Origin of the sequence: Mycoplasmopsis bovigenitalium (assembly GCF_002356075.1) — a bacterium.
Classification (GTDB): domain Bacteria; phylum Bacillota_I; class Bacilli_A; order Mycoplasmatales; family Metamycoplasmataceae; genus Mycoplasmopsis; species Mycoplasmopsis bovigenitalium_A.
This window is the reverse complement of sequence record NZ_AP017902.1, coordinates 288,358-403,700: the sequence shown is the minus strand read 5'-3', so window position 1 is coordinate 403,700 and position 115,343 is coordinate 288,358. Positions and strand designations below refer to the sequence as shown.

Sequence of the window (115,343 nt, the reverse complement as noted above, 5' to 3'; positions counted from 1 at the left end):
CAGTGAATTGGCCAAAATATTGATAATTTAGAACGATTAGAAAAAATCGTTTATCAAGAAATTTTTACAACACTAAAAAATGGGAAATATGAGTTAGCTGAGCTACCTAATTTAAGCAATAAATATTGTGATTTTTTGTCTTTGATTTCTGTTGTTTTGTGCTTGTCAAATAACCCTAAAAAAAGGCAAAAAAATCTAGTTAAACGGAATGTGGATAAGTCAACAATCATGCTAATAGATGCAAAAAACGATCCAAAATCAATCAAAAAATCACTTTTTAGTTTAAAGCCGATTGTGGATATTTATATTAATAACTGCGAAAGTTTAGAACAAAATCAAAAAATTTTAAAATTAGTTAAATCAATTTTATAAAATGGATTAGAAAGCAGCTAAAATCGGCTTGCTTTTTTAGACGAGGCGTATATGTTAAAAAACTTAAATTATCCATTTTTTACAATTGAAACAACATCATTTATTGCAAGTGAAGATTTAAAAAACTTGCGTAAATTTTATGCGCCAATTTTGGGGTCAAACGCCATTGTTTTATATGAATATTTACGTGATCTTGCAATAAGCGATGATCAAGGTTCTGGATTTCACGATTATGACAGCATTACATATATGCTAAAAATGAATATTAATGAGTTAAATGACGCAAGAATAAAGCTTGAAGCTGTCTCATTATTAGAAACACACATTGATGATTTAAATCGTAAAACATTGTTTGCACTTGAGAAACCTCTTGATAAAAAAGGGATTAGATTAAATTCAATTTTAGCTAATAAATTAATGAAAATTATTGGCAAACAAAATTATGATCGTTTAATTGGTATTGATCAGCAAAAACTTTTCAGAAGAGCCGGTCGTTTATATGAAATAACTGCTTCTTATGAAGATGTTTTTGACACTGAGGAAGATTTATCATTGGTTGACTTCATTAATAAACCAAACAATAATCCTGTAGATACTGTTGAACTTTCTTTATCAACTCAAGAGAAGATTGATTTAAATACTTTTGAGTTCCCAAATATTTATGAAGCTATACTTAAAACTGATTCAAGAGTTTTCTTTAGTCAAATTCAAGGCCAAATTGCAACAACTAAAATAGTTGATCTTATTAAAGAAGCGCGTACAGCGGGTTTTTCTGACCCATGCATAAATTTAGTTTTTTACTATGCAAATGAGATGAGTGGAAAAATTGATTTTCGCTATGTAAATAAAATAATTAAAGATTTAATTAAAAAAGAATTATTTGTGTTTGAGCCTCTTGAAAAATATCTTGATTCATTAATGAAAAACAGTAAAAATTTTGTTGTAACCAAAAAAGACTTATACAAAGCGACTTATTATAATCTTTTAGAAAAAGCTGAAAGTATTGAAAACTATTAATATGGACTCAATAAATGAAACAAAAGATTTAGACTTTTTAAATTTATTTGCTTCAACTGAGAAAGAACGCAAAAAGCAAATAAAAAAGATAATTTCGAAGTCGCTAGAATTAGCTAAGTTGATGGAGTCATTAAAAATTACCTGAGATGAGCTTTTATTATATTTACCCGAGTTTTTGGATGTTAAAAATTATTTGGACAATCCTAGCTCGTCGGTTTATAAATTTAGTGTTGAGCGCAACCAAAAAAATGAGCTAGTGTTCAATAAAACATTCAATCACAAGGTTTCTGATTTTTTAAACATACAAAAATATCTTTGATTGAGTGATTTTGATGAAATAGATGTCAACTTAAGATTAAATAAAACTGTTGTAAGAAACATTAACTCGCAAAGAGAGATTGAAAATAAACTTCAATTAATAAAAGATAATAATTCTGTTGGTGGTTTGTATATTTCAAGCGGAGATTCAATAAATAATTCAAAATATGCTCAATCAATCGCAATTGATTTTGCAATGAATAAAATGAGTTCTGTTTATGTTAAGACATCTACATTGTTTGCAAAATTAAAAAACGGATTTACAGATAAGAACAACAGAAATCCTGAAATAATTAAGATATTAAAAAGTGCAGATGTTTTAGTTCTTGATGGCTTTGGGTCTGAGAATATTAATAAATGATTCTTGTTTGATATATTAAATGACATTTTAACCACAAGAATACTATCAGATAAAGTAACAATATTTTTTTCATTATTATCTATTGAAAAATTATTCGAATATTACAACAAAAATCCTAACATAAGTCAGGATGGTCATAAATTATCATCATTGATAAACATAATAAAAAAACACAATAGTTCTCACTCAATATAATTTACGAATATACTCATTTTTCGAAAGAAAAAATAACCCCCCGGGTTATTTTTTTAGTCTTCTAAGTGTTGGGAATAAAAGAACATCACGAATTGAACTTGTTTCTGTAAGTAACATCACCAATCTATCAATTCCAATTCCACAACCACCTGTTGGTGGCATCCCATATTCTAAAGCATCAATGAAGTCTCAATCAATGTCGCAAGCTTCATCATTACCGGCAGCCTTTTCATCCAATTGTTTTTTGAATCTATCTAATTGGTCTATTGGATCAGAAAGCTCTGTATACATGTTTGCGTATTCTTTTGTGTTTATGAATAATTCGGCACGTTCAGTAAATCTTGGATCATCACTTTTTGCAGACAGTGGAGATACTTCAATTGGGTGACCATAAACAAAGGTTGGTTCAATTAATTCATGTTCAACAAGTTCTTCATATAAGGCATTAATAATATGGCCAATTGAGAAGAATTTTTCAAGTTTAATTTTGTGCTCTTTGGCTACTGATACAGCATCTTGCAACGAAATATTTCTAAAGTCCTTGCCAGTTTTCTCATTTACGGCATCAACCATATTAATTCTTTTAAATGGTTTTGATAAATCAATTTCAACACCATTATTTATAAAAGTGTGTTTGCCTAATTTGTTACATAGGTACTTAAATAAATCCTCTGTTCTATTCATCATACCTTCTGCATTTGAGTATGCTTCATAAAATTCGATTGTTGTAAATTCAGGGTTATGTGTTGTGTCGTAACCTTCATTTCTAAATATTCTACCAAGCTCATAAACTCTGTCAAAACCACCAATAACCAATTTTTTCAATGGAATTTCTGTTGCAATACGCAAAACAAAATCTTGGTTTAACGAATTATGATGAGTGGTAAATGGTTTGGCAGCTGCCCCAGATATGTAATCATGCAAGAATGGTGTTTCAACATCAAGGTAACCTAAATTATTGAAATAATCCTTAATTCATTGAGTAATCTTGATTCTTTTAATAAATTTTTCCCTTGATTCACTATTAACAATTAAATCAACATAACGACGACGATATCTTTCTTCTGCATCAACTAATCCATGATATTTTTCAGGAAGTGGTTTAAGAGATTTAGATAATAAATCAATTTTAGAAACTTTTATAACAACTGCGTCAGTCATAGTTTTCATAACATTGCCACTTACTCAAATAATGTCACCTATGTCAAAAGTTGAAACAAGTTCGACATATTGAGATAGCTCTTTCTTATTGAAATATGCTTGAATATCGCCGTGAAAATCTCTAATTACTAAAAATGGACCTCTTTTTCCAACTAGTCTACCAGCAATGTTTCTTGTTATCGATTTTTCATGAAGTTCATCTTTTGTGAATTTTGCAAATTCATTCGCGATTTCATCGCTATAAGATAATTCGCCTAAACCATATGCTTTTTTGTATGCGATAATATTATTTTTTTCATAATTAGCCAACTTATCGCGTCTAACTTGTTCTTGCTCAGTGTATTTTTCCATAGCGCCTCTCTTAGTTTTGTTAAATAATATTCAAATTTTACTTTATTTTTAATAAAAATATTTTGTAAATATTGAAAAAGATATAAAATAAATTCACGTGGTCGCGTAGCTCAGCAGGATAGAGCACAAGCCTTCTAAGCTTGTTGTCAGAGGTTCGAATCCTCTCGTGATCGCCATTTTTTTATTGCGATAAAAAAATGGCAAAGCCATTAAATTATTTAAAAATTCTTGAAAGATAATAAACAATCATTACATAATCATATGACAATTTAAAGCCAAAGTACATTGACATTTTTATTGCATTTTTCAATGATAAGAACTCATTACCTAATTCTTTGTATTTTCTATTAAATCTTGTTATCAAGAATCAATCAATAGCCATATATGCCGCAAAGATGGCACATGAAACAAGTGAATATAATACATACACTAAATTTTTATTACTTACAAAGAATATGGTTAAGGCAATAATAATTGACGTAATGAATAGTAAAATCAATGTAATTCATACTTTTTTAAAGTTAATTAAATTGTAATAAGCTAGTGTTCCTGTTAGCATCATAACCGCTGCTGGAATGAATAATACTGATAAAATTTTTCAAGTTTCAACTTCTAATGTTAAAAATTTATTAAATACATATCCAAGAGTTAAAAATCCTACAAAAAACATTGAAATAGCACTAAATATTCCAAGTACATAAACATTTCAAAGTGGTCCAGTAATCAATATTGCAAATAGTAATGCAGTACTTAAAATTGCTGCAACAATATACACAATCAGCGATCAATTATTACTTAATAAATATGCTTTGTTTAAGGTAAAAGTTATTCCGCCAAAAATCGCAATTGTTAAGTATATACCAAATGAAATTAATGATCCACAAAGAATCACATTTGCAAATGTTGCTTTATAAGTTGATTTTGTTTTATTCATACAAAAATAATAACACAAAAAGGCGATAAAAAAACACCATTAAGGTGATATGGTTGCCCCAGTTAGATTCGAACTAACGCGTGTTGGTACCAAAAACCAATGCCTTGCCGCTTGGCGATGGGGCAAAATGGTGGAGGGGGAGGGATTCGAACCCCCGAACCGTGAGGAAGTGGGTTACAGCCACCCGCGTTTGGCCGCTTCGCTACCCCTCCATTTTGCTAAAATAGCATATGTATTATAGTATATTTTTTAATTTAGCAAAAAATTATTTAGTTAAAAATTTTGCAGATTTTTAACAAAATTTTGTTTTTTAGGGTAATAAATATGCGTTTTTCTAATCTTTATTATAATTATGGATATATTAGGAGTTTAAAAAAGATGATTTTAGAAAATATTATGTTATTTGGGATGCCAAATTGCGAAAGTTTAACAAGCAAAATTGCAAAAATTTTAGGTATACACGTTTCAAAAATACAAAAAACACTATATGCTGACGGCGAAAGAATGCTAGTTAGTGAAGAAACAGTTAGAAATAAAGATGTTTATGTTGTTGCGTCAACATCAAGACCTGTTAATGACAACCTTATGGATTTACTACTTTTTGTAGATTCATTGAAAAGAGCGAGTGCAAAAACAATCACAATTGCTTTAAGTTATTATGGATATGCTAGACAAGATAGAAAAGCAAGTGGTCGCCAACCTATTGGTGCTAAACTAGTTGCTGATTTAATTCAAACTGCTGGCGCAACAAAAATTATTGCAGTTGATTTACACAACCCAGCAATTCAAGGTTTTTTCAATATTCCAATTGATGATCTTAGAGGGGCTTATCCAATTGCAAAGGCTGTAAAAGAATTAAATGAACGCTTTACTGTTGTTTCTCCTGACCATGGAGGAACAATAAGAGCAAGAAAACTTGCTGAATTAATCTCTAATTCAGTAAAAATTAGCATAATTGATAAACGTAGAGTTGGTGTAAACCAAACAGAAGTAATGGGCTTAATTGGAGAAGTTGAAGGCCAAAATGCTGTGATCATTGATGACATAATTGACACTGGTGGAACAATTTTAAAAGCTGTAGATACACTGAAACAACATGGAGCAAACAAAATTGTTGTTGCTGCCACTCATGGAATTTTTACAAAAGGTTTTGAAATGTTTCAAAACCACCCACATGTAAGCAAAGTTATTGTTACCGATTCAATTGATAATTCAGAATTATTGGAAAAATTTGATAAATTAAAAGTAATTAGTCTTGATACATTTTTGGCGGGCGTTATTAAAGCGTCAATCAGCGGAACATCGGTCAGTGATTTATATGACACAATTGCAGATGAAATTAAACAATAATGGACAATAATAAACTGTTTAAGTATGCTAATTTAGTTTTTGATTATAATCAAAAAAAGAACATAACCGGTTTTAAAACTCTTGAAGAAATAATTGAACAAGGAATAAATGATTCCGTTATTTCTTTTGACCAATCTCAATATATTAATATTGATTTTGGAAACAAATATATCGCAGATATTGGGGCTGGCGCTGGTTTTCCATCGTTGCCTTCATTAATTAAAAATAATAACTTTAATTTAACAATTATCGAAGGTATGCAAAGTAGGTGTGACTTTCTAAACTCTGTCAAAAATGAATTGAGTATTGACAAATTACGAATTATAAATTCACGAGCTGAGAAAACTAAAAATTTATCAAACACTTTTGACATAGTATGCGCCAGAGCCGTTTCTTCTATAAAAAATATGTTCATGTTGTGTCATCATTTACTTAAACCTGGCGGATTATTTTATCTTTTAAAAGGTAGAAATTATCAATCAGAAATCGAGGAATTTTTGAATATTTTTCCTGAGCAAAAAGAAAATATTCAAGTTCATGAATATAAAAATGTTAATAATGAAATGTCATACATAGTATTGATAAGAAAAAACACTAAAACTCCTAGTAATTGGCCTCTTTCATGAAAAATCATTCAAAATTTTTAACAGGAAAAATCCTGTTTTTTTATTAATTTTTTCCTTTTTTCTAAAAATTTTTTATTAATACATATTAAATTTTGGTAGGAAAATGAACAATATTCAAAATATGTATTTTACACAGCATATTAGTTCAGCAGAACGGTATAATGCTGTGAAATCACTTGCTATGTTAGACAAAGCAAATAAAAAAGCACAATTAATGCTTAAATATTCAAATAAAATCAAAGATACCAACGAAAATGTTCCTATTTCAAGATTCAAAGAAACATTATCTTTAATGGACAAAACCTCAGCAATGATTATTGAGAAAGAATTTGATGAATATAATACAGATAAACTTTGATACGATAAATATTTTTCAAAAACAACATATTATAAAAATAGAAAAAAAGCAATAGAGGAGTTTTTGTATTTTTACCTTAATTAACTCAAACAATGAGCCACAAATCGTATCAAGAGTAACTATTGATCCTTATCAAATTGTTGCTAAAAAAACTTCAAAAAAATTCCCGCAAGTTCCTAAAGATCGCAAGTTTGAAGTTAACATATATGACCCACAAACAGCAATGCGTTCAAGATACTTTGGAAAATTGATTAGGGGAAGAATCGAGATTAAAAGATTTTTTAACAATGACCAATTTGTTATTTCAATTACATTCGCAACACCTGATTGAGGGCACTCTCACTATTCAGACACTATTAGAAGTGCACAGAGAATAGATCCAAAAGATTTGCTTATTTCAGTAAATGGTAAACATTTTGAACATGAAAAAGATTGAAAAATTTCTTCAAGTGGTTATACATTAGGCGAAAGAGACCAATTTATAACAATTGACCCATTATTTAAATACGAAAATACAAACATTGAATTTAAGCCAGACGATGTAAAATATTTTAATCTTTACAACATAATTATCACATCTAAAAAGTTAAATTTAAAGTTCAAAGATCTAAAATCAATTGTATTTCAACAAACTTACCCAAATCATGAAATATGAGAGATCAAAAAAGAAAATTTAGACTTAAATGAGCACTATTTAACTACTGTAAATAACAAAATTAATTTTAATATTGCTGACTACTATTCATTTGATTTTGGAGAAATAGACAATGACTTGCTTGGTTCTTCTAAATCATATATAGATGGTGAAATAATTATTAATGATTTAGAACACAAAAATAAAACATATTTAGCAAACTTAAAAATTAAAGATAATAAAACAAGAACATTCAATAAAACACCAGAATTAGAATATAAAAATTGAGCCCCTTTTAGTGTTTATAATGACATTTTTACAAGACATCAATCATTGTCTAAAAATGGGTTTGAATCATTTTCAGGTGATCAATGAAATAATTTAAATAATAGAGATAAGTTAAACAGGGAAGTTATTTCAAACATTTACACATCAGGACAAGAAATTAATAAATATTATTGGAACGAACCCACGGAATTTAATTATTCAATAAAACAAATAAATAATTCAAATAATTTTGATTCTAGAGGATTATTTATTCCATATTCTCACATGGGCAATTTATCTACACATTTTAAATATCAATTTGATTTAGGAGGAGAAAATAAACCAATTGATTTTGTTAAATTAAACATTTCACATAGACAAAAAATAGATAAACCGCTGCTTGATCCATCATATGGAAAAATTAAATTAGAAATAAATGATGCTAATATTGATGTTCCAAATGTCAAATATTCATTAGATTCAAAAGAAATAGAGTCATTTGTAAAACTTAATCCATTGGACGTAAGATATTTTGAAAGGTTTGCAAAAAATAATGAATAAAAAAACATTGATAATTTCAAGTTGTTCAGTTGCTGCTGTGGCAGCCGTTGTAGTTCCAATCGCAGTTGTTTCTGCTAAGAAACATAACAATACTCAATTGAATAAAAACAATGAGCAAAATATAACTCCAATACTTAATATTGAAAATATTTATCCAAAATTAAATACACATGATTTTTACCAATATATTCGTTATTCGAATGAAAACGTAAAATTTGATAAGTCTATTGTCAATGCTGTTGTAAATAAGGTTGCAACTTCATTATCAATAAGTCCCGAGAATTTATCTTTTAACTATAACTTTGAAACTGATAGTAAACTAACCATGGAATTTCTGGCTAAATTAGATAATAATATATACACACATAGATATGAATTCAATGCATTTTAATTGTTATAATTAAAATATGAATTTTGAAAATATTAAAATTATCTTTATTGATTTAGATGGTACAAGTCTTGATTATAAACGTAAATTATTAAGCGATGAGAATATAGAAACAATTAATAATTTGAAAAAGTCTGGTATAAAAGTTGTTGTTTCAAGTGGTAGAGGGTTGAATAAAAAAACTTTCAATATTTTAAGTCAATTAAATTCACAAGATTTAATTGCTTGGAATGGAGCAAAAATTATTGTTGACAACAATGAAATATTTTCTAAACCCATTGAAAAAGTTCATTGCCAAATCATTGAAAAATTAGTAAAAAAATACAATATTACAACTATCGTCAACTCAGATTTTAGAAACCAAACTTACTCAAATTCATTAGTTGTTAAGCTTGCTACTTTCTTTAAAAAAGGAAAAGCGAAAAAAGTATCTGAAATCAATCTTGAAGATGACATTTACAAACTTATTTTTTGGTCTTTAAATAAAAATAATTTAAAAAATTTTCTTAATGAATTAAACAATACAATTGGTAAAGAATTAAACATTCTTTGTGCAAGAAATTACAACACATTTTTAGAAGTAACAAATATTGAAGCTTCAAAGGGTATTGCTGAACAAAAATTTGCGCAGTATCTAAATATCGACCCATTTGATTGCATTCATATTGGGGATACAATGAATGATTCAACCACAATTGGCAAAGTTCGTTATAGCATAGCAATGAAAAACGCTTCAAAGGAATATAAATCTATTGCAAATTTTGTTAGTCCATTTAATTATAAAAAGGGCGGACTTGCCAAAACACTGAAATTTATATTCAAAAAGTAAAATAAAATGCTTAAATTAAAGAAAGTTGAGCACAAAATGCCAACTTTTTGTTCAGTTTTATTTCTTTGCAAATATTTTTAAGATATTTACTTAATGATAATAATTAACCGATAATACTTATATATTTGGGAAATTAATATGTAAAAATATGGATTTTAATAAAAATTATTTTATTTTTTTTGTCTTTTTCTCATATATATATATATATATATATATAATTTTATTTGAACAAATATTTTGAAAGGAGATTTATGAAAAAATCGAAAATCACTGCCATACTTTTATGCTTTTTCCTTGGCGGTTTAGGAATACATAGATTTTATGTAGGCAAAATTGGTACCGGTGTCATATGATTGCTAACAGGTGGACTATTTGGTATTGGATCAATTGTTGACTTTATCCTACTTATCATTGGTAAGTTTAAAGACAAACAAGGCAACAAACTTGAATAATAATTAAAATACACGGCTTTTGCTGTGTATTTTCTAATAGTAATCTTAAACGCAACAAATGTGCATAGCTTTTATTATTTATAATTACAGCTTATCTAAAATAGACTTTGCTTCTTTATATGTTTTTTAGTGGGTTTATTTTTTACTAATTCAATTGCTTTTACAATATCATTTGACAATTTTTTTATTAATTTCTTCAAATATATAACTAATTTCAAGCATTTTTTCTTATTTCTTTAGATTTCAAAAATGAAGCTTCATATTCTTGTTTGGCTATGATTGATTATCTTTTTTTTCCTTTTCATCAGCAGCTTTCCCTACGGCTGATATTAATTTTTCAACGGCATTTGTGTACATTTCCACAGTTGGATAAGGTGTTTGGAAATTTTTACATTCTTCAATAACTTTTTCTAACTCATTGATTATTTCTGGATATTTATTTGCACTATTTTTTAGTGATTCAAGAAATGATGTTGCATTTTTAACTGTCTGTTCGTATCGCGATCTTGCTTTTTCGCGTTTTTCACCTTCTTCCTTAATGTTTTTTAATTCTTCAATTGCTTTGTTAACATCTTCAGTTGTAGATGTTTTCTTAATTCTAGCAGCTACTTCTTTTGCACTATTTACTGCCCATTCCCCATATATGTATGAACCACTAATAATATGATCATAGTGTTCTTTCATTTCAATTCCGGCTTTAATACGCTCATTAATTAAAATAATTTGCTTTTCAAGATATAAAATTCCTTGGAAATAAGTTTTATAATCTTTTTTATCACTGTTTAATTTGTTTAATTCATTAATAACTTTTTCAAAATATCCATATATTACAAAAGCGTTGGTATTCTGCATAAGAATTGTGGTTTGAATTTTGGCGTAAATTGAATCTTTATCTTCTATTTCACCCATTTCATAGTGTATTGGATCGGGTATCAAATTCTCTAAATCATAATTTGTATCTACTAATAAAAGATTTTTTAAATTTTTATAACCCGAATGATATACGTCTTTTAGTTGCAAACCGCCATACGATAATTGTTCATTCACTCAGTTATTAACTTCATCTGTATTTATGCTTGAATATTTTAATTTAATGAAATTTAATAAAGCTAAATAGTCCTCTCTAAACACTAGGAGCTCTATTCTGTTTATATAAAATTGGTGCAGTTCTTCATCAAGATTATCAACAAAATCATAGTCTTTTAGTGGCGCATTATTTAATCTATCTTTGATGCTCATTAATACTTCTAAATTTGTTTTTTATCAGCATTAATTAATATATCATTTGGCTTATCTAAAATTAATTTTTGGTAAAAATCATTAATTTGATTATATTTTTTTCAAAGTGGGGCTTTATATTCTTCGAATTTTTCTTTTCTTAATTTTTCCACATAGTCTTTGTAAAAATTATCAATATTTAGTTTATTAACTTTTCTTAATGTAGTTTTAAATTTTGATAAATCAATTTGACTTAATTTTAATTTTTCATTTTTTCTATCAGGAGAAACTATTTCATTTTCAACTTTAGTTATGTCATTATTAGTTTCATTTAATGATTGCTTTTTAAGAAAAACAACCCCTATAGCTGTGCAAGACGTGACAACAGATGAAAATGCTAATAAAAATGCTAAAGCAGCTTTTTTCTTCTTCTTTTTCTCTTTTTCTTCTCTTCTTTCCATAAAAAATCCTTTAATTAATTCTATTAATTAAATTATAAAAAAATTTCTATCTTTTTACGCCTGTTTTCAAGACCATTAGTTAATTTTCTTGATTTATGACATTAAATTTTCACTTTTATTAGCATTATTGAAATCACAAATTTGTATAAACTTAGCTAAAAATAAATTAAAAATTGTTAATTATTTCAAAATACAAATTTTAATATAGTTGAATTTTCGGTGTTATAGTACTTTTGTTTGCGTTTAATATTTTGCATAATTTAAAACAAAATAACTGGAGTTATAGACAAAAAATAACGAATAGACTTTATTTAAAGCACTATCCGTTATTGTTGTTATCTAAATTTACTTAATTTACGGTAAGGGTAAACACATCAGAAGCAAGTTTATTTGGCATTGGTTTAACTCTGAATTCGTATTGACCTTGGGCTAATTTTGCTAATTTATTAGCATTAATATCTATTCAATCACTTGAATTTTTTAAACGGTATTGCATAGTATTATCAACACCAACTACTTCACCATTATAATATTTAACAATTCTATCTAAATCTTGTCCTTTTTCAATATTAATAACTTGAATTTCAGAAGTAAAATGTGTATTAGAAGATTTTTTTCTTATCGAAATAGGTATTGTACCAATGTTGTCAAGTTTAATTTGATTTGATGTGACATCTTGTCATGAATTATTGTATGTACGGTATTCCATACTATTATCAATATTGGTTAAAACACCATTGTTTGAATCAGTTGCATTGAATACTGCTTTAGGCATTTCTTGACGTTTAACGTCAAAATCAAATGACTTTTGATAATTATTAAATTTATATCCGATTTTATGAACTTCAATATTAATTTTTGTATTTCCAAAATTATCAAAATTTTCAAGGTAAACTAAATAATCTGAGCCTTGTTTTTCAACTTTTTTAATGAATGCACCTTGAACAAATACATTATCATTTGACAGCTCAACATCATTGTTTTTAGTTTTTATTTTTAAAATGTATGAGCTAACATTGTTTGCGAATTTTTCGATTTCTATATTGGCATTTTTTGAGTGGTCTTCATTACGGGGCAATATGCAAGTATATGTTAAAAAGTTACGATTTTGTTTCTTTGATATGTGTAATTTTTCACGATTACTTAATTTTTTGAAAATACCCTCTCTTACTACATTATCAAATTCTGCGTTACGCGGTGTAGTTAAAGTTAAAATATTAGTTTTTGATTCGGGACTTAATTGTTTTTCAACTAACTTAGCAACTTGCTCTCTTTGTGTAATAAAGTTTTCTAATGCGATTCCGCGATATTTTTCGCCCATTTGCTCATATTTAAAGCGTTTTATGTAATCTCTGCCTAATTTTAAGTCATAATCGTTAATCAAAAAATAATTATAGTTTATATTTTTGTTGAAACTGGTTCTAATTCCTCAAGTAGCATCAACGTGATATCATTTGCCTTCTATTTCTACCATATTTCAGATATGTCTTTCGGTTCCAACATCTCCAGTTATAAGCATATTGGGAATATTTAACTCGTCCATAAACATTTTAAAGCCTTTAGCATAACCAGTGCACACGCTAGCTTGTTGTATTATTGCAGAATAAGCAGTTTGATCATCACCTAAATATTGACCCTCTTGATATTTAACATTAGTTGTCAGTCATTCATATGCTTTTTTTGCTTTTTGAACATCTGATAAATTATGTCAATCTTTACTTAGTTCTTTAACTCTTTTTACACTTTGTTCATATTCACTTATGTTTTTGCTTTCTTTCTTAGTGTATATCTTTAAATTAGCTTTATATAAGTGACCCTGGTAATATGCTCATAACTCAACATTTTTAGTTTTATTTTCATTATTGTTGTCTTTAATAATGTTTGGTGCTACAAAACTAAGAGATGAATTCGGATTTAAATTTTGATTTATCTCATAAACTTCATCAGTTGGGTAATATGTTCTAACATACCAATTTACGCCATTAACTTCTTGATTAGAGTTGTTTAATAACTTTAAATTTAACTCTTGATCAGTTTTTAATTCAATATTATCTTCAAAACCTAAATGGTAATTTGCATCAGAATAATAATTGTACCCAGTTAGATTTGCACTTAAAATTTGACTATTAATTTCTGACTTGTCAACTGTTTGCTTTCTTGGATATTTTTGATTGTTATTAACAACTGGTGCAGTGTTTTGCTGTGTAGATTTTTTTGCATCACTTAATTTAGTTAGCGGCAGTGTTTTTTTATTTTCGACATTCACAATTGGTGTTGCAGGGGTTAGTTTTGTTAGTGGTTTAGTTTCCTTTTTTACTATTGGAGTTGCCGGTAAAAGTGGTGATTTACTTGGTGTTTTTTTATTCTCTTGTTTTTGCAATACCTCACAAGAAACCAATTGCGAAGCCAAAACCACAACGCTGCTGACCCCGCTTAAAACTAATAGTTTACGTTTAATATTTTTCATCATTGTTCCTTAAAATTAATATTTATTTTACTACCATTCATTATTCAATATTTGAAAAAATATTTATAAACATATATTCTCAATAAATTGTTATTTAAATGTAAAAAAAATGACATAAGAACTATTAAATAAAAAATTTCCACAAAAATAATATTTTAAATATTTTCTTACTATAAATTACAATTCAAATTACTTTTAAAAGTTAATATAGTTGGGGTTAATAAAAAAGTCAAGCGCACATAATGCTCTTGACTCGTTATTTTTAAATAATAAGTTTTGTTGTGTGTATTTTTATAAAAGTGTGTCATAAAAAAGACCACACCAATATTTATTGATATTATTTTTTCTCTTTGTGTGCAGTGTGCTTGTTGCATTTACCACAATATTTATTTAATTCTACTTTTTCAGGATGGTTTTTTTTGTTTTTCTTGCTAATGTAGTTTTCCATCTTGCAATCAGTACATTGAAATGTAAATCCTTCTCTTGCCATTTTTCTCCTTATCTTAATTCAAAATTAAAAATATCATTAAAATCTTTTTAATTATACGATAAAGCAAATTTATTCGCAATATTTTATAAATGAATTAGTTTTAAATTAAAACTTATGTTAATATCCGACTTGTTTTATATACACTTTGGATAATTTAGAATAAAATTCAATTATGGGATTTTTTAAATTTTTAAAAGAAAAAATATTTAACAGAAAAAAAACAGTTGAAGAAAAACAAAAAGAGATAGACCAAAAGCAACTTAAAGAACTTGAAGAGTCAAAAAAACTTGATAAGTATACAATTGCTTTTGACAATGAATCTAGTTTAGGTCGTAAAATTTTAAATTTACAAAACAAACACAAACAAATAAATGAGGAATTTTTTGAAGAACTAGAAGAAATTTTAATTATGTCTGATATAAGTTCACAACTTGTTTATGCGATGATTACACATATTAAAAACGAGGTAAAGCTTAGAAATCTTAGTTTAACAAAAGATATTGGGGAACTTGCCGCGGATCAAATGTTTGTTATTTACACTAATAAAAGTATTGTTGATACAACATTAAATTATCAAGATGGTCGCTTAAATGTTTTTGTTTTTGTTGGCGTTAATGGCTCTGGCAAGACAACTTCGGTTGCCAAAATTGCCCATAAATACATGAAAATGGGCAAAAAAGTTCTTGTTGCGGCTGCTGATACCTTTAGAGCGGGTGCTGTAAGCCAACTGGATGTTTGAGCTTCTAGAGCTGGTGTTGATATTATCAAACCCGAAAAAGAAAATGCTGACCCGGCATCAGTGGTTTTTGACTCATTAAAAAAAGCAAAAGATGAAAATTATGATCTGCTTTTAATTGATACAGCTGGAAGATTGCAAAATAAAATAAACTTAATGAAAGAACTTGAAAAAATTTATGGAATTATTAAAAGATTTCAAAATGATGCTCCACACGAGTGTTTACTTGTTCTAGATGCTACAACTGGCCAAAATGGTGTAAGCCAGGCTAAACATTTTAAGGAAGTTGCTAGTCCAACTGGAATTATATTAACTAAAATGGATGGAACAAGCAAGGGTGGAATTGTTCTTTCGATAAAAGATGAGTTTGATTTAAATGTTAAATATATTGGACTTGGCGAGGGGTTGGACGATCTTCAAGAATTTGACCTTGAAAAATTCATTTATGCAATGACTAAGGATTTAATCAATAATGAGTAAAATCACTGAGTTAGATAAAAGAGAACATTTAATTACCTTATTTGAAAAATATCAAAAATTTTTGACTCAAACACAATTGCAAGCTTTTCAACTTTATTTTTTGGAAGATATGAGTTATCAAGAAATTGCAAATTTAACTGCTACAACTCGAACTGCCGCATATGATAGTGTTAAAAAAGCGATCAACAAGTTAGAAAGACTTGAGCAAAAAATGGTTCAATAATAAATCAATTGCATCTGAGCATTGTCAGGTGCAATTTTTGTTTAAAAGTCCCTTTAATTTTTCAATAAATTTACAATACTAATGATATTTTTATGGTAAATTTCACAAAAAAATAATTGATAATGCCATTCAACCTTATAATTTAATTATTGATAAAAAAATGCGATTGTTCTTATCAATAATAATAAACGCTTATGCGTGGAAGGTATATATGCCAAAAAATAAAAATAAAGAGATAATGTTTCCTCTTTTAGGCGCAATCGTGAATGTTCAAGCATACAAATATAATGGATATTTGTATAGACAGTGAAATGGTGTAAAAGTTATTAGAAATACCGAAGACCATTTCGTTTTGTTTATGTATAAAACAAAAGTTGCTGAAACTGAAAAGACATCTTGAATGTACAGGGAACCAGTAATTTGGTTTATGCCTAAAAATGAAAATTTTAATGCTTTAATTATGCTTAAGAAAAGACATAATTATATTTATATCAATTTAGCATCTAATCCAATTTATGAAGATAACACCATCAAGTTTATAGACTTTGACTTAGACATTAAATGTTATCCAAATAAACCTTTTACTGTTGTAGATCGTGATGAATTTTTAACTAATTCAGTTAAGTATCAGTACCCTGATGAAGTTAAAAAAATGGTCTATGAAGCACTTGAAACAGTTGCTGAAAAGGAAAAAACAAATCAATATTTTTTCAACAATAAATTAGTTAATTATTACATTGATATTATTAAAAATGATAATTCATTGCCATATAATTTTAGAGAAAAAACTAAGAATTCAAGAGCTAAATAATTTACCAATCAATTCATTTCTAAATTGAAAACAAAAAAAGCCAGGCGGCTTTTTTAGTTTGTAATTAGTGAAATAATAATTAATGGTTCTTTGTTAAATACTTTAAAAATTCTTTTTCTTAAAACTTGGCGAGTACGATTTTGAAAATCTTTTAGTCCCTCAAAAACTTCATCATCAAGCACTGAAGCAATAGTTCTTAAAATTAAGTTTTCTGCATCTTTTTTATCATTTTTTGATAAGGAACCAACGATATTTATATGTACTTTTCCAGTTATTTTTTTAATAGACGGATCAAAATTAGCGGTAATAATAATTACTCCATCACGCCCAAGAACTTCACGCTCAGCAATAACCTCAGTACTAATATCACCGATTCCGTATCCATCAATTATTACATCACCAATTTCCTTAATTTTGCCATTAGTGCTAGATAATTTACCATCAATAAAATGAGCAATTTTACCATTTTGCAAAATTAAGCAATTTTCTTCTTTATAATTTGCCTCTTTTCTTATATATTTAGCAGCATCAGATAAATATCTATACAAACCTTGGACAGGGATAACATATTCTGGGCGCAGTGTGTTAACTAAATTAATTAGGTCTTGTCGCGCTGGACGATGTCTATAAAATTCTTTGTTAGTTACATCAGCAATTTTTGGTGTTATTCTTGAAATATCATCAAGTGAAACTGCGGCAATACTTTCTAAACCTGCTACTGGAGGAGCAATCATAATTACGTTATCAGTCGGTTTAAGTTTTAGAAACACATCATTATTGTCGGTTATTCTTAAAAAACGAGAGTATAGTCTTTCAATTGAACCTGTAACTAGTATTACGGCATTATCAGTCTTATTTGCAAGGCGATAGTCAATTAATTCAGGGAATTCAACATCTCCGTGTTCTTGTCGCATTAGTGAGAATAATTGACCATATGTTTTGCCATATGTTATTATTGGTCGATTTGTTTGCTTAGCTAAATCAAGTATTTGGTGTATTGAAACCATTTCTTCATCATAGGCACCAATAATGATTCTTTCATTTGCTTTAGCGCTCATGAAAACATCTTTGATTGAGGCAGGTAGTTTAATTTTTTCTACTGCTCTACCAGAATAATTAGCCCTACCAGCATCAACAACAAGTGCAATTAATTTACGTTTTGTAAAACTTCTTTTTAGGTGTTCAAATTGTAGTTTCCCATAGATTCCTAAATCACCTTCGACGAAATTTGACATAAATAGAATATCGCCATCCCGAGTTATAAAATTAAAACCTATGTGACCAGGCATTGAGCCAGCTAATTCAATTGGTGAAATAAATATGTCTCCAAAATTTGTTGTTTTATTAATAACATTAACTTTGAAATTTTTATTTTGAATATTATATTTTGATATTCTATCCAAAATCATTACTTTATTGAATGAAGAAGTATAAATATTTAAATTCGGTATGTGCATTATTAATCAAGGCAGTGCAGAGAATGTTTCATTTTTTACATCGCTTATAAAAATTCCAACGATTCTGTCTTTGTGTTTTTCAAGATAAGAAAAATCAGGGATCAATGTATCAACACCATTTTTTGAATTTATTGGTACTTTTGTTCCAGCATTAATTATGAATATTTTGTTGTTGAATTCCAGTACGTAACAATTTTTTCCGTTTTCATCAAGACCGCCTAATGCAAAAAAGTTAATATTATTCATATTCCTCCAAATTATTAATAAAAAAATAACGATACATTTAGTAGTGTTATTATACACACATAAATTAATATTTAATTATTGAATTTAGAAAATTTAGCATATTTATTTACTTTTGTGCGTTGACTTTCTTTGATTTTAATAACCACTGTAAACTCGCCTTTGTTTGGGTCGTTTTTTAGCTGATTTTTAATGTCAAAAATTGTTCCATAATATAGTGATTCGTGTATTTTAGTCAATTCTCTTGCTAAAAATAATTCACATTTTTCGCCTCAAATATTTTCAATATCATTCAAAAATAAATCGATTTTATGGGGCGAAATGTAAAAGATATGAGCGTTTTTGTCATCAAGGTTTGTTAATTGTTCTTTTCTTTGCCCACTGCGTTCTTTTGGAAAGCCATGAAAAACAAATGTTGATGATAAGCCTGATAAAGCAAAAGCACTGATTGCTGCATTAACCCCTGGTATTATCTCAATTTTAATATCGTTTAATCTTGCTAATTTTATTAAATCAAAACCAGGATCTGAAATTAAAGGCATCCCAGCGTCGGAAACAAGTGCAATATTCAAATTTTCGGATTTCAATATATTTACAATGTATTCCGCAGATTTTGCTTCATTAATTTTTGAGTATGAAATAAGCTTTTTTTGAATGTTAAAATGATTTAGGAGTTTTTTAGTTACACGAGTATCTTCGCAAGCTATTAAGTCACAATTTCTTAGGGTTTCAAGAGCTCTAAATGTTATATCGTTTAGATTGCCAATCGGTGTACCGACAATGAATAATTTACTCATAACACTCCAATAATTGAACAATTAGTGATTGAATTGCTAAAAAAACATTGGTATTTTCATTCTTTTTAGCAAAATATTCGTTAATAAGTGTAAATGCGTCAGTGAATCTAAAATTTTTCTTTATTAAAGTATCAATTTTTTTATTCAAAATTTGGTTATGTGAATTATTACTTCAACTTAATGTGCACAAAAATTGAAACAGTTTTAAATAAAACTCAACTTCATTGTGTGTGTCTTTTTTATTTAATGTTGAAAGAAACATTCCTAAAAGGTATTTATTTTTAAATGAATCAAGAAATAATGAGATAAATTGATTGATTTTTTCCAAGTTAAAAAGGTGTCTATTTTGCAAAATTTTTTGAATTGAGTCTGTAATCTCAATATAAAGTTTTGCTTCATTTTCTTCAATATTATTTTTTATTAATTTATCAACACTTATTGTTTTTTTATTAATGTTTATTTTTATTATGAATGCTCTAGATTTAATTGTTGGAAGTAAAGATTTTTGATTTGTTGTAGTTAAAATAAAGATGGTGTTACTGTAGGGTTCTTCTATGGTTTTAAGAAGTGAATTAAGAGCTACATTTGACGCATGTTCAACATTTTTAAATATTATTATTTGTTTATCTGCTGCGTTAGTACTAGAAAATGAGCTTTTTTCAAATATTTCTATAATATTGCTTTTTGAGAGGTTTTTATCTGCTTCTTTGATGCCATCGGCAATTATTACATTTGGAATGGTAATTTCATCGACATTTTTAAAGTTTGTATTTAAAAAAGAGTTAATCATATACAAAAGATTGTCATCTAGATATTCATTGTTGTTAATATCAAGTAAGTAACAGTGACTTATTTTGCCTGATTGAATTGAATTGTCAATAATTTTGGTTAAATTATTCGCTAACATTTATACCCTTATTTTTAAGAAAATCAATGAATTTTTGGTTTGAAAACAGCTGTTGTTTTAAGTCTAAAAACACTTCTTCTATGCTTTGGTTTGCATTTATGATTATAAATCTTTTTGGGTCCTGATTTATTAAATCTAGATACCCATTGTAAACTTTTCTATGAAAATTATCACCTTCACAGTCCAATCTATCATGCTGCTCTATTAAACGTTCCTGATTCATGCGAGCTTTACTTTGTTCAGGGGTGATATTAAAAAATACTGTTATATCTGGCATTAAACCATTGATAACTAAATTTGTCATTGCTTTTACGTAGTCTAAACCTAGTCCTCGCGCGTATCCTTGATATGCGTAGAAACTGTCTACATATCTGTCACAAATAACTAATTTGTTTTCAGAAAGAGCTGGAATCACAACTCTATCAAGATGTATTCTTCTGCTTGCTGAATACAAAATAGCTTCAGCTTCAGGGCTAAGTATTGAATCTTTGTTCAAAATAATTTCCCTAATTTTTTCAGCTTCAACTAAGTGCTTTCCGCCTGGTTCGCGGGTTGTAATAAATTCAATTTCAGGGTAATTTTTATTCAAAAAATCAATTAATTTGTTTAATATTGTTGTTTTCCCGCTCGCGTCTGGACCTTCAAAAGTTATAAACATTATTACCCCTTATTATTTCTGTTGTTTATTGCTTGTTTTATTGTGAATGCGTCTAAGTAGTCTAGGTTTGCGCCCATTGGTATTCCAATAGCAGCACGACTGACTTTAATGTTCAAGTTTTGGATTAAATTCAGGAGTTTGGTTGTTGTTATTTCCCCCTCAAGGGACGGCGAAATAACAACAATTACTTCCTCGAATTGATGTTGTTTAATGTATTCAACAAGACCTGGATAATCATAGTTTTCTGACTCAAATTTATTTTTAATCTTCATTAAATAAGGCAAAACATAATAGTGGCCATGAAATATACCTAAATCGTCAATTTTGTTAAGAGTTGTAGGACTTTCAACAATCATTAATGAATTTGTTTTTAAAATGTCATCACAATTTAGACACTTTTCGTTTTCTTTAATGAAATTGCAATTTTCACAGTATTTAATATTTTGACAGATATTATTCAATGAATTAATTACTTTTTTTGTTTCATCTTCACCTTGGTTGATAAAATATCAACTCATTTTTTCAGCTTGTTTTTTGCTAATCCCAGGTATATTTGAAAGAGTTTCAATTGTATCTTGAATAGTTTTTATTTTCATTAGAAGCCAAATCCACCTGGCATTTGTGGCATTAGCTTTTCTTGTTCTTCATCGATTCTAGTGAATAATGAGTTAATTACAATTTTCATTAAGTCTGCTAATGTTTCAGGATCATCTGGATCTAAAAGGTCTGTGTCCTTAATATTAATTGACTCAATTCTCTTGCTTCCTTTAGCAATAACTTCTAGTCCATGTTTTTCTTCTTTGAATTCCATTTCCATAAACTCTTCAGTTTTTGCTTCAAGTTCTTTTTGTAATTTTTGCATTTTTCTTAGCATATTTTGGTCCATTTTAATCTCCTAAATATTGGTTAAATCTTCAAATAATTTTGCTGTTGGTGATTGATTTCTATCAACATTTACATCGTTAAATTTATATGTTTCAAAGCCGCCAGCATTGACTTTTTCAATAAATTCATTACCAATTTCTTTATATCTTCTTAAATCACTAATGATAAATAAGTTTTTGTATTCACCTAAATATGTTTTCAATAATTCTTGGAAACTAAAATTAGTTTTAATTTTTTCAAGGTAATTTAGCTCAGGGAATATTGAAACTTTTGATGCACCTAAAACAATAAATTTTTCGCCTGCTGCATAAACTTTAACGTTTTTAAGTGCTAAAACAATGTCTGAATATTTATCATCGTTGTTATTAAAAATAAATTCAAAAGCAGTTTCAACTCTAGATATTTCTTCTCTCGTTGACAATGCAAAAGCATTCATCAACTCTGAGTCAGAATATGTTTCAGTAAAGGAATTAAATCCAGAGTAGTTATCATCGAATTTTGGAAATAATAAAGATTTTTTATTTTTTTGTTGCGTGTTATCTTCTTCAAAATTAAATTCGGATGTTGAAATTAATGAATCTTCAGCATCGAAACCATCAAATGTCAATAAATCATCATTGATTGTCTGAGCATCGCCTAAATTGTCATTCAATTCAACCATGAATTCTTGGCTTTGCTCAAGAGCAATTTTAACTGTGTTAGTAGGAGTTTTTTTTGGTTTCATAACTTGATTATCCTTTTTTGTATCATTTTCAATGGTTTTGGTTTCATTTGATTGTTGGGAATTTTGTTCGCTCGCAATTTTGAGTAATGATAATTCAATAAGTTGAAATTGAGAATCTGAATAAATCAAATCTTTGGCAAGTTTGTACAATTTATCAATTGTTTTTAATGCGAAATCATAATTAAATTGCAACAATTCAATGTCTTTTTGAGTTAATAATTCAATAAGATGAACATCTGACGTTCTATTTAAAATGACGAAATCTTTTAGAACACCAATTAATCCGTCAATTAGATGTTTAGAATCAAGCCCGGCATTTTTTAGTTCATCAATAAGTGAAATAATATCTTTTACATTTCCAATATATAAATTATTAAGAATAGTTATTAAATTTTCATTTGCTGAAATTCCAAATGCATAAGATATGTCTTGAATTTTTATGTGTCCATTACCATATGCTAATGCTTGATCAGCAATTGATAGCGCGTCACGCATTCCTCCATTAGATAATCTAGCAATATAACCCAGAGAATCCTCATCGTATGTAATATTTTCCGAATTTAAAACCTTTTGCAGCTGTTCAATAATTGTTTGAGTAGGTATTTTTCTAAAATTGTATCTTTGAACACGAGAAAGAATTGTTAATGGAATTTTTTGAGGATCAGTTGTTGCAAGTATAAATATAACGTGTGCTGGGGGTTCCTCAAGAGTTTTAAGCAATGCATTGAAAGCACCCTTGCTAAGCATATGAACTTCATCAATTATATAAATTTTAAATTTGCCATTTGCAGGCATATTTTGTATCTTTTCGTTCAAACTTCTTATATCGTCAACACCATTATTTGAAGCTGCATCCATTTCAATGATGTCAAAGTTTTTATCACTAATTTTTAAACATTGTTCACAAACAAATGTTAGTTCTAATCCATGGCCGCAATTTAGTGTTGAGGCAAAAATTTTGGCTACTGATGTTTTACCAACGCCACGAGGTCCTGAAAATAGGTATGCGTGGCTAATTTTATTGCTAAGTATAATGTTTTTTAATGTTTGAACAATGTGTTGTTGCCCAACAACTTCATCAAAATTTCTTGGTCGATATTTTCTATATAAAGCCTTATACACACCACCTCCACATATAATTAATATTATTATATTGATAATTAATTATTTATTTAATATTTAAAACAAATTTTCAAAATTACGTTATTTAGATTGGAAATTTAAATATCTTTAAGCAATCAATATTTCATTGAAATATTATTAAAAAAAGTTAAAAAATATAAAATTAAAATATAAATTTCTGAAAGGGTAATATGAAAAAAACAGTTTTAATTGTTATTGACGGATTAGGCCTTGGTAAAAAATATGAAGGTAACGCTTTTGAATTAGCAAAAACACCAACTTTTGACAAATTATTAAGTGATTATCCTAATTCAAAAATTCAAGCTTCTGGTCAATATGTAGGTCTTCCAGAGGGTCAAATGGGTAACTCTGAGGTGGGGCATTTGAATATCGGCGCTGGCAGAGTTGTTTACACAGGATTGAGTTTGATAAATCACTCAATAAAAACAGGTGATTTCAAGAAAAATCAAATATTTTTAGATGCAATAAAAAAGTAAAAAATAATAAAAAAACACTTCATTTAGTTGGTTTATTGAGTGATGGGGGTGTGCATTCCCACCAAGATCATCTTTTTGAATTAATTGAACTTGCAAACGAATCTGGTCTAAAAGATGTGTCAATACACGTAATAGGTGATGGTCGGGATGTTGCTCCTAAATCATTGATTAGTTCATTGGAAAAATTAACGGATTTAACTAATAGATATGGTTACACAATTTCATCAATTGGTGGACGTTATTATGGAATGGATAGAGATAAAATGTTTGATCGTGTTCAATTACATTTTGATGCATTATTAGGGGAATCTAAAAACAAATTTTTTGACGTAATTCAATATATTAATGATTCATATGGTAAAAATGTAACAGATGAATTTATTGTTCCTGCAATCAATGAAAATGGTAAGTTTATAACAAATAATGATTCAGTTATTTTCTTTAATTTTAGACCGGATAGAGCAAGACAACTTTCTCATTGTTTAATTGGTTCGTCATTATTTGATTACAATCCAAAAAATCGTGTTCAACTTGAAGATTTTATTTCTATGATGAAATATGAAGGAGTTGAATCAAAAGTTGCAATAGAAGAGATGAAAGTTGACAATCCAATTGGTGCTGTTATTAGTCAAAATAATTTAAAACAATTGAGATTAGCAGAAACACAAAAATATTCACACGTTACTTATTTTATGGATGGTGGCGTTGATGTTGTTTATCAGAATTCAACAAGAATTATGGTTGATTCACTAAAGGTTAAAACTTACGATTTAGCCCCAAAAATGAGTGCAAAAGAAATCACTGACAAGCTTATTGAACATGGACTTAAAAACGATTTAACTATTATGAATTATGCAAACCCTGACATGGTTGGTCACACTGGTGTTTTAGATGCAACAATTGAAGCAATTGAATTTTTAGATTCACAAATCAAAAGAGTTATAGATTGAGCTAGTGAAAATGATGTTACTGTATTTATTACGGCTGACCATGGAAATTCTGAAGTAATGATTGATAATAAAGGTGGCCCAGCCACAAAGCATACAGACAATCCAGTAATGCTTGTTTCAACTGATAAAACTCTAAAACTTAAAGATGGTAAATTGGCAAATATAGCTCCAACTATTTTAAAATACGTGGGAATTCAAATTCCAAAAGAAATGAATGAAGAACCTTTAATCTAGATGTCTAAACAATTTAAAAGAATTATTTTTAGCGATATTGATGGTACTATTTATCCATTTTCAAATAGAGTATTGAGCGAAGAAACGAAAAAAAGTATTTTAGATTCGTACAATGATGGAGTTGAATTTGTTTTAGCTACTGGGAACCCCGCTCTTCCAAAAATTCAAGATTTAGCAAACGAGTTGAGTGCCAGATATATCATATGTTCAAACGGGGCGGAAATTTTAGATTTACAAGATAAAAAATACTTGTTTTATTCGTTTATTGATGAAGATTCATTGACAAAAATTTTAAATATTTGCAACAAATATAATGCTGCAATTTATTGAAATTCTCTTGATAAATACGGTCTATTCAATGCTTCTAAATCAACCATTGATTTTTATATAGATTTTTATGATTTTAAAGATTGGGATTTTACTAATCATTCTATAAAACGTGTTTTAAAGTTAGAAATTTTAGACAATAACAATTCAATTGAACAAATAAAAAACGATATTGTTGAATCAAATTTACCAATTGAAATGGTTAAATTATCAAGTCATATTGAAATTACAACAAAACAGGCTTCAAAAGGAAATGCAGCACAATTTTTGTGTGAAAACATTTTTAATACCGATATAAAAAATACAATGGCGATTGGTGATAGTGAAAATGATCTGTCAATGTTAAGTATGGTTGGTTTTGGATATGCAATGGATAATGCTCCGCAAAGTGTCAAAAGCAAATGTGCGCTTTTTGCTGCAGATGTTGAGCAAAATGGTCTTGGTGAATCTATAATTGACTATGTTTATCGTACAAAATCAATGTATGAAAAAGAAAAAGTAAGATTACAAGTTGAAAAATGAAATGACAAATTAAAAGCCAAAAACAGCCGCTAGTTTCTGTTTTGGCTTTTTAATATTAAATTTAATATTAATACATTTTTAATGTAAAATTGCATTATGAAACTATTTGAATTTAAGTCAACTGAAATGCGTATAGCTGAAAAAACATTGAAAAAAATCAATGATTATGAAAAAATCATTCAGAAATTGTCTGATGATGATTTAAAAAATAAAACCTTGCAGTTTAGAACGCGTATTGCAAATGGTGAGAGTTTGGAATCAATGCGAGCTGAGGTTTTTGCTGTTTCAAGAGAAGCAACAAAAAGAGTGCTTGGTAAGCGTCCTTATGACGTACAAATGCTTGGTGGTGTTTTACTTGATTTAGCATCGGTTGCTGAAATGAAAACTGGAGAAGGTAAAACAATCACATCAATTGCGCCTGTTTACTTAAATGCTCTTGAAGGCAAAGGAGCCATTGTATCAACAGTTAACGAATATCTTTCTGAGCGTGATGCTATTGAAATGGGTGAAGTATTCAATTGACTTGGTTTAACTGTTGGAATTAATAAAGCACAAATGGATCCAGCAGAAAAACGAGCAGCGTACGCTGCTGACATTACCTATTCAGTGCACTCTGAACTAGGTTTTGATTATTTACGTGATAATATGGCTGAATCAGTTGGCGAAAAAGTTCAAAGAGGCTTAAATTTCTGTTTAATTGACGAAGCTGACTCAATTTTAATTGATGAAGCAAAAACCCCATTGATAATTTCTGGTGGTGAAGGCGAAGATACAAGTGAATACTTTATGGCTGACAGATTCGTTAGAACACTAGTTGAAGATGATTATGAAATTGACGAGGAATCAAAGGCAATTTCTTTGACATATAGCGGTATTAAAAAAGCAAATGCATTTTTTGGTTTTGATAATTTGTATCATTTTGAAAATTCAGAAATGGTTCATAGAATTCAAAATTCACTTCGTGCCCACAAAGTTATGCGCGAAAATGTCGAATATATAGTTCGTGATGGCAAAATCGAGTTAGTTGATGCATTTACAGGCCGTATAATGGAAGGTAGAGCATATTCTGAAGGTTTACAACAAGCAATTCAAGCTTGTGCTGGGGTTGAAATTGAAAGTGAAACAAAAACACTAGCAACAATTACTTACCAAAACTTCTTCCGTATGTTTACTAAATTATGTGGTATGACAGGTACTGCAAAAACTGAAGAACAAGAATTCATTGACATTTACAACATGCGTGTAAATGTAGTTCCAACTAATAGACCAGTTATTCGTAAAGATTTAGAAGACTCAATTTTTGCAACTGCGAAAGGAAAATGAGAAGCAGTTACTGAAAAAATTAAAGAATTATATGAAAAAGGCCAACCAGTTTTAGTTGGTACTGCACAAATTGAAGATTCGGAAATTTTACACTACTTTTTATCACAAGCAATGATTCCACACACAGTATTGAATGCTAAACAAAATGCGTCAGAGGCGGAAATAATTGCAAACGCAGGTCAAGTTAAATCGGTTACAATTGCAACAAACATGGCTGGGCGTGGTACTGACATTAAATTGTCACAAGAAGCAAAAGAATTAGGCGGTTTATATGTTATTGGTACCGATAGAGCTGAGTCTCGTCGTATTGATAACCAGCTACGTGGGCGTAGTGGGCGTCAAGGAGACCCTGGAGTTTCTAAATTTTATGTTTCATTAGATGACCAATTAATGCGTCGTTTTTCTAATTATGAAGAATTTAAAGAACAATTTGCTGATAAAGGTGATAGCGAAATTACTTCAAAATCGCTTGTAAAAGGATTTGTTGAAGCACAGAAAAAAATTGAAGGCTTCAACTACGATTCGCGTAAAAGCGTGCTTCATTACGATGATGTGATTAGACAACAACGTGACTTGTTTTATGCACAGCGTGACTTAATTCTTGTTCATGACGACTTAGGTTTTATTATTGAAAGAATGCTGAAAAATGCTGTAAATACAATTGTTCATAATCCAATGTTTTTGAATAAAACTGGCACATTTATTTATGAAAAACTATTTTCTTATTTAAATGATGAATTTTTGGGAAAAGGTGTTAGAGATAAATTTGAATTAGAGATGCTTTCTAAAATTCACGAAAATGACATGCAAGATTTCTTGAATAACGAATTATTGAATAAGTATAAAAAATGAAGACAAATTTATAATGAAAAAACAGCAGAAAATATGGTTCAATATTGCGAAAAACAAATAGTTTTAAGTGTTTCTGATAGATATTGACAAAACCATATTAACGTTATGGATAAATTGCGTTCAAATGTTAACTTAGTTCAATATTCACAAAAAAACCCATATCAAGTTTATACAGAAGAAGGTACTAAAAAGTTCAATCAAATGCTCGCAAATATTGCCACTGATGTTTGCCGTGCAATATTCAACGATAGAAATGGGGCAGAATCTTTAATTTCAAGCGAAATGGAAAATGACCCTCTTTTCCAAGCTATTAAAAGTACAGTTTATCTTGATGAAAACGTTGAAGATTCGCAACGTGAACAAATTTGAATTGATTTGTATAAACAAGCTAAAGAAGGTTATGTAAATAATGATGTTGCAAATGTTGAATTTGCCTCTGATATATTAGAACAAAATAATTATTAATAAAAAACCAAAGCTTAATGACTAGCTTTGCTTTTTTTCAATATATTTCCAATTCATTTGGTAAATTTTAATACTTCATTAGCAACAACTAAAATTAGTCCTAATGATATTGAAGATACGATTAGTTTTCAATGTTTGGTTATGTCTGCCATGCGAAATACTTGAGCAATTTGGGGAACAAGTGAAACAATCAAAATTGTGCTACCTGAGAATATAATTGCTGCTCATACTAATCAATATTTTTTAATTGATGAGATAAAAATTGATTTTTCAGACATAAAGTTGATTGTGTTTATTCCGCATGCTAAACCAAGAGTTATAAAACCACATGTTGAAGCTGTTTGTGCAAATTCTAAGCTATTTGCAATGGCATATTCAGCTCCAATTGTGTATGAAATTAATGTTGCAAGACTTAATAAAAGTGATTGTCAAATTAGTGTTATACCCATTCCTCTTGCAAAAATTGATTCTTTTTTATTGAATGGATTTCTATTCATAACGTCTTTGTCACTATTTACAAATCCAAGTGCAATAGCAGGTAAACCATGAGAAACCAAGTTAATTCACAATAATTGACTTGCGCCGAAAATGTAAAATTGTTCGTATTTTCCTTTGTATGCAAAGAAAAATACAATCATTCCAAGCATCATAACAATAATTTCAACAAGAGATGAAACAAGTAAATTCGTAATTATTGTTTTGATTTTATCAAATGTTGAACGTCCATTTTTAACAGCACTAACAATAGTATTAAAATTATCGTCAACTAAAATCAAGTCAGCTGCTTGTTTAGAAACATCTGTTCCAGTTATACCCATTGCACAACCAATATCAGAAACTTTTAAAGCAGGAGCATCATTTACGCCATCACCAGTCATAGCCACAACTTTTTCATGTGATTGTCAAGCTTTGACAATTCGAAGTTTGTCTTCTGGATTAACCCTTGCATAAACTGAAATTTTTTTAACTTTTTCAGCAAGTTCTTTTTCACTCATTTGTGCCAGTTGGCTACCAGTTATGCATAAATCACCATCGTTGTAAATACCTAATTGGCTTGCAATTGCTTTAGCAGTTACTATATGGTCGCCAGTAATCATAACTGTTTTGATTCCTGCGTTTTTAGCGGCTAAAACACTTTCTTTTACATTTGCTCTAGGAGGGTCAACAAGTGCAATTAAACCTACAAATTCAAAGTCATTTTCATCATTGAAATTAATATTTTCTGAGTTAATTTCTTTAATTGCTACTGCAATAACTCTGTAAGATTTTTCAGACCAACTATTATTAATTGATAGAACTTTTTCCTTGTCAATATTGTTTGATTTTTCAATGATAATATCTGGAGCGCCCTTGGTTATCATGAATTTTTTGTTGTTATTTTGGACTAGAACTGAGTGCATTTTTCTGTCGCTATCAAATGGCAATGAAGTTATAATTTTGAATTCATTTTTCAATGATTCTTTTGTTATTTGATTATCAAAAGCATAACGCAACATTCCTGTTTCAGTTGGATCACCAACTTCTTCAAATTCGCCATTTTCTTTATTAAAATGAATAAATGCGTCATTACATAGTGTTACAAATTTTGTTATTTTTTCAAAATTTTGCTTATTATTTTTAACTGTTAATATTGAGTTTGTTTGAAAGTCATACAAGTCAATAACCTTCATTTTATTTTCTGTAAGCGTACCAGTTTTATCGGTACAAATAATTGAGGCTGAACCTAATGTTTCGACTGCAAGTAAATTTTTGACTAAAGCTTTTTCTTTTGTTAAGTTTTTAACTCCAACTGTCAGCAAGACAGTTGTAAAGGTTAATAGACCTTCTGGAATTGCAGCTACTGCTAAACTAATAGCTGTAACAGTTGCTTGTGTATAGACATCTGGTCTGTTTCACCCACCACTAATATTATTTAATAATATTTGTGTTATCAAGCTAACAAATAGTAAGACTACTCCACCAATTCCAAATCATTTACTTAATTTGTTCAGTTTGTATTGAAGTGGAGTTGTTGTTGCTCCTTGTTTTTGAATTAATTCATTTATTTTACCAATTTCAGTATTAACACCAGTTGCAACAACAATTGCTAATGCTTTACCATTAGTTACATATGTACTTGAGTATAGTAAATGTTTATTTTCAGCTAATATTGCATTGTCAGTGGCATCTCAGTTTTCAATTTTGTTAATTGCTAAGTTTTCTCCAGTTAATGAAGATTCAACAACCATTAAATTAGTTGCATCAATAATTCTGCAATCTGCATTTATTGTGTCTCCCGCGGCTAAAAGAATTAAATCACCAGGAACAAGTTCTGTTGATTTGATTTTTTGGATTCTACCATCACGCATTACACTAGTAAATGACTCATTCATTTTTTCAAGCGCCCTTACAGCACGGTCAGATTTTACTTCTTGATAAGCGCCAAGCATTGAATTTAAAATAATTACTAAAACAATGATAAATGGCTCAATGTACCCGATTAAAATATCTATTCCATTTTTTTCACCACTAACGTGTTCATAAATTGCTAATCCCAATGAAATTGAAGCACCAATAATTAGTAAAATAATCATCGGATCAATAAATTGTTTAAAAAAAGCAACAATAGGATTGACTTTTTTATTTCTCATTAGTGTGTTAAGGCCATGTTTTTGCTTTAATTCATCAACTTGTTTGCTTGATAATCCCTTATAATTTAAAGCTTCATTTTTAGTCATATTACCTCCATTATTTGTTAATAAATTTTAATAAATATGTGAATAACTTATAAAAATTAAAATAAAAAAATGGCGGAACAGAGAAGATTTGAACTTCCGCGGGTGTTGCCACCCCTACAGTCTTAGCAGGACCGCCTCTTCAGCCACTTGAGTACTGTTCCGTTTTTGCTTTTCTATTATATATTAAAATTTATTAATTTTAAATAAATAGATTATTTGTTGTTGGCAATCAAAAAACAGTTATGTAGTAAATTAATTCGATTATTTCACTGAAAAATGATTGATTTTTTAATAATTTTTCTTGAAATTTTAGATAAATGCATTCATTAATTATATTTTACGTGATTTTTTTAATAAATAATAAATATAGAGTGTGAAGTGAACTAAGAGTAAATTGATTTTCTAAAATATTCTCTAATTCTTGTCTTGAAACCCACTTGTTGTATGCGACTTTTTCAAATATCGAACCATCTGTTGTTGGTTCATTTTCATTTAATCCACTTACATCAACCAAGAAATTAAACACCTTTTCATTCATTTGTGTGGTAGCAATATTTTTTACCATTTGTTTAATATTTGACTCATTTATGTAAAATCCAGCTTCTTCTTTCACTTCATTTATACAACAATCAATAGGAGTTTGTTTATCTTCAATGCTACCAGTGATTGGACATGCGTATGATTCGTCTCAGTGTTTCTTCTCTTTAATTTCTGGCAGAGGTTGATAATGTATTAAAAATTCAAGATTTTCGCCATTTTTTCTGAATAATAATGCCGCTATAGAATCAATGCTTTTTCTTTGGCAATATGTAAATCCTTTATCTGATTTAAAAACTGAAATTCATTCATTAGAGAATAGTTTTGTTGCTTTATTCATAGTTAAATTTTACAACAAAAAATAGGAACATTTTTTCCTATAATTTGGTCATAATAATTAAAAGAAACGGCTTTTAATTTTGTTAATTAGTGTAGTTATTGTTTCAAGGTTGCTTGATTTTAATGCTTTATCAATATCAGAAATATATTTATTAATTTCTTGTTTTTCTTCCTCAGATTGAGTTGGATTAATTCTTTTTGTTAAATTTTCTTTAGCATTTAATAAATATATTTTTTTGTTAGCTAAATCTAATTTTGGTTGAAACTCTAAAACAGCTTTGACTAATTTATCTGTAGCGGTTTTAATTTCGTCGGATTTAACATCTTTTTTTGATGCAACTGATTTTGTTTCATTGATAATTGGTGTTAGTTTTTCTGATTCAGTCTTCAATTCATTATTTTGTGAATGCTTTTCTGAATTAGCATTTTTATACATTTGTTCTGCATTGAATATTAGTTCATCAAGATACTTTTGCTCGTTTGTTTTTTTGCTGCATCCTGCTGATAATACAAGTGGTGAAAGCGAAACTAATGCACTTACTGAAAATAATAATTTTTTATTCATTATCTCTCCTTATTAATATTTTTAATGTAATTTAACGTTTTATTGCCGATTTCATCGTTATCTAATGCATAATCAATAGTAGCCTCAACAAAACCTTCTATTGAACCTAAGTCATATCTTTTGCCTTCAAATTCTACTGCATAAATTTTTTGTTGATATTCATTCATTAGTTTATCGAAAGCATCTACCACTTGAATTTCATTTTTACCGTCATATTCAATTTTTGAAAGAATTTGTAAAATTTCAGGATTGAAAACATAACGTCCTAAAATAGCTTTTTTGCTTGGCGCATCTTTTAATTCTGGTTTTTCTACCGCCCCAATAATTTCAAATTCTTTATTGTTTTTTTCGTCTGTGTTTTTAGGATTTACAATACCATATTTGTGAACGTTTTCATCAGAAACGCTCTGAACACCAAGAATATTTTGTCCTGTTTTGTTGTAAAAATCAATAAGTTGTTTTGTAGCCGGAATTTTTGATTTTATTAAGTCGTCACCCAAAATTATTGCAAATGGTTCGTCACCAATTATGTCTTTAGCTTGTGCCAAAGCATGGCCTAAACCGTTTTGTTCTTTTTGGTAAATAAATTTTATGTTTGCTATTCTGTTAGTTTTTTGTACTTTTTCAAGTAGCTTAATTTTATTTTTTGATTTAAGTTCATTTTCTAGTGCATCATTAACTTCAAAAAGCTTGATAATGTCTTTTTTTCTTTCGCTAATTATTAAAATTATTTCATTAATACCTGAATCTAGTGCTTCATCAACAAGTAAATCAAGAGATGGTCTATTTAAAATTGGAACTAACTCTTTGTGCACTATTTTGGTCATAGGTAAAAATCTTGTACCCCAACCTGCTGCTGGTATTATTAATTTTTTAACTTGTTTAATCATTATTTTCCTCCAAATGAATTGCAATTCAAATTGCATCACTGCTTGTATTTAAAACTTTATGGCGTTGATTTGAATTTATCCTTAAACAATCGCCCTGCTTTAGGTTATATATTATATTATTGTTATCTAATATTTTTGCTTCACCTTTTATCAAAAACGCTAACTCAATATTGTTTTCCTCAAGCCAATTTGTTGAGGCATTTTTTGAGTAAATAATTTCAACACGATTTTTACCAGAATCAATTATTTTATGAGTATATTCTTCACCATTATTGATATTTAGGTTTTGCAACAATTCTATGAAATTACATTCTATATTTATATTAGATTTCATAATTTTAATTATAAATTATTTATCATAGAGAAATAAAAAATAAGCTTACGCTTATTGGTCAATTTAATGAAATGGTGCGAACGAATGGACTTGAACCATCGACCTCACGATTATCAGTCGTGTGCTCTAACCAGCTGAGCTACGCTCGCATATATGTTGCGGCAATATTATACCGCAACTTTTCAATTTTGATATAAAAAAATAAAATTAACGTTTTGAGAATTGACGTGAACGACGAGCCTTACGAAGACCAGGTTTTTTACGTTCTTTAACACGTGCATCACGAGCTAACATTCCTGCTGGTTTTAATTTAGCTCTATATGAGTCGCTTGCAAGTAATAATGCACGAGAAATTCCTAAACGAATTGCTCCAGCTTGACCACTTAGTCCACCACCACGAACATTAACTGTAATGTCAAATGTTCCTTTTGTGTCAGTTAAAACTAGTGGTTGTTCAGCATCTTGAATAAATAAGTCAGAAGCTAAATATTCTCTTGCGTCACGACGATTGATAACAAATTTACCTTTTCCAGGTCTCAAGATAACACGAGCTGTAGAACTTTTACGACGTCCTAAACCACGATATTCAATAACATTTTTAGTAGCCATATTATTTTACCTCTAGACTTTCTGGTTGTTGCGCAGCATGTTTGTGTTCTGGGCCTGCATAAACAAATAGGTTCTTAATTTGTTTGTTACCTAATTTTGTATGAGGTAACATACCGGCAACTGCTTTTTGAACTAATGCAGTTGGTTTTTTAACTCTTAATTTTCCGGCAGTAATACTTTTTAGTCCACCTGGGTAACCTGAGTGGTGGTAGTAAATTTTATCTTCTTCTTTATTTGCTGTAAGTACAACTTTCTCAGCATTTATAACAATTACATAATCACCCATGTCAGCATTAGGGGTAAATGTTGGTTTGTTTTTTCCTCTTAGAATTGATGCCACTGTAGCAGCTAGACGACCTAAAACTTGTCCTTCTGCATCAACAACGTATCATTTTTTGTCTGCGTTTTCTCTATTAACAATAGTTGTTTGTCTCATTGTTTTCTCCTCAATTTTTACTTTAGCAATGCTAAATCGTTAACGGGATTTTTTTACTGGATTTTTATTCGTCGAACCGAATATTATATCGTTTGAGCGACACAGCTCAATCGGTATAAATTAACTATACAATAAAATATTAAATATACAAGAAGAAAATTGAATTTTTTTTGCAAATAAATGGTAGTTTTCAATTTTGCAATAAAATTAAGTTATGAAACACCTTCGTAATCAATTCCCAATGGCCAAAAAAATTGTTTATTTAGACAGTGCTGCTCTAGTTTTAAAACCAAATGATGCAATTAAAGCGGTAAATAATTTTTATAAAAATTACTCAGTAAGTGTTAGAACGTCTAATTCGCCGCTTGGAATAAAAAATGATTTACTAATTAAAAACCTTCGTCAAAAAGTTGCGAAACTTTTATTGACAGATTTAGGGGAGACATCAATAATTTTTACAAGCGGAACTACAGCTTCTTTGAATAATTTCGCCCAAATGTATTCAAATTCCATTGAAAAAGGTGATGAGATTTTATTATCTGCGCATAATCATTCTTCAAACTTTATTCCTTGAATAGAAGTTGCTAAATTAAAAAATGCAACAATAAAAGTTTCGCAAAATATCATTGAGGATATTAATGAAAATACGAAAATTATTGCCCTTAGCCAAATAACAAATAATTTTCATATTAATTTTGATTTAAATGAAATTTATGAAAAGGCTCAAAAATATAACGTCATTGTTGTGAATGATGCAGCACAAGCAATTGTTAATGAACAAGTTACAATGCAGAATGCTGATGTTGTTGCATTTAGTGCTAATAAATTTTATGGCCCAACAGGAGTTGGGGTTTTAGCAATCAAAAATAATTTACTTAAAAAACTATCTCCTAATATTTATGGCGGAGGTTCTGTTTTAGGGATTGCTAAAGATTGTAATTGAATCCAAAACAACTCTATTGAAGGATTTGAACCTGGAACTGCAAACTTTGCGGGATTACATATGTTTGACGCTGCTTTGACATTTTTTAACCAAAATATTGGCTATGAAAAGACCAATAAAATAATTGGGGATTTGTCTAATTACACTCATAAACTATTGAAAAAAGTAAAAAATATTGAGATATATTCTAAACCTGGAGACCACATTGTTTTATTTAATATTAAGCAGTATGATTCGCATGATGTAGCTCATTATTTAGGGACTCAAAATATTTATGTTCGCTCTGGTGTTTTTTGTGCTCATTATTTAAAAAATATATATAATGAGAATTCATATGTAAGAGTATCTTTAGGAATATATAATAATAAGAAAGATATTAAAAAACTTGTCGAAGCTTTAAATAATGGGGGTGATTTCATTGTCATATAATCAAAATCAAAGAAGAGAAATTATAATGTCTCATTATGTGAATCCAGTTTGCAAAAAAGAATTAGTGGGTGACTATTTTGAAAAACATGGTCAAGCGTGTGCTGATTATCTGAAATTTAATTTTTCAATAAAGGATGATAAAGTTGTTGACTTATTTTTCGAAGGTAGAGGTTGTGCATTTATGATTGCTTCTACTGACTTATTCATCGAGTTAGTCAATGGTAAAAAAATTTCCGAAATCATTGAAACAATAAACGTTTATGAAAATTTTTTAAGTAATGGCGGAGATGAGGAAATTGAAGAAAAATTAGGTAAACTATCTATTTTCAAAAATGTATTAGACCATCCGAATCGTTTTTATTGTGCAACCATGATGTCAAGTGCTTTAAAAGAAAAGATTGTTAATGAGTAAAATAATTTTTCATATCGATTTTGATTCATATTTCGCAAGTGCGCACAGAGTTTTAAATCCTCAATATGATGGAAAACCAATTGCAATTAGTAATAAAAAATTAAAAAGGTCAATCGCCTCTTCAATCAGTTATGAATTAAAAAATAAGGGAGCTAAAACAGGTTGGCCTATTTATAAGATATTAGAAGTTGAGCCAAACACAATATTTATTGAACCAAATTTTGATCTTTATATAAATTTATCTAACAAAATATTCGATTTTTTGGCGGAAAATTATTCAAAAAATATCGAAGTTTATTCAATTGATGAGTGCTGAATGGACGTTAGTGATATTAGCAATGAAGATAATGCGGTTTTACTTGCTCAAAAAATGCAATTAGAGATTAAAGATAAGTTTAGAATACCAATATCAATTGGAATTTCACATAACAAATTTATGGCCAAAATGACAACAGGTTTGGCAAAACCTTTTGGAATTATGTACACAAAATTCAATGATATACCAACCAGAATTTGACCTTTAGATATAAGTGAATATTTTGGAATAGGAAAATCAACTGCTCAAAAACTTATAGATATTGGCATAACTACTATTGGAAAATTAGCGTCATCAAATAAATTTGACCACGATTTATTCAATATTTGAAGATCTCAAACTATTTTTTTTATAAACCAAGCACGAGGCATAAGTTCAGATAATTTAAATTATGAACATAATGACTTAAAATCAATTTCTAACGAGTTAACTTTTATGTCAATTGACCTTGATGAGCGAGAGCAAATTTACAAAATTATCTATAATTTGTGTCAAAAAGTCGCATTAAGAGCCTACAATCGCAATGCATTAGGATATGTTATTAGTGTATCGGTTCGCTCAACAAATAGAGTTTGAACAAGAAAACAAATAACACTTGATTACCCAACAAATGATTTAAATTTTATTTATGAAAAAGCTAGAATTCTTTTTAATCAATTATTCGATGAAGAATATATACGTGGAGTTGGGGTAAAACTTTCAAGACTCGTAAATGAGTTTGATGTTTCTAAAAAAATTAGCTTATTTGAAGATGAAAACATTGATAATTCTAATAAATTAAAAAATATAATAAAAGATATAAATTCAAAAATGAAGAAAAAAGTTATTAAAACTGGTGATGAATTTGTTAGAAATAAAACTAAGGAAAACATTCAAAATAGATATCTTAGCGAAGATATGAAAAAGGGGTAAAAAAAATGAGAATAGCTTTGTTTGGCGGCAGCTTTAATCCAATTCATAATGGCCATATAAAAATTGCCCAATTTGCCTATAATGAATTGAAATTGGACAAATTAATATTTATTCCAGCAGCAACAAACCCATTTAAAAAGAAGCAAAAAAACGAATCATCAGAGCACAGAATAAATATGATTAAATTAGCAATAAGTAGTTGTCTTGAAAATTTTGAAGTTTCGGAATTTGAAACAAAAAAAGGCGGAATCAGCTACACTTATGAAACAATTAGATATTTTAAAAACAAACATCCCAATGATGATTTATTCTTTATTTTAGGTTCCGATTGTTTACCTACGTTACATAAGTGAGAATTCATTGAGGAAATGACACAATATGCACAGTTTATCACATTTAAGCGTTCAACTAAAATCGATAAAAATAATGTTAAAAAATTTAAAATTTTAACCTTAAAAAACCCAATTTATGAAGAATCTTCAACATCAGTCAGAAGAGGGAATCTTAGTTATACTAATGAACTTGTTAATAAATATATTGGTGAAAATAGACTTTATGCAAAAGAAATAATACACTCCATTTTAAGTGCTTTAAGAGCAAAACATTCTGTTGCAGCTGCTGAATTTGCTGGAAAACTTGCAAAAGTGCATGGACTGAGCTATAATCAAGGATATTATGCTGGTTTATTTCATGATATTTGTAAGGAAGTTCCTGAAAATAATGCAAGGGAATTTATCAGTAGTTTTGGATTTAATGGATTTGATAAACAAATCTATCCACGTCATAAACTTCATCAAGTGTGTGGTTCACTATGAGTTGAACACATTTATATGATAAATGATCCAGATATAATTCAAGCAATTAAAGTTCATACAACACTAGATTTTAATTTGAATCCCCTGGATAAAATTTTATTTATTGCTGATAAAATTTGCGATGGCAGAGCTTTTAAAGGAGTTCAAAAGTTGAGAAAACTTTGTCTTGAAGACCTTGAACTTGGGTTTAAAGAAGTTGTTAAAACTAACTATCAATATAATTTAGATAAAGGAATTGTTTTTGACGAAAATCAATTAGAAATCTATAAAAAATGGATGTAATATTATGGATAAAGAACGAATTCAAAAATTAATTGCACAATCTGGAAAATATTCTCGAAGAGAAGCTGAAAAATTGATTGAAAATGGCAAGGTAAAAGTGAATGGCAAGATTGCACAACTTGGTGATAAAGCAACTATAAATGATGCAATTTATATCAATAATAAAAAAATAGATTTAGCAAATAATAAATTAGTTTACTATGTTCTAAATAAACCCAAAAAAACAATAACAAGCCTTAAAGATCAATTTAACCGTCAAACTGTTGTTGATTTAGTGCCTAATGATTATAGAGTTGTTCCAGTTGGCAGACTAGATTACAATACAACTGGTACCTTGATTTTAACCAATGATTTAGAAATTGTTAATAAACTAACTCATCCAAAGTATGAAATTCCTAGAACATATCGCGCAAGAATTGATGAACCTCTAACATTAAAACAATTTAACCAATTGAATTCAGGAATAATTGTAAACGGTAAAATATCAAATCAAATAGTTGACCAAATAGAAAACAAAAGTTACCTTGTTACATTGAATGTTGGTTCATATCACCATGTTAAAAAACTTTTTGAAGCATTAGGCAGAAAAGTAATAAATCTTAAGAGGGTTAGTTATGCTAATATAAATGTAGAGAAAATGCCCGAAGGAACTTATCGAGACTTAACATTTAAAGAATTAAAAGACCTAAAAAATATAATTAGGTTACAAGAAGAAAAGTTATCAAAAAAATAAAGCGATTGCTTTATTTTTTTGCATTAATTATATTAAGAACATTTTTTACTTCTTCAATTGAATTTAGAATGAATCCGGAAGAATTATGATGTCCACCTCCGCCAAATATTTTAGCAATTTCATTGACATCAAAGCTTGATGTTGACCTAATTGAACAACGGTATAATCCTCTTTTATCTTTAAGAATAGCTAAATTAACTTCTGAATTTGAGATATTTAAAAATTGATTAACTAAAGGTCTTACTATATCATTTGAAATGATTTTTTCACTAATAATGTAACTTACAATTCCCTCCGTTTTAATTGTTGAAATAGTATTATGGATTATTTGCTTTTCCTCGTTATTTAATTTAATATTGTTAATAGCTTTTTTATAATCAACACCTTTTGTCATAATTCAAGACATAACATCAAATGTTTTTGAACTTATATTTCGCTCGGTGAAATTATTTGTGTCTGTTAATATTGCAATGGTCATTGCTTGTAAAGCTAATTGATTAACTTTTAAATTTAACTCAATAACCATTTCTGCCAATAATTGACCAGTGGCAGGCCAATGATCACCCCCAATCCCAAACATAAATTGGTCTTCCTCTGGGTGGTGATCAAATTTTAATGAACGAATAGGTTCAACTCTTTGATCGAAAACCCGTTTTTTACTGCAAGTATCAACCACAATTTTTAATGATTTATCAAAAAAATCTTTATCCACTAAATCCAATTTATTTGGGAATAAGAATTCAAGATTACGCGGACAATCCCCTCCTGATATTTCAACACGTTTTGTTTTTTTGCTATTCAGTAAAATTATTTCTCTTAGCGCAATCGAGGATCCAATAGTATCGCCATCTGGGTTTTTGTGAGTGAGCAATGTTATATATTCATTTTCAATTATGTATTGTCAAAATTGAGTAAATTTTTGTTTCATATAATAATTATAAATTAAGTATTTTGAATTAATTTTTTTATTTATTTTCCCAATTCAATAGTAAAGTCAATTCAAAAAAATATTTTTTTATAAATATATAAATATTTATCTTAGTTTATAATTTCTATGCAATACATAAAGACAGTAACTGTGAAAGCTTAATTTGTTACCGAGTGTATATTCTACATTGTCATTTAATCATAGGTATTGCATTATTAAATTATGAAAGGGGGACACCTTTATGCAATTTAAAGAATCAAAATTTAAATTAGCTAAAAAAGAACTAAGCAAAGAAATAGCTTTTAAGTTATCAAAAGCTAAAGCACTTGTTGTTGCTGAATATCGTGGTTTAACAGTTCAAGAATTAACAGAATTGCGTGTTGAAGCTAAAAAAGTTGGTATTGAATTAGTTGTTTTCAAAAACCGTATTGTTAAGTATGCGCTTGAAGGTACAGGTTATGAAGCACTAGCTGACCACTTAGTAGGACCAAACATTTTTGCATTTAGCAACGAAGATGAATTAGCTGCTGCTAAAGTTCTACACAAATTTGCTAAAACAAATAAATTATTAGTATTAAAAGCTGGTATCTTTGAAGGCAAAGTTATTGATGCTAAAGGAGTTGCTGAGGTTGCTACTTTACCAAACTACGAAGAAGCACTTGGAATTCTTGCGCGTTCACTTATTGCGCCTTTACAACAACTATCCCTTTCTTTAAAACTTTACAGTGAAAAAGAAAGTGAATAATTAATTCAAATTAATAATTGAAAGGAAAAAAATTATGGCTAAATTAGAAAAAGACACATTTATTTCTGCTTTAAAAGAAATGTCAATTAAAGAAGTTATGGAATTAGTTGAAGCAATGAAAGAAGAATTTGGAATTGATCCATCAGCTGTTGCTGTTGCTGCTGCTCCTGCTGCTGCTGAAGCTTCTGAAGAAAAATCAACTGTAAACGTTGTTATTACAGCTGACAACGGTAAAAAATTAGCTATTGTTAAAGTTGTTAAAGAAACTTTAGGATTAGCTCTAATGGATGCAAACAAATTAGTTTCAGCACTTCCTGCAACAGTTAAAGAAAATGTTTCAAAAAACGAAGCTGAAGAGCTAAAAGCAAAACTAACTGAAGCTGGTGCTACAGTAGAATTCAAATAATTTCATTATCAATAAATAATCAATCTCGCTTGGCGAGATTTTTATTTTAAAAAATATTGATTTCAATTTTATTTATATAAAATAAATAATATGAAAAAATAAAAATAATTTTACCCTTGGCTACAGTAATTTCTGGATTAAGTGTTATGTCCGCAATGAGTTGCCAAAACACTAAAAAAGAGCCTGATAAGGTTGAGAATAGTTCGCAAAATAGCAACGACCAAAACAATCCTGATCAAAAATTAGGTTCGGGTAAAAAACAAGATCCAACTAGAAAAGAAATTGAAAAATTTCAAAAAGAAATACTAATAAGAAATAACTTTTTTAATGAAATCAGAACTCTAAAAAGTGAACTTGTTAATGAAAACGCAAAATATAAATATGAAATTATATTTGACCAAATTGATTCATTTTTAGAGCAAAACAGTAATTTTGCTCAATCTCAATATAAAGAATTGATTGAGTCAAACACCAAGTTAAAAAAGGATTTAGAAAATATTAAAAAAGAAGCATCAAAACTAAAAAAAGCTGAAGATGTAAAACCTTTATATTACAAATCAGATATAAGTTTAGAAACCAATAATTCAAAAGGTAAAAATCAAACAAATGAGCCTGATTATCCAGAATTAGATGCAATAAAAAATAGTTTAAAAAATGATAAACAAAATTCTAAAAATGAAAATAATACTGTATTAAATCTACAAGTTGAAAATTTTTTAAATATTGTCGGCCCTAAAAATTTAAATGTTTATAAAGATGATAGTTACTCAGCAAAACAAATGAATGAAATTGCCCAATTTGTATTAAATTTAATTGAAAAAGAAAAAACCAATTCAACAATTAATAAGATAAAGCGAATATATGATTGAATAACTTCGAGCATAAAATATGCAACCGGGAATCAAATGCAGTATATAAATGCATATGATGTATTTATACATAAGGTTGCAGTTTGTGGCGGTATTAGCTCATTATATAAAGCGATGTTAGATGTTATTGGTGTTAAAAGTGTTATGGTTACAGGTTGATCATCTGCGGGTGCTCATCAATGAGTTATGTTTTATAATGAAGAAAAATCTGAGTGGGTACACTCAGATGCGACTTGAGGAATTGTTAATAATAGCTACTTTATGAAATCAAGCTCAGAAATATCAAATGATCATCGAGCTGATGAAGTATTGCAAACTACATTTGCTGAAGGACAAATTTTATACAAATATTGACATGGTTTGTCTGTACTAGGTCTTAGCGATAGCAACCAAAGTAAGCTAGAAATTCCAGCAAATGTCAAAAATATGCCAGTTAAGTCAATAAGCATTAATGTTTATTCAAATAAAAATATGACTCATTTACATATTGGCAAGAATATCGAAAAAATCGATTTTGAAATTGCACCAAAGTTTTTACAATCATATGCAGTGTCTGACGAAAATAAACATTTTACAGCGAAAGACGGAATTTTATATACAAAAGACTATTCAAAATTAATCTCTACTCCAATGTCTAATCCGGTTAAAAGTTTAATTTTGCCAAAAGAATTAAGCAATATTGTTGATGGCAAAAATTCATTTTCTGCACCAATGTTAGAAAAAATAATAGTAGAACCTGGTAATTATTGGTTTGCTTCTTATAAAGGTGTTCTTTACAATAACGATTTCTCAAAATTAATAACGGTTCAAGGCGGTAAATCAAAAGTTGTAGTTCATCATAATGTTAAATTTAATGGTAATGAATTTTCATCGAAACCAAACTTAAGGGAAGTGGTTTTAGAAGAAGGGATAACAGAGTTAGTTGACTTTACATTTAATGGATTGAGTGGCTTAAAAACTGTTTATATACCAAAAAGTATTGAAAAAATCGCGGAATTTGCTTTCAACAATTTAAGTGAAAAAATTACATTAGTTGTTCCTTATGAAAACAAATTAGTCAAAGACTATGCCTTGAAAAAGAATTTTAACTATGTGGTTCAAAAAAACATGGGAGTTTAGCCCATGTTTTTTGCAATTAATAATTCATAATTTTTTCATATTCATCAAGAGTGCCATGGTAGATAAAACTTTTATCTGGTGCAATTTCTAGAATTACATTAGCAACTTGATTTACTAGTGCACGGTTGTAAGTTGTAAATATTGCCCCGCCTCTATATGATTTTAGACCTGAAATTAGTGAGTCAATACTTTCGGCATCTAAGTGGTCTAAAGGTTGATCTAAAACTAAAAAGTTTGCCTCCAAAAGCATCATTCTTGAAAACATTAATCTTGCTTTTTCCCCACCTGATGTAACCGCTACTTTTTTGAATACTGAATCATTTGAAAATAACATTCTACCTAAAAAACCACGCATTCTTTGGTCAGACACATCTCTGGTTTCCTCAGTTGAATTTTCTAAAGGTCATTTTGAAATTCATTCAAGAATTGTTAAATCTTCTGTAAAGTATTTTTTATTATCATTTGGATAGTAAGTGTGTTTGATTGTTTGACCTCATTTTACTGTTCCAGAAGTTGGTTGTCTTAATCCGAGTAAACATTCTAAAAATCTAGTTTTGGCAATGTCATCCTCACCAATAAGAACCATTTTTTCACCTTTTGATAGGGAAAATGATACATTTTGGAACATTATTTTCCCGTTTTCTTCATATGTTAAACCCTCTACTTCAATGATATCTTTGCCAGGTTCTCTGTTAATATCTCAATTAATGTATGGGTATTTACGGTTCGAAGGTTTAATTTCATCTAGAGTTATTTTTTCAAGAGATTTTTTACGCGAAGTTGCTTGTCTTGATTTTGAGGCGTTAGCACTAAAACGAGCAATAAATTGTTTTAGTTTTTCAATTTGCACTTCTTTTTTAGCATTAGACTGCTTCATAAGTTCAAGAGCAAGTTGGCTAGATTCTTTTCAGAAAGTATAGTTTCCGGTATAAATTTTAGCTTCATTATAATCAATATCAACAATGTGAGTACAAATATTATCTAAAAAGTCACTATCGTGGCTAACTACAATAACAACATTTTGGTAGTCTGCTAAAAAATTCTCTAATCATTTAATTGAGCGTAAGTCTAAGTGGTTTGTTGGCTCGTCCATGATTAAAATGTCAGGATTACCAAACAAAGCTTTTGCTAAAAGAACCTTAATTTTTTGATTGGCAGTCAATTGATTCATTGGTAAATCTCATTTGTCTTTTGGTATTTGTAGTCCAGATAATAGTTCTTGAGCATCATTTTCGGCTGTTCATCCACCAAGTTCACCAAATTTTTCTTCAAGTTCGCCAGCACGAGTGTAGTCTTCCATTGTTGCGTCGGGGTTTGCATAAATAGCGTCTTTTTCGGCCTTAATTTTGTATAAATCTGTGTTGCCCATTACTACAACCTCGGTAACAATAAGGTCATCAAATGCATTGTGGTCTTGACTTAAAACACTTAAACGTCTATTTTTTTCAATAATAATTTGGCCGCTTGTAGCTTCGATTTCCCCTGCTAAAATTTTTAAAAATGTTGATTTTCCAGCGCCATTAGCCCCAATAATTCCATAGGTATTACCTTCAGTGAATTTTAAATTTACATTTTCAAAAAGTTTTTTATCACTAAATACTTTACATAAGTTTTGAACTTCCAACATAAGACCTCCTATAAATATTTTGTATTATACCAAAATAATGCAAAATTTGAGACTGCGTGTCTATATTAAACGCTGCCATCTAAGTTTATAAACAACATAAAAAAATGTCAACGGAGTGTTGACACATTTTGCAAAATTTTCTTAATTTTATTCAAAACCCAAAACATCTCTTCGATAGTTTTCTCTAATTTCTTTGATTGATACTTTTTGATTATCTCTAATAACAAACCAATAGTCAAATCCATTCAGTCTATTAGCATTTTTATTTGATATTTTTGCAGCAGCACTATGAATGTCAGTTATTTCGCCATTATTAAGTATAACTTTACCATCCTTATTCAGCATTACCTCGCCTTTTTCATCATCTTTAAAATATAAATATTCATTGACAATAAAATATTTGGCGTTAATCATCTCTTTTAATGTTGTTTTTGGTGGTTTTTTATCATATACTGCTTTTTCAATATTGCCAATTTGAATTAGAGTTTCATCAATTCTTTTTTGTCCGTAGTAGCAATATTTAGGATCTTTTTCAATCATTATATAGTTTCGGCCTGTCATTTTTGCTACTTTGCCCGTAGTCATTGTGCCCCCGAATGGGTCCAAAACAATATCGCCAATATTTGAGGAAATGTTTATTATTCTGTATAGTAATTCCTCTGGTTTTTGAGTATTGTGAAGTTTAACTCCTTCATGGTCTTTAACTCTTTCATTTCCGCTTGCAACTGAAAAATGTCATACAGAGCCTAATTGTTTACGGTAACCTTTGTCGAAATCTTTGACATTAATGTTAAGCTCTTTTGCTGTTTTGTAATTAAAAGTGTATTTAGATTTTTCACTTTTTGTAGCCCAAATTAATGTTTCATGGCTATTTGTAAGTCTTGTTCCTTTGAAATTGGGGGTTGGATTTGTTTTGTGCCAAATTACATCATTTAAAAATCAAAAGCCAATATCTTGCATTATTGCGCCAATTGTGTAAATACATTGCATACCCCCTATAACCCAAAAAGAACCGTTCTTTTTTAAAACTCTATAGCATGCCTCAAGCCATTTTCTTGTGAATTGGTAATAATCCTCGTTTGATGCAAATTTATCTCACTCATCATTAACACCTTTAAATTCTGTACCTTCAACACGCAAAAGAGTTCCTGTTGTTCTCATCCAATAAGGAGGGTCGGCAAAGATTAAATCAATACTTTCTTCTGGAATTTTATTTAATTCAGCAATACAATCCCCATTTATTATTAAATTTGTTTTCAATTTACACTCCTTATAGTTATTTCTTTCTTTTTCTTTTGGCACGCTCTAGATTTGACCCAGTTGGAAATAATTCTTTTCTTAAATTATCATATACTTCATCGCTATTGTAATAAAGTTTATCTCATTCACTATCAGGCAGTTCGACAAGTAAGTTGAGAATTTTGTCTGATTTATCAAAATCAGGAATTTCAAAATCAAAATTTGCATTTTCTATTTTATATCGTAATAAGTGTGATCTTATTTCTTGCCACATGCTGGTTATATCCAACCAATCAAAAAAGGTGGCGCCATAGAATAACTTTATATCTTCATTATTTTTGAATTCTTTTTGTATTTCTGCTGAATAATATTTTTTATTTTTCGTAAAATTATCGTCAATAAATCACAATACTCCTTTGACATTATTTTCAGGATATAATTCTTTAACTGTTTTATATTTTTTTACAAAATTAATAAATTGTCCAACTTTTTTGCTGCTATCGTGATCATCTCTAATTTTTTGTTCAACAACGTACAAGGTATCATTGCATCTAAAAAAATGATCTATTTTAAAAGTTTCCCCGTTAATATTTTTTATGCTCTTATCTAAAAGTTTAAATTTTTTTGATAAATACTCAGTGATTATTTCTTCTAGGAAATCGCCAAATCATATTTCTCTACTTTGTGTTATGTTTTGAATTAATTTGGTTTTAATGTTGCTTAATCGAAACAGACCCATGTATCTATGTGGATACTTAATTATTGAGCCAACAACCTTCTTATATTCCTCATTTACATGTTTTAATTTATTTTCTAATTTATTTAGAAAATCTTCGTAAGAAATAAACACACACCCTCCGAACCTTGTATTTAATAATAAGATTTAAATTATTAGTTATATAAATAATATCAAATTAGAAATATGATTTACTAATCATTTTTTAAAAAAATAATTCTCCATAAAATATAGAAATAAATTGTTTTTCCTATATTAATATTAAAATATTAAAAATTGCGAAATGAATTTTAAATTCATATTAAATGTGTTAATCATGCAAATAATATATTTCAAGGGAATACTAATATTTATTATAAATAAATGATTTAGTATGTTTTATCTAATTATTAAAAACAATATTTTTTTCTTTTTTCAATGTTTTCCAATTGAAAAAAGAAAAATCAACTGCTGTTGATTTAGTCTTCTAATTCAATGTTATGGTAAACCTCTTGAACATCATCATCGTCTTCAAGTCTAGCAATGAATTCTTTTATTTTATCTATTTTGTCAGCTTCTAATTCAACTGTTGAATTTGGAATATATGTCACTTCACATTGTAAAAATTCACTAATTCCTAAGCCAGATTCGATTGCATTCTTAAGTGCTGCAAAATTCTCGGGAGCACAAAAAATTAAGTAAGAATTTTCATCTACATCAATATCCTCTGCGCCATTATCTAAAGCAGTTAATGTTAGAGTATCTTCATCAATCAAATCTTTTGAAATTTCAAGAATTCCTCTTAAATCAAATTGAAAAGGAACTTGACCGGTTTTACCTAAAACAGCATTTTGACGGTTGAAGTGGGCTGCCATATTTGATTTTGTTCTGTTCATGTTGTCAGAAAGTGTTTTGATTAAGAATGTTGCTCCGCCTGTTATTGTTGCATTGAATAATGTTTCGGTAAATGTTGCTCCATCCTTAGCTTCACCTTTTGCCTTTGCAAGGGCTCTTTCAATGTTTGCTTTGGGCATATTTTTTGCTTTTGCTTTAGAAATTGCAAGTTTTAGGGCTGGGTTTGTATCAGGGTCTGCACCACCAGTGCCAGAAGCAACTACAAAAATTTCTTTAAATAACTTTTGAAAAATTTTTCCTCTAGCTCTATCTTGAGCGCCTTTTCTGTGCATAATATTAGCCGCGTGTGAATGTCCTGCCATTATTTGTCTCCTTTTTTGTTTTTAAAATATTGTTCAATTGATTTTGGTTTATATGCTTTATCTCTTTTATGTTGAGAATTCTTATGCAATCTATCAATTTTTAATTTTATATTAGTTTCTACTAATTCTAAATTATTATTTAAATAATTATCTAAATCATTATAAGTGAATCCTAGTTCATTTTCATCGCTTTGACCTTCTCACAGGCCCGCTGACGGTTTTTTATTTATTATTGATTCAGGAACATTAAGGTGTTTAGCTAACAACTTAACCTCATTTTTTAGTAATCTACTAATTGGTAAAAAATCAACTCCACCATCGCCGTGTTTAGTAAAATATCCTATAAATAATTCATCCTCATTATCAGTTCCAGCAACTAAATATTTTTTTTCTTGTGCAATAGCATAAAGTGTAGTCATTCTAAGTCTTGGTTTGATATTGCTAATTGCCATTTTGTCTTTTATATTGATTTTACTGTTCAATTCGTCAAATGTTGATTTTAAATCTATTGTTAAAAGTTCAAGATTTAGGTTTTTTGATAAAGCTTCAATATCATTAAGGTCAAATTTCATTGAATCAATTGGCATTACTATGCCTAATGTGTTATTTGGGAATGCCTTTTTTGCAAGTGCTGCAACAAGTGCAGAATCTATGCCTCCACTTATTCCAACTACTACACCTTCACAATTTGCTTTTTTAACCGTATTTTGAATTCATTTGGTTAAATACTCAATATATTTTTCAATCTTGAAAATATCGGGTTTTGAATTAATGTTTGAATCTAATCTAAGCCCTAATCTCTTCATAATTATTCCTCAACCCCAAACTCATCTGATAGTTTTTGATTACGCTCGCGCATGGCTCTAATATAGTTGCTAGATTCTGATTGATTATCAAATACAATGTTCCTTAGGTTTATCATGTCTGGTTCGTCTGAACTTAATTTCTCTCAATTCTTAGCACTCATTTCAACCATGAATTCAAAAGTTTCTGGGTCTTTATTTAAGTTTGGCATTTTATAAATATCTTGTATTGAATTAGTTTTGAATTTTTTCATATGTGATTGAATATTATCTCAATCATTTTGCAAGTTAAATAAACCTAAAAATTGCGATCCATATAAAAACATAATATTATTATTTTCTGATTCGTTTTGTTTTGAAAATGAATTGAATACGTCAAAATTTTTTGTATAGAATTCATCTATAAATCAGTAAATAAAATTGATTTGATAGTCTTGATAAGAATTTATAAGTGCATTGTTTCTTTTGGTAATATTTTCAAGTAATTTTGCAAGGGAACTTTTATCAAATGTGTCACGTTTTCGAGCAAAAACAACATACATTTTTTTGTTTTGCGTATCAATGAATGCCAAATTAGATCTAAATTTCACTTCTTCGGCTAGCTCTATTATTTGTTCTGCACTCAAATTGGTTTCTGTATCAACTTTTGATTTATCAATAAAAGTTAAATTAAAGCTACTTTTTATATGTTGAATTCCGTTTTCTTCAAAGCTATTTGTAATTAGAGATTCCGCGCATTCAATAATAAATTTGTTAAATTTGTTTTCTTGAGTTCTTAAAAACGACTGGTTCATCTTGGTTAGAGCATCAAATAATTGATATTGTGATTGATAGCGATAGGGAGCTTCAATCATTTTTAATAACAATTTTGGGCCATTGTCTTTATTTAATATTTGGCGTAATTTTAGTTCGAAATTTATGTAATCCATTGTACCTCAATTTAATAATTTAATTATATTGTATGAAGCCAATTAGCGAATGACAAAACAAAAAAAGTGGTTAACCACTTTTAAAATTTACCACTTGGTATGTATAAATTACCGTCTAATGAAGCAACGTTTGAAATTGTAATTAAGGCGTTTTCGTCAACTTCTCTAATTTTCTTAATTAAACGTGGTATTTGTTTGTATAAAGTAATTGATGAAAGAACTTTTGTTCTTGAACCAGAATATCCACCTTCTCCAATTGTAACTGTAAAGTTGTTGATTGTTTTTTTATCACCAACAATTGCTTGCTTAATTTTACTCATGTGTGGAGAGTAAACTTTACATTGAACAACTTTAAATCTTGGGAATAATTTGTTAAGCATAACAACAAACACAACATTTGAAATTACTGTTGATAAAAAGTTTGGAGAAAAGTACATTGATGGCTGTCAAGCAACGTTTTTAATGCCAATTAATGTGTCATAAATTTGACCTAGTTCATATTGAGTTAAATCTCTTCAACCTTTTATTTTTTCAACAAATGGTTTTCAAGATTCTACGCTATTACCATCAATACCTTTTGTGATGCTTTCTAATAATAATGAACCAGGTAAGTATGTACCAAAAACAACAGCAATAAGTAAAATAATTATGTTTATTATTCCATTGATTGTTCCGAAGTTTTTGTGTTTTACAACTGACATATATTCGCCAATAATCCCGGTAACACCAGCTGAACCGCCAATAATTGCGATAATTGCAAAGAAGTAAGCTAATAAAAATCCATACACAAAACCAAAAATCATTTGAGCAATAACATTGCCTGCATCATTTCAATTTAGGGGAATCAAACTCCACATTTGAGATTTGCCATGTCAAATCTCATTTGAAATATGGTCCTTTAAAATTGTAGGTATATTATTGTGTTCAAAATTACCAATAATATACAATTTTCCAGAACCTGGAATTTGACCAATTGCAAATGAAACTAGAGATGAAACTACTAAAAATAATACAGTTAATAAGGTAAATACTTTACCTGTTTTCTTTCATCCAAAAATAAATATTGGAATTGATAAAACAATGTATAAAATTCAGAATAATGCGTGGTCAATTACGTTATATATTTCTGGAGTTATATTTTTATTTTCTCTTAAAAGAACGTTTGTAATTCTTGCAGCTGCTTGACCAAAAGCAGCTGCTCCAAAGTTATAAATACCAGGGTTTTTAACTAAAAAAACACCAATGATACCGAATAAAATTGCAAAACCAGAAGTTATCAAACACAATTTTCACATCGGCATAGGAGCATAAAATTTAGATAGTTTTAGCACAAAGTTTGACATTTTTGTGTACTGGTATGTTGTATTTTCTCTTGAAACTGTTTTTGCAACATTTTTGCCAGGTTCTTGGGTAAAAATATCTAAATGAACTTCATTATTTACAACTTCATTTTTTGTAAAATTAGATGAATTATTTTTATCTTGCTTTTTGAATAATTCATCATTTTTGTTTTCTTGCATGATACTCCTTTCTAAATAATGTAAAAAAACACAGCCTTTGAGGCGTTTCATTTATATTATAAATTATTTTAGTTTGCAAATACCAAAAAATAAAAAATTCAATATAATTATAAATATTAATATATAAGGAGACAGCAATGGAAAATAAAGAATATGGTGCATCGAATATACGTGTTTTAAAAGGTTTAGAAGCTGTTAGGGTGCGCCCAGGTATGTATATTGGTTCAACCGGTTTGCGGGGACTTCATCATTTAATTTGAGAAATTGTTGATAACTCAGTTGATGAATGTATGGCGGGTTATGCCGATAAAGTTTCAATTAAATTAACTGCAGATGGTTATGCTGAAATTGAGGATAATGGCCGTGGTATTCCGACTGATTTACACCCTGAAACTGGTTTATCAACTGTTGAAACTGTCTTAACTGTGCTGCATGCTGGTGGAAAATTTGACTCAGAAAGCTACAAAGTTTCTGGGGGACTTCATGGTGTAGGTGCGTCAGTTGTCAACGCACTAAGTGATGATTTTGAAGTTTGAGTTAAACGTAATGGAAAATTACACTATGCACACTTTAATAATGGTGGGCAAACTGTACAATCATTGAGTGTTATTGGCGACGCACCTGGTGAAACTGGAACAAAAGTGCGTTTTCATCCAGATTATTCGATTATGGATAATTTACCTTTTGAACGTGCCGTTGTTGTTGACCACGCTAAACAAATTGCATATTTGAATAGAGGACTGAGAATTTCTGTCGAAGACGAGCGTGAAAACTCAATTGTTGAATATCATTTTGAGGGTGGTATTGTTGACTATGTTAAAGAATTAAATAAAGGTCAAAAATTAATTCACCCTGAAGTAATTTATGCTGAAGGCGAATATGCTCATGGTGAGCAGCCAGCGGTTGCTGTTGAAGTTGCTGTTCAATATAATGAAAAAATCACAAGCAATGTTGTAAGTTACGCAAACAACATAATTACAGTTGAGGGTGGAACACACGAGAGTGGATTTTATGACGCCTTAGTTAGAATTGTTAATAATTATGCGACTATAAATTCATTTGTTAAATCAGAAGAAGACAAATTTACAAGAGATGATGTTAAAGAAGGTATCGTTGCAATTATTTCAATTAAGCACACTGACCCAATTTTTGAAGGGCAAACGAAAGGTAAACTTGGCAACAAGGATGCTCGTGCTGCTGTTAATAAAATTTTTAGCGAAGCTTTTGAACGCTTTATGAATGAAAATCCAAGTGAAGCTAAATTGTTAATTCAAAAAATAATTGATGCCCGCAAATCACGTTTAGCAGGACAAGCTGCTAGAGATGCTGCGCGTCGCAAAACTGTTTTTGATACGGGTTCATTACCTGGTAAACTTGCCGATTGTTCGTCTAAAAACGCAGAAATTAGTGAATTATACATTGTTGAGGGTAACTCTGCGGGTGGTTCTGCTAAAAACGGTAGAAACCGTGAAACACAAGCAATTTTACCATTGCGTGGTAAAGTAATTAATGTTGAAAAAAATACTCCTGCCAAAGTTTTTTCAAACGCAGAAATTCTTTCAATAATTTCTGCACTTGGAACAGGGGTTGGAGAAGAATTCAATATTAACAAGTTAAGATATCATAAAATTGTAATAATGACTGACGCCGATGTGGATGGTTCGCACATTAGAACACTTCTTTTAACATTCTTCTATCGTTATTTTAGACCTTTGATTGAATATGGTTTTGTTTACATTGCACAACCCCCATTATATAGATTGCAACAAGGTAAAACAATCAAGTACGCTTATACAGATTCTGAAAAAGAAATTGTCATGAGTGAGATGTCTAATGGTCAAAAAATAACGGTGCAACGTTACAAAGGTCTGGGAGAAATGGACGCTGAACAATTATGAGAAACAACTATGGACCCTGACAACCGTAAAATGCTACAAGTTCAAGTTAGTGATGCAGCGCAAGCGGATTGAATTTTTACAACTTTAATGGGTGATGAAGTCTTTCCAAGACGTGAATTCATTGAGTCAAATGCTAAATATGTCAAAAATATTGATTTATAGTCGAAATAAGGGATTTTTATTCCTTATTTTTCTTGTAAAAACTAATCATTATTAATAAAAAAATAAAATTTGTATTTTAGTTTTAAAATCGCATTTTCTAAAAAAACTTAAAATTTAACTATTTTTTTATTCATAATTTGTTTTTTTGTTTTAAAATAAGTTCATAAATAGTAAATATCGAAAGGACAAAATATGAAAGATATTACACAAGCAATTTGATACGATGAAATTAAACCAAACCAAAAAGGCGTTTATCTACTAGTTTTCCATGCTGTATGATGTCCTCCATGCAGAATGTTTAAAGAATCAAGTGAAGAATTAGCAAACAAAGATGGTATTCCTGTATTCCGTGTTGATGTTGACCAAAACATGAAACTTTCAGGCGAATTCGGAATTACAAACCTACCTACATGATTTATTATGAAAGATGGCGAAGTACTTCAAAAAATGATTGGCTACAAACCTTACAATGAATTAAAACAAGATGTTTTAAAACACATTAACTAAAACGAGCCTCTCGTTTTTTATTTATCAACTTTTTCAATACAAAACAATGTTGATTGCTATAATTAAAATATGAAAATAATAAGCGACAATCGAAAAGGTTTACACGGTTATAAAATTGAAGAAACTTATGAAGCTGGCTTGGTTCTTGAGGGCTGAGAGGTCAAATCAGCTCGTGCTGGCACGGTTCAACTAACTAATGCTTATTGTTTTTTCAAAAATAATGAAATATGATTAAATAATGCAACATTCAAGCAATTTATGTTAGTTAAATGTGATGAAACTCGTGAGCGTAAATTATTAATGCACAAAAATGAAATTTTACGTCTTCAATCGAAAAAAGAACGTTTTGGTAATTCAACAATATTGCCAACTAAAATTTATTTTAATAATGCATCAAGAATTAAAATTGAAATTGCACTTGTAACTTCAATGAATAAAGCAGACAAAAGAGAGCAAATTAAAAAGCGCGATAATGATCGCTATTTGCAAAAAGTATTAAAAAATTATAAATAAAATAGGGCGGCGCGCCCTATTTTTGAGTAAGTATTGATGGTCTAAAAATAATTTGTGAATATTGCTTATTATTTTTATCATAAGTTTCTGATTCTTTTTTCTGACTTATCTCATGAACCGTTTTTTCAATTTGTTCGCCAATTTTATGATAATCAATAAAAATTTTGGCTTTATATTTCTTTTGAGTATCATAAATTGATTGAGTTCCAATATCAGTTAAACGTAATTGAGTGTCATTTGATGAAACTAAGTTTATAAATGTTTCATGTGTTGAACAAACAACATTAACCAAGTCTTTGTCTTGAAGATATTTTTGGAATTTTTGAACTTCTTGATTGTTCTTATTGTTAACTTCGTATCTTTCGTATTCAATATTTAATTTATCACAGGCTTTTTTAAATCCTCAGTAACGTAGTTGTTTTTGACGTGGTGATAATTTTGAATCATCTGCATAAACAATTTTTTGGTTTTCTTCTATATATTCTGAGAAACTTTTAGTTACAGAATAGAATGAATTTTCAACATCCACATCGATCCAGTTGATCGATTCTGCTTGTTCTCCATAGATGATAGGAATTGATTCTGAAACATGGTGTTTAATAAAATGAATGATTTTTTCATTGTCAATTTTAGGTAAAAAGAAAACCATTGCACTAGGTTTTCAAGCCAAGCAATATTTAATTGTTTCAATATATTGGTCTTGTTCAACTGAAGTATGTGTAATAAACACTTTTTTATTGTGCAATTTTGCAGCATGCTCAATGCCAGTAACAATATGGTTAAAAGAACCTTCATAAAAATCAGGTAATATTGTAAAAATAGATCTCGATCTTCCTTTAATCAATCTAGCACCATTGTTTGGGTAATAGTCATGGTCTTTTACAACTTTTTCAATTTTTTCACGTGTTCTTTTACTTACATACCCATTATTGTAATATCTACTTACAGTACTAATTGATACTTTTGCTAATCTTGAAATATCTTTATATGAAAAATTTCTCATAATTTAATTATATTATATTTAACATTTTTTATATTATAATAATAACGTCAGTAAAACGATAACATTGTAACCTGGTCAGGGTGGGAACACAGCAGCCACATCAATAAGTGTCGTGTTTGCTGGCTTTTTTATTTACTTAAATATATAATGTTCACTTTACCAAATTTACGAATTTGAATATTTTTAAATTCATTTGGTAAATGTATTTGGTTGATATCGTCAGTTTCAACAACTATTTTTCCTGAATTATTCAATAAATTTTTTTCGACAATTAAATTCAATACTTGCATAACAAGATCATATTGCTTATACGGTGGATCGATTAAAATAAAATCAAATTTTGCATCGCTAACATTTGATAAATAGGCAACTGCATCACTTTTGTATGCATTTGAATTTTCTATTTTTAAAGATTCAATATTTTGTTTCAAAATGTTAAAGACATTGTGATTTTTTTCAATAAAAACACAATGAGATGCGCCATTACTTAGCATTTCAATACCTAATGCACCAGAGCCTGCAAATAAATCAAGAACATTCTTATTTTCTAATTCAAACCGCAGTGAATTTATTATTGATTCTCGGATATTATCCTTTGTTGGTCTTGTTATTTCTCTTGGCGGTCTATTGATTAATAATCTTCGATATTTACCTGAAATGATTCTAAGCATATTACCTCGCAAACATATTTTATTTATGGTATCATAAATATTATATGAAATATAAATTAGATGTAAAACAGTACAAAATTAAACAACTGCCAAATAAAGTTCTTAGAGAAAAATCAAAGGATATTCCAATACCAATGATTCAAGAAGATATTGATTTAGCAAATGCGATGATTTATCATATTGACGATAGCCAACAAGATGGAACTCTTTATCAACCTGGGGTAGGAGTGGCTGCTGTTCAGTATGGGATTCTTAAAAACATGTTTTATATTAATTTTAGCGATGAAAACTCAAATTTGATTGAGCCAGGCCAAAAACCAATTAAAGATGTTTTTATAAATCCAAAAATTATTGCAAAATCTGATTTCAAAGTTGCATTAGCTGAGGGGGAAGGTTGCTTAAGTGTTGGTTCAAATATAAAATCACAATCTGGTTTAGTTTACAGAGCTAATCGTATTGTTTTTGAAGCATATTCATTTCTTGAGAAAAAGTATGTCACCAAAGATTTAACAGGTTATTTAGCGATTGTTGCACAACACGAATTAGACCATTTACAAGGCAAACTATTTATCGACAATATTGATAAATCAAATCCATTTAAGAAACTGAATAACTCTCGTCTTATTGATTAAATTTACTAATATGAATATTTTTTCAATTGAATCGGTAAAATTTGCCGCTTTATTTTTTATATTTCAATTTCGCACATATTAAAAATAATGTATCATTTTTTTATGAAAAATTTTAACAGTGAAACATTGCTAGAGTTTATGAATAAAATGCAAACCGCAATGCAAAATCCAATTATTTGACACATAATAATTGGTTCTCTATTGACATTATTTTTATTGATTGCTTTATTAAAAGGAATTTTTAGAGGCTTTTGATATGCATTATTTTTAATGATATTTGATTTTGTAGGATTATTCGCCGCAATTGGAATAACAGCGGCAATAAATGGCTTTAAACATGTTCCTGATGTAAAATATTTTGATAAAAATGACTTTTGACCATTTGTAGCATGTTTAGTATTTATATTAATACTTACAGCATTTCATATTTTAGCTATTATTCTTGCTAACCTTCTTGTGTTTGTTACACGTTTAAGACTTAAAAAACTAAAAGATAAAGGCAAAAGGGTTGGTTTAATAAGATTGGGCGGTGCTTTAGTTGCGCCAATTGCAATTGTTCCAATTTCAGTAGGCTTTATTGCATCAGCGGGATTTTTTACAAACAAAAATTCAATTGTAAAAGCAAATGCAAGTGTACTTTCGGCAATATCTCGTAACAAAATCGCACTACCCGCAGATTACTATCCGTTTTTTAGAGCTTTATACAACTTAAAAGACGAAATTAATATGGATGAATTTATTAATGAAGCATCAAAAAATATTTCTGAATCTGCAGCTAAAAAACAAAACAAAAACAATAAACAACATGACTATAATGAATATGTAAATCAAAACGGACAAATAGATTTTGGGAAAATCTTTGATAAAGGTTCTTCGGAAATAATTAAAGAATTCAAAAATGGTTTTGTTAAAGAATTCCAATCACTTAAATTTGAAAGTGTAATTGACAAACAAAAAGTCTTGTCAGTTTATGTTGAATTCGCAAAGCACCTTTCACAAGCACAAATAATTAAAGACTACGAAAATAAAACAATAACTATTAATTTTAAAGACTCAAACCAAGATGAACAAGAAGCGTTAAAATCTGTTTATAATAGCGCAACAAACGTCACAAATGAATTTGTAAACGCTGCTGTACAAACTACAATTTCTGACAAACTATCTTATAAATTAATGGATAGAAACTTTATTGAATCGGATAATAATACAAAATTGCACTTAGCAAACAAGTTGAATGAACTGGCAATTGCTATTGAAACAATGAAGAGTGAAAATTCAAACGTTAAAATTGTTTTAAACAAACCTTCACAAGCTCAAAAATCATTCAATTTTAAAGAAACATTTGACAAAAATATTATTGAAAAATACAAACAACTTATTTCTAAAAAAATGTTTGGAGATGATGCAAAGACACAAATTAAAAAAGCACAAATAGTAACATTGAAACTTGTTTTAGATGCTTGATTTAATTTACAAACAACAAATCAAACCAATACACAAAATTAAGGATGAAACATGAATGAAATATCAATTAAATTCGTGGCTAAACAACTTGAACTTGATATTAAACAGGTTCAAGTTGTTTTAGCTTTATTGGCAGAAAATTCAACTGTCCCTTTTATTGCTAGATATCGTCAAGACCAAACTGGCGGTTTAGATGAAGAAGTTATTCAAAAAATTAGTGATATGTATGAATACAACATTGAACTAAACAAAAGAAAAGAAGCAATAATTCAAATACTTAAAGAAAAAGATCTTTTGACCAAAGATATTGAAAATAAATTGAGATTGGCAGAAACTAAAGCTCAGGTTGAAAACATTTATGAACCATTTAAAGTTGGCAAAAAAACAAAAGCCACAGAGGCTATTGCTTTAGGTCTTGAACCGCTTGCAAAAGAAATTTTCACCAACAATGATCCAAAATACAGCCCTTATAGAGATGCAGAAAAATACATTAATGATAAAGTGCCAACAGTAGAATTTGCAATAGAGCAAGCTAAATATATCATTAGTCAATGAATATCGCAAGATGCCTTAGCAAGAGACTATGTAAAAGGTCAGCTTTATAAATTTGGAACAATTATTACTAAACTTAAAAAGAATGCTGAAGATGAAAATAAAAACTTTGAACTTTATTATGATTTCAAGGAAAAAGTAAAACAAATTCCAAACCACAGAGTTCTTGCAATTTCACGTGCAGAAGACAAAAAAATTATTTCATATGATATTGATTTTAATCAAAATCATTTAATTTATCAAATCAATGCACTTTATTTTAAAAATAAACAAACAGGAAAAATTATTCATGAAGCTGTGATAGACAGTTTTGAACGTTTAATTGCACCTTCAATAATTCGCGAAATTAAATCTGATTTATTTGCAAGAGCAGAAAAAGAAGCTGTTGAATTATTTGCAAATAGTCTTGAATCAATGCTACTTTGACCTGCGGTAAAAAATAAAACTGTTTTAGCAATTGACCCAGCATATATACATGGTTGCAAAATTGCAGTAATTGATCCACAAGGAAACTTTTTAGATAAAGATATTATTTATCCAACTCCACCAAAAAACCAAAAAGTTCAAGCCGCAAAGATTGTAAATGATTTAATCAATGAATATAATGTTAACGTTATTGCAATTGGCAATGGAACTGCTTCGAGAGAAACTGAGGAATTTATCGCTAATTTAATTAAACAACGCGATGATAAGAGTGATATTTCATATGTTGTTGTTAGCGAAGTTGGTGCTTCTGTATATTCAGCATCAAAAATTGCTCAAGAAGAATTCCCTGATTTTAGTGTTGAGGAACGTAGTGCAATTAATATTGCGCGTCGTTTCCAAGACCCTTTGAATGAATTAGTTAAAATCGACCCAAAAAGCTTAGGTGTTGGTCAATATCAACATGATGTTGACCAAAAAGAATTATCCAAGGCACTAGATTTTAAAGTTGACAAAGTTGTCAACCAGGTTGGAGTTGACTTAAATACTGCCTCAAAAACGATCCTAAAACACATTTCTGGATTAAGTGAGAAAATTGCTCAGAACATAATTGATTATCGAAGTGAAATCAATCGTTTTAGTGACCGTTCGCAACTTAAAAAAGTTAAGGGTTTAGGTGCAAAAGCATTCGAACAATCAGTTGGTTTTTTAAGAATTCACGATTCTAAAAATTTCTTTGATAGAACTTCAATTCACCCTGAATCATACAAGCTTGCTTTTGACGTTTGTGAGTATTTAAAAATTGATTTGGGAAATATAGACAAATCAATTTTGGAAGCAGCAAATATTGAAGAGTTAGCTAATAAATTCAATTCAAATATTTATGATATAACGCTAATTATTGAATCGCTAAAAAACCCTACTAAGGATATAAGAGACCAAAAAGAAGGCTACATACTTAAAAAAGATGTTTTAAACGCTGAAGATGTAAAAAAAGGATTAATTATTACAGGTTCTGTGCAAAGTATTACTGATTTTGGTATTTTTGTCTATATCGGTATCAAACAGAATGTTTTAGTTCATATTAGTAATATGAAGAAAGATAACAATCATTTTATAAAACATCCTTCTGAAATCGTGAAAGTTGGTGATAACATCACAATTGAGATTTTGGATAATGACTTAGAGCGTGGACGAATTCAAGGTAAATTAATTTATGAACAAAATGGCAAATAGCGCCATTTTTTTCTTATGTTTTGTATCAGATAATCAATATTTAATGTTGGATAAAACATTAATTATTCGTTTATTAAACAAATATTTAGGAATTTATTTTAAAAGTTAAATTGATAATTTATGATTATTATATGAATAAATTTATAAATTTATATAACACAACTGAATACTCGTTTTTAAACTCTTTAATAAGAATTGAAGATCTTGTTAAGCAATCAAAAGAGAATAATTTAAAAGCTGTGGTGCTAACAGACTATAACAATATGTTTGGTCTAGGAATTTTCTTAGATCTTTGTTCAAAATATCAAATTAAACCAATTGTTGGGGTTGATATTGATATTGCTCAATACCGTTTTATTTTATTAGCAAAAAACTACGCTGGTTTTCAAAAAATAAATAATTTAATACTAGATAAATCAAAAAATATTGAATTATCAATAGAAAACATTATTGATAATAATATTTTTGTCATAGATCACCCAACAAATGGTTACTATGCAAAAACTAAGAAAAACTACATTATAAACAATGGCAATTATTTTGTGAATTCAATTGATATTTCAATTGAAAACGGAATTTATGTTAGACAAAATCAATTATTAAATATTGAGGATAATGAAGCACTAAATATACTTCAAAAAGTTGCTAATTTACCAACAACAATTCAATATGATAATTATTTTGATTCTCCGGATGTTGATCCAATAATTATTGATCGAATTAATAAAATAATAGATCAGTGTAACTTTGAATTGCCGCCAAAAACTCTAAATTTAGCACGCTTTGAAAATAACGATGATGAAACAAATGAAAAACTTTTTGCCAAACTTATTAATGAAGGATTGCAAAGAATTGCTCATGAATTACCAAAAGACAAAGATGTTTGATATTCTCGTTTAACATCAGAAGTTAATATAATTAGAAAACTTGGATTTGTTAATTATTTTTTAATAATTCAAGATCTTGTTAATTGAGCTAAAAATAATAACATTGCTATTGGCCCTGGACGAGGTAGCGCTGGCGGTTCTTTTGTTTCTTATTTACTAAACATTACGTCAATTAACCCACTTAAATATGACCTATTATTTGAGCGTTTTTTGAATCCAGAAAGAGTTAGTTGGCCTGACATTGATATCGATATACAAGATGACAGAAGACAAGGAGTTTTTGATTACTTAAAAGATAAATATGGGGCTGACAATATTGCTTTGATTTCAACTTTTCAGACAATTGGAGCAAAAACTGCAATAAGAGATGTTGGAAGAGTGCTTGGGATAAGTTTGGCAGATATTAATAGAATTTCTAAAACACTTGATGGTTGAGATTCTCTTGCTCAAGCCTCAATAAAAAACCATAGTTTTATTATTGAGATTGAAAAATATCCTCAACTTTTAGAATATTCATTAAAAATTGAAGGTTTACCTAGACAACAGAGTTTCCACCCCGCTGGTTTAATTATTGCAAAACAAAAAATATCTAATTATGCACCTACATCTATGAACGCAACTGATTATCAACAAGTTCAATTGACAATGGATTATGTTGAAAATTTTGGTTTATTAAAAATTGACTTATTAGGCTTAAAAACATTGACAGAGGTAAAAAATATTGAAAATAATTTACCTTTAAATGAGCATTTTGACTACTTAATTAACAATAGTAAAATTGATATTTTAAATGACACTAAAACACTTGACCAATTAAACAAAGGTTTTACTGAAGGAATATTTCAACTTGAGTCTGCAGGAATGAAAAAAACAATTTCAACAGTTCAATTGAATACGTTTGATGATTTATATGCGATTATTTCGCTTTTTAGACCAGGACCAATGGCTTACATAAAGGATTATGCTAAAAATAAAGATAATTTTAACCTTGTAACCAAGATACATCCTATTTATGATGAGATATTAAAATCTACCTATGGCATTATGGTTTATCAAGAACAAATAATGCTTATTGCACAAAAAGTTGCAGGCATGAGTTTTTCTCAGGCGGACTTTTTAAGAAGAGCGATAAGTAAAAAAGATGAATCTAAAATAAAACAATATAAACAAATGTTTGTTGCAGGCGCATTAAATAATGGTCTTAAAATTTCCCAAATCAATTCAATTTACAGTAATATTGAGCGTTTTGCCGAATATGGATTTAATAAGTCACATGCGGTTGCTTATGCTTATTTAACAATGAAAATGGCATATTATAAAACAAAATATCCATTGTACTTTTATTCAGCTTTGATTAGTTCAAACCGTAATTCACAAACTAAAATTTCAAGTATTGTTGATGAAATTAAAAATAGAGGTATTAAAGTTAATTCGCCCGATATTCACTATTCGCAAATGAGTGCAACAATTGTTGATAATGAAATATATCTTCCTTTTGATGTGATAAAAGGGTTTGGTACAGAAGGTGTAAATAAAATACTAAATGAACGCAAAAATAATGGTGAATTTAGCACCAATTTGAATGAAACAATACTTAGATTGCGTTTTGCAGGTATTACTGAAAGCATGATCGAAACATTAACAAAGGCTAATGTTTTTCGTAAATATGGCAATGTAAAATTCATTGAAAATTCCCTTACAGCAATATTTGAATGCTATAAATTATTTGCGAAAAAAACATGGTTAGATTCCAAACAAACAATTATTGATTTAGGATATCTAGATTTAAATCATGATTTAGTTGAACAAGACATTGATTACGAAGCAAAAAATGAAATTAATTTACTAGGTCAAATATACAATGCATTTAATACTGCTAAATATAAAAATGATTCAGGTTTTAAATTATTAACGCTGCCAGTTGGAAGCACTGAATTTATAGTGACAAATGTAAAAGCAATAAGAAAACTAAACCAAAAGCCATTCTTTGTTATAGAATTAAATGATGATACTAAAACTCAAGCATTTTTTATTAATAATTTTGCTTGAAACTTGTGAAGTCCGCTAAAAAGTGGTGATGTAATTAAGGCACAAATAAAAAATGATAAAGGTAAATTAAAATTATTATCATACAAAGAAATTTAGGAGAAAAATGAATAAATTATTATTAATAGATGGGAATTTTATGATGTTTCAATCATTTTACGCATCATATTATCCTGAAAAAGCAATAACTATGAAAGATGATAATAATCGCAACACAAATGCTGTTCACGTGTTTTTTATGTCGCTTTTTAATTTAATCAATTTTGTTAAGCCCACACATATTTTTATAGCATTTGATGCTCATGGAAAAACCAAGCGCCATGAACTTTATCCAGAATACAAAGCGGGTAGAAAACAAACTCCAATTGAAATATTTGACCAATTCATTATTACTAAAGAAATATTAGATTCACTAAATATTACTTGATTTGAAAAGGTTGGTGACGAGGGAGATGATATTATTGCAAGTGTTGCTAACCAAAACAAAAATATTAAAAAAATAATTTATTCAAGAGACCAAGACCTTTTACAACTTGTAGACAACAACACATCAGTTTTACATAAGTCAGGCGCGGGATTTATTTATTATAGTCCATGAAATTTTGAACAAAAATTCAAAATAAAACCCCACTTAATTCCAGATTTCAAAGGACTTGCTGGCGACAAATCTGACAATATTAAAGGTGTAATTGGAATAGGAGAGATCGGGGCAAATAAATTAATAAATAAATACGGAAGCATTGAAAATATTTATCAAAACATCAACAATATTAATGGCTCATTCAAAAATAAATTAATTAAAGGTAAAAATGACGCAATGTTTTGCAAACGTTTAGCTACATTGAATAAAAATGTTGAAATTAATTTTGATTTTAATGATTTTTCAGTTGCTAATATTGCTTTTGAAAATGGTTTTGTCAAAATGAGCGAATTTAAACTTAATTCTGTAATTAAAAAATGGAAGAAATTAATCAATGAATAATAATTAGGTGTCCACATATGGAAAAATGTGGATTGGTTTTTTTTTTTTTGTTTTTAGGGTAGTTGCATTCACGCCCGCTCTTTAATTATTAGAATTAAATTAAATATCAAATTATTATAAGGAGTTATATTAATGAAGAAAAAAATAGGTTTTTTACTAAGTTCGTGCATGTCGCTTTCAGCACTGCCGCTTTTTGCTGCTGCATGTAAAAATGAGCAAGCAAATGGAGGCAAACAAGAAGAAATTGATGTAAACACACTATTTAAAATTTCACTGCCTAAAAATTCAAACAAAAAACCAAGTGAATTAAAACCTGAAGATATTGTTGTTGAAATCTTAAACAATGATATTAGTGTAGAAATTAAAAAAATTAAATTTAAAGAGGGTAAAGGTGTTTTAGTATCTTATTTAGCAACCAACTCAAAAACAAATAAGATAGTAGATGAAAAAACAATAACTCTTGAGGTCATTACTAAAAAAGACCAAGTAGAAACTAAAAAAGATAAAAAATATGATGAGTTAGTAACAGTTAGTGTCGATGAAAATACAAAACAAAAAACTGCTGATAAAGTTACTAGAGAAGATATCAAGTTAGAAGTTGCACAAGGAGAAAGCTTTAAAGCAGAAGTTATTGGTGTTAATGTACAAAAAAATAATAGAACAGTCATTGATGTAAAAATTAAAATAACAGATAATGAAACATCAAAAGAAATAACCAAAACTCTTGAAGGATTCGCACAGGCATTGCCAGAAAAAATACTAAAAGGATACGAAGTTTTTAAAGATATAGCAGTAGTAAATGATGATAAAGCCTATGATTGATTAAAAAATGCTGCCGATGGCACTAAAATTTATTATGACTTTAGAAAACACTTATTCATTAACAAAAAACAAGATAAAAATAATCAGAATAAATCTGAGCAAATTGCTATCTTATTGACGAAAAAAGTTCCGGGATTTGGCATTGAAACAGCAGCTCACGATGCTGTTGATGGTGATTTAAGTTTTAAAGGAACAGCAACCTTGGTAAAACAAGGCGGTAAGATTGGAATAAAATTTAGAATTAGCGAATACAATAACTCAACAAAAACTACAAAATATTATGAAGAGATAGCAACTTCAAACCTAATTTCTATTGATAGAATAACTAAAAATGATATTAATAAAATTGCAAGCAGTGCTCAAATTGATTATCCAGGTAAAGAAAATGTTACAGTTGAAGAAGCAAAGCCAGAGTTAATAAACCACAATATTGATAATAATTATAAATTTGAAATCAAAAATGTTGAAAAGCACTCGGACACTAATAAAATTTCAGTCTACTTCTCAATTAATTTCATGCGTGGTGATAAAAAAATTGAAAGTGATATTTTTTCAAAGGAAATTAATGGCTTTAAACCTGATAACTTTGCAAACATGTTTGCTGGGATAGAATTTGGAATAGAAAATGCTACTCAAATTTTGCCATCAGAAGTAAAAGTTGAAATGATTAAACTTTATAATTCAAACAAGCAGAATTTTGTATTACCGGAAGGCGTCAAAAAAGAAATTACAATTAAAGATAATTCAAAAGATGATTATAGAGGCACGCTATCCTTAGTATTTAAGGCTACACAAGGTCAAAATGTGTTTGAGAATACATACAATATTGACGGATTAAAAACAAAAAAACTAGATTTAGATGAAGTTATAAAAACTTTTGGTGAACTTACATTGAATGAAGGTATCAACAAAGCCGATAGATATGCTGCAACAATTAAAAAGGAGGAAATTAAACTAGGCCAATATGATTCTAATTTAGTTACGGTTAATATAACTAGTCTTAAACCACTTGAAAATGATTCAACAAAATTGAGTGTTGAAATCGAGTTTAATAGCAGAGTTAAAAGCGGTGAAACAAAATCAAAATCATTTTTAATTGAAGGATTTAAAGAATTAGCTAAAAACAAAAATAGAGACGCTCAATTGGATGCATATTCATCACAAAAAAATATATTTGTTTTTGATGGAAGCGAGCAAGATAAAAAAATATTAGTTGAACTTGCAACACAAGCTAAGGGCACAACTATTAAAATTGATAATTCTAAGTTAATTGTTTGGTCGGGTAAAAGAAAAAATACTAAACTTGATAAATTAATAATTAATAAGTCAATAACCACAAAAGTTAACACGCATGGAAAAGGACAAAATATAGGATATAGTTTCTCAGGAAGCGCTCTAGGAGTTTTATTAATTAAAGAAGGCAATAATGTAGTAATTAAATATATTATTGATACAAAAACTGAAAAAAATAAAAAAGTAATCGATAAAAAAGGCCAAGTATTCACTCAAGTTTTATTCACAATTCAATAATTATTTAACACAAGGTGCGCCTTGTGTTTTTAATATTCATATTTTTTCTAAAACATTTATTTTTATGGAAAAATATGAATTGTTTTTTTTGATTTAGCAAATTTACGAATTTTTAACTCTCCTAATTATTAGAATAAAAAATATATAGATTAAATCTAAATAGGAGGAATATTGATAATGAAGAAAAAAATAGGGTTCTTACTAACCTCGTGCATATCGGTTTCTGCACTACCACTTTTTGCTGCAGCTTGTAAAAATGAAAATAAACAAATCAAGGAAGATGAAGCTGAAATTGATGTAAACACACTATTTAAAATTTCGCTACTTAAAAACAATGAGAAAAAACCAAGTGAATTAAAACCCGAAGACATTATTGTTGAAATCTTAAACAATGATATTAATGTAGAAATTAAAAAAGTCGAATTTAAAGAAGGCAAAGGTGTTTTAGTATCTTATTCAGCAACTAACTCAAAAACAAATAAGATAGTGGATGAAAAAACTATAACTCTTGAGATTGCTACTAAAAAAGACCAAGTAGAACCTAAACAAGATAAAAAATATGATGATTTAATAACAGTTAGTGTTAATGATAAAACAAAGAAAAAATCCGCTGATGAAGTTGCAAAAGAAGACATTATGATTTCTATTAAAGAAGGTGAAACATTTAAAGCAACAGTAGAAAGCATAAGCGTTCCGAAAAAACAATTAGATTCAGTTAATGTAAAAATCAAAATAGTTGATGGAGATGTTACTAAACATATTTATAAAAAAATAGAAGGATTTGTTAAAGCATATCCAAAAGAAGTTAGAGATGGTTATACTAAATTTAAGGATTTAAAAATAGTTGATGATTCAAAAGCTCACGAGTGATTAAACAAAAACAATAGTGAAACAGTTATTTATTATGACCGTGAGTCAGGGAAATTCTTTGTATCAAAACCTAAAAATGATAGCAATAATGATAATTTAGCTATTTTTCAGGTTACATCAAAACCCAAAAATACTATTGAAACAGCAGCTCCTGAAGGCTCTATAAAAGGTGATGTTAATCAAGTATCATATAAAGCAACTGCTCTTCTAATAAAAGAAGGAGAAAAAGTTGGTATCAAATTTAGAATTAGTTTATATGACCATAAAACAAAAAAACCTATTTTTTATGAAAAAGTGGAAACATCAAATCTACTAGAAATAGATAAAGAAAAAATCTCTAAACCTATAACTTCTGAAACAGGTAAAAGTGACATGCAAGGCGATCAACCTCCTGTAGAAAATAATGGTTCATTAGAAAAAGATAAAGACACTACAAAAGATGAATCTTCCCAAACTGACAAAAAAGTGGATTCTGGTACTAATGAAGCTCCAAAAGAGAAAGAAAACCCTGCAACTCCTAGTACATCAACAAGCAATAGTGAAATAAATAAAGATACCGAAGATAAAAATAAAACCGAAATAAACCCAAGAGAAAATCAAGATGATCCTAAAACTGATGCAGACAAAAAAGAAACTCCAAATAGTACAACAACTGAAACAATAAATAAAGAAGGTACAACATCACCAAATTCGAATACATCAGATAATAATTCAGAACAGCCTTTAACTAATGAAAAACCTAAAGAAGAAGGATCGTCAGCTGATCCTAAGGCAAGTGAATCAAGTTCAAGCGGAAAATCTGATGATAATAAAGATAATCCTATTGATAAAACTGAAAAAGAAATATCAACTAAACCTGAAACCGATCCTTCAAATAGTGAAATACCAAAAGAAAATAAAGATAACTTAATAGAGGAAAAATCCAAAGAATTTCCAATTCCAGAGCTTTATAAAGCATCTGAGAGCGGAGTGGTTTTTGTTTTAAATAGCAATGCTAATAAAAAGTCATTATTAGAATCTTTTGAAGGTGTAAATAATAACCGAATCGTTATTGAAAATGGCGTATTAAAAATTCCTCTAAAAAATAATAATAAAAAAACCATTAATGACATATCAATTACTGAGTCTATAAACCCTGAATTAAGAAAAAAGATTAACACACATAAAAAAAATAAAACAGATGCTAATATCGCCTATAAATTTAATACAAGGGGACAAGGAATAAAAGTTGAAACCATAGATGGAAACAAAATCAGGTTTTCATGATATTTAATTGATAATAATAAATCAAATGAATCAAAAGAAAAAGTATATACTCAAGAAATTGAGTTGCCAAATTAAGTAATAAATACAAATTTATTTACCTAATCTTTTATTACATTACACAATGTAGTTAATAACAATATTAATATTTATTCAAAGCAATTCAACAATCTAAATTATGGAAAAGTATGAATTGTTTTTTTTTTTTTTGATTTCAATGATTTTGCGTATACATGAAACTCAAATATTTAGAATAAAAATAGATATTAAATATAGGAGAAAATTGATAATGAAGAAAAAATTAGGGTTCTTAATAACCTCATGTATGTCAGTATCGGCACTGCCACTTTTTGCTGCTGCATGTAAAAATGAAAATAAACAAATCAAGGAAGACGAAGCTGAAGTTGATGTAAACACACTATTTAAAATTTCACTGCCTAAAAACACTGATAAAAAACCAAGCGAATTAAAACCTGAAGATATTGTTGTTGAAATCTTAAACAATGATATTAGTGTAGAAATTCAAAAAGTTGAATACAAAGAAGGCAAGGGTGTTTTAGTATCTTATTTAGCAACCAACACAAAAACAAATAAGATAGTAGATGAAAAAACAATAACTCTTGAGGTTACAACTGAAAAAGAGCAAGTAGAACCTAAAAAAGATAAAAAATATGATGATTTAGTAACAGTTAGTGTTGAAGAATCTAAAAAAAATAAAGTAGCTGATGAGGTAACAAAAGAAGATATTATTGTTTCAAAACCTGAAGGTGAAACATTTGAAGCAACAGTAGAAAGTGTAAGCGTTCCTAAAAAACAATTAGATTCTGTTAATGTAAAAATAAAAGTTGTTGATGGCAAAACCGAAAAAACAATAACCAAAACTATTTCCGGATTTAAAGAAGCAACACCAAAAGCGGTTGAAGAAGGTTATTTAATATTCAAGGATTTAGAAATTGTTAATACTAACAAAGCCAAAAAATGATTAAAAGAGGCAGAAGATGGCACAATAGTTTATTATGATTTTAATACCACAAAATTTATGACTAAAAAGTTTGATAAATCAAAAAAAGAAGATCCAGACAGATTTGATATTTTTTCAATTAAAAAATCACCTAAGTGAGGAATAGAAACTGCTGCTCCAGATGGAACTATTGAGGATGGAAATTATAAGGCCACCGCACAAATTGTCAAGAAAGCAGATAAAATCGCTATTAAATTTAGAATTAGTCAATTAATAGATCCTAAAACAAAAACTATTAAATATTTTGAAAAAGTTGAAACTTCAAACTTTTTAGATATACCTGTTGCTACTATGGCTGAAAATGAAAGACCTAGTGAAAATGCGGGAAATTCAGCACAGACCGATCCTATAAACAAAAAAACTGATGGTTCAATAAATGGAGAACCATCAGACCAAAATATTAAGAATGAAGAGTTAAATAATTTATCTAAAAATCTTTTGGTTCCTGAGTTGTATGAACCTTCAGTTGAAAAAAATCTATTCGCAGTTGAAAAAGATGCTGACAAAGTGGGAATTAAAAAAATGCTAGATAAAGCAATATCAACCTCTGATTCAGCTATTAGAATTGATGGCGGAACAATAAAAGTGCGAAAAAGTAAAGAAAATATCAAGGGTTTAGCCTTCAACCCTAAATTGAATAAAATCTTGTCTAAAATTAAAACACATACAAGTAGTGCTTCAATAGGGTTTAAACTGAAGAGCGGAAAAGGCATAAAAGTTGAAAAAATCATGGATAACAAATACAAATTCTCTTGATATTTAATAGATAAGCAAGGACAACCAACTTCTCAAATCTTTATGCAAGAATTAGATTTATCATAATATAAACGAATTATTAATTTGCACACCCAAGGGGGTGTGTTTTTTATGTTAATGATTTATTTAATATTGCTATTAAATTATTCTTTATATACTAATCAATATAACTTCTTAATTTATGAAAATATATGAATTTTTTTTTTTTTTTTGAATGGCTTCATTTTTCAGGTCAATAAAATCTAAATAAATAGAATAAAAATAGATATTTATATATTAGGAGACAAAAATAATGAATAAAAAAATTGGTATTCTTTTAGCTTCTTGCATGTCAATTATTGCACTTCCTGTGATATCCGCAGCCTGCAATAAGCAAGAAAGACAACCGGAAACTACGCCAATTACTAAAAAATACTCAGATTTAGTTAAAGTAAATGTCGATGAATCTAAAAAATCTAAAACAGCTAGCGAAATAACTGCGAATGATATTATTGTTACAAAATCTGAAGGTGAGACATTTACAACCAATATTACCGAAGTAAATGCTGATGATAACAAAAAAGACACTGTTAATATTAAAATTTCAATCATAGATGGCGAAAAAACTGTTGAAATAGCAAAAACTATTAGTGGTTTTAGAGTTATTGAAAACAACACACCTTCAGGAAGTACAACAACTAATGATGGATCGGGTTCAACAAGTGGTTCAAGTAGTGCAACAACAAGTGATGATAAAGCAAAAGATTTAGTTATTCCCGAACTTTATGAACCTTCAAAACAAGGAAAATTATTTGAATTAAAGCCAGATGCTAACAAAACTGAAATTAAGAACATGTTTGACCAAGCAATTCAAAAGAGTGAATCAGCTTTAAGAATTGACTCTGGAAAAATTAAAATTGATAAAAAGACTGAAATAACTGCTGGTTTAATGTTCACAAGTTCTCTAGGTGCTGAAATAATTGGAAAAATAAAAACACATGGCAATACTGGTGCTTCATTAGGTTTTAAATTTAAAACCAAAAGAAAAGGTATCAAAGTAGAAAATATTGATGGAAATAAATATAAACTTTCTTGATATTTAATTACTAAAGATGGCAAACCAACTGATACAATTTTCACTCAAGAATTAGATTTATCATAATAATTTAATCATTAAATTAACGTCTTAGGATTTCTAAGACGTTTTTATTAATTTAACTTTTGTCAATTTTCACTTGTAGACTCAAATTGAAATCTAGAGTTTTTATTTTTTTGACTTAATTGATTTTTTACTTTTTGTATTCTTTTTTGAATATATTTTTTTGAATTATTAACTATATTTATTTTGCTATTAGCGTTAGAGAGTATTTGTTGCTTGAATGATTTTAATTTTTTTAATTCATCCAAAATATTTTGATAATCATCGTTATTTGTTTGTTTTAATGTTAAATAAACATGAAAGTTTTCATCAAAAATTCATGTTAACTGGTCGTAAAGTCTGTGATGTGTTGCGTCCATAGATATTAAATTGTTTTGGTCTGTTATTCACTCTAATTCTTTGCATTTTTTAACTAAATTATCAATTTCAGAAATATTCACAATTTGATTTTTAATTTGAGTATATAGACTTTTTTGAATATCTTGTTTAATTCATTCCACATTATATATATGAGCTTTTTCACTTCATACTGATTTAATTTTTAATGTAGGCTCAATATTTTTTATATTGTCTCTATGCTGCTTAATATGTCTTAAAATTGACACATCAATTTTGCGCATTTGAGAAAGATTTTTTATATTATTTTTGATACTATCAATTAATGTTTTATTAATGAAATCATTTTTTAAAACTCTAAATATATTTGTGTAATAATTTTCTTTTACATTCATATTTAATTGATTTTCGAAAAAATCAAGTATTGACAAATTATCTGTGTTTTGGTATTTTTTAAGTTCATCAAGTTCATCTAATTCATTGGGTGTTAAATCCATGAATAAATGAAAATTATCCTTACCAGACATAGAAAAAGATAGTTCAATATTTGCATCTACAACTGTTAATGATTCTATGATTTTTACAATAACTGAGAATTTTGAGTTTGTTGTATCATCCATAAATAATGTTTGACTACTTTTATTATTTTGAACTGAACCTGACGGATTTGAACCATTAATAAGAGCATTTATGTTATAAATTGTTGTTTGATATATGGGTTGGCTATAGTCATTGAAAAGATTATTTAGTTTCTTTATTTGGTATTCACTAAAGTTAATTATTGAATCAGAAGAATTATTTGTTCGCAACTTTTGAATATTATTTCCAATGCACTTTTCTAGAATTTTTCCTCTATTAATGAAATTAGAGTTTTTATTAACAAACCAGCTTGGCGTAGTCAACAAATTCATGCGAAAAACTTTAAAATCAAATTTACGAGCATAAATTAAACCATTAAAAGGATTAATTAAAATATATAAGTATAAATCATAGGCAGGTTTTTTTATATTTTCTATATTCTTTGAAGCAAAATGCAATTTTAAAACTTTTAAATTATTGGTTAGAAAGTTATTTTCTCTCATAACACTCTTTAATTGTTTTAAATATTGCTTCAAGAACTTCAACACAAATACTATTGCCAGCAGTAAAAATCATTTTGTTTGGTGAAATTAGTTTGGATTCTTTTACTTTTAGCGCGTCCTTGATGTCAAAACCCATATATTGATATGCTTCAATTTCATTTATATAACGAATTATTTTTTCTTTTTCGAAATAGAATTTTAGTCTGCTATTTGCACCTGATGCAGTAAGAGTTGGACCTAAACTATTAGTTTTATAAATGTATGCTTCTGAATTAAAGTTTGTGTAGTCACACAGCTTTGATTTAACAATATTATTTTTAGTTTTTACGAATTCATTCATTTTATAATTGAATAAGTGATTTAAGTTGTTTCCATCATATGGATTATTTATTATTTTATTTAATTTAGATTTTATTTGAATTTCCTTGTTCGGAAATTCAAAATCAATTTTTTCACTTTTGAGAATAGAGACCATAAAGACTCTTTCGCGATTTTGTGAACTTCCATAATTTGCTGCATTTAAAACTTTATATTTTGATTTATAGCCGATTTTGTCCAATATATCTATTCATTTTTCAAAATCACCAATAAATTTTTTGCTAACTAATGCTTTTACATTTTCAAGTAAAAGTATTTTTGGTAATCTATCTGTGTTCTCATTTAGAATTCGTTCAACTTCATAAAGTAAACCACTTCTTGTGTTTTGATTCATGCCGCGTTGCTTGCCTTGTTGTGATAAATCTTGGCAAGGGAAAGAATAAGTTAATATGTCAATATCTTTTGGTAATTTGACAATTCTTTTAATATCCGTGTGATTCTCTCTCTCTCTCTCTCTTGTTATATCTATCATTAAAATAATTGTTGTTTAGATAGGCATAAAGGTATGAAAAATAACTACGTAATTTTAGTTCGTTAAACCGGTTAAAGTAGTTCGAATTTACAACATCTTTACTATTTGAGCTAAATGTATAGTTTGAAAGTATGTCAACCATTTGATTTTTTGTTAGTTTGTTTTCTGGTTCAAGCAACCCATAGTGAATTATCATGTATGAAATAATTGCATCAATATAAAACTCACAAACGCCAACACTAATTACATCTTTATCTGAATTTTTGTATATGTTCTTAAGTGATTTATATTGACTACCTAGACCTGCAAACATCTCAAATAATTTAATCTTTTTATTCATAATATATAAATTTTAGCGCGCATGAAAATTATCAAATGTTTATTTATTAAAATTGAGATTAAAAATACACTCAAAATATTAGTGTTAAAATTTACTTATTCAATTGAATTTTGTATTCATTAGTTCAAATATGGAACATCCCACATTATATTCATATATAGTTGTAGAATTAAATTATGAAAAAAATTAAGATAATACTTTTAAGTTCAATATCGACAATAGCAACACCTATTTTTATGTCTAGTTCTTGTGCAACTAGTAAAGAAAATAATAAAGTAGCAAACACCAATAATCAGAATGAAGATGCAAATGTTAATTCTGAAGGCAATGTTGAAATTGATTCACAAAACTCAAATGACACAAATCAACCAACAATGCCTGATTTGCGAGCTGGTAGACCAAGATATAATAGAAATCACCCTCGTAGATCTAAAAGATTAAAAGATAAAAATCAGAATCAAGAAACTCATTCAAAAAGCAAAAAAACTAATTCAAAAAAGAAAACTAAAAAACAAGAAAATAAAGCAAATTCAACAACTGGAAATGGCAAAATAGACTCAAAAAACGATTCAAAAAGTCAAAATATTTCTAATAAACACAAATTAAGAATTGCATCTTGAAATTTAAAAAATTTTGGCGATTCATCATTAAAAACACCTAAGGCAAAAGCCATATCTTCAATTATATATAAACAAGGTTATGATGTTGTTGGCTTGACAGAACTTGATTCAAATAGACCAGTTAAAAGCATTATCGATTTACTAAACGAACTTGAATCAAAACTAGGTACAAATAATGTATGAAAATCAATTGTATCGGACGAGTATAATGCTGCAAAAGGGTATAAGAGTCAAGCTGATAAATATGCCGCATACATTTATAAGTCAAATATTGTTGAACCATTAGTTTTAAAAAATGGTAAGCGGAGCGCAACATATGATAATAGCAATTTTGAAAATAAATTTAGAGGCACTGTAAATAATTACAATAGACCTCCATTCTTGGTTCAATTTAGATTAAGAATTCCAGAATATAAAAAAGTAAACTTTTCATATTTGCTAGCTCATTTTGATGGCCCCGGACAAAATAAACATAATCATGAGCCTAAATACCAACGCAAAAATGGCGCTCACGAAATGAATGAAGCTTGAAATATTAAAAATGTGTTTGAATGAGCGAAAAAATTAAATAATGGGGATGATGATTTAATTTTTCAAGGCGATACAAATATTTCACTTGGTAATGAAAAGGATGCATTTGGCTGGATTGGTAGTTCAGCTCAAATGCCACTAAAAGAAATTGAGCAAAATAAATCATCATTATCTCAAAGAATCAACTCATACTCGCAAACTTTTGACAAAATTGTTCATCAATCTAATCTAAAACACGAGAATGCAAAAGTGTATAAATTATATGATTTTGTAAATGATGGTTCATATATGTTTGAAAATATTTCATCACTTGATGAATGAGTATCATATTATAGTCAATATAAAAGATATAAGACTGCGTACAATTACATATACTCGGGTGTATCTGACCATTGCCCAATTAGCTATGATCTTATTTTAGATGCCAATGATCCAAAATAAAAAACTCGCGCACGAGTTTTTTTGTTTTCAACAGTAAAATGAATCAATTAGTAAATTTTAAACAGTAACTAATGAATGAATTTCAATGTCTGACTTTGCGAATCTTCCGCGACCATTAAGGTCTTTTAATTCAAGAAGTAGAATTATTTTTTTAACAATTGCTCCTTGTTCTTCAAGTAGTTTAACTATTGCTTCGGTTGTGCCGCCAGTTGCTAAAACATCATCAATAATTGCTACTTTTTGTCCTTTTTTAATAAAGCCGTCTTGAATTTGTAGAACATTATTGCCATATTCTAAATCATAGTTTTTACTGATAACTTTTCCAGGTAATTTACCTGGTTTTCTAACCATTATAAAAGGTTTTTTTAATACTGCGGCAGTGGGAGTCCCGAATAAAAAACCTCTAGCATCTGGGCCCACAATAACATCGCAATCTGATGCTAATACTGCCATTTGTTCAATTGTATAATGAAGCGCTTCGCCATTTGCTAATAAAGGACTAATATCTTTAAAAATTATGCCTTTTTTAGGGAAATTATGTACATCACGAATATATTTATTTAAATCCATTTACACCTCTAAATATTTACTGCAACATCTTCAAAAAATTCAACAATGTCGTCTTCATTAAAGTCATTAAATTTCTTGATAGTCATACCGAAGTCTTTACCTTTTTCAACTTCTTTAACGTCATTTATGTCACGTCTTAGTGATTCAACTAATCCTTCATGAATCAATTTACGTTTTCTAAATACTTTAACTTTGCAACCAAGTTTTACAACACCCTCATCAAGCATAGTTCCAGCAATTGTACCAACTTTTGAGAAGTAGAAAGTTTTGATAACGTGGCCAGAACCAATCTTTTTCTCTTCGTAAACGATTGCTTTTTCACCGTCTAGTAATGATTGCATGTCTTCAATAACTTTGAAAACAACGTCATAGTAAGCAATTTTAACATTTGCTTGTTTTGCGCTTTGTTTTATGTTTGTGTTTGCCTTAATTCTGAATGTAATTATTATGGCGTTTGAGGCCTGAGCTAAAAGTAAATCAGAGTTAGTAACTTCACCAGTTTGGGCGCCAATAACTTTAATTACAGCATCATCATTGCACATGCCATCTAAACTTGATTTTAGTGCTTCAGAAGTACCTTGAACATCTGAACGAATAATTACATTAAGGATTTTTTTGCTTTCTTCATTTGCCATTGCTTGAGATTTGGCGAATAAATCTTGTTTTTTGTCCATTTGTTGTTTTTCTAGAGCAATTTTTTTAGCATATTTTTCATCATCAAATGAAATAAATCTATCACCAGCCAGTGGTGAGGTATTTAAACCTGAAACCACAACCGGCATTCCTGGGATAGCATTTTCAATAACTTTGCCAGTGGTTGTTTTTAGCATCTTGATTCTACCAAATGAAGAACCAGCAACAACAAAATCGCCTTTGTAAAGAGTTCCGTTTGTAATTAGTAATGTAGCAACAACTCCAACTCCTTTGTCAGCTCTCGATTCAATAACGATACCTGATGAATAACGATTTGGGTTAGCTTTTAAATCCATTAAATCTGAAAAAGCAATAATATTATCTAAAAGTAAGTCAATTCCTTCACCGGTTTTAGCAGAACCATAAACGGTAATAACATCGCCGCCATATTCTTCAACAATAACATCGTTTTCAGCTAATTCTCTTTTAACTTTTTCAACATCCACATTTGGTTTATCCATTTTATTAACAAAAACAATTATTGGTGCATTTGCGGCTTTAGCATGTAAAATTGCTTCTTTGGTTTGAGGTTTAACTCCATCATCGGCAGCAACGACTAAAATAACAATATCAGTAACTTGAGCACCGCGAGAACGCATTTCGGTAAATACTTCATGTCCAGGTGTGTCAATAAAAGTAATTGTTCCTTTTTCGTTTGATACTTGGTAAGCTCCAACGTGTTGGGTTATACCGCTTGACTCAGTTTCGGCTACCTTAGTTTTTCTAATAAAGTCTAATAAGGTAGTTTTCCCATGGTCAACATGTCCCATAATTGTTATTACTGGAGGGCGTTTTTTAAGTGAAGATTCGTCATCTTCAAACTCAACTCTGTTTAAAAAGTTTGATGCATCAACATTTTGTTCTTTTTTAAAGTCCAAATTATGTTCCATACACACTTCAGCTATTTCTTCTTCGTCAAGCATATGGTTAATTTGGTATAGTTTACCTTTCATCATGAATGATTTAATTAAATCATTCGGGTTTACACTTATTTTTTTAGCAAATTCACCTAGCGGTAGTGAATTTGTGAAAATAAATACACCATTTTTAACTTCTGTTTTGATACTTTTTAATTGAGATTCAACATCGCGTTGATTGCTTATTCTACTTTTTTTAGACATTGTGCCTCCCTTAGTTCTTTTTCAATGTTGGCATATATTTCTTTTGAAATATTGGTTCTAAAAGCTCTGTTTAAGCCCTTGGTTTTTGTTATTTGTTGCCAATTTTCTTCGTTACATTCAAAGTAGCAACCACGACCCTTTAATTCATTTTTTAGGTCAAGAGTAATGTGATTTTGTGGTTTGTCAAAATTAACTCTTACTAGTTTTTCTGTTGGTAAAATTTTACCAGTTACAATACATTTTCTATTGGTTTGGGTTTTTTGCATTAGTTATTCTCAGTCTTCATCGACATCAAAATCACTTATATCAAAATCATCTAATCCAAAGCTTGATAAATCATCATCAACTTTGAATTTTTCAATTGCTTCTTTAACTTTTTTGTAGTCTTCAACATCTATTTTTGCAGCTGCTTTTTTGTCGTTTTCTTTTTCAAATTCTTTAGATATGTCGTCAATAGTAATGTTTTCTTCTTTTGGTTTTGATTCGCTATTGTGTTTTTTGAATAATTCTTCAAAGTCTAAATCAAATTCTGATGTATCTATATCTTTGAATTCATGCTCTTGGAAGTTTTGTACATCAGAATCAAATGAGTCAGCTGAAACAGTGATTTTATCTATATCAAATAAAGGTTTTGAATATGTTCTTGGTGGTCTTTGTTTGAAAAGTGGTTTAACTTGTTCATCAGGCATTTTTGTAAATTCAATTTTTTGCTCTTTTGCCTTATCTTCAGTTATTAAATCAATATTTAAGCCAGTTAAACTTGACGCAAGAGAAACATTAACCCCTCTTCGACCAATTGCTGGAGTTAGATTATCTTTTGCTACGATGACTCAATATGAATCTTGGCGCGCATTAGCATCAAATTTGTTTTTAGCAACAACATCAATAATTTTTGCTGGCGACATAGCATTTCTAATATATTTTTGTGGGTCACTTTCAAATATTATTGCATCGATTTTTTCACCAATTATTTTATTAAGCCCCATGATTCTTTGGCCAGATGGTCCAATTATCGCACCGAAAATATCAAAATTTTCAGGTGCGAACTTACCAAGTTTGAATGATACTTTAGTTCTTTCGCCAGGTTGACGAACAACATTTACAATTTCAATAATTCCGTCATTAATTTCAGGGATATTACGTTTTAATGCTTCTTCAACATTCTCTTTTGAATCAACAGAAACTTGAACTTGACTTAGTTTTGCTTCTTCTTCAACTTTATAAACGGTTGCTCAATCGTATTGGCCAACTTTAATGTTTTTCTTAGAACTTATTAAAGAAGATGGCAAGTATGCTGGTGTTAATGTGTTTTTATCATCAATAATTTGAACATTTCATGAACCGTCTGAGTTTTTTGCATTGAATTGAATATGAACTCTTTCGCCAATTCTATTTTTAAATGTTTCGTAAACTTTTTGTTTTCTCAGATTTGACATTCCTTGTTGAATCGATGAGTGAATAGTTTTAAGTAAGGATTGGAATTTTGTGTTTTTTAGTGCAAAATTCAGTTTTGTTAAGTCAAGTTCTTTTTCAAAAACATCATCCAGTGAAATATTTTTGTCAATAGCTTTAGCATCAGAAAGTGAGATGTATGAAGTGTGCATCAATAATGCTTCATTTTCTGATGCATTTGCATATTCGTTTGCTTCTTCATCGCTTATAACAATCATTGATTTAATGATTGGCGATAATGTTTCTGAATTATCGTCTAATTTGTACTCAACAACAACTTCTGGGTCAATTTTTGAAAGAATTTTGGTTGTTTCTTCACTAAAAACTTTGATAATGTCGTTTATGTTCAATCCCTGTTTTTTTTCAAATGATTTTACTATTTCATAAAACGCGTGTGGAATTGAATTTTCAATAGGTTTAGTCATTTTTACTCCTTAAAATTTGATGTATTTATTAATTGAAAAAATGTTATCTTTTTGAAGTTTTATTTTTCTTATATTTCCTCTTTGATTTCATTTTATTAAAAGATATTCATCATGAACTTCTAGTAGTTTCGCAATATATTTATCAACTTTGTTTTCGTTTTTATTTAGTTTTATCTCTAAATCTTCATTGATAAATTCATTGATGTTTTGCAAATCAATTGTTAAATCAGTCCCGGGTGAATGAATTAAAATTGAATCAAAACGCGAAATATCTTGTGTTTCAAGTCATAAATTTATTTTTCTTGATAAAGTTTCTAAATTTTCCATATCTCTATGTTTTACAGTGATATCCAGCGCAAACATGCCATCAATATGAGCCTCATTTGCTTGAATAATTTCATTTGGAAATTCCTTATTTAATGATTCAAATCAATTCATTTTTCTCCTTAAAAATAACAAAGAGTTGCGGGGAAGCAACTCAATGGTATTTGACTTGTGCTTTTATTATAGCACAATAAAGTGTTAATCTAAATTTTTGTTTTAGCGGCTCAGCACCAAAAAAATGATTGAAATTATGTACATAAAATACAAATTTTTTTCAAAAGCAATTTAATATATTTATTTAATAAATATTTTTCTTTAGAAATATCTTAAAATAAACAAAATCATTTATTTGTAAAAAAATTTTTTTAGATTATAATAAATAAGATTTTTTCAACTAGTTATCTAGTTTTAACAATGAAAAAAGGAGGCTTATTATGGCAAATATTAAATCAAAAATTAAACACATTGCTAAATCTGAAGAAAACAGATTAAGAAATAATGCAATGAAAACGAGAATTCGTAAAGCGATTAGAGCAGCTAGAGAAGCAGTTTTAGCTAAGGCTGAAAATGCAAAAGAATTAGTACAAAAAGCTCACTCAATTATTGCTACAGCAGTTCAAAAAGGTGTTTTCCACCCAAATAAAGGTGCTAGAAAATCATCTCGTTTGGATTTATTTGTAAACGCACAAACAAAAGCTGAATAAGTTTCTACATTTAAGCAGTAAATTACTGCTTTTTTTATTCAAACTTTTATTATAGATTGAAATTTTTGTTTAAAATTTCGCAAAAAATAAAATAATGATTTTAAAAAATATTAGTTAATCAATAAAATAAATATAAATTGATGTTATTTGCTAAAAGATAGTTTTCAAATTTAAATCTTGTAATTAGAATAAATAAAAGCGTTAAGGATTAACAAGTGAGTGGAATCATATATAAAGCACAATGCTTTGATTACAGCATTCATTAATTATCTAAAATTGTTATTTAGTTTCATATCTAGCACATTAATATTTAAATTTCTGTATGCGTAAGTGTTTATACTTTTGCATGTATTTTATAATGCCTTTATCTTTCCTTATTTTTCTTTTTCAATGTTTTTTCAATATTAAACGTATTAATTGAATTAAATTATTGCAATTAAAAAACAAGCCCAAAAGGCTTGCTTGATGAATTTAAATTATCCAAGAATTTCTTTAATTACAGTAGCAATTTTGTCTTTGTTTACCATAAATTTGCTTTCTAGAGCTGGTAAAGGTACTGTAACGTCAGGTGCGTTTAGACGAACCGGTGCTGCCACTAGGTGGTCAAATGCTTTTTCGTTTACACGAGTAATAACTTCAGCTGCAACTGAACCTGATTGAACTGCTTCTGAAACTACTAATAGACGACCTGTTTTCTTAACTGATTTGATAATTGTTTCAGTATCGATTGGTTTGATTGTTCTCAAGTCAATAACTTCGATTGAGTAATCTTTTCCTTCTTCAGCTAATGATTTTAGAGCGTTAATTGTTTCGTGAACCATGTGTCCGTATGTAACAACAGTTAAGTCGTCACCTTCAATTTTCACATCAGCTTTACCAATTGGAAGTGTATAGTAACCAGCTGGAATTTCTTGTTTGAATGAACGATAGTCGTGTTTGTGTTCTAGGAATACTACTGGGTCATTGTCTTCAATAGCTGCAATCAATAGACCTTTTGAGTCATAAGGAGTTGATGGCATAACTACTTTAATACCTGGTATGTGTGCGAATAATGCTTCTAGTGATTCTGAGTGGTGTTCTAGAGCTCTAACCCCACCACCACAAGGCATTCTTAATACTAGAGGTGCAAATAATTTTCCACGTGATCTGTTTCTAATACGCGCTGCGTTACCAAATAATTGAGCTAGACCATAGAAAATAAATCCTGAGAATTGAATTTCAGCAACTGGTCTTAATCCAGCAACAGCTGAACCAATTGCAGAACCAACGATAGCTGATTCTGAAATTGGAGCATCAAATACTCTTTCTACACCATATTTAGCTTGTAAACCTTGTGTAGCGCGGAAAACACCACCTTCAAAACCAGCATCTTGACCATAAACAATAACTGATTTGTCTTTTTCCATCATAACGTCTAAGGCGTTTGTGATGGCTGCTATATTATTTACTTTAATTGTTTCCATATTTTTCTCCTTTATTGTTTATTATTCGAATCTTCTGTTAACTTCTCTTTGTTCGATTAGTTCTTCAGGTAGAGTTTCGTATGTGTATTTGTAAATGTCGTCAAAGCCTTCTGAAGCCATTGTTTCTGTTGATTTTTCGTAAGCCACTTTAGCGTCTTCTGTGCCTTCTTCGAAGAATTTATTTTTTTCTTCTTCAGTAACAATTCCATTGTCAAATAGGTATTTTTCAATACGGTGGAATGGTTCTCATTTTTCGTGTTCGATTTCTTCTTCTCTTGTACGGTATACACGTGGGTCATCACTTGTAGTGTGTTGTCCTTGACGTCATGTAACCATTTCAATTAGAACTGGACCGTTTCCTTCACGAGCAAATTCAGCAGCTTCTTTTAATGTTTCATAAGCAGCTAGTAGGTCGTTACCGTCAACACGTAATGAAGGGATATCGTATGATAGACCTCTTTGTGATAGAGTTTTAACTTTGTAACTATTGTGTTCAGGAACTGAGATAGCTCATCTGTTGTTTGCAATAACAACAACAACAGGTAGGTTAAACAATGAAGCTCAGTTTAAACCTTCATGGAATTCACCTTCGTTTGTTCCACCATTACCAATAATTGTAAAGGCAACATTTCCTTTTCCTTGAACTTTTAGAGCTTTACCAACACCAGCAGCTTGTGAAATTTGTGAAGCAATGATAACTTGAAGTGGAGTTGTATTTGATTTAAGTTTTGAACCTAATTCAGAACCTCTTCAGTATAGGTAAATTGATTCCATTGATTCACCACGAGCTAGCAATGCAGCTAAAACACGGTAGTGAGGAATGAATCAGTCTTCTTTTTTCATTACAAAACCTAGAGCGGTTAAGAATGCTTCTTCACCAAGTGCAGGAGCAAATGTTCCAAGACGTCCTGTTCTTTGTAGTGTTAATGCGTAGGTGTCTCAAGCACGAGCTTTGATCATATTGTGGTACATGTCTTTTAGCTCTTCTTTTGAAGCAGTTGTTTTGAATGATTTGTCAATTAGATCACCATTAATATCTAAGAAACGAATCATTGTTTCTGGGCAGTTCATCACTTTGCCCGGTTCGATGAATTTGTATTTCATTTGGAATTCCTTTCATTGAATAATTTGCGTATTTTTGATACGTAATTATTATAAAGCAATAACTAAGGTATATAAAAATATTTTCACATTGTCTTAAAAAAACAATTAAATGCATTTTTGCCCCATTTAAGGCCAGTTTATTTAGTTTTTCATTTATTAACTTTAAAAAAATGACTTTTAAAATTTGAAGCATAAAAATAATTTTAAAAAATAATGGAATTGATTTCATTTTGCAACAAAACTTTATTAATTAAATTAAGTATTTTGATTATGTGCAAATGGAATGAAACCATGCATAAATCATTTCGATTTTAAAATAATAAAAATTATTGTAATATTAATAATATGAAATATGCAATAGTTATAGACTCTTCTTGTGGTTTAACTCAAGAGCAAGCCCATAAATTAGGCTGACATTTTTTACCGCTACATATCAATATCGAAGGCAAGGAATACAAAGATGGTGTTGATATTACTCCTGAAAATTTATTCAATTTTTATAATAAAAACTCAAAAGCTAAAACATCAGCAGTTAATTTAGGTTATGCAGAAGAATTGTTCAGTAAACTTTCAAAAGATTATGACAGAATTATTGTATATCCAATATCAAAACATCTTTCTGCTAGTTGTGCTTCATTGACAACATTGGCTAAAGATTTTGAAAAAGTAAGAGTTGTAAATTCAATTCAAGTTTTACAAATGATTTTGATTGATTTAGTTTGATTTGAACATCAAATGTCAATTGATTCTTCAAGATTAGATGAGTATATTGATATTTTAGAAAAAGATAATTTATGACATCGAAAATCAATTTCATTGATTCCTAAATTTAATAGTTATTTAGTTAAAGGTGGGCGTTTGCATCCGGCTGCTGCGGCCGTTGCTAAATTACTAAAAATTGTGCCAATTATTTGTTGAAAAGATGGTCAACTATTAAAAGAAGCAGTTGGTAGAACTTTTTCCAAAACAGTTCTAAAAGCAATTGATTTGAAAAAAGAGATCTTACCAATTGAAAAAGGTAAAGAATTATATGTTATGTCATTAGATTCTCATTCAGATATTGCTGAACGAGATGATTTGTTGAATAATATATTCGAGAAATTTGGTATTCATTCGATTCATGGCTTAATAGCGCCAGTAGTTGGAATTCACACTGGTCCAGAAGCTTTAGCAATTCTTGTGTACGAGATGGAACCAGCAGTTGCACAAAAGTGCCGTGAATTCTTTAAAAATCTTGGATATATTTCAAAACAATAAGTTAAATGATTAATTGTTGCGAAAAAAACTCATATCAAAACACATCAAGCAATAAATCTTGGTGTGTTTTAATATTGAAGAATTGGAAAATATTTTATTGTTTATAATTTCACATTATGACGAAAATAGGTTCGAATAGTAAAAATGTGCTAGTTAGCATTGAAAATTTAAAGTTTAAGTACAATAAAAAATCTACTAATTATGATTTAGAAATTCCAAATTTAGAAATTGAAGAGGGTAAAATTATTTCTTTATTAGGTCCTTCTGGGAGCGGGAAGACTACATTATTTAATATTCTGTTGGGTTTCTTAAAACCTGAAAATGGGAAGATTTCAATCAAAAATAATTTAAAAACACATGAAATTGCATATATCATGCAAGAAAATTCAATTTATGAAAATGTTTCTGTTTTTAATAATATTTTTTTAAGTGCAAAAAATAATAGAAATTGAATAGATTCATCTAGAATTGAATTCTTAGGTGAATTTTCAGATATTAAAAATTATCAAAAAATAAGTAAATATTTTGATGAATATGTAGCTTTTTCAAAAGAAAAGGAAAAAAATGATTGAAAGATAAAATTTGCTTATTTTAAACTTTGATTTGCTATTTTGTTTTCGAAAAAAATTAGAAAAAAATGAACTCTGCTTAAAAACTTGTCACTCAAAAAATTATTTAAAAAAGAGTTGGATACTCTCGCTAAAAAATTAGAAATAGATCATTTAATTAATAAAAATGTTGACGAACTTTCTGGGGGACAAAAGCAGCGAGTGGCATTTGCAAAAGGAATAGTTAAAAGAACAAACTTTGTGTTGATGGATGAGCCATTTTCTGCTCTTGATGCTAAAATCAAGGAATCAACAATAGATTGATTGCTAAAAATCAAAAATGAATTCAACTTAAGTATAATCATTGTTACTCACGACCAACAAGACGCTATGAAAATTAGTGATAAAATCATTCTTCTTTCCAATGGAAAAGTTCAACAATTTTCCACTGGTCAAGAAATGTATGAAAATCCAGCTAATTTATTTGTTGCAAAATTTATTGGTTCTCCTGAAATTAATTTTATAAAAGAAGAAGACAATAAATTATTCTACATTCGTCAAAATAAAATTAATGTTTCAATTGTCAAAGAAGGGAAATGAAAAATAATCAACAAAAAACATTTTGGCGATAAAGTTCAATATCAAATAGAATTTGAAAAAAATAATATTTGATCAATTATAAATGAAGATAATTTAAAAATCGGTGATTTTGTAGATATTGATTACTCAAAAAATGATGTTCTTATTTTTGATAAAAATGGAGAAAGAATAAATGAATAAGAAAATATCTAGAAAAGCATTAAATATTTTTCAAATATTTTTGCTTATATCTCCTTTGTTAATTTGCATATTACTTTTTAGTTTAGTTCCTATATTCTTAACACTGCAAAAATCATTCAAATATTTTCCCTATTCTCATACAAAATCAATATATACGTATAATTTTGGTAACTACAAAAACATATTTAACGATCCTCAATTTCATCATGCCATTTTGAATACAACAACGACAACATTTATTGGTTCGTTTAGTGCAATGTTATTTGCTTTAATGTTTGCCATTTTAATTGAACACGTTATTTCTAAAACTGCAAAAAGTGCCTTTTTAACATTGATTTATTCACAATTTTTTATTTCATCATTTGCCGTTGGTATTGCTTTTACAGTGTTTTTCGGAAGTAAAGGACTATTTTATAAACTACTTGGAACTGAGTATCATTTTACGTATGGCGAAAAACGTTTACCAATTTGAGTATATTACTCATTATTTCAATTTTGAAGAGCTTTGCCATTTAATTTAGTTTTGTTTGCTTCAGCAATTAATAGAGCGAACTCAAAATATTCAAAACTTATTAAAAATGATAAGTTAACATTATTCCAAAAAATTAAATTCATTTATTCAAATGAAATTGAAAGAGTCTTTTTTGTAATACTTTTTACTAATTTTATTTTTGCAACCTTATTGCTGCCTGACGCAATATTAGAAAGTTCCTTTGATGTAGATTTAAATCATGCTCACACTCTTACAAGTTATGCAATTAAGTATTCAGGTGGAGGCTCAAATCCTTCCCTTAAATATGAAAAAGGTTATGCTGCTGCATTTTTTAGCTTTATATACTTAGTTTTTTTGATGTTTATAATCCTGATTTTAAGACCTTCATTTATTAAAAAAATAATAAATTTTGTACAAAAATACAAAGCAAAATCTCGGAGAAAAAATGAGTGTTAAGGTTGTTATTAAAGAAATTTTAAAATATATTTTTATTGGACTTTTGGTTATTTTTGTTTTATTTCCAGTTTATTATTTACTGCTTTTTTCACTATTATCGTCAAATTCAATTAAGGATTCAAGCTATAACTTTATAATTCGCGAGTGAAATTGAAGTAATTTTGGAAAACTTTTTGACAAACAATTTTTTGATGCTTTATTTTATACATTCATTTTTGCTTCAACCTTAATTTTACTTCGTTTAATTACTTATTCATTGGCAATAGCAGGTCTTTTAAAAATGAAGCCATTGTTGCAAAAAAGCTTTCAATATTTCTTTTTGTTAATAAGTTTAGTGCCTGAATTTTCAATATTTTTAAGCTTGAAAATAACACTGAATGATTTGCGAATTTCTTCAATATTTTTTACAACTATAACTAACGCAATTTTTTCATTTTTTAGCTTTACTTATGTATTTAATTTAGCGAAAAGCACAGCGGATAAAAAGTCTAAACTAATCCTAAATGACAATTTGCGCTGATACCAAAAAATTATTTATGTATATTTACCAAAACTAAAATTAGCATATTTTTTAATGATAATTTTTACATTTATTTCAGTTTGAAATGATTATTTATGGCCAGTGTATATTTTGCAAGGAACAAACATTCAAAATATAACAATTTGATATAGAAACTTATATGTAACTTCAGGTGGGGCATTAATCAATATTCAAGCTGCGGGTGCTATTATATCTATAGTAATTCCCCTAACAATATATGGAATTTTTGCCAAAAAAATCAATAGATTTAATTAAAAAAATATATCCTAACAAACTATTTAAAGTAGTTCATGAGGATATATTTTATTTACTAAAACTGCATAAAATCGATTGAAAAGATATAAAACGTGAAAGATTTTCATATTTTGTTGCTAATTAGAGTTTGTAATTTCCATTTTGGAGTATAAATAATGGGTATAAGTAAAAATTATTATATTTGGAGATGGGAAAATGAAGAATACCAAAATATTGATTGCAGGAGCAATTATTGGTTCTGCCACACCTTTAATTGCTGCTGCTTGTGGAAGTAAACCAGTTGAAACAAGTGATTCAATTTTATTTAGTTTAGCACAAGGTGAAAACTGACCATTACCCACAGCACTAACTAAATTTATTGACTATTACAACAAAAATCAAAGCAATGTTAGGGGCTTTAAAAAAGTAAAAGCAAGTTTTGCTGATGAACATAAAATTTTTAGTGAATTTGGATTAATTAAAGATGTAAAAAATAAATTAGAAACAAATGAAACATCTAAAGTGCCAAACTTGATTTTAGGGGCACAATCAAGTGCCTACATCATCAATCAAGATAATAGACTTCTTGATGTAAGTGATGTTGGGGTGAATAAGGATCTATTTGAAAGCAATATTGCTAATTTACACTCAAAATTATCAGGACAAAGTGCTGATAAATTATACAATTTCCCTTTTGACAATGCTGATGTTGATTCAGTAGTTTATAACTTAGATTTAATGCGTATAATTTTTGAAAAAATTAAAGAAGGTGGCGGAACAGTTAAAGAAGATTTTGAACTTTATAAAAAAGCCCAAGAATCAAAAGATAAAGGTTCAAACGTTCCAAAAGAAAGTATTTTTAATGCATTAAAAGTTAAACAAGGTGCTTTTAAAGACTTTGAAGTCAATGAAGATACATTTAAATCAATCAAATCAATCAGAGAGTTTGCCAAAAAATTTGCTCAAGGTGTTGAATTAGAACAAGATAAAATCAATTCAAACACAATAAATGGCGAAGTTTTATCAATTGATTATCAAGTTGACACATTTTTCAAAGAACTTTATGGTGAAATTCCAGAAAATAAAGAACTTTATGAACTTGTTAAAACAAATGATAAAAATCAGCCAACAAAAATCAATTACAATTTAATTGATAATCAAGAAATTTTAGGCAAATTCAAAGAATTGTGAAAACAATACAATGAGTCAATTGTTAGTCTAAAAAAACAAAATGTTGGTGATAAAAATGAAACAAAAGCATTTCAATCTATAAAATATATGGCTAATAGTAATCTTGAATGAGGTTCATGAAACATAATGTTCTACAATAGTGCAATAAGTTTTGCAGCAAGTGTTGGAGCAAACCAAAATAGACAAACTCCTTGAGCAAATTACTATTTTGTTAATATAACAAAATTACAAACTCAAGAACGTTTCAATAAAAATGCTAAAGATGAAGATGTTTGAATGCAACCTCAAATAACTCTAACTAAACCAAGAGGTCGTCATTACTTTTTAGAGGGTGGCTCAAGTATTATTCCAGTTAAACACGGAGATGAAAAAGATAAAGCAACAAAATTATTTATTAAATGACTATATACGGGTAAAAATGATATTTTAAATCCAGGAGTTTTAGAAGACAACTGAAAAACATTTGCTAAAACATCTGGCTACATTATTCCACTAAAAAGTGTAGCTAATGAACAAAATTTAAAATTTATAAAAGATGAAATTACTAAACTAGAAGCGGTTGCTAAAGATAAAAATAGTGATGATAAAACCAAAAATGATGCAATAAGTGCTAAAAACTATTACACATCAGCTGCAATTTCACTTGAATCAATTCTTAAATTAAGTAAAACTGATAAAAAAGTTAAACCAATCGCCATGGTAACAGATGATATTACCGCAACAATTGCAACATCAATTGATAAAGCTTTATTTAACACAACAAAATATGAGAGTCCTGAACAAGTTGACGCAGAAAAAATTGCTCAAACTATTAAGTCAGCTAAAAATAACTAATATAAAAAACCTTTGTTTTAATGATTAACTTCATTAAGAACAAAGGTTTTTTGTTTTCAATTGAAAAATGAGTTTATTGGTAAATTATTTATCTAAAAATGGTTCCAAAATATCAATAAAAGCTTGTCAGTTTTCTTCAAACATCATATGACCTGTTTTAGGAATATAATGTGTTTCAATATTTTTTACCTGCGAATTAAAATAACGTATACAATTTTCGCGGTCAATCACTGCATCTTTTTCACCTAATATAAGAATAGTTGGAACATTAATTAAGTTTAAGCCTTTTTCAATTTCGTCAATTAACGTTGGATCAGGCAGTGAATAACCTAATTTAACTGTATTTTCATAGTTAAATGCTTTAGGATCAAATAATTCTCTTGTATTTCGCATTCATTTTTCATCATTTGTGAAATGTGAAATATCGTAATATAAACCCTCTAAAAACTTCAAGTATTCTTCAAAATTTTTTGGAAAATATGTGTTGTAAAATACTTCTCTAGTTACCAATGATGATCTATTCATTGGTGCTACATAAACCATTTTTTTAAATAATTCAGGACGCATTTTATAGGCTAACGATATGGTTCCCCCACCCATTGAGTGACCAATTAAAGTAACATTTTTTAATTGATTTTTTTCAATGAATTCTACCAACAATTTTGCAAATTGATACACGCTAACATCGTGTCCATTTACAGGTTCTACTTGATTGTTGCCCGGAAATTGTATTGCATAGTAATTAGATTTTGTTCAATATTGTTCAAAAAATTTAAATCTACCAGCACTTGAGTTAAAACCATGAACAAATATTATGTTTTCGTTTTCATTATTATTGTCTTTAAAAACGAAATCATAGTCATAAATTATTTTTTTCATCTCTCTCCTTGCTTACTAATATTTAATATTCTAATACAAAGATAATTAATTTATATAAATTAGCCAAAATCAATTTAAAAATCAATATATATGGAAAATATTTCTTAAATTTTCGCCTTAAAAATCTCGATAATTTTTATTACTTTTTAAATAAATATTATAAAAAAAGTAATAAAAAAATGGCAGGAGTGACAGGACTCGAACCCATAACACACGGGGTTGAAGCCCGTTGTTCTACCATTGAACTACACTCCTAGTGTTCCATATAATTATAACTAAAAAATAATAAATTTAAAATTTTAAGAATATAATTAACTCATGCACAGTTTGAAACTAATTTATAGCTATAAAAGTAGATCTTTTTTTACATATGAGTTAACTAGTTTATCTATTTATTTAGCATATTTTATAGCTTCAGGTTTTTCGGTCTTTTTGGCTTATATTCCATTTGGGCCTGCATGACTGACTTACTTACCAGTGATATTGGCAATTGCCGTTGTTCATCTGGGATTTAAGGGAGCTTTTGTTAGTGGATTGGGATTTGGTTTTTCTTCTTTTATAGCTTCTATAATTGTTGGTTTAATTTGATTTCAATATGTTGATGTTTCAATTTTGCCTAGATTTTTTGTTGGAATAGGCACCTATCTTGCATATTTATTATTGAGAATGAATAATAAACCTAAATTATGAAAGTTCATAATATTGACTTTAATTGCTACGGAGTTAAATACTTTGTTTGTATTTACTGCATTATATGTTCACTCAAATTTTATTAACACGCTTGCGGGTTTGCCAGGTTTAAAAACTTTTATAGTATTAAATACAATTAACTTGATTTTTGAGCCTATTGCTAATGTTTTAATTGGTTTAGCAGTTTATATTCCATTAATAAATTTTAGAAATACATATCAATACAAAAAAACAATCACTTGATAATTTACTAATTCAATTGTAAAATGAATTAATTTACAAAAATATCTTGCCAGGCACGATATTTATTTTTTTTCATTTGGTTATGTTGGGGGGGTGTATTTAAATTTAATCGAAATTTTGTATAAAATCAAATCGTTATATTCAGAGATTTGATTTTTATTTTCAAAACATTTGACCAATGGCTTAAATGTATGAAATAGCATAAAAAAATAATACATGAGCTATTAGTATTATTTTCTTGTTTTGTTTACATATTTTATTTTTGTGATAAACAAGATTGAAGTATAGTGTAAAAAAAGTGAAAAATACTCAATATTTATTGTTGCTAGTATTGCGCTTCTTTAAATAAAAAAACAACGTAATGTTAACAATTACGTTGTGTGGATTTTTTAATTGTTATTGAATATTTTTAGCTATTAAGTCATCCTCTTTGATGCTGTCTCCCTTATTTACATTGGTATCGAAATTTTGTGTGGCAACGTTGGGATCGTTTGGATTATAGCTGTCTTTTTTACTTTCATAATCCTCTTTGATGTAGATTAAAGGAATTATATAGTTTTTATCATTAGGCATACCAATTATCTTTAAGTCCAATTCAAGCCCATCATTATCACCGGACTTAAATGATATTCCTCATGCATGATAATCATATATTCTACCTAGCCGTTTAAATTGTATTTTATTTGGGTCATAATAATCAAGTGAATCTCGTGCAATAGAACGTTTTGCAAAACTAGGACGTTTTGGATATGTATTTCAATTAATAGTTAAATTATTATATTTTGAATTATATTTTGTTTTATCTAATGTAGGGCGAGCTTTAGTTACATTTTCTTCCCCCTTAATTTCTTCTTCTTTATTATCTAAATACATAAATGATATTATTAATCGACCATTCTTTACTCTTCATTTTCCGTTGCCGATAAGTCTTAATATTTCTTTTTTGAATATTTTATACTTGGTACGGAAATAAACATCTGGCATGATGCGATTTACATTGTGTCCATTTATACTGTAATTCTCAAGGTTTGTCTTAGTTAACCCATCGAAAAAGACTTTATTATGCTTAATAGTAGAATTGTAGAATTCTTCTCAACCATCGGATTTTATAGAATCATTTTCTGCCCTATTATTTATATAGTTAAGGGAATCTTTTATTGTATCAACATATTTTTTAATAATATCTTTAGCTAATTTTAGTTTTTTGCCTTTTTCTTGAATTGAATTATTTTCAAGGTTTTGTTTATACTCTTGTTTGTACTGAGTAACTTGTTTTTCTAGGTGGCCTATTAATTCATTATTTTTTTGTTTTAGGTTTACACTTGTTATTGACTGATTATATAATTTTAAATCTTCAATTTTATCACTTATATCTTTAATTGAATCATTGTATTCTGCTGCCTTTGAATTCTCTTTTTCTTTATTTGATTTAACTTTTAACTCGTCATAAATTTTTTGAGCTTCATTCTTGCCATTTGCATTAATAATTTGCTCTTTTGTTGATGCTTTATCAGCTTCAACTTTTTCTAACTTATCAACTTCACTAATTAATTTTTGTTTGTCAGCATTTAGTTGACTAGCTTCCTTTTCAACTTCCTTGATAGATTCGGAATCAATAGCTTGTTTTAATTTATTCTTTAGATTTTGTTTATCTTTTTCACCTAAATAAGGAAAAGTAGCTTTATTATCTAATTTATTGATTAAATCTTCTTTTTGTGTTTTTAAAGTAGCAAAATCGTTTTTGATTTTGTTATATTTATCTTTGTTGTCTTCGTTTACTAATTTGTTTTTGGTTTCATCAATAAATTTATTAGTAAATAAGTCATTATTCTTTATGTTTTTGTCAAATAAATCTTGTTTTTCTTTATTTTTGTTTGTTAATTCTTCAACTATTTTGTTTATTTGCTCTTTGTTTGCGTTTGTTGTATTTTTTATTTGATTGATTTTTTGTGTTTTTTCGTTATTGCTAATAAAGTCAAGATCTTTAATTTTTGATTCAGCTTCTAGTTTTTCTGATTCTAAAACATCGCCTTTGGCTTTAGCAACAATTGATCTAATGCCCGCTTCGTCATCTTTTTTGTTTATTTCGTCAATCAATTGCTCTTTATTATTAATATTTAATTTATTAATTTCATTAATTGCATTTTGTTTAGATTTTTCTAATTGCGCTTTATTTTGCACATTTTGAACATCCGCTTGACTTTGTGCTTTTGTTAATAAATCTTTAAGTTCTGTTTTTTATTTTCAGGAATTTTGTTTTCAGAATTATTAATAAATTCTTTAACTTTTGTCTTAGAATTATTAATATGTTTTATTTCTTCTTTGAATGAATTTGCCTCATTTAGGTTTTTTGATTTGATATTATTATCTAATTGATTTTTATATTCATGACTAAAGTCAAAAGTATTGATTTCTGCAATCAATTTGGCTTTTTCATCATTAATTTTTGAGTATTCTTCTTTAATTTTTTCTAAGTTAGATTCGTTAGATTCATTGATTTTACTAATCAATTCGTTAATTTCATCTTTAGAAAGATTTGACAATGTTCTTACAAACTTTTTATATTGTTCTTTTTTATTAGCTAGATTTATTTCATCACGAATATTCGCTAATTCTTGCGGAGTATTAGCTAAAGTTATTTTTACTGAAAAGTGCTCAATTTGTTCTTCGTTAAGATTATTTGCTACCTCTAAAACTTTAGTTATTATGCTTTTCATTTTATCTAATGAAGCAACTTTATTATTTTCATTATTTAATTTTAATTGTCAAATATGTTTAAGACCTTTGTCGTATTCTGCATCCTTAATTTTTATTTCTAAATCTTTTATTGATTCATTTGTTGTGTTGTAATTATCAAATTCTTTTGATAATTCATCAAAATCAGTGCTATTTGCGATTTTTTGTTTAGATTTATTAATTTTTGTTTCTAATTCATTTAATTTTTTGTCAATATTATTTGAAATAACTTCTAATTTTGTTTTACCATTTTTTAGTGCTTGCTCTGATTTTGAAATAATATCTTTAAGTTGTTCATTTGCTGCTAAAACAGACTCGTTCAAGCCTTCTTCTGATTCAACAATTTTTACTGTGCTACTTGCTTTGGTTATGTTTTTTTCTAAATCAGCAATGAAATCTTCAATCTCTTTAATATTGTTGCCAAGATTTGCAGATTTGTTGATTTTGTCATTTAACTCATTAATTACATTGTTAATTGCTTGTAAATATTTATTGTTTTTTTGTTCTTCATTAACGTTTTTTAATTCCTCAATTAGTTTTTTAACTTCTTCAATTGCTTGTTTTAGTTCTTCATTTAAAGTTGATAAATTGTCAACGTGTGATTGAGAATTTTGAACTTTTTGTTTAGAATTCTCGACTTTTTTAATTGCTGTTTCTAATTTAATGTCAGCTGCTTGAAGTCTTGGCTTGTCAATTTCATAGATTTCTTTTAATTGTTTTTTGGCTTTATCTGAAGTTTCCATTGCTTCATCGTACATAGTATCAAATGCAGATTTATTTTGCTCATAACGCAATTTAGAATTTTTAATTTTAGCTTTTAATTCGCTAATTGAATTTTTAAAATTATCAATTTCATTATTGATTTTATCGTTAGTTTCGTATTCTTCTTTGTCATATTCATTGAATTTTCGATTGAATTGTGCTAATTTTTGTTCAGCTTCATCAATAGCATTTTTTAATGAATAAACAGAACCTTTATTTTGGTCAAGTTTATCACCGGTGTTATTAACATGAATTATTTGCTCTTTTATCTCATCATTAATTTTTTTAACTTCTCTTGGGTGCAAATGATTTTTTTGAATAATAATTGCAGAAGTAGCGCCAACTGCGCTACCGCTTGCGATAAGAACTGCGCAATTAAACAGTCTCCGCTTTGTAGATTTACTCATAACTTACTCCTTATTGGTTTATAAATATATGAAAAAGAATTTTTTATCTATTATTTAGTTAATCTCTTACATTTTACCTTTGCGCAAAAAAAAAAAAAAAAATAGCCCGCAAGCTATAAATTTTCTGGTATTTTATGAAAATACCATATTTTTTGCGTGCAAACTAATAAAATAATTTTTTAGTCGCAGTGTTTGTAATAAAAACGAATAAGTTTTGCAGAAATTAGTTTCCTGCGTTTCCCAGTTTTAAGCGATAAATTAATCTAATTTAACTATTTTTTTCACTCCATACTATATATAGTATGGAATTTTTCATATTTTTTAATTTTATAATTGCATTTAATTACATTTATGATATAATAAGAATATGGAAAAACAAGATTTGATGCTATTTAATGTTCATGGAAATAAAAAGGGCGTTTTATATAAATATGTTGGCTGGTCAAACGGATTCAATAAAAATCCAACAAGATGGTTTAGTTTAGGAAATGTAGAAAAACTACTTGAAATTAACGAAAACGCAATCGAGATAATAAAAAACAAACTTAAAAACTTCACTAGACAGGATAATCCAGATAAAGTTAAACATGCGCTTCTACACTCGATTGAAAAAGAAAAAATCCAACATACAAGTATTTGCGTTGGCAATGAATTAATAAGTGAATTTATTGAAAAACACAACATATTTAAACAATTAAAACCCACAAGACATAAAAATATGAATGAAATATTTAATTTCTTAGTGGCTAAAAGAATTATTAATCCTACAAGTATATACAACTCATTTAATGATTCAGATGAATATTCAACAAATATCTTTTCTTCTAAGAATAGCTTTTATAGACTTTTAGACATTGTTCACGAAAACAAAGACCAATTGCTTTTTTCAATAAATAAATTAGTTGAATCGGAAACAAAAAGTAAATTAGATGAAATCTATTTTGATTCATCTACAGTGTATTTTGAAAGTTTTAGCCGCGAAGGACTTAGGGTTCCTGGGTATTCTAAAGATGCCAAATTCAAAGAAGATCAGATTGTGATTGGTCTTGCGTGCGACAAAAATGGTATTCCTATTTACATGAAAGTTTTCAAGGGAAACACAGGTGATTCAAGAACAATGATTCCATTTATACTGGAACTTGAAACTAAATTTGGCATAAAAAATATAACAATTATTGCTGATAGAGGGATGAGTACAAATGCAAATATCCGTTTTTTAGAACAAAGAGGACACAATTTTATAATCTCATATAGAGCAAAATCTGGTAGTCAGAATTTTAAAAATTGGATTTTAGATCGCGAAGGATACATTGGAGATTCTGAATTTAGATACAAAGAAACAGAATATGAATCTAATTGAAAAAATACAAGATTTAATGGTAAATTAAGAAGAAGAATTGTAACTTATTCAAAAACAAGAGCAAAAAAAGATAGAGAAGATCGCGGAATTTTGATTGATAATTTCCGTAAAAAACAAGACAAAAGCGGTTATGTTGATTCAACAAAAATGTTGGGTACAAAAAAATGCAAATTCTTTAAACAAATATCTAAGTTTAAATTTGAATTAGACTTTGAAAAAGTCACAAAAGATTCTGAATTTGATGGTATCTATGTTTATGAAACAAATATTTCAAATATTTCTGCTGAAAAAATCATTGAAAAGTACGCGAACCAATGAAAAATTGAAACAAATTTTAGAGCATTAAAAAGTTTTTTACAAATTAGACCGGTTTATGTGAGACTAGACGAACACATAATAGCACACTCAATATTATGTTTTATATCACTTGTTTTATTAAAACTTATTACTTATAAGATAAACAAGTTTTATGAGGATTATGGTGTAATTGACCATTTATCTGAACAAAAACTTATTAATATATTATCCAAACTAAGAGAAAGAGTTGATATCAACTCAAAAACAAAAGAAATCATTAAAAGACAAAGAGAAGATTCGAAAACAATAAAAGATATTTGAAGCGAATATGATCTTATTAAAAAAATTGTAATTAAAAAATAGCATAAAAATAACGAAAAGCACTATAAATAAGGCTTATTCGTTATTTTTATTATTTGAAACTGGGAAACTCGGGTAAGTATAAAAGTATAATAAAATATATTTTTTTATAAAAAAATATAAGGCTTAAAAACCCTTATATTTTGGTGTCAACTGGGAAACGTGGGAAAAAAGCAATAAAAAACTGCCTAAGCAGCGTGTTCTCTGAAAACTGAATAGTAATTTTTAAATTCATTGAAATGTATTAAATACACATTACTTTTAAACCTATCGATTTATTAGTACTGGTCAGCTCAACATGTCGCCATGCTTACACATCCAGCCTATCAACCTTGTAGTCTTCAAGGAATCTCAAGGGAATACTAATCTCTGAGGAGGCTTCCCACTTAGATGCTTTCAGCGGTTATCCTTTCCGTACTTAGCTACCCAGCTATGCTCCTGGCGGAACAACTGGAACACCAGCGGTACGTCCGTTTCGGTCCTCTCGTACTAAAAACGGCTCTCATCAATATTCCAACGCCCACATCAGATAGGGACCGAACTGTCTCACGACGTTCTGAACCCAGCTCGCGTACCGCTTTAATGGGCGAACAGCCCAACCCTTGGAACCGACTCCAGCTCCAGGATGCGATGAGCCGACATCGAGGTGCCAAACCTTGCCGTCGATGTGATCTCTTGGGCAAGATAAGCCTGTTATCCCCAGGGTAACTTTTATCCGTTGAGCGACTGCCATTCCACAATGTACAGCCGGATCACTAAGTCCTGCTTTCGCACCTGCTCGACTTGTAAGTCTCACAGTCAAGCACACTTCTACCTTTGCGCTCTGCATACGGTTTCTGACCGTATTGAGTGTACCTTTGAACGCCTCCGTTACTCTTTAGGAGGCGACCGCCCCAGTCAAACTACCCACCACGCACTGTCCTCCTACCCGATCAGGGTAGCAAGTTAAGAAACTCAATATAACAAGGGTGGTATTTCAAGGTTGACTCCACTAGAACTAGCGTCCTAGCTTCAAAGTCTCCCACCTATCCTACACATGTTAGACCAAATTTCAATACGAAGTTGTAGTAAAGCTCCATGGGGTCTTTTCGTCTTGATGCGGGTACCCAGCGTTTTCACTGGGACCATAATTTCACCGAGTCTAGTGTTGAGACAGTTGAGAGATCATTGCGCCTTTCGTGCAGGTCAGTATTTAGCCGACAAGGAATTTCGCTACCTTAGGACCGTTATAGTTACGGCCGCCGTTCACCCGGGCTTCATTTCAACGCTTCGCATAAGCTAACGCATCCACTTAACCTTCGGGCACTGGGCAGGCTTCACCCCCTATACATCACCTTGCGGTTTAGCAGAGAGCTGTGTTTTTGATAAACAGTTGCCCCTCATAATTTTCTGTGGCTCACTTGCGTGAGCACCCCTTCTTGCGAACTTGCGGGGTCATTTTGCAGAGTTCCTTAACACTAGTTTTCTCGCTCGCCTTAGAATACTCATCTTGGGGACGTGTGTCCGTTCTCGGTACAGGTTTCCATAATATTAAGTTTAGAAGCTTTTCTAGGAAGTATGAAATCAACTAATTCAGCTAAAGCCTATGCGTCATAGCTTCCGGTTAATGAATTGCGCATTTTACTACAATTCCCAGTAACTATTTGCCCCTCAATCCAGTAAGAGGTAAGCCTATCCTTCTCCGTCACTCCATCACTATTATAGAAAGTACAGGAATATTAACCTGTTGTCCATCGACTACGCGTTTCCGCCTCGCCTTAGGTCCTGACTTACCCTGGGTGGACGAACCTTGCCCAGGAAACCTTCCCCAATAGGCGTCGTAGATTCTCACTACGAATCGTTACTCATACCGGCATTCTCACTTCTTAGCGCTCCACCAGTCCTCACGGTCTGACTTCACCGCCCTAAGAACGCTCCTCTAACGTACATAAATGTACCCGTGGCTTCGGTTTCGTGTTTTAGTCCCGTTAAATTGTTGGCGCAGGGTCTCTTGACTAGTGAGCTATTACGCACTCTTTAAAAGATGGCTGCTTCTAAGCCAACTTCCTAGTTGTTTATGAAACCCCACAACCTTTCTCACTTAACACGAATTTGGGACCTTAGCCGACGATCTGGGTTGTTTCCCTCGCGAGCCGGGACGTTAGCACCCCGGTTCCGACTGCATGGCAATCCATAATGGTATTCAGAGTTTGATTATAGTCAGTACCGCTAGGCGCGGCCATTCCACATTCAGTGCTTTACCACCATTACTTAACACCACACGCTAGCCCTAAAGCTATTTCGAGGAGAACCAGCTATCTCCAAGTTCGATTGGAATTTCTCCGCTATTCACAAGTCATCCGGGCACTTTTCAGCGTACTACGGTTCGGCCCTCCACTTGGTGTTATCCAAGCTTCAGCCTGCTCATGAATAGATCACCTGGTTTCGGGTGTATGCCATCATACTTAACGCCCTATTAAGACTCGATTTCTCTACGGCTCCGCTTTTTTCCGCTTAACCTTGCATGATAACATAACTCGCCGGTCCATACTGCAAGATGTACGCCATCACCCTTAAATGGGCTCTGACTAATTGTAAGTAAGTGGTTTCAGAATCTATTTCACTCCCCTCTCGGGGTTCTTTTCACCTTTCCCTCACGGTACTAGTTCACTATCGGTGTCTGGTTAGTATTTAGCCTTACCGGGTGGTCCCGGCGGATTCAGACAGGGTTTCACGTGCCCCGCCCTACTCAGGATACAGTCAAGAGATTTAATGATTTCGCGTACAGGAGTATCACCCTCTATGCTACATTTTCCCAAATGTTTCTGCTATCATTAAATTTTGTAACTCTATATAGACTGTCCTACAACCCCACTTTAAAGTGGTTTGGGCTGTTTCTCATTCGCTCGCCGCTACTAAAGAAATCATTATTTATTTTCTGTTCCTCATGCTACTAAGATGTTTCAGTTCACATGGTGTCTCGCTCGACTTGCTATGTATTCACAAGAAGGCAACTAGGCATTACCCTAGTTAGGTTTCCCCATTCGGAAATCCCCGTTTCGTAGCTTATATCCAGCTCCACGAGGCTTATCGCAGGTAATCACGTCCTTCATCGACTTCCAGACCCAAGGCATCCACCACAAACTCTTACTTATTTAAAAGTATGTCCTTAATTTATTAAATTAAGATTTCCTATTGTTATGATGTGTATTTTAAGACATTTCAATGAATCATATTATTAATATGATTACTCGATGAATCAATACGAATAAACCAAATTTATTCATTTTTTGATGTCGTTGTAATATTTTAAAATATTTACTATTCAGTTTTCAAAGAACAATTGAGAGAATTGTTCTCTCAAAACTAGATATACACTTGGGACCTAACCAAGCCATGACGATAAATAATAATAGTAGGTCTGAAAAATAAGGTTAATGCTAATTAAATTAGCTTTGTACTCCGTAGAAAGGAGGTAATCCATCCCCACGTTCTCGTAGGGATACCTTGTTACGACTTAACCCCAGTCGCCAGTCCTGCCTTAGGCAGTTTGTTAATAAACCGACTTCGGGCATTACCAGCTCCCATGGTTTGACGGGCGGTGTGTACAAGACCCGAGAACGTATTCACCGTAGCGTAGCTGATCTACGATTACTAGCGATTCCGACTTCATGGAGTCGAGTTGCAGACTCCAATCCGAACTGAGACCGGCTTTTTGTGGTTTGCTCACTGTCACCAGGTTGCTTCACTTTGTACCGGCCATTGTAGCACGTGTGTGGCCCCACTCGTAAGAGGCATGATGATTTGACGTCGTCCCCACCTTCCTCCCGATTACTCGGGCAGTCTCCCTAGAGTGCTCAACTGAATGTTAGTAACTAAGGATAAGGGTTGCGCTCGTTGCAGGACTTAACCGAACATCTCACGACACGAGCTGACGACAACCATGCACCATCTGTCATTCTGTTAACCTCCACTATATCTCTATAGCTTTGCAGAAGATGTCAAGAGTGGGTAAGGTTCTACGCGTATCTTCAAATTAAACCACATGCTCCACCGCTTGTGCGGGTCCCCGTCAATTCCTTTAAGTTTTATTCTTGCGAACGTACTACTCAGGCGGATCATTTAATGCGTTAGCTGCGCCGATGAGTTCCCCATCAGCTAATGATCAACGTTTAGGGCGTGGACTACCAGGGTATCTAATCCTGTTTGCTCCCCACGCTTTCGTCTCTCAGTGTCAGTGTATGTCCAGTTAGCTGCCTTCGCCATGTTGGTGTTCTTCCTTATATCTACGCATTTCACCGCTTCACAAGGAATTCCGCTAACCTCTACATAACTCTAGTTTGCCAGTATCCAACGCGGTTTGGGGTTGAGCCCCAAAATTTAACGCCAGACTTAACAAACAACCTACAGACGCTTTACGCCCAATAATTCCGGATAACGCTTGCAACCTATGTATTACCGCGGCTGCTGGCACATAGTTAGCCGTTGCTTTCTAATAAGGTACATTCAATATAGTGGCATTTCCTACACTATTTTTTATTCCCTTACCACAGCAGTTTACAACCCATAGGGCCTTCATCCTGCACGCTGTGTCGCTCCATCAGACTTTCGTCCATTGTGGAATATTCCCTACTGCTGCCTCCCGTAGGAGTCTGGGCCGTATCTCAGTCCCAGTGTGGCGGATCAGTCTCTCAACCCCGCTAAACATCATCGCCTTGGTGGGCCGTTACCTCACCAACTAGCTAATGTTGCGCACCCCGCTCCCCCAGCGACGCTTTAAGGCGTCTTTTCCGTAAATGCCATGCGGCATCTACGAGTATTTGGAATTATCGGTTGTTTCCAACCGCTATGCCAAACTGAAGGGTACGTTGAGTACGTGTTACTCACCCATTCGCCGCTAAGTGATAAATCACTTCGCTCGACATGCATGTATTAGGCACACAGCCAGCGTTCATCCTGAGCCAGGATCAAACTCTCGAAAAAATTGACTTCGTCATGTTTATATATCTAGTTTTCAAAGAACAATTGCAACCGTCATTAGCAAAGTTGCTTAATAATAATACCACTATTTTATAGATAACAAAACATTTTTTTATTTTTTGTTTTAATCTTTAAAATCGCTTTAAATTATTTTTGGCGGTTGATATTAATATACATTATTTATCTTTTTAACAAAGAAAAAAATCAATATTTTTTTGTTATAAATTCTTAAAGTAAAATGCTTCACTTTTGTAAGTACTGTTAAAATGATAACAAATTTAAGATTTGAGTTTAAATAAGAGCCAAAAATCAATTTAAAAAAATAGAAAAATATAATTAAGCCAATAATATGCCTAATATTTTTCTATTAATTTGGTAATAATAAGAAAAAAATCAATGAACTTTTGTGTTATTTTTCCAATAGTAGATTTATATTTTGTGATTGGTTATGTATTATGAATGCAGAAGTTATTGATGAATTGCCGCCAATTTTTCGAGCATAAGAATTGATAAAATTGAATATGTTTTTTGTGTCATATTCTAAGTATTTATCTATTGATTTGCCTTTTGGAATAAACCTTCGAAGAAGTCTATGACAATTCTCAATACTTCCTTTTTCAGATGAAGAATATGGATGACAATGATAGATTTCACCCACTTCTTTCAATTCATCTATTTTGTAGTTTTCACTACCGTTATCTATGGTTAGTGTGTCAATTTTTAAGTTATTTTCAATGATAATTTTGTATAAATTTTCCTTTACTGATGTTGCATTTCTTTTAGTGAATGTGAAGTAAAACATTCTGGTTTTTCGATTTAACAATGTTAAAATTACATACTTATCAGTTGTTTTACCAACAACAGTGTCCATTTCATAATCATTGTCATTCAATCGTTTATTTATTGACTCAGGACGCAATGTAATTATTTTTCCAATAGATTTCTTTTTAGTATCATGTTTTACAACTTTTAAGTTCTTTCCTTTTCCAATTGACTTGTAAGGTAAAATATCAATTGGAATGTCTTTTATCCCCATAATACTAATGAATCGGTAAAATGAAGACACTGATATTTTCCTCGTTTGTTTGTATTTATTATTGTTATTATTTGTTGTTGAATATTGGTTTAAAATGTTTTGTACTGATTCCTTGACAGCTTTTTGATTTGGGTCTAAATAGTGTCTATTTTTTATGTAATAAGAATTCCTTTGTAAGTAAAATTCTTTAATTTCTTTTCAACGATGTTTTATTTTTTCGTTGTATGGTGTTGTTTTAGACAAGTGCCTATTATCTAATAATTCAATGAATTTAGCAACACTTATTACGCGAATTAGTTTACCTTTAAGTTTTGAAAAACAAAACTGACAAGATTTTTGATATTTACTATACCCATATTTGAATTCAAGTTCGATATCTTTAAATCTTTTTTTAATCGACCTAGATTGAATACCAACAAAATTGCTCGCTTGCTCTATTGTTTTACCCTGTGTTAAGAGCAATAAAATAGACCTCAATTGTAATGGCCCAATATTATTTTTGTTGTACCTTGTTTTTGACCTTGATAAAATGTTTTCCCAGTCGCGTTCTTGAATAATGTAATGAACGAATTCGTTTTTGTAAAATGTTTTATTACCCAATGAATATTTTTGTTTTTTATGAACGCAAAAATCTATTTTTGTTCTATTGTTATAATTCATACTATAATTAATATGCCTTTCGTTTTTCTTGTACTTATTTTATAGTAAAAGGCAGCTAAAATGCACCAGGATTTATTGCTTGGTGCATTTTACTTTAAGAATGAATACAATATTTTTTTGTTTATTTTGTTAAGTATTGCAAATAGTCTGATTTTGTCTTATCGCGTGGGCATATTATTATTAATAAGCAAATAAAAAAATGCCTTTTGCGCATGCTTAAATAAGCGCGAAAAGACAATTATATTATTGGAATTAAAGTGCTTTAAATTCACCGCCAGCTTTTTCAATGGCATCAATTGCACTTTGAGAAGCGGCGTGAACATTAACGTGTAATTTTTTGCTTAATGTACCATTAGCTAGAACTTTAACAGGAAGATTTCTTTTAATTAAATTAGCGGCAGCTAGTGTTTGAATATTTACTGTATCGTTTGCATTAAATCTTTGCTCTAAATCTACTAAGTTAACAACTTGGTATTCAACATGGTTAACATTTGTAAATCCACGTTTACCAATACGACGGAATCAAGGAGTTTGACCCCCTTCAAAACCTGGTCTATGACCGTGACGTTTATTTTGACCTGATTGACCTTTACCAGCTTGCTTACCTTTACCAGCGGCATGACCTCTACCAACACGGTGTTTTTCTTTACGTGATCCAGCAGTAGGTTTTAAGTTTTGTAAATTCATAATTTCTCCTTATATTATTAAATATATAGTCTGAAAAGTACTTTTCAAAATCGAGTTTGAAGTTGCTTAACTAAACAAATATTTAATTATAGTAAGTCTTTTACTTCTTTGCCTCTGATTTCAGCAATTTGCTCAGGTGTACGCATTTGGGTTAAGGCTTTAAGAGTTGCTCTAACAATGTTAGATTTTGAACGTGAACCATAAGTTTTTGAGTATAGATCTGTATAACCAGCAAGTTCTACTACAGCACGAACTGTTGATGAAGCAACAATCCCTGTACCTTTTGCAGCAGGTTTTAGTAAAACTTTAGAAGCTAAGAATTTAGCTTGATTTTCATGTGGAACTGTACCTTTAATAACTGGTAAAGTAATTAAATTGTTTTTTGCGTCTTTAACGGCTTTTTTGATTGAATCTGGAACTTCATTTGCTTTTCCATGTCCAAAGCCAACACGTCCTTTTTTGTCTCCAACTACAACAAATGTTGAGAATGAAAATCTTCTACCACCTTTAACAGTTTTAGAAACTCTCTCGATGGCAATAACTTTTTCACCAAATTCGTTAGCTACTTGTTCTTCTCTTCTTCTTGGTGCTCTACGTTCTTTATTAACTCTTTGAGTAGGTTTTTTAACGTCTTTAACTGGTTTTTCAGCTTTAACAACTTGAGTTGTTGGTGCTACTTGGTCTTGAATTTTTTCTGTCATTAGAATTTAACTCCTTTAGCGTGTTCTCTTACAGATTCAGCAAAAGCTTTAACACGTCCATGGTAAATGTATCCTGAACGGTCAAATACGATTTCAGTAATTTTTAGAGCTTGGATTTTAGCAGCCATTGCTTTACCTGCTTCAGCAGCTGAAGCAATATTACCATGGAATTCACCTTTAACTAATGTCGAAACACTAGCAAGTGTAATACCTTTTGAATCATCAATTAGTTGTGCGTAAAAGTTTTGGTGTGATTTAAATACTGTCAAACGTGGTTTTGTGCTGGTGCCAATAATGTTTTGACGTTCACGCAAGTGTTTACGTTGACGAGCTTGATTTCTTGATAAAATAGCCATATTTTTAACCTTAAACTACTATTTAGCAGCAGTTTTCCCTTCTTTACGACGAATAACTTCATTTTTGTAAGCCACACCTTTACCTGAGTAAGGACTTGGTTTTCTTGTTGCTCTAACTAAAGCAGCAAATTGACCAACGCTTTCTTTTGAAATTGATGATAGAGTAATTTCGGTTGGTTTTGGTAACTCAACTTTAACATCAGCTGGAATGTCTAATAATTCTAAGTGTGATTTACCAACTGCTAATTCTAATTGTTGACCTTTCAAAGTAGCTTTGTAACCAACACCTTTAATTACTAATTCTTTTTTGAAACCTTGTGAAACGCCAATTAACATATTTGAAATTAAGGCGTTTGTAGTTCCGTGTAATTGTTTGGTTGCTTTTAGTTCATTTGCTCTAATTGTGCTAATTTTGTTATCTTCGATTTTAATTGCGATTAGTGGGCTAAAGTTAGCTTCAAGAGTTCCTCATGAACCTGTTGCACTGAATTTTGTACCTTCAAGTGCAACACTAACTCCAACAGGAATTGTTAATATTCTGTTTCCAACACGTGACATATTAACCTCCTATCAAATGTAAGCGATAACTTCACCGCCCACATTTTCCTTACGCGCTTGTTTTTCAGTCATCATCCCTTTTGAAGTAGAGATAATAGCTGTTCCATAGCCTGATAATACTGTTGGCAAGTCTGCAGCTGATGAATAAACTTTTAGACCTGGTTTTGATACACGTTTGAAATCAATGATTGCTCTTTGATTTCCTTTATATTTTAATGATACTTCAAGCATTTTTTCAACGCCTTGGCCTTTGATTGTAACATCTTGAATGTATCCTTCTGTTAAAAGAATGTCTAGGATTTTTGCTTTTTTGTTTGAAAAAGGAATTAGAACTGTTTTGAATTTTCTTTGGTTTGCGTTTTTAATACGCACAATCATGTCTGAAATTGGATCTGTAATAAACATAATTATCAACTCGCTTTCTTGTAGCCTGGAATTTGACCTTCGTGTGCTTTAACACGGAAGCAAATACGGCAAATTTTAAATTTTCTTAAAACAGCGTGTGGACGTCCACATAGTTCGCAACGTGTGTAAGCACGTGTTGAAAATTTGGCATGTTTTTTTTGTTTAACTTTTAATGAAACTTTAGCCATGATTATTTATCTCCTTTAGCAAATTTCATACCAACTAGTTCTAATAATTTTTTAGCTTCAGCATCTGAGTTTGTTGAAGTTATTATTTGTACGTCTAATCCTTTAATTCTTCTAATTTTGTCAAAATCAATCTCTGGGAAGATGATTTCTTCTTTAATTCCTAATGAATAGTTCCCTCTACCGTCAAAGGCTTTAGGATTTGCACCGTGAAAATCACGAATACGAGGCATAGCAATGTGGATTAATTTTTCTAAAAAGTCTCACATTCTGTCTCTACGAAGTGTAACTTTTCCACCCATTGGCATACCTTCTCTTAATTTTCAAGAAGCGTTTGATTTTCTAGCTCTTGTTTGGAAAGGTTTTTGGCTAGAAATTAAGGTTAATTCATGTAAAACTTCTTCAATAGCTTTTGAGTTTGTTACTTCTTTACCGGCTGTCATATTTAAAACAATTTTTTCAATACGAGGCACTTGCATTATTGATTTGAAGTTAAATTCTTTCATTAATGCAGGCACAACTGTTTCTAAGTAATGTTTTTTAATTTGCATAATTAATATTCCTTGTTAGTTTTTTTGATAATTCTTGTTTTTTTGCCGTCTTTAATTGAGTAACCGATTTTTGAAACTACTGGTGCAGAAGTTTTTGTTCCTTTTTTAGCCATAACAGCTACATTTGAAGCATGAATTGGACCTTCTTGTTTTTTAATTGCTCCTTCACCACCACGAGTTGGTTTTTGGTGTTTGGTTTGAACATTTACGTCTTTAATAAATACAGTGTTATTTTTTGCATCAACTTTGATAATACGGCCTTGTTTTCATTTGTGAGAACCTGAAATAACTACTACTTCATCATTAACTTTGAATTTCATATTTTAGATTCCTTTCTTATAAAACTTCTGGCGCAAGAGAAACAATTTTTAAATATCCCTTGTCACGTAATTCACGAGCAACTGGTCCAAAGACACGAGTTCCTCTCATTGATTTATCTTCTTTAATAATTACAACAGCATTGTCATCAAATTTGATGTGTGAACCGTTTGGACGTCTAATACCATAACGAGATCTAACAATAACCGCTTTAACAACTTGACCTTCTTTAACAGCACCATTTGGTAATGCTTTTTTAACTGAACACACAATAATGTCACCAATGTTGGCGGTTTTCTTTCTTGAACCTCCCAACACTCTAATTAAACCTACTTCTTTAGCTCCTGAGTTATCTGCAACTTTTAATTTTGATAATTCAATAACCATTATTCATCACCTCTAGCAGCTTTTTGTCTAATTTCAACTAAACGGAAGTGTTTGGTTTTTGATAATGGACGGGTTTCCATAATTGAAACAATGTCACCAACAGAAGCTAATAGTTTTTCATCGTGAACTGCGAAACGTTTAACAACTCTATAACGTTTTGAATATAAGTTGTGTGAACGGTAGCTTTCTACTTCAACAAAAATAGTTTTGTCACCACGAACTGAAGTAACTTTACCAATAAGGCTTTTACGTGTCGATCTTTCCATTATTTGTCTCCTTGCATTTGACTTAGTGCAGTTAAGCATTTTGCGATGTCTTTTTTAACAGCTTGAATTTTGTGGCTGTGGTCTAGTTGTCCTGTTGCATTTTTAAAACGTAATGTTAATAATTCAGCTTTTAGGTCATTAACAAGTTTTTTAAGTTCGTCAGCTGATTTAGCTTTGATATCTTTATAAAGCATTATTGTTGACCTCCTTGTGAATCTTCTCTAGTAATAATTTTTCATTTTACTGGTAGTTTGTGACCACCTAAACGTAGGGCATCACGAGCAATATCTTCTTTAACACCTGATACTTCAAACATCATTGTGTTAACTTTAACTGGTGTATATCATTTGTCTGGTGAACCTTTCCCTGAACCCATACGAACACCAATTGGTTTAGAAGTTTTTTGGAAGTGAGGGAAAATTCTAATAAAAACTTGACCTTCACGACCCATACGACGAGTAATCGCGATACGAGCTGATTCAATTTGACGTGAGTCAACTCAAGCTGAAGTTACGGCTTGTAAACCGAATTCTCCAAATGATACTTTGTTTCCTTTATGAGCTTTACGTTTATCATGACTTAAAACGAAAGGTTTTCTATATTTGGTTCTTTTTGGTTGTAGCATTATTTTTTACCACCTTCCAAAATTTCACCTTTAGAAATTCAAACCTTAACACCAATTGCACCATATGTTGTACGCGCAGTTGCTTGAGCGTAGTCAACATCTTGACGTAATGTGTGTAGTTTCATTTCTCCACGTGAATAACCTTCAGTACGAGCCATATCAACACCATTTAAACGGCCTGAAACAGCAGTTTTAATACCTTTTGCTCTTGCTTTTAAAGCATCATTAATAATGTATTTTTGTGCAATTCTAAAGCTTTCACGGTTTTCTAATCTAACTGCAATAGCTTCAGCTGCTAAACGTGCATTAAGTTCTGGTTTAGCAATTTGGATAACTTGTAAATTAATATCAAGTGCTTTATCTTTAATAAATTTGTGTAATTGTACATTTAGAGCTTGAATGTTTGCTCCATTTTCACCTAAAATTTTAGCTGGATTAGCAACGTGTAGATAAACTGTTACTTTATTAGCTTGTGTTCTTGAAATTTCCACTTGACCGATTTGGTATTTACGTACTAATTTATCGAAGAATTTGTAAATTTTGTCATCTTGCACAAGTAGTGCGCCATAATTTGCTTTTTCAGCAAATCAAGTTGTTCTACGTTGTTTTGTAACACCGTATCTAAATCCATTTGGATTAACTTTTTGTCCCATATTTGTGCTCCTTAATTTCTTTCTTCTAATACTACTGATAAATTAGATGTACGTTTGAAAATTGAGAATGCTCTACCTTGTGAGTGAGGTTGAAATCTTTTTAGTGTTGGTCCTTCATTAACTATAACTTCTTTAACAAATAATTTAGATGCATCCATTCCATGGTTATTGGTTGCGTTAGCAACTGCTGAATTGATTAGTTTAATAAATAAGTATGCTGATTTTTTGTTGGTGTTGTGTAAGATACCTAAAGCTTCTCTTACGTCTTTGCCTCTAAATAGAGCAGCAACTAAAGCAGCTTTACGAACGCTAACACGTTGAATTTTAATGTGTGCTTTTGCTTGCATTATTTTTTACCTTTATCAGCGCCATGACCTGTGTAGTTTCTTGTTGGTGAGAATTCACCTAATTTGTGACCTACCATGTCATCTGTTACATAAACATCAATAAAGCTTTTACCATTGTGAACTTGGAATGTTAAACCTACAAAGTTTGGGAAGATGGTTGAACGTCTTGATCAAGTTTTGATAGGTTTTTTAGCTGCGCCACCTTCAACGATTGCTAACACTTTTTTCATCAAGTGATCGTCGACAAATGGGCCTTTTTTAAGACTACGAGCCATTATTTAGCATCCTTTCTTCTTCTTAAAATCAATTTGTTTGAAGATTTTTTAGTTTTTCTAGTTTTAACACCAAGAGCTTTTTTACCTCATGGAGTAAGAGGTGATTTACGTCCAATAGGTTGTTTACCTTCACCACCACCATGTGGGTGATCTACAGGGTTCATTACAGAACCACGCACTGTAGGTCTAACACCCATGTGACGGTTTCTTCCGGCTTTACCTAAGTTTACTAGCAAGTGTTCTTCGTTACCAACTTCACCAATTGTTGCACGGCAACGCGCTAGTATACGACGAGTTTCACCTGATTTTAGACGAAGAACAACGTATTTTCCGTTGTCATCTTTACCAAGAATTTGAGCACTTGTACCAGCTGAACGAGCAATAATTCCTCCGCCGCCTGGTTGCATTTCAATGTTGTGGATTAATGTACCTTCTGGAATTGAAGCTAATGGTAATGTGTTACCTACTAAAATATCTACGTTTTCTCCAGAAATTACGCTTTGGCCTACTTTAAGACCTTTAGGTGTAAGAATGTATCTTTTTTCTCCATCAGCATATGCTAATAATGAAATATTAGCTGAACGGTTTGGGTCATATTCAATTGACTTAACTACTGCTGGAATATTATCCTTATTACGTTTGAAGTCGATTATTCTATAAAATCTCTTAACACGTCCACCATGGTGTCTTACTGTAATTTTACCTTGGTTGTTTCTACCAGCGTTATTTTTTAAAATTACTAGTAATGACTTCTCAGGAGCATGTCCTGATAGGTTTTGTGAGTAGTTAAGAGAAGACATATTACGACGACCATTTGTAGTTGGCTTATAATGTTTAATTGCCATGTCATTTCTCCTTGCTTAAAAATATTCGAGGAATTTTGTCTTTTAAGCAGCTACTATTTTCCTCTTTTGACTAAGCCTCTTTTTTAGCGGCTTTTTTTGTTGTTTTTTTAGCAGCAATTTTTTGTGCTAATTTTTCTTCTGCATCTGCGTCAGCTTGTTTTTGAGCTTTAGCTTTTGCTTGTTTAATTTCTTTTTTAGCTTCGTCTTGTGCTTCAGCTTCATTTGGATAAAATACAATTTTATCGTCTTGTGCTAAAGTAACAATAGCTTTTTTGTAACGGTTTGTAAAACCATTAAAACGACCTACTCTTTTAGCTTTTTTGTCAACTTTAATTGTGTTAACTGATACAACTTTAACTTGGAAAATAAATTCAACAGCTTGTTTAATTTGGAATTTATTTGCGTGGTAATCTACTTCAAAAGTGTATTTATTTTGTGCTTGTAAAAGATTTGTTTTTTCGGTAAGAATTGGCTTACGGATAACTTGAGTTAATTCCATTATTTAGCTCTCCCTTCGAAAATTTTTAATCCTTCTGTTGATAATACAAGTACGTCTGCTCAAATTAATGCTTCAACTGTTGTTGAACTTGGTTTAATAACAGCAACGTTTGGTACATTTGAAAGTGATCTGTAAACTGTGTCATTGTCAGAAACAACTAAAACATGTTTTACATTAGCAATATTTAAAGATTGTAATTTAGCAACAGCAGCTTTAGTTGAAATAGCGTCTAATTTAAAGTCATCTACAACAACTGCGTTGTCTTTAGCTAATAAGGTAAGTGCACTAAAGAATGCAGCTCTTTTAGCTTTTTTGTTAACTTTAATTGAGTAGTTTCTTTCGGTTCTAGGTCCAAATGCACGTCCACCACCTACTCAAATAGGAGATCTTGTTGAACCTGCACGAGCACGTCCAGTACCTTTTTGTCTTCAAGGTTTTTTACCACCACCTCTAACTTCTGCACGAGTTTTAACAGAGTGTGTACCTTGTCTTCTTGAAGCTCTTTCTGATAGAATTGTGTCAAAAATTGCTTGTTCATAAATTTTTTCTAATCCAAATACTTCAACTGGAAGTTTTGAAGAGTCGAATGCAAATTTTGCATTTGGATCGATTTTTTCAATTTTAGCTGTTTTAGCAGCAGGTTTTTTAGTTGTTTTTGCTTTTTCTTCAGCAACATCAACTAGTTTTTCATCATTTAAGAATTTAATTGAATCTTCGTCTTTAATATTTTTAGTAGTAAGTGTATCAATAATGTTTGCAATTTTTGTTGATGAAGTAGAACCTGAAAATTGGCCATCTCTGTGGAATCAAACTCTTGATTCACCTTCTAGTTTAGATGCTGCTTTTTGGAATGCTTCTAATCCTTCTTTGAATGTTTTGAAGTTTTTAGATGTTTTTTGACCTTCTTTTTTAAGGTTGAATGAGATATTTCTTTCTTTGTCAAATTTTTCTGATAAATAGAATTTATTAACAGCCATAATTAGTTATCTCCTTCTTTAGCAGCTTGTGCTTCAGCTTCAATAATTAGAGGTTCAAGTTCGCTTGAATGCATACCAACTTTAACTTCAACATTAACTTTTTTAGCTCTTTCAAGTAATTCATTCATCTTCATAACTTCTTCGACATCAACAAGCACAACTGGTTTGTGGTTTGGAAGTCCTTTAATTGCTTCTTTAATGATTACAAATGATTTTTTAGGTCCTGGAATTGAACCTTTTACTAAAAGTAAATTATTTACAGTATCAACTTTAACAACTTCTAGGTTTTGAACTGTAGTTTGAACTGCTCCTAAATGACCAGGCATTGTCATACCTTTGAAAACTTTGTTACCGGCAATATCACCAAGTGAACCAGTTTGTCTTACAGGTTGGCTACCACCACCACCACCGTGTGATTTAGGTCCGATGTGTTGGTTTCAACGTTTAATTGTACCAGCAAATCCTTTACCTTTTGAAATACCTGTAATGTCAACAAGTTGTCCAGATGTGAAAATATCTGCTTTAACTTGTTGTCCCAATTCATAGCCTTCCATGCCACGAATTTCTTTAATGTAGCGCTTAGGTGTTGTGTTAGCTTGTTTGAATTGACCAGCTAGTGGTTTAGAAACTTTGCTTTGTTTTAATTCTTCGATAGCTAATTGAGTTGCAACGTACCCGTTTTTAGCATCTGTTAGAACTTTTGTAACAACATTTGGTTTAACTTCAATAACAGTTACAGGAACTGATAGACCAGTTTCTGTAAAGATTTGTGTCATACCAACTTTACGTCCTAAGATTCCTTTCATAATTTCTCCTTCACGTTAATTTATAACGACCATTGCTTCATTGAAGTTGGATTTATTTTTGTGTAATTTCGCTAATTTGAACTCCTGCTGGTAATTCGAAACGACGAATCATGTCAAGAGTTTTAGTATCAGCATCAATTAGAGTAACGATTCTTTGGTGTACTCTAGCTTCGAATTGTTCACGAGAAGTTTTGTTAATGTGAACTGATCTAAGAATTGTAACTAGGTGTCTTCTTGTAGGCACAGCTACAGGTCCTGAGAACTTAACATTGTTTTTTTGTGCAATTTCAATAATTTTTTTTGCAGCAAAATCAATTTGTTCATGTTCGAAGGCTTTC

General features: G+C 29.6%; 108 protein-coding genes, 6 tRNA genes, 2 rRNA genes, 1 other RNA gene and 1 pseudogene (2 of these 118 only partly in view). 47 read left to right on the top strand and 71 right to left on the bottom strand.

The window, feature by feature from the left end:
- The 3 genes in view from MBVG596_RS01755 to MBVG596_RS01745 are tightly spaced (at most 51 nt apart) and all read left to right on the top strand, a layout consistent with a single transcriptional unit that may run on beyond the window.
- Positions 1–372, top strand: the 3' portion of a protein-coding gene (locus MBVG596_RS01755; protein ID WP_096386289.1) for a dephospho-CoA kinase. 201 nt of this gene lie to the left of the window's left edge; the window shows 372 of its 573 coding nt (coding positions 202–573); the start codon falls outside the window, past its left edge; it ends in the stop codon at positions 370–372.
- Between the two features lie 51 nt (positions 373–423).
- Positions 424–1,389, top strand: coding sequence for a DnaD domain protein (locus tag MBVG596_RS01750; RefSeq protein WP_096386284.1), 966 nt, complete (start codon positions 424–426; stop codon positions 1,387–1,389).
- Position 1,390: 1 nt separating this feature from the next.
- A complete protein-coding gene (locus MBVG596_RS01745) occupies positions 1,391–2,263 on the top strand; it encodes an ATP-binding protein (RefSeq protein WP_096386279.1) in 873 nt (290 codons plus the stop codon).
- A gap of 45 nt (positions 2,264–2,308) precedes the next feature.
- On the opposite strand, the gene lysS is transcribed toward MBVG596_RS01745, so the two are convergent.
- On the bottom strand, positions 2,309–3,775 hold the full coding sequence (gene lysS, locus MBVG596_RS01740) for a lysine--tRNA ligase (protein ID WP_096386274.1): 1,467 nt from the start codon (positions 3,773–3,775) through the stop codon (positions 2,309–2,311).
- A 99-nt stretch (positions 3,776–3,874) separates the two neighbouring features.
- Between lysS and MBVG596_RS01735 the strand changes: the two genes are divergently transcribed.
- Positions 3,875–3,951, top strand: a tRNA-Arg gene (locus MBVG596_RS01735).
- A gap of 38 nt (positions 3,952–3,989) precedes the next feature.
- On the opposite strand, the gene MBVG596_RS01730 is transcribed toward MBVG596_RS01735, so the two are convergent.
- The 3 genes from MBVG596_RS01730 to MBVG596_RS01720 all read right to left on the bottom strand — a co-directional run bounded on the left by MBVG596_RS01730 (position 3,990) and on the right by MBVG596_RS01720 (position 4,921).
- Positions 3,990–4,709 carry an MAG0110 family membrane protein gene (locus MBVG596_RS01730; RefSeq protein ID WP_096386269.1) on the bottom strand — a complete coding sequence of 240 codons (720 nt, stop codon included), beginning with the start codon at positions 4,707–4,709 and terminating at the stop codon, positions 3,990–3,992.
- Positions 4,710–4,759: 50 nt separating this feature from the next.
- Positions 4,760–4,834 (bottom strand) — tRNA-Gln (locus MBVG596_RS01725).
- 3 nt (positions 4,835–4,837) lie between these two features.
- A tRNA-Tyr gene (locus MBVG596_RS01720) sits at positions 4,838–4,921 on the bottom strand.
- A gap of 166 nt (positions 4,922–5,087) precedes the next feature.
- Between MBVG596_RS01720 and MBVG596_RS01715 the strand changes: the two genes are divergently transcribed.
- From MBVG596_RS01715 to MBVG596_RS01685, 7 genes are all read left to right on the top strand, one after another.
- Positions 5,088–6,059, top strand: coding sequence for a ribose-phosphate pyrophosphokinase (locus MBVG596_RS01715; protein WP_096386264.1), 972 nt, complete (start codon positions 5,088–5,090; stop codon positions 6,057–6,059).
- The gene (gene rsmG, locus MBVG596_RS01710; RefSeq protein ID WP_096386259.1) at positions 6,059–6,706 is read left to right on the top strand and encodes a 16S rRNA (guanine(527)-N(7))-methyltransferase RsmG; all 648 of its coding nucleotides are present in this window, start codon (positions 6,059–6,061) and stop codon (positions 6,704–6,706) included. The genes MBVG596_RS01715 and rsmG overlap by 1 nt, the downstream gene beginning before the upstream one ends.
- Before the next feature lie 82 nt (positions 6,707–6,788).
- On the top strand, positions 6,789–7,127 hold the full coding sequence (locus tag MBVG596_RS01705; RefSeq protein ID WP_004420633.1) for an MG284/MPN403 family protein: 339 nt from the start codon (positions 6,789–6,791) through the stop codon (positions 7,125–7,127).
- Between the two features lie 139 nt (positions 7,128–7,266).
- Entirely contained in the window at positions 7,267–8,505 is a 1,239-nt protein-coding gene (locus tag MBVG596_RS01700; protein WP_096386254.1) for an MHO_1580 family protein, read from the top strand.
- Positions 8,498–8,896, top strand: a complete 399-nt coding sequence (locus tag MBVG596_RS01695) for an MHO_1590 family protein (RefSeq protein WP_148664011.1) — start codon at positions 8,498–8,500, stop codon at positions 8,894–8,896. The genes MBVG596_RS01700 and MBVG596_RS01695 overlap by 8 nt, the downstream gene beginning before the upstream one ends.
- 16 nt (positions 8,897–8,912) lie before the next feature.
- Positions 8,913–9,722: a Cof-type HAD-IIB family hydrolase gene (locus MBVG596_RS01690; RefSeq protein WP_096386245.1), complete on the top strand. Its 810-nt coding sequence runs from the start codon at positions 8,913–8,915 to the stop codon at positions 9,720–9,722.
- A 251-nt stretch (positions 9,723–9,973) separates the two neighbouring features.
- The gene (locus MBVG596_RS01685; RefSeq protein WP_096386240.1) at positions 9,974–10,174 is read left to right on the top strand and encodes a TM2 domain-containing protein; all 201 of its coding nucleotides are present in this window, start codon (positions 9,974–9,976) and stop codon (positions 10,172–10,174) included.
- 273 nt (positions 10,175–10,447) lie between these two features.
- On the opposite strand, the gene MBVG596_RS01680 is transcribed toward MBVG596_RS01685, so the two are convergent.
- From MBVG596_RS01680 to rpmG, 4 genes are all read right to left on the bottom strand, one after another.
- Positions 10,448–11,413: a hypothetical protein gene (locus MBVG596_RS01680; RefSeq protein ID WP_096386237.1), complete on the bottom strand. Its 966-nt coding sequence runs from the start codon at positions 11,411–11,413 to the stop codon at positions 10,448–10,450.
- Positions 11,414–11,421: 8 nt separating this feature from the next.
- Positions 11,422–11,853 carry a hypothetical protein gene (locus MBVG596_RS01675; protein ID WP_096386234.1) on the bottom strand — a complete coding sequence of 144 codons (432 nt, stop codon included), beginning with the start codon at positions 11,851–11,853 and terminating at the stop codon, positions 11,422–11,424.
- A gap of 349 nt (positions 11,854–12,202) precedes the next feature.
- Complete coding sequence (locus MBVG596_RS01670; RefSeq protein ID WP_096386230.1) at positions 12,203–14,320, bottom strand: MAG6410 family transglutaminase-related lipoprotein; 2,118 nt, start codon at positions 14,318–14,320, stop codon at positions 12,203–12,205.
- A 337-nt stretch (positions 14,321–14,657) separates the two neighbouring features.
- Entirely contained in the window at positions 14,658–14,810 is a 153-nt protein-coding gene (gene rpmG / locus MBVG596_RS01665) for a 50S ribosomal protein L33 (protein ID WP_004420482.1), read from the bottom strand.
- Positions 14,811–14,982: 172 nt separating this feature from the next.
- On the opposite strand from rpmG, the gene ftsY reads away from it, so the two are divergent.
- The 3 genes from ftsY (at position 14,983) to MBVG596_RS01650 (ending at position 17,060) form a co-directional block, all read left to right on the top strand.
- Positions 14,983–16,026: a signal recognition particle-docking protein FtsY gene (gene ftsY / locus MBVG596_RS01660; protein WP_096386225.1), complete on the top strand. Its 1,044-nt coding sequence runs from the start codon at positions 14,983–14,985 to the stop codon at positions 16,024–16,026.
- A complete protein-coding gene (locus MBVG596_RS01655; RefSeq protein WP_096386220.1) occupies positions 16,019–16,249 on the top strand; it encodes a hypothetical protein in 231 nt (76 codons plus the stop codon). Before ftsY ends, MBVG596_RS01655 begins: the two co-directional genes overlap by 8 nt.
- Before the next feature lie 211 nt (positions 16,250–16,460).
- Positions 16,461–17,060 carry a DUF402 domain-containing protein gene (locus tag MBVG596_RS01650; protein WP_004420474.1) on the top strand — a complete coding sequence of 200 codons (600 nt, stop codon included), beginning with the start codon at positions 16,461–16,463 and terminating at the stop codon, positions 17,058–17,060.
- Between the two features lie 53 nt (positions 17,061–17,113).
- Here the strand turns inward: MBVG596_RS01650 and MBVG596_RS01645 are convergent, their stop codons facing one another.
- The 7 genes from MBVG596_RS01645 to dnaX all read right to left on the bottom strand — a co-directional run bounded on the left by MBVG596_RS01645 (position 17,114) and on the right by dnaX (position 23,853).
- Positions 17,114–18,763 carry an MBL fold metallo-hydrolase RNA specificity domain-containing protein gene (locus MBVG596_RS01645; RefSeq protein ID WP_096386215.1) on the bottom strand — a complete coding sequence of 550 codons (1,650 nt, stop codon included), beginning with the start codon at positions 18,761–18,763 and terminating at the stop codon, positions 17,114–17,116.
- A 71-nt stretch (positions 18,764–18,834) separates the two neighbouring features.
- The gene (gene rsmI, locus MBVG596_RS01640) at positions 18,835–19,557 is read right to left on the bottom strand and encodes a 16S rRNA (cytidine(1402)-2'-O)-methyltransferase (protein WP_096386210.1); all 723 of its coding nucleotides are present in this window, start codon (positions 19,555–19,557) and stop codon (positions 18,835–18,837) included.
- Positions 19,550–20,464, bottom strand: a complete 915-nt coding sequence (locus MBVG596_RS01635) for a hypothetical protein (RefSeq protein ID WP_096386205.1) — start codon at positions 20,462–20,464, stop codon at positions 19,550–19,552. The genes rsmI and MBVG596_RS01635 overlap by 8 nt, the downstream gene beginning before the upstream one ends.
- The gene (gene tmk, locus MBVG596_RS01630) at positions 20,451–21,122 is read right to left on the bottom strand and encodes a dTMP kinase (protein WP_096386200.1); all 672 of its coding nucleotides are present in this window, start codon (positions 21,120–21,122) and stop codon (positions 20,451–20,453) included. The genes MBVG596_RS01635 and tmk overlap by 14 nt, the downstream gene beginning before the upstream one ends.
- 2 nt (positions 21,123–21,124) lie before the next feature.
- A complete protein-coding gene (locus MBVG596_RS01625) occupies positions 21,125–21,718 on the bottom strand; it encodes a toprim domain-containing protein (RefSeq protein ID WP_096386195.1) in 594 nt (197 codons plus the stop codon).
- Complete coding sequence (locus MBVG596_RS01620; RefSeq protein WP_096386190.1) at positions 21,718–22,008, bottom strand: YbaB/EbfC family nucleoid-associated protein; 291 nt, start codon at positions 22,006–22,008, stop codon at positions 21,718–21,720. The genes MBVG596_RS01625 and MBVG596_RS01620 overlap by 1 nt, the downstream gene beginning before the upstream one ends.
- 9 nt (positions 22,009–22,017) lie before the next feature.
- Complete coding sequence (gene dnaX, locus MBVG596_RS01615) at positions 22,018–23,853, bottom strand: DNA polymerase III subunit gamma/tau (RefSeq protein WP_172412425.1); 1,836 nt, start codon at positions 23,851–23,853, stop codon at positions 22,018–22,020.
- Between the two features lie 191 nt (positions 23,854–24,044).
- On the opposite strand from dnaX, the pseudogene gpmI reads away from it, so the two are divergent.
- From gpmI to secA, 3 genes and pseudogenes are all read left to right on the top strand, one after another.
- Positions 24,045–25,534: pseudogene (gene gpmI, locus MBVG596_RS01610) on the top strand (2,3-bisphosphoglycerate-independent phosphoglycerate mutase).
- A complete protein-coding gene (locus MBVG596_RS01605; protein WP_096386181.1) occupies positions 25,535–26,416 on the top strand; it encodes an HAD family hydrolase in 882 nt (293 codons plus the stop codon).
- 63 nt (positions 26,417–26,479) lie between these two features.
- A complete protein-coding gene (gene secA / locus MBVG596_RS01600; protein WP_096386176.1) occupies positions 26,480–29,023 on the top strand; it encodes a preprotein translocase subunit SecA in 2,544 nt (847 codons plus the stop codon).
- 14 nt (positions 29,024–29,037) lie between these two features.
- Here secA and MBVG596_RS01595 read toward each other — a convergent pair whose 3' ends face one another.
- The 9 genes from MBVG596_RS01595 to rplM all read right to left on the bottom strand — a co-directional run bounded on the left by MBVG596_RS01595 (position 29,038) and on the right by rplM (position 35,450).
- On the bottom strand, positions 29,038–31,740 hold the full coding sequence (locus tag MBVG596_RS01595) for a cation-translocating P-type ATPase (protein WP_096386171.1): 2,703 nt from the start codon (positions 31,738–31,740) through the stop codon (positions 29,038–29,040).
- A gap of 70 nt (positions 31,741–31,810) precedes the next feature.
- Positions 31,811–31,901: transfer RNA gene (locus MBVG596_RS01590), tRNA-Ser, on the bottom strand.
- A gap of 176 nt (positions 31,902–32,077) precedes the next feature.
- The gene (locus tag MBVG596_RS01585; RefSeq protein WP_096386167.1) at positions 32,078–32,617 is read right to left on the bottom strand and encodes an NUDIX domain-containing protein; all 540 of its coding nucleotides are present in this window, start codon (positions 32,615–32,617) and stop codon (positions 32,078–32,080) included.
- 57 nt (positions 32,618–32,674) lie between these two features.
- A complete protein-coding gene (locus MBVG596_RS01580) occupies positions 32,675–33,181 on the bottom strand; it encodes a hypothetical protein (protein WP_096386162.1) in 507 nt (168 codons plus the stop codon).
- On the bottom strand, positions 33,181–34,071 hold the full coding sequence (locus tag MBVG596_RS01575) for a UTP--glucose-1-phosphate uridylyltransferase (RefSeq protein ID WP_096386157.1): 891 nt from the start codon (positions 34,069–34,071) through the stop codon (positions 33,181–33,183). The genes MBVG596_RS01580 and MBVG596_RS01575 overlap by 1 nt, the downstream gene beginning before the upstream one ends.
- Complete coding sequence (locus MBVG596_RS01570; protein WP_096386153.1) at positions 34,064–34,405, bottom strand: cupin domain-containing protein; 342 nt, start codon at positions 34,403–34,405, stop codon at positions 34,064–34,066. Before MBVG596_RS01570 ends, MBVG596_RS01575 begins: the two co-directional genes overlap by 8 nt.
- Before the next feature lie 72 nt (positions 34,406–34,477).
- Positions 34,478–34,554 (bottom strand) — tRNA-Ile (locus MBVG596_RS01565).
- Positions 34,555–34,612: 58 nt separating this feature from the next.
- A complete protein-coding gene (rpsI, locus tag MBVG596_RS01560; RefSeq protein ID WP_096386149.1) occupies positions 34,613–35,014 on the bottom strand; it encodes a 30S ribosomal protein S9 in 402 nt (133 codons plus the stop codon).
- Between the two features lies 1 nt (position 35,015).
- Complete coding sequence (gene rplM, locus MBVG596_RS01555; protein ID WP_096386144.1) at positions 35,016–35,450, bottom strand: 50S ribosomal protein L13; 435 nt, start codon at positions 35,448–35,450, stop codon at positions 35,016–35,018.
- 214 nt (positions 35,451–35,664) lie between these two features.
- On the opposite strand from rplM, the gene MBVG596_RS01550 reads away from it, so the two are divergent.
- From MBVG596_RS01550 to MBVG596_RS01530, 5 genes are read left to right on the top strand one after another with little or no spacing between them, the layout of a single operon-like run.
- On the top strand, positions 35,665–36,822 hold the full coding sequence (locus tag MBVG596_RS01550) for an aminotransferase class V-fold PLP-dependent enzyme (protein ID WP_096386139.1): 1,158 nt from the start codon (positions 35,665–35,667) through the stop codon (positions 36,820–36,822).
- Complete coding sequence (locus MBVG596_RS01545; RefSeq protein WP_096386134.1) at positions 36,797–37,234, top strand: iron-sulfur cluster assembly scaffold protein; 438 nt, start codon at positions 36,797–36,799, stop codon at positions 37,232–37,234. The genes MBVG596_RS01550 and MBVG596_RS01545 overlap by 26 nt, the downstream gene beginning before the upstream one ends.
- Positions 37,227–38,462 (top strand): Y-family DNA polymerase, encoded by a 1,236-nt coding sequence (locus MBVG596_RS01540; RefSeq protein WP_096386129.1) that lies wholly within the window; start codon positions 37,227–37,229, stop codon positions 38,460–38,462. The genes MBVG596_RS01545 and MBVG596_RS01540 overlap by 8 nt, the downstream gene beginning before the upstream one ends.
- Before the next feature lie 5 nt (positions 38,463–38,467).
- Positions 38,468–39,559 carry a nicotinate-nucleotide adenylyltransferase gene (locus MBVG596_RS01535; RefSeq protein ID WP_096386124.1) on the top strand — a complete coding sequence of 364 codons (1,092 nt, stop codon included), beginning with the start codon at positions 38,468–38,470 and terminating at the stop codon, positions 39,557–39,559.
- 4 nt (positions 39,560–39,563) lie between these two features.
- Complete coding sequence (locus MBVG596_RS01530; protein WP_096386119.1) at positions 39,564–40,292, top strand: pseudouridine synthase; 729 nt, start codon at positions 39,564–39,566, stop codon at positions 40,290–40,292.
- 10 nt (positions 40,293–40,302) lie between these two features.
- Here MBVG596_RS01530 and MBVG596_RS01525 read toward each other — a convergent pair whose 3' ends face one another.
- Positions 40,303–41,220, bottom strand: a complete 918-nt coding sequence (locus MBVG596_RS01525; RefSeq protein WP_096387400.1) for a DHH family phosphoesterase — start codon at positions 41,218–41,220, stop codon at positions 40,303–40,305.
- A 241-nt stretch (positions 41,221–41,461) separates the two neighbouring features.
- On the opposite strand from MBVG596_RS01525, the gene rplJ reads away from it, so the two are divergent.
- From rplJ to MBVG596_RS01510, 3 genes are all read left to right on the top strand, one after another.
- Positions 41,462–41,965: a 50S ribosomal protein L10 gene (gene rplJ / locus MBVG596_RS01520; protein ID WP_096386114.1), complete on the top strand. Its 504-nt coding sequence runs from the start codon at positions 41,462–41,464 to the stop codon at positions 41,963–41,965.
- Positions 41,966–41,999: 34 nt separating this feature from the next.
- A complete protein-coding gene (gene rplL / locus MBVG596_RS01515) occupies positions 42,000–42,371 on the top strand; it encodes a 50S ribosomal protein L7/L12 (protein ID WP_004420340.1) in 372 nt (123 codons plus the stop codon).
- A gap of 116 nt (positions 42,372–42,487) precedes the next feature.
- Positions 42,488–44,359, top strand: a complete 1,872-nt coding sequence (locus tag MBVG596_RS01510; protein WP_148664009.1) for a transglutaminase domain-containing protein — start codon at positions 42,488–42,490, stop codon at positions 44,357–44,359.
- 16 nt (positions 44,360–44,375) lie between these two features.
- Here the strand turns inward: MBVG596_RS01510 and MBVG596_RS01505 are convergent, their stop codons facing one another.
- The 7 genes from MBVG596_RS01505 to MBVG596_RS01475 all read right to left on the bottom strand — a co-directional run bounded on the left by MBVG596_RS01505 (position 44,376) and on the right by MBVG596_RS01475 (position 52,409).
- Positions 44,376–45,986: an ABC-F family ATP-binding cassette domain-containing protein gene (locus MBVG596_RS01505; RefSeq protein ID WP_096386104.1), complete on the bottom strand. Its 1,611-nt coding sequence runs from the start codon at positions 45,984–45,986 to the stop codon at positions 44,376–44,378.
- 147 nt (positions 45,987–46,133) lie between these two features.
- Entirely contained in the window at positions 46,134–47,246 is a 1,113-nt protein-coding gene (locus MBVG596_RS01500) for a DNA-methyltransferase (protein WP_096386099.1), read from the bottom strand.
- Positions 47,247–47,262: 16 nt separating this feature from the next.
- Positions 47,263–48,075, bottom strand: coding sequence for an HpyAIV family type II restriction enzyme (locus MBVG596_RS01495; protein ID WP_096386095.1), 813 nt, complete (start codon positions 48,073–48,075; stop codon positions 47,263–47,265).
- A gap of 344 nt (positions 48,076–48,419) precedes the next feature.
- Positions 48,420–49,157 (bottom strand): YebC/PmpR family DNA-binding transcriptional regulator, encoded by a 738-nt coding sequence (locus MBVG596_RS01490; RefSeq protein WP_096386090.1) that lies wholly within the window; start codon positions 49,155–49,157, stop codon positions 48,420–48,422.
- Positions 49,157–49,963: an NAD(+) synthase gene (gene nadE / locus MBVG596_RS01485; protein ID WP_318024764.1), complete on the bottom strand. Its 807-nt coding sequence runs from the start codon at positions 49,961–49,963 to the stop codon at positions 49,157–49,159. Before nadE ends, MBVG596_RS01490 begins: the two co-directional genes overlap by 1 nt.
- A 2-nt stretch (positions 49,964–49,965) precedes the next feature.
- A complete protein-coding gene (locus tag MBVG596_RS01480; RefSeq protein WP_096386081.1) occupies positions 49,966–50,889 on the bottom strand; it encodes an HpyAIV family type II restriction enzyme in 924 nt (307 codons plus the stop codon).
- Between the two features lie 80 nt (positions 50,890–50,969).
- The gene (locus tag MBVG596_RS01475; RefSeq protein ID WP_096386076.1) at positions 50,970–52,409 is read right to left on the bottom strand and encodes a DUF2179 domain-containing protein; all 1,440 of its coding nucleotides are present in this window, start codon (positions 52,407–52,409) and stop codon (positions 50,970–50,972) included.
- Between the two features lie 137 nt (positions 52,410–52,546).
- Between MBVG596_RS01475 and gyrB the strand changes: the two genes are divergently transcribed.
- The 3 genes from gyrB to smpB all read left to right on the top strand — a co-directional run bounded on the left by gyrB (position 52,547) and on the right by smpB (position 55,489).
- Positions 52,547–54,469 (top strand): DNA topoisomerase (ATP-hydrolyzing) subunit B, encoded by a 1,923-nt coding sequence (gene gyrB / locus MBVG596_RS01470; RefSeq protein ID WP_096386071.1) that lies wholly within the window; start codon positions 52,547–52,549, stop codon positions 54,467–54,469.
- A 192-nt stretch (positions 54,470–54,661) separates the two neighbouring features.
- Positions 54,662–54,976, top strand: coding sequence for a thioredoxin family protein (locus tag MBVG596_RS01465; protein ID WP_096386066.1), 315 nt, complete (start codon positions 54,662–54,664; stop codon positions 54,974–54,976).
- Positions 54,977–55,045: 69 nt separating this feature from the next.
- Positions 55,046–55,489, top strand: a complete 444-nt coding sequence (gene smpB / locus MBVG596_RS01460) for an SsrA-binding protein (RefSeq protein WP_004420225.1) — start codon at positions 55,046–55,048, stop codon at positions 55,487–55,489.
- Between the two features lie 16 nt (positions 55,490–55,505).
- Here smpB and MBVG596_RS01455 read toward each other — a convergent pair whose 3' ends face one another.
- Entirely contained in the window at positions 55,506–56,492 is a 987-nt protein-coding gene (locus MBVG596_RS01455) for a LacI family DNA-binding transcriptional regulator (protein ID WP_096386062.1), read from the bottom strand.
- 39 nt (positions 56,493–56,531) lie between these two features.
- Between MBVG596_RS01455 and ffs the strand changes: the two genes are divergently transcribed.
- Positions 56,532–56,629, top strand: an RNA gene (ffs, locus tag MBVG596_RS01450) — signal recognition particle sRNA small type.
- On the opposite strand, the gene rsmD is transcribed toward ffs, so the two are convergent.
- On the bottom strand, positions 56,621–57,163 hold the full coding sequence (rsmD, locus tag MBVG596_RS01445; protein ID WP_096386057.1) for a 16S rRNA (guanine(966)-N(2))-methyltransferase RsmD: 543 nt from the start codon (positions 57,161–57,163) through the stop codon (positions 56,621–56,623). The two genes, ffs and rsmD, sit on opposite strands and share 9 nt — an antisense overlap.
- Positions 57,164–57,207: 44 nt before the next feature.
- Here rsmD and def point away from each other — a divergent pair, with 44 nt between their 5' ends.
- The 9 genes from def (at position 57,208) to MBVG596_RS01400 (ending at position 72,788) form a co-directional block, all read left to right on the top strand.
- Positions 57,208–57,795: a peptide deformylase gene (gene def / locus MBVG596_RS01440; RefSeq protein ID WP_096386053.1), complete on the top strand. Its 588-nt coding sequence runs from the start codon at positions 57,208–57,210 to the stop codon at positions 57,793–57,795.
- Between the two features lie 102 nt (positions 57,796–57,897).
- A complete protein-coding gene (locus MBVG596_RS01435) occupies positions 57,898–59,301 on the top strand; it encodes a hypothetical protein (RefSeq protein ID WP_148664008.1) in 1,404 nt (467 codons plus the stop codon).
- Positions 59,302–59,310: 9 nt separating this feature from the next.
- Positions 59,311–61,470 (top strand): helix-hairpin-helix domain-containing protein, encoded by a 2,160-nt coding sequence (locus tag MBVG596_RS01430; RefSeq protein ID WP_096386044.1) that lies wholly within the window; start codon positions 59,311–59,313, stop codon positions 61,468–61,470.
- A 131-nt stretch (positions 61,471–61,601) separates the two neighbouring features.
- A complete protein-coding gene (dnaE, locus tag MBVG596_RS01425) occupies positions 61,602–64,502 on the top strand; it encodes a DNA polymerase III subunit alpha (RefSeq protein ID WP_096386039.1) in 2,901 nt (966 codons plus the stop codon).
- 7 nt (positions 64,503–64,509) lie between these two features.
- Positions 64,510–65,385: a 5'-3' exonuclease gene (locus tag MBVG596_RS01420; protein ID WP_096386034.1), complete on the top strand. Its 876-nt coding sequence runs from the start codon at positions 64,510–64,512 to the stop codon at positions 65,383–65,385.
- A gap of 132 nt (positions 65,386–65,517) precedes the next feature.
- On the top strand, positions 65,518–67,737 hold the full coding sequence (locus tag MBVG596_RS01415; RefSeq protein ID WP_096386030.1) for a lipoprotein 17-related variable surface protein: 2,220 nt from the start codon (positions 65,518–65,520) through the stop codon (positions 67,735–67,737).
- A gap of 177 nt (positions 67,738–67,914) precedes the next feature.
- Positions 67,915–69,948 (top strand): hypothetical protein, encoded by a 2,034-nt coding sequence (locus tag MBVG596_RS01410; protein ID WP_096386024.1) that lies wholly within the window; start codon positions 67,915–67,917, stop codon positions 69,946–69,948.
- Positions 69,949–70,159: 211 nt separating this feature from the next.
- Positions 70,160–71,713: a hypothetical protein gene (locus MBVG596_RS01405; protein ID WP_096386020.1), complete on the top strand. Its 1,554-nt coding sequence runs from the start codon at positions 70,160–70,162 to the stop codon at positions 71,711–71,713.
- Positions 71,714–71,939: 226 nt separating this feature from the next.
- Complete coding sequence (locus tag MBVG596_RS01400; RefSeq protein WP_096386015.1) at positions 71,940–72,788, top strand: hypothetical protein; 849 nt, start codon at positions 71,940–71,942, stop codon at positions 72,786–72,788.
- 47 nt (positions 72,789–72,835) lie between these two features.
- On the opposite strand, the gene MBVG596_RS01395 is transcribed toward MBVG596_RS01400, so the two are convergent.
- From MBVG596_RS01395 to dcm_N, 3 genes are read right to left on the bottom strand one after another with little or no spacing between them, the layout of a single operon-like run.
- Positions 72,836–74,203: an MAG4270 family putative restriction endonuclease gene (locus tag MBVG596_RS01395; RefSeq protein WP_096386010.1), complete on the bottom strand. Its 1,368-nt coding sequence runs from the start codon at positions 74,201–74,203 to the stop codon at positions 72,836–72,838.
- Positions 74,190–75,053, bottom strand: coding sequence for a DNA (cytosine-5-)-methyltransferase (gene dcm / locus MBVG596_RS01390; protein ID WP_225247182.1), 864 nt, complete (start codon positions 75,051–75,053; stop codon positions 74,190–74,192). The genes MBVG596_RS01395 and dcm overlap by 14 nt, the downstream gene beginning before the upstream one ends.
- Positions 75,004–75,393, bottom strand: a complete 390-nt coding sequence (dcm_N, locus tag MBVG596_RS03830; RefSeq protein WP_225247181.1) for a DNA (cytosine-5-)-methyltransferase N-terminal subunit — start codon at positions 75,391–75,393, stop codon at positions 75,004–75,006. Before dcm_N ends, dcm begins: the two co-directional genes overlap by 50 nt.
- Before the next feature lie 176 nt (positions 75,394–75,569).
- On the opposite strand from dcm_N, the gene MBVG596_RS01385 reads away from it, so the two are divergent.
- A complete protein-coding gene (locus MBVG596_RS01385) occupies positions 75,570–76,985 on the top strand; it encodes an MnuA family membrane nuclease (protein WP_096386005.1) in 1,416 nt (471 codons plus the stop codon).
- A gap of 57 nt (positions 76,986–77,042) precedes the next feature.
- On the opposite strand, the gene MBVG596_RS01380 is transcribed toward MBVG596_RS01385, so the two are convergent.
- Genes MBVG596_RS01380 through MBVG596_RS01360 form a run of 5 tightly spaced genes read right to left on the bottom strand, consistent with a single transcriptional unit; the run spans position 77,043 to position 81,684 of the window.
- A complete protein-coding gene (locus MBVG596_RS01380) occupies positions 77,043–77,555 on the bottom strand; it encodes an adenine phosphoribosyltransferase (RefSeq protein ID WP_004420051.1) in 513 nt (170 codons plus the stop codon).
- Between the two features lie 8 nt (positions 77,556–77,563).
- Entirely contained in the window at positions 77,564–79,369 is a 1,806-nt protein-coding gene (infB, locus tag MBVG596_RS01375) for a translation initiation factor IF-2 (RefSeq protein WP_096386000.1), read from the bottom strand.
- Entirely contained in the window at positions 79,348–79,635 is a 288-nt protein-coding gene (locus MBVG596_RS01370; protein WP_096385996.1) for a YlxR family protein, read from the bottom strand. Before MBVG596_RS01370 ends, infB begins: the two co-directional genes overlap by 22 nt.
- A gap of 3 nt (positions 79,636–79,638) precedes the next feature.
- On the bottom strand, positions 79,639–81,246 hold the full coding sequence (locus tag MBVG596_RS01365) for a transcription termination/antitermination protein NusA (RefSeq protein ID WP_096385991.1): 1,608 nt from the start codon (positions 81,244–81,246) through the stop codon (positions 79,639–79,641).
- 9 nt (positions 81,247–81,255) lie between these two features.
- Positions 81,256–81,684 (bottom strand): hypothetical protein, encoded by a 429-nt coding sequence (locus tag MBVG596_RS01360; protein WP_096385986.1) that lies wholly within the window; start codon positions 81,682–81,684, stop codon positions 81,256–81,258.
- A 320-nt stretch (positions 81,685–82,004) separates the two neighbouring features.
- Here MBVG596_RS01360 and rpsT point away from each other — a divergent pair, with 320 nt between their 5' ends.
- Complete coding sequence (gene rpsT, locus MBVG596_RS01355; protein ID WP_004420037.1) at positions 82,005–82,274, top strand: 30S ribosomal protein S20; 270 nt, start codon at positions 82,005–82,007, stop codon at positions 82,272–82,274.
- 476 nt (positions 82,275–82,750) lie between these two features.
- Here rpsT and MBVG596_RS01350 read toward each other — a convergent pair whose 3' ends face one another.
- Positions 82,751–83,737, bottom strand: coding sequence for an alpha-ketoacid dehydrogenase subunit beta (locus MBVG596_RS01350; RefSeq protein WP_096385981.1), 987 nt, complete (start codon positions 83,735–83,737; stop codon positions 82,751–82,753).
- A 21-nt stretch (positions 83,738–83,758) separates the two neighbouring features.
- A complete protein-coding gene (locus tag MBVG596_RS01345; protein ID WP_096385976.1) occupies positions 83,759–84,841 on the bottom strand; it encodes a thiamine pyrophosphate-dependent enzyme in 1,083 nt (360 codons plus the stop codon).
- Positions 84,842–85,186: 345 nt separating this feature from the next.
- Between MBVG596_RS01345 and MBVG596_RS01340 the strand changes: the two genes are divergently transcribed.
- The 5 genes from MBVG596_RS01340 to MBVG596_RS01320 all read left to right on the top strand — a co-directional run bounded on the left by MBVG596_RS01340 (position 85,187) and on the right by MBVG596_RS01320 (position 91,175).
- A complete protein-coding gene (locus tag MBVG596_RS01340; RefSeq protein WP_096385971.1) occupies positions 85,187–86,098 on the top strand; it encodes a DegV family protein in 912 nt (303 codons plus the stop codon).
- Between the two features lie 116 nt (positions 86,099–86,214).
- Positions 86,215–87,426, top strand: coding sequence for an ABC transporter ATP-binding protein (locus MBVG596_RS01335; RefSeq protein WP_096385966.1), 1,212 nt, complete (start codon positions 86,215–86,217; stop codon positions 87,424–87,426).
- Positions 87,427–87,640: 214 nt separating this feature from the next.
- On the top strand, positions 87,641–88,375 hold the full coding sequence (locus tag MBVG596_RS01330) for a hypothetical protein (RefSeq protein WP_318024759.1): 735 nt from the start codon (positions 87,641–87,643) through the stop codon (positions 88,373–88,375).
- Entirely contained in the window at positions 88,365–89,171 is an 807-nt protein-coding gene (locus MBVG596_RS01325; RefSeq protein WP_096385957.1) for a carbohydrate ABC transporter permease, read from the top strand. The genes MBVG596_RS01330 and MBVG596_RS01325 overlap by 11 nt, the downstream gene beginning before the upstream one ends.
- A gap of 195 nt (positions 89,172–89,366) precedes the next feature.
- Positions 89,367–91,175, top strand: a complete 1,809-nt coding sequence (locus MBVG596_RS01320) for a P68 family surface lipoprotein (RefSeq protein ID WP_096385953.1) — start codon at positions 89,367–89,369, stop codon at positions 91,173–91,175.
- A gap of 84 nt (positions 91,176–91,259) precedes the next feature.
- Here the strand turns inward: MBVG596_RS01320 and MBVG596_RS01315 are convergent, their stop codons facing one another.
- Both MBVG596_RS01315 and MBVG596_RS01310 read right to left on the bottom strand, forming a co-directional pair.
- Positions 91,260–92,054 (bottom strand): alpha/beta fold hydrolase, encoded by a 795-nt coding sequence (locus MBVG596_RS01315; RefSeq protein WP_096385948.1) that lies wholly within the window; start codon positions 92,052–92,054, stop codon positions 91,260–91,262.
- 180 nt (positions 92,055–92,234) lie between these two features.
- A tRNA-Trp gene (locus tag MBVG596_RS01310) sits at positions 92,235–92,309 on the bottom strand.
- 72 nt (positions 92,310–92,381) lie between these two features.
- On the opposite strand from MBVG596_RS01310, the gene MBVG596_RS01305 reads away from it, so the two are divergent.
- Positions 92,382–92,990, top strand: coding sequence for a hypothetical protein (locus MBVG596_RS01305; RefSeq protein WP_148664007.1), 609 nt, complete (start codon positions 92,382–92,384; stop codon positions 92,988–92,990).
- Positions 92,991–93,383: 393 nt separating this feature from the next.
- On the opposite strand, the gene MBVG596_RS01300 is transcribed toward MBVG596_RS01305, so the two are convergent.
- Both MBVG596_RS01300 and MBVG596_RS01295 read right to left on the bottom strand, forming a co-directional pair.
- Positions 93,384–95,168 carry a hypothetical protein gene (locus tag MBVG596_RS01300; protein ID WP_096385938.1) on the bottom strand — a complete coding sequence of 595 codons (1,785 nt, stop codon included), beginning with the start codon at positions 95,166–95,168 and terminating at the stop codon, positions 93,384–93,386.
- A 32-nt stretch (positions 95,169–95,200) separates the two neighbouring features.
- A complete protein-coding gene (locus tag MBVG596_RS01295; protein WP_096385933.1) occupies positions 95,201–96,892 on the bottom strand; it encodes a hypothetical protein in 1,692 nt (563 codons plus the stop codon).
- 367 nt (positions 96,893–97,259) lie between these two features.
- On the opposite strand from MBVG596_RS01295, the gene MBVG596_RS01290 reads away from it, so the two are divergent.
- Entirely contained in the window at positions 97,260–98,912 is a 1,653-nt protein-coding gene (locus MBVG596_RS01290) for an IS1634 family transposase (protein WP_096385929.1), read from the top strand.
- 254 nt (positions 98,913–99,166) lie between these two features.
- Here the strand turns inward: MBVG596_RS01290 and MBVG596_RS01285 are convergent.
- The 23 genes from MBVG596_RS01285 to rpsJ all read right to left on the bottom strand — a co-directional run.
- Positions 99,167–102,049, bottom strand: a 23S ribosomal RNA gene (locus tag MBVG596_RS01285).
- 307 nt (positions 102,050–102,356) lie between these two features.
- A 16S ribosomal RNA gene (locus tag MBVG596_RS01280) occupies positions 102,357–103,871 on the bottom strand.
- Together the 16S and 23S rRNA genes form the textbook arrangement of a ribosomal RNA operon.
- 406 nt (positions 103,872–104,277) lie before the next feature.
- The gene (locus MBVG596_RS01275; RefSeq protein WP_225247185.1) at positions 104,278–105,342 is read right to left on the bottom strand and encodes an IS30 family transposase; all 1,065 of its coding nucleotides are present in this window, start codon (positions 105,340–105,342) and stop codon (positions 104,278–104,280) included.
- 474 nt (positions 105,343–105,816) lie between these two features.
- Entirely contained in the window at positions 105,817–106,251 is a 435-nt protein-coding gene (gene rplO / locus MBVG596_RS01270) for a 50S ribosomal protein L15 (RefSeq protein WP_004421699.1), read from the bottom strand.
- Positions 106,252–106,337: 86 nt separating this feature from the next.
- Positions 106,338–106,952: a 30S ribosomal protein S5 gene (gene rpsE, locus MBVG596_RS01265; protein ID WP_096385925.1), complete on the bottom strand. Its 615-nt coding sequence runs from the start codon at positions 106,950–106,952 to the stop codon at positions 106,338–106,340.
- Complete coding sequence (gene rplR / locus MBVG596_RS01260) at positions 106,952–107,308, bottom strand: 50S ribosomal protein L18 (protein WP_096385920.1); 357 nt, start codon at positions 107,306–107,308, stop codon at positions 106,952–106,954. The genes rpsE and rplR overlap by 1 nt, the downstream gene beginning before the upstream one ends.
- 18 nt (positions 107,309–107,326) lie before the next feature.
- On the bottom strand, positions 107,327–107,866 hold the full coding sequence (gene rplF / locus MBVG596_RS01255; protein WP_096385916.1) for a 50S ribosomal protein L6: 540 nt from the start codon (positions 107,864–107,866) through the stop codon (positions 107,327–107,329).
- A 9-nt stretch (positions 107,867–107,875) separates the two neighbouring features.
- Positions 107,876–108,271, bottom strand: a complete 396-nt coding sequence (gene rpsH / locus MBVG596_RS01250; protein WP_096385911.1) for a 30S ribosomal protein S8 — start codon at positions 108,269–108,271, stop codon at positions 107,876–107,878.
- A gap of 2 nt (positions 108,272–108,273) precedes the next feature.
- Positions 108,274–108,459, bottom strand: a complete 186-nt coding sequence (locus MBVG596_RS01245; protein ID WP_004421689.1) for a type Z 30S ribosomal protein S14 — start codon at positions 108,457–108,459, stop codon at positions 108,274–108,276.
- A gap of 2 nt (positions 108,460–108,461) precedes the next feature.
- Positions 108,462–109,007, bottom strand: a complete 546-nt coding sequence (rplE, locus tag MBVG596_RS01240; RefSeq protein ID WP_096385906.1) for a 50S ribosomal protein L5 — start codon at positions 109,005–109,007, stop codon at positions 108,462–108,464.
- Positions 109,008–109,009: 2 nt separating this feature from the next.
- Positions 109,010–109,327 (bottom strand): 50S ribosomal protein L24, encoded by a 318-nt coding sequence (rplX, locus tag MBVG596_RS01235; protein ID WP_004421687.1) that lies wholly within the window; start codon positions 109,325–109,327, stop codon positions 109,010–109,012.
- 16 nt (positions 109,328–109,343) lie between these two features.
- Positions 109,344–109,712: a 50S ribosomal protein L14 gene (rplN, locus tag MBVG596_RS01230; protein ID WP_096385902.1), complete on the bottom strand. Its 369-nt coding sequence runs from the start codon at positions 109,710–109,712 to the stop codon at positions 109,344–109,346.
- On the bottom strand, positions 109,712–109,978 hold the full coding sequence (gene rpsQ / locus MBVG596_RS01225; RefSeq protein ID WP_004421685.1) for a 30S ribosomal protein S17: 267 nt from the start codon (positions 109,976–109,978) through the stop codon (positions 109,712–109,714). Before rpsQ ends, rplN begins: the two co-directional genes overlap by 1 nt.
- Positions 109,978–110,172, bottom strand: coding sequence for a 50S ribosomal protein L29 (gene rpmC, locus MBVG596_RS01220; RefSeq protein ID WP_004421684.1), 195 nt, complete (start codon positions 110,170–110,172; stop codon positions 109,978–109,980). The genes rpsQ and rpmC overlap by 1 nt, the downstream gene beginning before the upstream one ends.
- Positions 110,172–110,603 carry a 50S ribosomal protein L16 gene (rplP, locus tag MBVG596_RS01215; protein WP_004421683.1) on the bottom strand — a complete coding sequence of 144 codons (432 nt, stop codon included), beginning with the start codon at positions 110,601–110,603 and terminating at the stop codon, positions 110,172–110,174. The genes rpmC and rplP overlap by 1 nt, the downstream gene beginning before the upstream one ends.
- Entirely contained in the window at positions 110,603–111,256 is a 654-nt protein-coding gene (gene rpsC / locus MBVG596_RS01210; protein WP_004421682.1) for a 30S ribosomal protein S3, read from the bottom strand. The genes rplP and rpsC overlap by 1 nt, the downstream gene beginning before the upstream one ends.
- Positions 111,257–111,267: 11 nt before the next feature.
- Entirely contained in the window at positions 111,268–111,603 is a 336-nt protein-coding gene (gene rplV / locus MBVG596_RS01205; RefSeq protein WP_004421681.1) for a 50S ribosomal protein L22, read from the bottom strand.
- Positions 111,603–111,878 carry a 30S ribosomal protein S19 gene (rpsS, locus tag MBVG596_RS01200; protein WP_004421680.1) on the bottom strand — a complete coding sequence of 92 codons (276 nt, stop codon included), beginning with the start codon at positions 111,876–111,878 and terminating at the stop codon, positions 111,603–111,605. Before rpsS ends, rplV begins: the two co-directional genes overlap by 1 nt.
- A complete protein-coding gene (gene rplB / locus MBVG596_RS01195) occupies positions 111,878–112,723 on the bottom strand; it encodes a 50S ribosomal protein L2 (protein ID WP_004421679.1) in 846 nt (281 codons plus the stop codon). Before rplB ends, rpsS begins: the two co-directional genes overlap by 1 nt.
- 70 nt (positions 112,724–112,793) lie before the next feature.
- The gene (rplW, locus tag MBVG596_RS01190; RefSeq protein ID WP_096385897.1) at positions 112,794–113,222 is read right to left on the bottom strand and encodes a 50S ribosomal protein L23; all 429 of its coding nucleotides are present in this window, start codon (positions 113,220–113,222) and stop codon (positions 112,794–112,796) included.
- Positions 113,222–114,199 (bottom strand): 50S ribosomal protein L4, encoded by a 978-nt coding sequence (gene rplD, locus MBVG596_RS01185; protein WP_096385892.1) that lies wholly within the window; start codon positions 114,197–114,199, stop codon positions 113,222–113,224. Before rplD ends, rplW begins: the two co-directional genes overlap by 1 nt.
- A gap of 2 nt (positions 114,200–114,201) precedes the next feature.
- A complete protein-coding gene (gene rplC / locus MBVG596_RS01180) occupies positions 114,202–115,005 on the bottom strand; it encodes a 50S ribosomal protein L3 (RefSeq protein ID WP_004421676.1) in 804 nt (267 codons plus the stop codon).
- Positions 115,006–115,057: 52 nt separating this feature from the next.
- Positions 115,058–115,343 carry the 3' portion of a 30S ribosomal protein S10 gene (gene rpsJ / locus MBVG596_RS01175; RefSeq protein ID WP_004421675.1) on the bottom strand. 41 nt of this gene lie beyond the right edge of the window, so the window shows 286 of its 327 coding nt (coding positions 42–327); the start codon falls outside the window, past its right edge; it ends in the stop codon at positions 115,058–115,060.